Source organism: Streptomyces sp. NPDC006552, assembly GCF_040611655.1.
In the GTDB taxonomy this organism is placed as follows: Bacteria; Actinomycetota; Actinomycetes; order Streptomycetales; family Streptomycetaceae; genus Streptomyces.
Map to the genome: position 1 here is coordinate 1 of NZ_JBEXOS010000020.1, position 100,116 is coordinate 100,116.

At 72.3% G+C, this 100,116-nt stretch carries 75 protein-coding genes, 1 tRNA gene and 1 pseudogene; 41 read left to right on the plus strand and 36 right to left on the minus strand.

Translation table 11 applies throughout. The features are described 5' to 3' along the window. Nucleotides 1–104 precede the first annotated feature (104 nt). The 6 genes from ABZY33_RS14615 to ABZY33_RS14640 all read right to left on the minus strand — a co-directional run bounded on the left by ABZY33_RS14615 (nucleotide 105) and on the right by ABZY33_RS14640 (nucleotide 8,706). Nucleotides 105–1,943 (minus strand): exo-alpha-sialidase, encoded by a 1,839-nt coding sequence (locus ABZY33_RS14615; protein WP_356491909.1) that lies wholly within the window; start codon nucleotides 1,941–1,943, stop codon nucleotides 105–107. A 266-nt stretch (nucleotides 1,944–2,209) separates the two neighbouring features. After that, nucleotides 2,210–3,067 (minus strand): formate dehydrogenase accessory sulfurtransferase FdhD, encoded by an 858-nt coding sequence (gene fdhD, locus ABZY33_RS14620; protein WP_356491910.1) that lies wholly within the window; start codon nucleotides 3,065–3,067, stop codon nucleotides 2,210–2,212. A 7-nt stretch (nucleotides 3,068–3,074) separates the two neighbouring features. Then, the gene (locus tag ABZY33_RS14625; RefSeq protein WP_356491911.1) at nucleotides 3,075–3,935 is read right to left on the minus strand and encodes a 2Fe-2S iron-sulfur cluster-binding protein; all 861 of its coding nucleotides are present in this window, start codon (nucleotides 3,933–3,935) and stop codon (nucleotides 3,075–3,077) included. Beyond that, nucleotides 3,932–5,767, minus strand: a complete 1,836-nt coding sequence (locus tag ABZY33_RS14630) for an NADH-ubiquinone oxidoreductase-F iron-sulfur binding region domain-containing protein (RefSeq protein ID WP_356491912.1) — start codon at nucleotides 5,765–5,767, stop codon at nucleotides 3,932–3,934. The genes ABZY33_RS14625 and ABZY33_RS14630 overlap by 4 nt, the downstream gene beginning before the upstream one ends. A 21-nt stretch (nucleotides 5,768–5,788) precedes the next feature. Then, entirely contained in the window at nucleotides 5,789–7,729 is a 1,941-nt protein-coding gene (locus ABZY33_RS14635; protein ID WP_356491913.1) for a molybdopterin-dependent oxidoreductase, read from the minus strand. Next, on the minus strand, nucleotides 7,726–8,706 hold the full coding sequence (locus ABZY33_RS14640; protein ID WP_356491914.1) for a 2-dehydropantoate 2-reductase: 981 nt from the start codon (nucleotides 8,704–8,706) through the stop codon (nucleotides 7,726–7,728). The genes ABZY33_RS14635 and ABZY33_RS14640 overlap by 4 nt, the downstream gene beginning before the upstream one ends. A 186-nt stretch (nucleotides 8,707–8,892) precedes the next feature. Here ABZY33_RS14640 and ABZY33_RS14645 point away from each other — a divergent pair, with 186 nt between their 5' ends. The 3 genes from ABZY33_RS14645 to ABZY33_RS14655 all read left to right on the plus strand — a co-directional run bounded on the left by ABZY33_RS14645 (nucleotide 8,893) and on the right by ABZY33_RS14655 (nucleotide 12,281). Next, nucleotides 8,893–10,242: an OFA family MFS transporter gene (locus tag ABZY33_RS14645; protein WP_356491915.1), complete on the plus strand. Its 1,350-nt coding sequence runs from the start codon at nucleotides 8,893–8,895 to the stop codon at nucleotides 10,240–10,242. A gap of 232 nt (nucleotides 10,243–10,474) precedes the next feature. Then, on the plus strand, nucleotides 10,475–11,422 hold the full coding sequence (locus ABZY33_RS14650; protein ID WP_356491916.1) for a beta-ketoacyl-ACP synthase III: 948 nt from the start codon (nucleotides 10,475–10,477) through the stop codon (nucleotides 11,420–11,422). A 181-nt stretch (nucleotides 11,423–11,603) separates the two neighbouring features. Next, nucleotides 11,604–12,281, plus strand: a complete 678-nt coding sequence (locus ABZY33_RS14655) for a GntR family transcriptional regulator (RefSeq protein WP_356491917.1) — start codon at nucleotides 11,604–11,606, stop codon at nucleotides 12,279–12,281. Between the two features lie 17 nt (nucleotides 12,282–12,298). On the opposite strand, the gene ABZY33_RS14660 is transcribed toward ABZY33_RS14655, so the two are convergent. Beyond that, a complete protein-coding gene (locus tag ABZY33_RS14660) occupies nucleotides 12,299–12,685 on the minus strand; it encodes a hypothetical protein (RefSeq protein ID WP_356491918.1) in 387 nt (128 codons plus the stop codon). A 167-nt stretch (nucleotides 12,686–12,852) separates the two neighbouring features. Here ABZY33_RS14660 and ABZY33_RS14665 point away from each other — a divergent pair, with 167 nt between their 5' ends. From ABZY33_RS14665 to ABZY33_RS14735, 15 genes are all read left to right on the plus strand, one after another. Continuing rightward, on the plus strand, nucleotides 12,853–14,034 hold the full coding sequence (locus tag ABZY33_RS14665) for an ROK family transcriptional regulator (protein WP_356491919.1): 1,182 nt from the start codon (nucleotides 12,853–12,855) through the stop codon (nucleotides 14,032–14,034). 124 nt (nucleotides 14,035–14,158) lie between these two features. Then, nucleotides 14,159–15,646, plus strand: a complete 1,488-nt coding sequence (locus tag ABZY33_RS14670) for a sugar ABC transporter ATP-binding protein (RefSeq protein ID WP_356491979.1) — start codon at nucleotides 14,159–14,161, stop codon at nucleotides 15,644–15,646. A 145-nt stretch (nucleotides 15,647–15,791) separates the two neighbouring features. Next, complete coding sequence (locus ABZY33_RS14675) at nucleotides 15,792–16,802, plus strand: ABC transporter permease (RefSeq protein WP_356491920.1); 1,011 nt, start codon at nucleotides 15,792–15,794, stop codon at nucleotides 16,800–16,802. Nucleotides 16,803–16,865: 63 nt separating this feature from the next. After that, nucleotides 16,866–17,915 (plus strand): substrate-binding domain-containing protein, encoded by a 1,050-nt coding sequence (locus tag ABZY33_RS14680; RefSeq protein WP_356491921.1) that lies wholly within the window; start codon nucleotides 16,866–16,868, stop codon nucleotides 17,913–17,915. Between the two features lie 139 nt (nucleotides 17,916–18,054). Beyond that, nucleotides 18,055–19,203: a Gfo/Idh/MocA family oxidoreductase gene (locus ABZY33_RS14685; RefSeq protein WP_356491980.1), complete on the plus strand. Its 1,149-nt coding sequence runs from the start codon at nucleotides 18,055–18,057 to the stop codon at nucleotides 19,201–19,203. Nucleotides 19,204–19,218: 15 nt separating this feature from the next. Further along, nucleotides 19,219–20,217, plus strand: coding sequence for a sugar phosphate isomerase/epimerase family protein (locus ABZY33_RS14690; RefSeq protein ID WP_356491922.1), 999 nt, complete (start codon nucleotides 19,219–19,221; stop codon nucleotides 20,215–20,217). 207 nt (nucleotides 20,218–20,424) lie between these two features. Then, entirely contained in the window at nucleotides 20,425–24,141 is a 3,717-nt protein-coding gene (locus tag ABZY33_RS14695; protein WP_356491923.1) for a ThuA domain-containing protein, read from the plus strand. Nucleotides 24,142–24,342: 201 nt separating this feature from the next. Further along, a complete protein-coding gene (locus ABZY33_RS14700) occupies nucleotides 24,343–25,497 on the plus strand; it encodes an inositol-3-phosphate synthase (RefSeq protein ID WP_356491924.1) in 1,155 nt (384 codons plus the stop codon). Continuing rightward, nucleotides 25,494–26,834, plus strand: a complete 1,341-nt coding sequence (locus ABZY33_RS14705; RefSeq protein WP_356491925.1) for a UbiA family prenyltransferase — start codon at nucleotides 25,494–25,496, stop codon at nucleotides 26,832–26,834. The genes ABZY33_RS14700 and ABZY33_RS14705 overlap by 4 nt, the downstream gene beginning before the upstream one ends. Continuing rightward, nucleotides 26,831–27,706: a sugar phosphate isomerase/epimerase family protein gene (locus ABZY33_RS14710; RefSeq protein ID WP_356491926.1), complete on the plus strand. Its 876-nt coding sequence runs from the start codon at nucleotides 26,831–26,833 to the stop codon at nucleotides 27,704–27,706. Before ABZY33_RS14705 ends, ABZY33_RS14710 begins: the two co-directional genes overlap by 4 nt. Further along, nucleotides 27,703–28,308 (plus strand): EboA domain-containing protein, encoded by a 606-nt coding sequence (locus tag ABZY33_RS14715; RefSeq protein WP_356491927.1) that lies wholly within the window; start codon nucleotides 27,703–27,705, stop codon nucleotides 28,306–28,308. Before ABZY33_RS14710 ends, ABZY33_RS14715 begins: the two co-directional genes overlap by 4 nt. Further along, entirely contained in the window at nucleotides 28,308–29,159 is an 852-nt protein-coding gene (locus tag ABZY33_RS14720; RefSeq protein ID WP_356491928.1) for a TatD family hydrolase, read from the plus strand. The genes ABZY33_RS14715 and ABZY33_RS14720 overlap by 1 nt, the downstream gene beginning before the upstream one ends. Before the next feature lie 3 nt (nucleotides 29,160–29,162). Further along, nucleotides 29,163–30,335, plus strand: a complete 1,173-nt coding sequence (eboE, locus tag ABZY33_RS14725) for a metabolite traffic protein EboE (RefSeq protein ID WP_356491929.1) — start codon at nucleotides 29,163–29,165, stop codon at nucleotides 30,333–30,335. After that, on the plus strand, nucleotides 30,332–31,717 hold the full coding sequence (locus tag ABZY33_RS14730) for a nucleotide pyrophosphatase/phosphodiesterase family protein (RefSeq protein WP_356491930.1): 1,386 nt from the start codon (nucleotides 30,332–30,334) through the stop codon (nucleotides 31,715–31,717). Before eboE ends, ABZY33_RS14730 begins: the two co-directional genes overlap by 4 nt. Before the next feature lie 119 nt (nucleotides 31,718–31,836). Further along, complete coding sequence (locus tag ABZY33_RS14735; RefSeq protein WP_356491931.1) at nucleotides 31,837–33,024, plus strand: sugar phosphate isomerase/epimerase family protein; 1,188 nt, start codon at nucleotides 31,837–31,839, stop codon at nucleotides 33,022–33,024. A gap of 76 nt (nucleotides 33,025–33,100) precedes the next feature. Here the strand turns inward: ABZY33_RS14735 and ABZY33_RS14740 are convergent, their stop codons facing one another. From ABZY33_RS14740 to ABZY33_RS14760, 5 genes are all read right to left on the minus strand, one after another. Next, nucleotides 33,101–34,474 (minus strand): OFA family MFS transporter, encoded by a 1,374-nt coding sequence (locus ABZY33_RS14740; RefSeq protein WP_356491932.1) that lies wholly within the window; start codon nucleotides 34,472–34,474, stop codon nucleotides 33,101–33,103. Between the two features lies 1 nt (nucleotide 34,475). Beyond that, the gene (locus ABZY33_RS14745; RefSeq protein ID WP_356491933.1) at nucleotides 34,476–35,861 is read right to left on the minus strand and encodes an OFA family MFS transporter; all 1,386 of its coding nucleotides are present in this window, start codon (nucleotides 35,859–35,861) and stop codon (nucleotides 34,476–34,478) included. A 122-nt stretch (nucleotides 35,862–35,983) separates the two neighbouring features. After that, nucleotides 35,984–38,140, minus strand: coding sequence for an acetate--CoA ligase family protein (locus ABZY33_RS14750; protein WP_356491934.1), 2,157 nt, complete (start codon nucleotides 38,138–38,140; stop codon nucleotides 35,984–35,986). Next, on the minus strand, nucleotides 38,141–39,406 hold the full coding sequence (frc, locus tag ABZY33_RS14755; protein ID WP_356491935.1) for a formyl-CoA transferase: 1,266 nt from the start codon (nucleotides 39,404–39,406) through the stop codon (nucleotides 38,141–38,143). Between the two features lie 15 nt (nucleotides 39,407–39,421). Beyond that, entirely contained in the window at nucleotides 39,422–41,116 is a 1,695-nt protein-coding gene (locus ABZY33_RS14760; protein ID WP_356491936.1) for a thiamine pyrophosphate-binding protein, read from the minus strand. 200 nt (nucleotides 41,117–41,316) lie between these two features. Between ABZY33_RS14760 and sucC the strand changes: the two genes are divergently transcribed. The 4 genes from sucC to ABZY33_RS14780 all read left to right on the plus strand — a co-directional run bounded on the left by sucC (nucleotide 41,317) and on the right by ABZY33_RS14780 (nucleotide 45,307). Then, complete coding sequence (sucC, locus tag ABZY33_RS14765; protein WP_356491937.1) at nucleotides 41,317–42,483, plus strand: ADP-forming succinate--CoA ligase subunit beta; 1,167 nt, start codon at nucleotides 41,317–41,319, stop codon at nucleotides 42,481–42,483. After that, the gene (gene sucD / locus ABZY33_RS14770; RefSeq protein WP_356491938.1) at nucleotides 42,468–43,352 is read left to right on the plus strand and encodes a succinate--CoA ligase subunit alpha; all 885 of its coding nucleotides are present in this window, start codon (nucleotides 42,468–42,470) and stop codon (nucleotides 43,350–43,352) included. The genes sucC and sucD overlap by 16 nt, the downstream gene beginning before the upstream one ends. Nucleotides 43,353–43,511: 159 nt before the next feature. Further along, nucleotides 43,512–45,053, plus strand: a complete 1,542-nt coding sequence (locus ABZY33_RS14775) for an aldehyde dehydrogenase family protein (RefSeq protein ID WP_356491939.1) — start codon at nucleotides 43,512–43,514, stop codon at nucleotides 45,051–45,053. A 166-nt stretch (nucleotides 45,054–45,219) separates the two neighbouring features. After that, nucleotides 45,220–45,307: transfer RNA gene (locus ABZY33_RS14780), tRNA-Leu, on the plus strand. Between the two features lie 64 nt (nucleotides 45,308–45,371). On the opposite strand, the gene ABZY33_RS14785 is transcribed toward ABZY33_RS14780, so the two are convergent. Next, complete coding sequence (locus ABZY33_RS14785) at nucleotides 45,372–46,349, minus strand: lytic polysaccharide monooxygenase (RefSeq protein ID WP_356491940.1); 978 nt, start codon at nucleotides 46,347–46,349, stop codon at nucleotides 45,372–45,374. Nucleotides 46,350–46,504: 155 nt separating this feature from the next. Further along, complete coding sequence (locus ABZY33_RS14790) at nucleotides 46,505–47,110, minus strand: helix-turn-helix domain-containing protein (protein WP_356491941.1); 606 nt, start codon at nucleotides 47,108–47,110, stop codon at nucleotides 46,505–46,507. 84 nt (nucleotides 47,111–47,194) lie between these two features. Here ABZY33_RS14790 and ABZY33_RS14795 point away from each other — a divergent pair, with 84 nt between their 5' ends. After that, the gene (locus tag ABZY33_RS14795) at nucleotides 47,195–48,136 is read left to right on the plus strand and encodes an aldo/keto reductase (RefSeq protein ID WP_356491942.1); all 942 of its coding nucleotides are present in this window, start codon (nucleotides 47,195–47,197) and stop codon (nucleotides 48,134–48,136) included. A gap of 38 nt (nucleotides 48,137–48,174) precedes the next feature. On the opposite strand, the gene ABZY33_RS14800 is transcribed toward ABZY33_RS14795, so the two are convergent. Then, the gene (locus ABZY33_RS14800; protein WP_356491943.1) at nucleotides 48,175–49,230 is read right to left on the minus strand and encodes a biotin/lipoate A/B protein ligase family protein; all 1,056 of its coding nucleotides are present in this window, start codon (nucleotides 49,228–49,230) and stop codon (nucleotides 48,175–48,177) included. A gap of 383 nt (nucleotides 49,231–49,613) precedes the next feature. Here ABZY33_RS14800 and ABZY33_RS14805 point away from each other — a divergent pair, with 383 nt between their 5' ends. Then, entirely contained in the window at nucleotides 49,614–52,730 is a 3,117-nt protein-coding gene (locus tag ABZY33_RS14805; protein ID WP_356491944.1) for a sugar-binding domain-containing protein, read from the plus strand. 118 nt (nucleotides 52,731–52,848) lie between these two features. Further along, complete coding sequence (locus ABZY33_RS14810) at nucleotides 52,849–53,385, plus strand: hypothetical protein (protein ID WP_356491945.1); 537 nt, start codon at nucleotides 52,849–52,851, stop codon at nucleotides 53,383–53,385. A gap of 38 nt (nucleotides 53,386–53,423) precedes the next feature. Here the strand turns inward: ABZY33_RS14810 and ABZY33_RS14815 are convergent, their stop codons facing one another. The 3 genes from ABZY33_RS14815 to ABZY33_RS14825 form a co-directional block, all read right to left on the minus strand. Then, on the minus strand, nucleotides 53,424–54,896 hold the full coding sequence (locus ABZY33_RS14815; RefSeq protein WP_356491946.1) for an MFS transporter: 1,473 nt from the start codon (nucleotides 54,894–54,896) through the stop codon (nucleotides 53,424–53,426). Between the two features lie 167 nt (nucleotides 54,897–55,063). Continuing rightward, entirely contained in the window at nucleotides 55,064–56,071 is a 1,008-nt protein-coding gene (locus tag ABZY33_RS14820; RefSeq protein ID WP_356491947.1) for a type VII secretion protein, read from the minus strand. A gap of 1,593 nt (nucleotides 56,072–57,664) precedes the next feature. Continuing rightward, entirely contained in the window at nucleotides 57,665–58,909 is a 1,245-nt protein-coding gene (locus ABZY33_RS14825) for an MFS transporter (RefSeq protein ID WP_356491948.1), read from the minus strand. A 155-nt stretch (nucleotides 58,910–59,064) separates the two neighbouring features. Here ABZY33_RS14825 and ABZY33_RS14830 point away from each other — a divergent pair, with 155 nt between their 5' ends. The 6 genes from ABZY33_RS14830 to ABZY33_RS14855 all read left to right on the plus strand — a co-directional run bounded on the left by ABZY33_RS14830 (nucleotide 59,065) and on the right by ABZY33_RS14855 (nucleotide 65,111). Further along, nucleotides 59,065–59,823: an FCD domain-containing protein gene (locus ABZY33_RS14830; protein ID WP_356491949.1), complete on the plus strand. Its 759-nt coding sequence runs from the start codon at nucleotides 59,065–59,067 to the stop codon at nucleotides 59,821–59,823. Between the two features lie 72 nt (nucleotides 59,824–59,895). Continuing rightward, nucleotides 59,896–61,563: a cytochrome bc complex cytochrome b subunit gene (locus ABZY33_RS14835; protein WP_356491950.1), complete on the plus strand. Its 1,668-nt coding sequence runs from the start codon at nucleotides 59,896–59,898 to the stop codon at nucleotides 61,561–61,563. A 98-nt stretch (nucleotides 61,564–61,661) separates the two neighbouring features. Beyond that, a complete protein-coding gene (locus ABZY33_RS14840; RefSeq protein ID WP_356491951.1) occupies nucleotides 61,662–62,432 on the plus strand; it encodes an enoyl-CoA hydratase family protein in 771 nt (256 codons plus the stop codon). After that, nucleotides 62,429–63,295, plus strand: coding sequence for a CoA-transferase (locus tag ABZY33_RS14845; RefSeq protein WP_356491952.1), 867 nt, complete (start codon nucleotides 62,429–62,431; stop codon nucleotides 63,293–63,295). The genes ABZY33_RS14840 and ABZY33_RS14845 overlap by 4 nt, the downstream gene beginning before the upstream one ends. Beyond that, a complete protein-coding gene (locus ABZY33_RS14850) occupies nucleotides 63,292–64,041 on the plus strand; it encodes a CoA-transferase (protein WP_356491953.1) in 750 nt (249 codons plus the stop codon). Before ABZY33_RS14845 ends, ABZY33_RS14850 begins: the two co-directional genes overlap by 4 nt. Further along, nucleotides 64,038–65,111: a nitronate monooxygenase gene (locus tag ABZY33_RS14855; RefSeq protein ID WP_356491954.1), complete on the plus strand. Its 1,074-nt coding sequence runs from the start codon at nucleotides 64,038–64,040 to the stop codon at nucleotides 65,109–65,111. The genes ABZY33_RS14850 and ABZY33_RS14855 overlap by 4 nt, the downstream gene beginning before the upstream one ends. Nucleotides 65,112–65,303: 192 nt before the next feature. On the opposite strand, the gene ABZY33_RS14860 is transcribed toward ABZY33_RS14855, so the two are convergent. Beyond that, on the minus strand, nucleotides 65,304–66,461 hold the full coding sequence (locus tag ABZY33_RS14860; protein ID WP_356491955.1) for an acetyl-CoA C-acetyltransferase: 1,158 nt from the start codon (nucleotides 66,459–66,461) through the stop codon (nucleotides 65,304–65,306). Nucleotides 66,462–66,517: 56 nt separating this feature from the next. Then, nucleotides 66,518–67,303 carry an SDR family oxidoreductase gene (locus ABZY33_RS14865; RefSeq protein ID WP_356491956.1) on the minus strand — a complete coding sequence of 262 codons (786 nt, stop codon included), beginning with the start codon at nucleotides 67,301–67,303 and terminating at the stop codon, nucleotides 66,518–66,520. Nucleotides 67,304–67,413: 110 nt separating this feature from the next. Here ABZY33_RS14865 and ABZY33_RS14870 point away from each other — a divergent pair, with 110 nt between their 5' ends. Beyond that, the gene (locus ABZY33_RS14870; RefSeq protein WP_356491957.1) at nucleotides 67,414–68,568 is read left to right on the plus strand and encodes an acyl-CoA dehydrogenase family protein; all 1,155 of its coding nucleotides are present in this window, start codon (nucleotides 67,414–67,416) and stop codon (nucleotides 68,566–68,568) included. Next, nucleotides 68,568–69,575, plus strand: coding sequence for an acyl-CoA dehydrogenase (locus ABZY33_RS14875; RefSeq protein WP_356491958.1), 1,008 nt, complete (start codon nucleotides 68,568–68,570; stop codon nucleotides 69,573–69,575). Before ABZY33_RS14870 ends, ABZY33_RS14875 begins: the two co-directional genes overlap by 1 nt. Before the next feature lie 18 nt (nucleotides 69,576–69,593). On the opposite strand, the gene ABZY33_RS14880 is transcribed toward ABZY33_RS14875, so the two are convergent. From ABZY33_RS14880 to ABZY33_RS14900, 5 genes are all read right to left on the minus strand, one after another. Then, entirely contained in the window at nucleotides 69,594–70,727 is a 1,134-nt protein-coding gene (locus ABZY33_RS14880; RefSeq protein ID WP_356491959.1) for a serine hydrolase domain-containing protein, read from the minus strand. Nucleotides 70,728–70,893: 166 nt separating this feature from the next. Beyond that, the gene (locus ABZY33_RS14885; protein ID WP_356491960.1) at nucleotides 70,894–73,722 is read right to left on the minus strand and encodes an NHLP bacteriocin export ABC transporter permease/ATPase subunit; all 2,829 of its coding nucleotides are present in this window, start codon (nucleotides 73,720–73,722) and stop codon (nucleotides 70,894–70,896) included. 1 nt (nucleotide 73,723) lies between these two features. Next, a complete protein-coding gene (locus ABZY33_RS14890) occupies nucleotides 73,724–75,955 on the minus strand; it encodes an NHLP family bacteriocin export ABC transporter peptidase/permease/ATPase subunit (RefSeq protein WP_356491961.1) in 2,232 nt (743 codons plus the stop codon). Then, a complete protein-coding gene (locus tag ABZY33_RS14895; protein WP_356491962.1) occupies nucleotides 75,952–76,752 on the minus strand; it encodes an HlyD family efflux transporter periplasmic adaptor subunit in 801 nt (266 codons plus the stop codon). Before ABZY33_RS14895 ends, ABZY33_RS14890 begins: the two co-directional genes overlap by 4 nt. A 138-nt stretch (nucleotides 76,753–76,890) precedes the next feature. Then, nucleotides 76,891–77,118 (minus strand): type A2 lantipeptide, encoded by a 228-nt coding sequence (locus tag ABZY33_RS14900; protein WP_356491963.1) that lies wholly within the window; start codon nucleotides 77,116–77,118, stop codon nucleotides 76,891–76,893. 548 nt (nucleotides 77,119–77,666) lie between these two features. On the opposite strand from ABZY33_RS14900, the gene ABZY33_RS14905 reads away from it, so the two are divergent. Beyond that, complete coding sequence (locus tag ABZY33_RS14905; protein WP_356491964.1) at nucleotides 77,667–78,587, plus strand: LLM class F420-dependent oxidoreductase; 921 nt, start codon at nucleotides 77,667–77,669, stop codon at nucleotides 78,585–78,587. A gap of 213 nt (nucleotides 78,588–78,800) precedes the next feature. Next, entirely contained in the window at nucleotides 78,801–79,817 is a 1,017-nt protein-coding gene (locus tag ABZY33_RS14910) for a LacI family DNA-binding transcriptional regulator (protein ID WP_356491965.1), read from the plus strand. Nucleotides 79,818–79,838: 21 nt separating this feature from the next. On the opposite strand, the gene ABZY33_RS14915 is transcribed toward ABZY33_RS14910, so the two are convergent. From ABZY33_RS14915 to ABZY33_RS14940, 6 genes are read right to left on the minus strand one after another with little or no spacing between them, the layout of a single operon-like run. Continuing rightward, on the minus strand, nucleotides 79,839–80,558 hold the full coding sequence (locus tag ABZY33_RS14915) for a hypothetical protein (protein ID WP_356491981.1): 720 nt from the start codon (nucleotides 80,556–80,558) through the stop codon (nucleotides 79,839–79,841). A 40-nt stretch (nucleotides 80,559–80,598) separates the two neighbouring features. Beyond that, entirely contained in the window at nucleotides 80,599–82,803 is a 2,205-nt protein-coding gene (locus tag ABZY33_RS14920; RefSeq protein ID WP_356491982.1) for a glycoside hydrolase N-terminal domain-containing protein, read from the minus strand. Next, on the minus strand, nucleotides 82,796–84,802 hold the full coding sequence (locus ABZY33_RS14925) for a beta-galactosidase (protein ID WP_356491966.1): 2,007 nt from the start codon (nucleotides 84,800–84,802) through the stop codon (nucleotides 82,796–82,798). Before ABZY33_RS14925 ends, ABZY33_RS14920 begins: the two co-directional genes overlap by 8 nt. Next, nucleotides 84,799–85,725, minus strand: a complete 927-nt coding sequence (locus tag ABZY33_RS14930) for a carbohydrate ABC transporter permease (protein ID WP_356491967.1) — start codon at nucleotides 85,723–85,725, stop codon at nucleotides 84,799–84,801. The genes ABZY33_RS14925 and ABZY33_RS14930 overlap by 4 nt, the downstream gene beginning before the upstream one ends. After that, on the minus strand, nucleotides 85,722–86,759 hold the full coding sequence (locus ABZY33_RS14935) for an ABC transporter permease subunit (protein WP_356491968.1): 1,038 nt from the start codon (nucleotides 86,757–86,759) through the stop codon (nucleotides 85,722–85,724). The genes ABZY33_RS14930 and ABZY33_RS14935 overlap by 4 nt, the downstream gene beginning before the upstream one ends. Next, nucleotides 86,759–88,435, minus strand: a complete 1,677-nt coding sequence (locus ABZY33_RS14940) for an extracellular solute-binding protein (RefSeq protein WP_356491969.1) — start codon at nucleotides 88,433–88,435, stop codon at nucleotides 86,759–86,761. Before ABZY33_RS14940 ends, ABZY33_RS14935 begins: the two co-directional genes overlap by 1 nt. A 218-nt stretch (nucleotides 88,436–88,653) precedes the next feature. Between ABZY33_RS14940 and ABZY33_RS14945 the strand changes: the two genes are divergently transcribed. Continuing rightward, nucleotides 88,654–91,506 carry a glycoside hydrolase family 3 C-terminal domain-containing protein gene (locus ABZY33_RS14945; protein WP_356491970.1) on the plus strand — a complete coding sequence of 951 codons (2,853 nt, stop codon included), beginning with the start codon at nucleotides 88,654–88,656 and terminating at the stop codon, nucleotides 91,504–91,506. A gap of 47 nt (nucleotides 91,507–91,553) precedes the next feature. Then, a complete protein-coding gene (locus ABZY33_RS14950) occupies nucleotides 91,554–92,249 on the plus strand; it encodes a DUF2470 domain-containing protein (protein ID WP_356491971.1) in 696 nt (231 codons plus the stop codon). Nucleotides 92,250–92,293: 44 nt separating this feature from the next. Here ABZY33_RS14950 and ABZY33_RS14955 read toward each other — a convergent pair whose 3' ends face one another. Then, nucleotides 92,294–92,893, minus strand: coding sequence for a hypothetical protein (locus tag ABZY33_RS14955; protein ID WP_356491972.1), 600 nt, complete (start codon nucleotides 92,891–92,893; stop codon nucleotides 92,294–92,296). 211 nt (nucleotides 92,894–93,104) lie between these two features. Continuing rightward, nucleotides 93,105–94,391, minus strand: coding sequence for an MFS transporter (locus tag ABZY33_RS14960; RefSeq protein WP_356491973.1), 1,287 nt, complete (start codon nucleotides 94,389–94,391; stop codon nucleotides 93,105–93,107). Between the two features lie 257 nt (nucleotides 94,392–94,648). Between ABZY33_RS14960 and ABZY33_RS14965 the strand changes: the two are divergent. Next, nucleotides 94,649–95,247: pseudogene (locus tag ABZY33_RS14965) on the plus strand (class I SAM-dependent methyltransferase). Between the two features lie 361 nt (nucleotides 95,248–95,608). On the opposite strand, the gene ABZY33_RS14970 reads toward ABZY33_RS14965, so the two are convergent. Together ABZY33_RS14970 and ABZY33_RS14975 are read right to left on the minus strand one after the other, a co-directional pair. After that, a complete protein-coding gene (locus ABZY33_RS14970; protein WP_356491974.1) occupies nucleotides 95,609–96,505 on the minus strand; it encodes a hypothetical protein in 897 nt (298 codons plus the stop codon). A 33-nt stretch (nucleotides 96,506–96,538) separates the two neighbouring features. Further along, nucleotides 96,539–97,072 carry a YbhB/YbcL family Raf kinase inhibitor-like protein gene (locus ABZY33_RS14975; RefSeq protein ID WP_356491975.1) on the minus strand — a complete coding sequence of 178 codons (534 nt, stop codon included), beginning with the start codon at nucleotides 97,070–97,072 and terminating at the stop codon, nucleotides 96,539–96,541. A gap of 112 nt (nucleotides 97,073–97,184) precedes the next feature. Here ABZY33_RS14975 and ABZY33_RS14980 point away from each other — a divergent pair, with 112 nt between their 5' ends. Next, entirely contained in the window at nucleotides 97,185–97,877 is a 693-nt protein-coding gene (locus ABZY33_RS14980) for a GntR family transcriptional regulator (protein WP_356491976.1), read from the plus strand. A 478-nt stretch (nucleotides 97,878–98,355) separates the two neighbouring features. Here the strand turns inward: ABZY33_RS14980 and ABZY33_RS14985 are convergent, their stop codons facing one another. Beyond that, nucleotides 98,356–99,237, minus strand: a complete 882-nt coding sequence (locus ABZY33_RS14985) for an NAD(P)-binding domain-containing protein (RefSeq protein WP_356491977.1) — start codon at nucleotides 99,235–99,237, stop codon at nucleotides 98,356–98,358. Nucleotides 99,238–99,333: 96 nt separating this feature from the next. Between ABZY33_RS14985 and ABZY33_RS14990 the strand changes: the two genes are divergently transcribed. Then, nucleotides 99,334–99,708 carry a helix-turn-helix domain-containing protein gene (locus tag ABZY33_RS14990; RefSeq protein WP_356491978.1) on the plus strand — a complete coding sequence of 125 codons (375 nt, stop codon included), beginning with the start codon at nucleotides 99,334–99,336 and terminating at the stop codon, nucleotides 99,706–99,708. A gap of 229 nt (nucleotides 99,709–99,937) precedes the next feature. Then, a partial coding sequence (locus tag ABZY33_RS14995; RefSeq protein WP_356491983.1) for a transposase occupies nucleotides 99,938–100,116 on the plus strand: 179 nt, incomplete at its 3' end.

Genomic DNA, 100,116 nt, shown 5'->3' on the forward strand with positions numbered 1-100,116 from the left:
CTGTTCCTTATGGCGGCTGTTCTGGTGGCGATGGCGTGCGTGCGGGCGGACCGGGTCAGCGCGCTGCGCCGCCGCACCCACCCGTCCGGCGGCCCCCCGTGGTGCTAACCGCCGGGGTGCACCCGCTCCAGCGGCAGCCAGAACACGGACCGCCCCTGTGAGGTGACCCGCACCTCGTCAAGGGCCCCGGTGAGATACGCCCGGCTGTCCATCCGCTGCCCCACGTGCACCCCGAACGGCGAGTTCCGGCTCACCGAACCAGGCACGTCGGCCGCGGCCTTGACGACGGCGCCGTCGATGGCGAGGGTCACCTGCCCGTCGGCGCGCCGCAGTTCGAGCCGGTGCCAGGCGCCGTCGTTGTACGCCGAGGCGCTGCTGACCGAGACGGACCGGGGGGCGCCCGCGCCGTCCCGCACGGTGATCAACCCCGTGACGCGGCCGGACGCGGGCTCGCCCCGCACCCACACCTGCGGCTGCGTCGTCCCGGTGCCGCCCATCCACAAAAACGGCTGCTCGCCCGTGGCCGCGGTGTACCGGAACCGCAGCGAGGCCGTGAAGTCCTGCGTCCCCAGCGCCAGTTGCGGCCGGTACGGCAGCCGGACCGCGTCGTCCACCCCGTCGAACGACAGCGCCCGCCCGACCGCGCCGTCCGTCACCGACGCGCCGCCCAGGACGGCCGCGGGGCGCGCGCCCCAGGTCAGGTCGGTCGTCCGCGGATCGGCGCCGCGCCGCTCCTTGAGCCAGTCGAGCGTGAACCGGGCGAAGCGGATCTCGTCCCGCGCGTCGACCGCGCCGCCCTCGTACATCAGGCCCACGTGGTCCCGGTCGGCCTGCACCAGGTCCGAGTAGCCCGACCAGTCCCTGGTCACCACGGTGCTCCGGTCGAAGCTCTCCCAGGTGCGCCCGCCGTCGTAGGAGGACCTGATGGTCATGGTGCGCCTCCGGTCCGGGTCGCCGGGGCAGGCGAGCAGCAGCCGCCGCCCGCCCGGCCCGGCGGGCAGCACCGAGCACTGCACCTGGGGCGCGTACAGGTCCGGGAGCGCGGTGAAGGGTCCGGTGAACGACTCGCCGCCGTCCCGGCTCACCGCGTGTGTGCGGTGGCCGAGGTCGGTGCCGTCCTGTTCCCGCCCGCTGACGTAGACCGTGCCGTCGGGGCGCTCCGCGAGCGTCATCTCGGACGGCTTCTGACGGAACGTGCCGTCCTCCGCGATCGGCCACGTGTCCTTCGCGCCCGTCCGCCAGTGCGCGCCGTGATCGTCGCTGATCATCAGCGCGGCGTGGTTGGCGCTGATCCGGCTGCCGTTCCACGTCTCGGCGTTGACCGTGAAGACGAGGCGCCCGCGGTGGCGGCCCCGGGTGAGCTGGATGCCGTGCACCGGGCCGGTCGCGTACCAGGAGTTGAAGTCGGGGGGCAGCAGTTCGTCGCTGAGGTCGCGCGGCGCGGACCAGGTGCGGCCGTCGTCGTCGCTGTACTGGAGGTGCGGTGTGCGGTCACATGGTATGGCGCAGTTGCCGCCGTCGGTGCGGCCCGTGTTGTAGGTCTCCGCGAGGAGGATGCGGCCGGTGGTCCGGTCGACGACCGGTGCCGGGTTGCCGTGCGTGTCGCCGGCGCCCTCGTTGACGACCTGGAGCGGTGACCACGTCCGGCCGCCGTCCTCGGACCGCTTGACGACGAGGTCTATGTCACCGGCGTCCGAACAGTCCCTCGTGCGGCCCTCGGCGAAGGCCAGCAGGGTCCCCTTCACCGTCGCCACGACGGCGGGGATGCGGTAGCAGGCGTAACCGGGATCCTGGTCCGCCCTGAACAGCACCTGCTGTCCGAACGGCGGCGCGGTCTCCGCTGCGGTGGCGGCCTGCGCGGCCACCGGAGCGGGCAGTGCCGTGGCGACGGCCAGCGCCGCCACCACCGATCTCAGACGTGCGCGGACGGTTCTTCGTCGCATGGCGCGTCCCACCCTTCGGGTCATACGGACATCCGGACATCCCACGTCCAACGTATGCGCCACCGACGCTACTGGGGCCCTTCGCCACCCCACAAGAAGCGTGCATCAGGGGATCAGGGTCAGGGATCTGGGCCACCTGGCCCAGGCCGGGGTAGGGGAGCGGAACCGCGGCACACGCGTGCCGGCGGCAGGAGGGCCCGGCCGGCGCAGGGGGCGCTCCCCGCCGGTCCGGGCCCCCGCCGCCGTGCCGCGGGAGCGGGTACGGGTCAGCCGTGCCGCGGGGCCGTCGTCTCGGCCCGCAGCGCCACCCGGTGTTCGCCCGCGTACACGTTCATGGAGGAGCCCCGCAGGAAGCCGATCAGGGTCAGCCCCGTCTCGGCGGCCAGGTCGACGGCGAGCGAGGACGGCGCGGAGACCGCGGCCAGCACCGGGATGCCCGCCATGACGGCCTTCTGCGCCAGCTCGAACGAGGCCCGCCCGGACACCATGAGCACCGAGCGCGACAGCGGCAGGTCCCCGTTCTGCAGAGCGCGGCCGACGAGTTTGTCCACCGCGTTGTGCCGGCCCACGTCCTCCCGTATGTCGACGAGCCGCCCCTCCTCGTCGAAGAGGGCCGCCGCGTGCAGCCCGCCGGTCCGGTCGAAGACGCGCTGGTCCGCGCGGAGCCGGTCCGGCAGCGAGGCGAGCAGCTCCGGCGTGAGCCGGACCGGGGGAGTGTCGGCGAGGGGGAAGCGGGCCGTGGTGCGCACCGCGTCGAGGCTCGCCTTGCCGCACAGCCCGCAGGACGAGGTGGTGTAGACGTTGCGCTCCAGCGTGATGTCGGGCAGCACGACCCCGGGAGCCGTCCGCACGTCCACCACGTTGTACGTGTTCGAGCCGTCCTGCGTCGCCCCGGCGCAGTAGACGATGGACTGCAGCTCGTCGGCGCCGCCGAACACGCCCTCGCTGACGAGGAACCCCGCGGCGAGCGCGAAGTCGTCGCCGGGCGTGCGCATGGTGATGGCGAGCGGCTTGCCGTTCAGCCGGATCTCCAGCGGTTCCTCCGCGACGAGGGTGTCCGGCCGGACCGAGACGTGCCCGTCTCTGATCCGGATCACCTTGCGCCGTTCCGTGACTCGTCCCATGTCCTGATCAGTCCCGGTTCTGTACGTGCTGGTAGCCGAAACGGCCCTTGATGCAGAGGTTGCCGTGCGTCACCGGGTTGTCGTGCGGCGACGTGACCTTCACGATCTCATTGTCCTGCACGTGGAGCGTCAGGTTGCAGCCGACTCCGCAGTACGCGCACACCGTCACCGTCTCCTCCTGCGCCGACTCGTCCCAGGTGCCCGCGGCCCGCATGTCGTACTCCGACGTGAAGGACAGCGCGCCCGTCGGACACACCTCGATGCAGTTGCCGCAGTAGACACACGCCGAATCGGTCAGCGGCGCGTCGTGCTCGACGGCGATCCTGGCGTCGAAACCGCGCCCGGCGACCGCGATCGCGAAGGTGTTCTGCCACTGGTCGCCGCAGGCGTCGACGCACTTGTAGCAGAGGATGCACTTGTCGTAGTCCCGTACGTAGAGGTCGTTGTCGATCCTCGGCTCCTCGCCGAGCCGCTCCGCGTCCGGACCGAACCGGTCCGGCTTCGCCTCGTACTCCTTGAGCCAGGTGGCGAACCGCGGAGTGGTCGACATGTCGACCGAGGAGGCGAGGAGTTCCAGGACGACCTTGCGGCTGTGCCGGGCACGCTCGGTGTCCGTGCGCACCGCCATCCCCGGCTCGGCCGCGCGGGAGCACGCGGGCACGAGGGTCCGGGCCCCCTCCACCTCGACGACACACACCCGGCAGGCGTTCTTCGGTGTCAGGGTGTCCCCCTGGCACAGGGTCGGGATCTCCTTCCCCGCGGCGCGGCAGGCGTCGAGGACCGTCGCCCCCTCGGCGGCCCGCACCGGCTCCCCGTCGATCGTGAATTCCAGCAGGCGCCGGGGGATCCCCAGCTCGACAGCGGTCATGACGCGTACGCCCCCAGGCGGTCGATGGCGGACTCGATGGCGTTCCAGGCGGTCTGGCCGAGACCGCAGATCGAGGCGTCCCGCATGGTGCGCCCCACCTCGCGCAGCAGGGCGATGTCGTCGGCCGCGATGCCCCTCTTCTCGGCGATGCGGTGCAGCGCCTCCTGCTGGCGCACCGTGCCCACCCGGCACGGCACGCACTGCCCGCAGGACTCCTCGCGGAAGAACTGGGCGATGCGCAGCAGGACGCGCGGCAGCGGCAGCGCGTCGTCGAAGGCCATCACCACCCCGGAGCCGAGCGTGGTGCCGGCGGCCCGGGTTCCCTCGAAGGTGAGCGGGATGTCCAGCTCGTCGGGGCGGACGAAACCGCCCGCGGCGCCGCCGAGCAGGATCGCGCGGAGCGGTCCTGGGGTACCGGCGAGGGCTAGCAGGTCGCCGAGCGTCGCCCCGAAGGGCAGCTCGTAGACGCCGGGCCGCTCGACGGCGCCGGAGACGCAGAACAGCTTGGGCCCCGTCGACTGCCCGGTCCCGATCGCCGCGTACGCCTGCGCTCCCATGGTCAGGATCGGCAGGGCGTTGATGAGCGTCTCGACGTTGTTGGCGGCCGTCGGCTTGCCGAACAGGCCCTTCTCGACGGGAAAGGGCGGCTTGGAGCGCGGCTCGCCCCGGTACCCCTCGATGGAGTTGAACAGCGCGGTCTCCTCACCGCAGATGTAGGCGCCCGCGCCGCGCCGGATCTCGATGTCGAAGGAGAAGCCGTGGCCGAGGATGTCCGCGCCCAACAGCCCGCGCAGCCGCGCCTGTTCGAGGGCGTGGCTCATCCGGGCGAGGGCGCGCGGGTACTCGCCGCGCACATAGAGGTAGCCGTGCCGCGCGCCCGTGGCGTACGCCGCGATCGTCATCGCCTCGACGAGCGCGTACGGGTCGCCCTCCAGCACGACCCGGTCCTTGAAGGTGCCGGGCTCGGACTCGTCGGCGTTGCAGACGAGGTAGTGCGGCCCGTCCGGCTGCGCCGCGGTGGCCTGCCACTTGCGCCCCGTCGGGAACGCGGCCCCGCCGCGCCCCACCAGACCCGCGTCCGTCACCTCCCGGATGACGGCGGCGGGCCCGAGGGCGAAGGCGCGGCGCAGCGCGCTGTACCCGCCTTCGGCCCGGTAGTCGTCGAGGGAGGCGGGGTCGACCCGGCCGACGCGCTTGAGCAGCACGAGTCCGGGCTGCCCGGCTTGCGGCACGGCCGCCGAGGCGACAGCCTCAACCCCGCCCGCCCATTCCAGCTCCGCTGCCGGACGAGCGGCAGCGGGGTCCGGGGCGGAGCCCCGTGACAGTGCGACAGGCGCGGCGGAACCCGGCACACCGGCCTTCACCAGCAGCGCAGCCGGCGCCCGCTCACAAAGCCCCAGACACGGCGACTCGGCGACCTGCACATCGGGCCCGAGCCGCTCCCGCGCCGAGTCATACAGCCCGGGCCCCCCGACCCGCGCACACGCCAGATCCGTACACACATGAAGCACGGTCGGCGGTCGCTCCCGCACCGAGAACATGGAGTAGAACGTGGCCACCCCGTACGCCTCCGCGGGCGGCACGGTGAGCCGCCGGCACAGATAGTCCAGCGCACCGGGGCTGATCCACCCCACCCGGTCGTTGACGGCGTGCAGCCCCGGCAACAGCAGATCCCGCCGCTCACGGGCGGCCCGCCCACCCCGCGCCCACCGCAGATCCGCGTCGGAACGGTCGTCGGCCCCCTCCCACGCGGACTCCGGCGGCCCGAGCAGCGCGTCGACCGCCGCCCGCTCCTCGTCCGTCGGCCTGCTGTCACCGAAGCGCAGATCCACGGTCGCCCAGCCCCTCTCCGCTCACGCGGGCAGCTTCTCGATACGTATCGCCGACGCCTTGAACTCCGCCGTCCCCGCGATCGGGCAGTTCGCCTCGATCGTCAGCGCGTTGGTGTCCACCTCGTCGGGGAAGTGCATGGTCATGAAGGCGAGCCCGGGACGGAGCCCCGGATCGACCCAGACCGGCGCCGTCACCACGCCGCGCCGCGACGAGACCCGGACCTCCTCGCCGACGGCGACCCCGTACCGCTCGGCGTCCTCCGGGCACAGCTCGACGTACTCCCCGCGGCGCAGCGGCGAGGCGAACCCGCCGCTCTGCACCCCGGTGTTGTACGAGTCGAGCCGGCGCCCGGTCGTCAGCCGGATCGGATACGCCTCGTCGGTCAGGTCCACCGGCGGATCGTGCTCGACGAGCCCGAACGGGGCGAGCGGTCCGCGCCGCGCCGGGTCCGCGTCCCACAGCCGCCCGTGCAGGTACGAGGAGGGCAGCTCTTGCACGTCCGGACAGGGCCACTGGAGCCCCTGGTGCGCCGCGAGACGGTCGTACGTCATGCCGAAGTGGTCCGGTGACAGCGCCCGCAGCTCGTTCCAGACGGCCTCGGCGTCCGCGTACTTCCAGTCGTGGCCCAGGCGCGCGGCGAGGTCGCAGAGGATGGCGATGTCCTCGCGGGCCTCACCGGGCGGGGTGAGCGCGGCGCGCACGCGCTGGACGCGGCGCTCGCTGTTGGTGGTCGTGCCGTCGGTCTCCGCCCAGGCCGCGGTCGCGGGCAGCACCACGTCGGCCAGTTCGGCGGTCCGGGTCAGGAAGATGTCCTGCACCACGAGGTGGTCGAGGGCGGCGAGCCGGCGCACGGCCTGTTCGCTGTCGGCCTCGGACTGCGCGGGGTTCTCGCCGATGCAGTAGACGGCCCGCAGCCGCCCGTGCTCCATCGCCTCGAACATCTCGGTGAGGGTCATGCCGGGCCGCGGCTGGATCACCGTGTCCCACGCCCGCTCGAACTTGGTCCGGTGGCCGTCGTCGAGAAGGTCCTGGAAGCCGGGCAGCTTGTTGGGGATGGCGCCCATGTCGCCGCCGCCCTGCACGTTGTTCTGCCCGCGCAGCGGCTGCACCCCGGCGCCGTACCGGCCGACGTGGCCGGTGAGCAGCGACAGGTTGATCAGGGCGCGGACGTTGTCGGTGCCGTTGTGGTGCTCGGTGATCCCCAGCGTCCAGCACAGTTGCGCGCGTTCGGCCCGGGCGTAGGCGTGGGCGAGGTCGCGGATCGCGGCCGCCGGGACGCCGGTCACCTTCTCCGCCAGCGACAGGGTCCACGGTTCGACGAGCGCCCTGAACTCCGCGAAGCCCGTCGTCGCCCGCTCCACGAACGCCTTGTTGTACAGACCGGCCGCGATGATCTCCCGGGCGACCGCGTGCGCGAGCGGGATGTCGGTGCCGACGTTCAGGCCGAGCCAGCTCTCCGCCCACTCGGCGGTCGAGGTGCGGCGCGGGTCGACGGCGTACATCCGTGCCCCGTTCCTGATCCCCTTCAGTACGTGCTGGAAGAAGATCGGGTGCGCGAAGCGGGCGTTGGAGCCCCACATCACGATGAGGTCGGTGTGCTCGACCTCCTCGTACGAGGAGGTGCCGCCGCCCGAGCCGAACACCGCCGACAGACCGGCGACACTCGGCGCGTGGCACGTACGGTTGCAGGAGTCGACGTTGTTCGTGCCCATGACGACCCGGGTGAACTTCTGCGCCACGAAGTTCATCTCGTTGGTGGCGCGGGCGCAGGAGAGCATCGCGAAGGCGTCCGGGCCGTGCTCCGCTCGGGAGCGCCGGAAGCCGTCGGCGGCCAGGGTCAGAGCATCGTCCCAAGTCGCCTGTCTAAAAGGCGAGTTGCGGTCGCCGGGTGTCTCGCGCACCAGCGGGTGGGTGAGCCGGGTGTAGGTCTTCGGGGTGTTCTCGCGCCGTTTCTGCTTCATGCGGCGTCCCTCCTCATGCCGTGGGCGAGCAGATCCGCGAGGGCGTGCACGGTGCGCAGCGTGGGCACCTCGACGCCCGTGATCTCCGCCAGCTCCACCACGGCGGCCAGCAACACGTCCAGTTCCAGGGGCTTTCCGCGCTCCAGGTCCTGGAGGGTGGAGGTGCGGTGGTCGCCGACGCGTTCGGCGCCGGCCAGGCGGCGCTGGACGGAGATGTCCGGCGTGCAGCCGAGGGCCGCGGCGACCGCGAGCGTCTCGGTCATCATGATCTCGATGACCCGGCGCGTGCCGCCGTGCCGGCACATCTGCCGCATCGTGGCGCGGGCCAGGGCGCTGATCGGGTTGAAGGAGATGTTGCCGAGCAGTTTGATCCAGATGTCACGGCGCAGGTCCGGCTCGACGGGACACTTCAGGCCGCCCGCCCGCATCGCGTCGCTGAAGGCGGTGCAGCGCGCCGACACCGAGCGGTCCGGCTCCCCGACGGAGAACCGCGTCCCCTCCAGGTGGCGCACGACGCCCGGCGCCGCCAGCTCCGTCGCGGCGTAGACGACGCAGCCGACCGCCCGCCCGGGCGCGAGCACCGCGCTCACCGCCCCGGCCGGGTCGACGCTGTCGAGCCGGTGCCCGTCGTGCGGGCCGCCGTGCCCGTGGAAGTACCACCAGGGGATGCCGTTCTGCGCGGCGACCAGCGCGGTGCGCTCGTGCAGCAGGGGGGCGAGCAACGGCCCGCACGCCGCATAGGAGTTGGCCTTCAGGCCGAGGAACACGTAGTCGACGGGCCCGATCTCGGCCGGGTCGTCGGTGGCGTGGGCCCGCGCGGTGAAGTCGCCGCGGGGGCTGAGGACCTGGACACCGCCGCGCCTCATGGCCGCCAAGTGCGGTCCACGGGCGACGAGATGGACGTCGGCGCCCGCGCGGTGCAGCGCGGCTCCGACGTAGGCGCCGATCGCTCCGGCGCCGAGGACTGCGACCTTCACTGGCTGACTCCGTCCGGTCGAGGGCCCGGCTCCGCCCTGCTCACACGGCAGTGGCGGTCCGGAGAGAAGCGGAGACTGTCGATGGAATATTGTCTACAGTATGGAAGTTGGGGCGACAAGACTCCGCGCACCGGCTCGCGTCCCGCCTCTTCCCAACACCCCTGCCGCTGCCTACCGTTCCTGATCATGAGGCCCCCCGTCGCACCGACCGGCTGGAGCCGCTGGCTCGTTCCGCCCGCCGCCCTCTCGGTCCATCTCTCCATCGGCCAGGCGTACGCCTGGAGCGTCTTCAAACCACCCCTCGAATCCGCCCTCGGCCTGAGCGGCACCCAGAGCGCGCTGCCGTTCCAGCTCGGCATCGTGATGCTCGGCCTGTCCGCGGCGTTCGGCGGCACACTCGTCGAGCGCAACGGCCCGCGCTGGGCGATGACCGTCGCCCTCGTCTGCTTCTCCTCGGGCTTCCTGCTCTCCGCCCTCGGCGCCGTGACCGAGCAGTACTGGCTGATCGTCCTCGGCTACGGCTTCGTCGGCGGCATCGGCCTCGGTATCGGTTACATCTCCCCGGTCTCCACCCTGATCAAGTGGTTCCCCGACCGGCCCGGCATGGCCACCGGCATCGCGATCATGGGCTTCGGCGGCGGCGCGCTCATCGCGTCACCGTGGAGCGCGCAGATGCTGGAGTCCTTCGGCGCGGACAGCGGCGGCATCGCCGCGGCCTTCCTCGTGCACGGCCTCGTCTACGCGCTCTTCATGACGCTGGGCGTGGTCCTGGTACGAGTGCCGGGCAAGGAGGCCCGGCCAGGGGTACGGGGAACCGCGCAGACAGCAACCCCCACCGGCCCGCAGGTCTCGGCGGAACAAGCGATCCGTACACCCCAGTTCTGGTGCCTCTGGCTCGTCCTCTGCATGAACGTCACCGCGGGCATCGGCATCCTGGAAAAAGCCGCACCCATGATCACCGACTTCTTCCAGGACTCCAGCACGCCGGTGACGGCGAGCGCCGCGGCCGGCTTCGTCGCCCTGCTCTCCGCCGCGAACATGGCCGGCCGCATCGGCTGGTCCTCCGCCTCCGACCTCGTCGGCCGCAAGAACGTCTACCGCCTCTACCTGGGCGCGGGCGCGGTGATGTACCTCCTCATCGCCCTGTACGGCGACGCCTCCAAGCCGCTGTTCGTCCTGTGCGCGCTGGTGATCCTCTCCTTCTACGGAGGCGGCTTCGCGACGGCCCCCGCGTACCTGAAGGACCTCTTCGGCACCTACCAGGTGGGCGCCATCCACGGCCGGCTGCTCACCGCCTGGTCCCTGGCCGGCGTCCTCGGCCCGCTCATCGTCAACTGGGTCTCCGACAGCCAGGAGGACGCCGGCAAGCACGGCCCCGCCCTCTACGGCCTGTCGTTCACGATCATGATCGGCCTGCTGGTCGTCGGCTTCGTCGCCAACGAACTCATCCGGCCCGTCCACGCCCGCCACCACGTCCCCGCCCCCAGGGAGCCCGCCGATGACACCGCCGACCGCGACCACCAGCAGCCCGCCTAATCGCCGGGGCCTGATCGCCCTCGCCTGGCTGTGGGTGGGAGCGCCGCTCGCCTACGGGCTGTACGAACTGGTGCAAAAGGCCACGCAGCTGTTCACGGGCTGATCGGTCGGAAGTCTCCAACCGATCCACCACAATCCTGTTGCATACGTCACCTCGTACTCACCGGTCGCTGAGCAGACTGGTACGTCCGCGGCTCACACGGGGGCGGCCCAGCACTACGAGGGGACCACCATGAACGGTTCACGCATCGTCGGCATCGGTCACTACCAGCCCGCCCGGGTCCTCACCAACGAGGACCTGGCGGGCATGGTCGACACCGACGACGAGTGGATCCGCTCCCGGGTCGGCATCCGCACCCGCCACCTCGCGGGCCCCGACGAACCGGTCGACGAGCTCGCCGCGCACGCCGCCGCCAAGGCGCTGGCCGCCGCGGGACTCACCCCCGGCGCCATCGACCTGGTCGTCGTCGCCACCTCCACCGCCGTCGACCGCTCGCCGAACATGGCGGCCCGCGTCGCCCACCGGCTCGGCGTCCCCGCCCCGGCCGCGCTCGACCTGAACGTGGTCTGCGCCGGCTTCACCCACGCCCTCGCCACCGCCGACCACACACTGCGCGCCGGGGCGGCCACCCGCGCCCTGGTCATCGGCGCCGACAAGATGTCGGCCGTCACCGACTGGAGCGACCGCACCACCTGCGTCCTGGTCGGCGACGGCGCGGGCGCGGTCGTCATCGAGCCCTGCGCCGACGGCGAGGAGCCCGGTGTCGGCCCCGTCCTGTGGGGCTCGGTCCCCGAGATGGGCAACGCCGTACGGATCGAGGGCGAACCCGCGCGCTTCGCGCAGGAGGGCCAGTCCGTCTACCGCTGGGCGACCCGGCAGCTGCCGCCGCTCGCCCGCGCGGCCTGCGAACGCTCCGGCCTCACCCCGGCCGACCTCGCCGCGGTCGTTCTGCACCAGGCCAACCTGCGGATCATCGAACCCCTCGCGGAGAAGATCGGCGCCGTCAACGCGGTGGTGGCCAAGGACGTCGTCGACTCCGGCAACACCTCCGCCGCCAGCATCCCGATGGCGCTGTCCAAGCTGATCGAGCGGGGCGAAGTGGCCAGCGGGGCGCCCGCCCTCCTCTTCGGCTTCGGCGGGAATCTCTCCTACGCGGGCCAGGTCGTGCGCTGTCCGTGACCGGTGGCCGCGGGATGTGACGAGGCCAACTGCCCCTGGTGGTGGCGATTGTGCTCGGTAAACTGTATTCCAAAGACAATCGAGTGTTCCGCCCCGGGCCGGCGCCGTACGGTCCGCGGACACTGGATCCGCCACCGGAACCGGCTTGCCGGCTGCTCCGAAGCCCAGGAGGGGGACCGCGATGTTGTCCACAGGACTGCCGCAGGGGGCGGTGCCCAAGCTGGAGCGCCCCGGCCCGCTGCGCGAGCGGGTCTACGAGGCGCTGCTCGGTCTCATCACGACCCGCGCCCTCCAGCCCGGCCAGCACCTCGTCGAGAGCGAGCTGGCCGGCCACCTCGGGGTCTCGCGCCAGCCGGTCCGCGAGGCGTTGCAGCGGCTGAACACCGAGGGCTGGGTCGATCTGCGCCCGGCCCAGGGCGCGTTCGTGCACGAGCCGACGGAGGAGGAGGCCGACCAGCTCCTCACCGTCCGTACGTTGCTGGAGGCCGAGGCGGCCCGGCTCGCCGCGGCCAACGCGGGCACAACCGGCATCGCCGCCCTGGAGACGCTCTGCGCCCGGGGCGAGCAGGCCGTCGCCGACGGGGACGTGGACCTGGTCGTGGCGACGAACGCCGAGTTCCACGCCACCGTCATGGAACTCGCGGGCAACGTGGTCCTCGCCGAACTGGCCGGCCAGGTCGACGCCCGCGTCCGCTGGTACTACCAGCCCGTCGCCCGCCAGCGCGGCAAGCAGTCCTGGATCGAGCACCGCGCACTCATCGCGGCGATCTCGGCCCGCGACGAGGCCCGGGCGACCGCGGTGATGCGCGCGCACACGGAGCACACCCGCGAGACGTACCACCACCGCGACCAGGACTGAGGTCCCCTCCGGGCGGATCAGGCGGCGTCGCGCCGCGATCCGCCGGACGGCTCCTGAGCCGCCCGCTCCCGGCGCGCCTTGACCGCGAGCATCGCCACCAGGATCAGAACCAGGGCCAGGAGCTGGGCCGGCGCGGAGACGTGGATGCCGAGCAGCGCCGTCGCGAGCACCACCGGCACCGCGAGCGCCCGGAACCGCACCGGGAACAGGCGCATGACCGCCCGGAACGCCACATCGCCCGCCAAAAACAGCGCGATCCCGCCCGCGAGCGCCAGCGCGGGCCCGGTGTGCAGGTGCTCGCCGATGTGCCGAGCGCCTTCTTGATCCCGGCGGCGAGGAACGCCACGCCGGCCCCGGGGGCTGTGCCGCACTCCGACCTTTGTCCTGTGGCTGGAGAAAGTCATGGGTAATTCCTGCGTAACTTCTTCCCACACCCGGCAGGCACTGCTACGTTCCCCATCGAAAGAAGGAGTGGCCGAAAGCATCACGGTCACGAACCGACCGACGGCACCGACAGGGGAGCGGTCGGTCCACCGGAGCCCGAAGAGGCGGGGAGGGGCACGTGAGACGCATGACGGCACGACCCGCCAACGCGCACCAGGCGCGGTTGCTGCGACTGCTGCGCGACGGAGGCCCCAACTCACGGGCCCAGCTGGGCGACCAGATCGACCTGTCGCGCTCCAAGCTGGCCGTCGAGGTGGACCGCCTGCTGGAGACCGGACTCGTGGTCGCCGACGGACTCGCCGCCTCGCGCGGCGGCCGCCGCTCCCACAACATCCGGCTCGCCCCCGAACTGCGCTTCCTCGGCGTCGACATCGGCGCGACCTCGGTCGACGTCGCCGTCACCAACGCCGAACTGGAGGTGCTCGGGCACATTACCCAGCCCATGGACGTACGCGAGGGCCCTGTCGCGGTCTTCGAGCAAGTACTCGCCATGGCCGCGAAGTTGCGGGCGTCCGGACTGGCCGAGGGGTTCGACGGGGCGGGCATCGGCGTACCCGGTCCCGTCCGCTTCCCCGAGGGCGTCCCGGTCGCCCCGCCGATCATGCCCGGCTGGGACGGCTTCCCGGTCCGCGAGGCACTCAGCCAGGAACTGGGCTGCCCGGTCATGGTCGACAACGACGTGAACCTGATGGCCGTGGGGGAGCAGCACGCGGGCGTCGCCCGCTCCGCGCGCGACTTCCTCTGCGTCAAGATCGGCACCGGCATCGGCTGCGGCATCGTCGTCGGCGGCGAGGTCTACCGCGGCACGACCGGATCGGCCGGCGACATCGGACACATCCAGGTCGAGCCCGACGGCAGGCAGTGCGCCTGCGGCAACAGGGGCTGCCTGGAGGCCTACTTCAGCGGCGCGGCGCTCGCCCGCGACGCCGAGGAGGCCGCCCGTGACGGGCGCTCGCCCGAGTTGGCCGGACGCCTGGAGGCGGCCGGGAAGCTCAGCGCCGCCGACGTCGCGGTGGCCGCCGCCGCCGGGGACGGCACCTCCCTCGACCTCATCCGCGACGGCGGCAACCGCACCGGCCAGGTCATCGCCTCGCTCGTCAGCTTCTTCAACCCGGGCCTGGTCGTGATCGGCGGCGGAGTCACCGGTCTCGGCCACACCCTCCTCGCCGCCCTGCGCACCCAGGTCTACCGCCAGTCGCTGCCCCTGGCGACCGGCAACCTGCCCATCGTCCTGGGCGAGCTGGGCCCCACCGCCGGAGTCATCGGCGGCGCCCGCCTGATCAGCGACCACCTGTTCTCACCCGCGTAGCCCACCCGGCTCCACCGCCTCACCCAGCACAGCGCCCTGCTCTGCCCTGCCCTGAAACCGGCCCGCACCCGCTGCTAGGGGAACCGCCATGGCACTTTCGGCACCAGAACCACCGCTGCTCACCATGTACGGCATCACCAAATCGTTCCCCGGCGTCCGCGCCCTCGACGGGGTGGACCTGGAGGTCGAGGCCGGCGAGGTGCACTGCCTGCTCGGCCAGAACGGCGCGGGGAAGTCCACCCTCATCAAGGTCCTCGCCGGCGCCCACCAGCCCGACGAGGGCACCATCACCTGGCGCGGCGAGACGGCCTCCCTGCGCTCGCCGATCGCCGCGATGCGCCTCGGCATCGCCACCATCTACCAGGAACTCGACCTGGTCGAGGGGCTGTCGGTGGCGGAGAACGTCTTCCTCGGCCACGAGCCGACCTCGGCCGGATTCGTGGTCAGGGGACGGGACGCGAAAGCGGCCACCGCCGCCCTGCTCAAACGGCTCGGGCACGGCGAGATCGCCCCCGGCACCCTGGTGGGCGACCTCTCCGCGGCCGGACAGCAGATCGTCTCGATGGCCCGCGCGCTCTCCCACGACGTCCGGCTCATCGTCATGGACGAACCCTCCGCGGCGCTCGACCCGGACGAGGTCGACAACCTCTTCCGGATCGTCGCGAGCCTCACCGCCGACGGCGTGGCGGTCGTCTACATCTCGCACCGCCTGGAGGAGATCCGCCGCATCGGCGACCGGGTCACCGTCCTCAAGGACGGCCGCGCCGTCGCCGGTGGACTGCCCGCCAAGGGCACCCCGACCCGCGACGTGGTGGCGCTGATGACGGGCCGTAACGTCGAGTACGTCTTCCCCGACCGGCCCGGCACCGCCGCGACCGCCGAACCGGTCCTGCGCGTGCGCGACCTCTCCCGCGCCGGCGAGTTCGCGCCACTCGACCTCGATGTGCGGCCCGGCGAGATCGTCGGCCTCGCCGGACTGGTCGGCTCGGGCCGCTCCGAGATCCTGGAGACGATCTACGGCGCCCGCAAGGCGACGACCGGGCAGGTCAGCGTCGATGGCCGGACGCTGCGGCCGGGCAGCGTGCGCGCGGCGGTCCGCGCGGGCCTCGGCCTCGCGCCCGAGGAGCGCAAGGCCCAGGGCCTGCTGATGCTGGAATCCGTCACCCGCAACGTCTCCGTCTCCTCCATGTCCCGCTTCTCGTACGGGGGCTGGGTGGACCGCGGCCGCGAGAACAATGCCGCGCACCAGGCCATCCGCGAGCTGTCGCTGCGCCCGGACAACCCGTCCGTCCCCGTCCGCACCCTCTCCGGCGGCAACCAGCAGAAGGCCGTACTCGCCCGCTGGCTGCTGCGCGGCTGCAAGGTCCTGCTCCTGGACGAACCGACCCGCGGCGTCGACGTCGGCGCCCGCGCCGAGCTCTACGCGGTCATCCGCCGCCTCGCCGACGACGGCCTCGCCGTCCTGCTGGTCTCCAGCGAGGTCCCCGAGGTCCTGGGCCTCGCCGACCGCGTCCTGGTCCTGCGGGAGGGCAGCGTCGTGCACGAGGCCCCCGCGACGGACCTCACGGAACACCGGGTCCTGGACCTGGTCATGGAAGGCACCCCGGCATGAGCGACCCCGCCAGGGGCGCGGGGAACGGCGCGAGCAGCCACGTACGACGCGCACGCGACGAGAAGCATCCGCCCCACGGCGAGTGGCACACCCGCACACCGCCCCTGCCGCTCCGACACCCCCGACCAGAAGGGACCCCGGCGTCATGACGCAGCCCGCCACTCCCACCCGCCCGGCGGAGCCCAAGCGCGCCGCGGCCCCCAGCCCCGTCAAGGCCGTCCGCCTGGACCTCCGTACGCTCTCCCTGCTCGGTGTCCTCGCCGCACTCGTCGTGGTCGGCGGCATCACCCAGCCGGACTCCTTCCTGGACACCGACAACGTCCAGCTGATCCTGACCCAGGCCTCCGTCATCGGCGTGGTCACCGTCGGCATGACCTTCGTGATCATCTCCGGCGGCATCGACCTCTCCGTCGGCGCGATCGTCGCGCTGGCCAGCTGCTGGGCGACGACGGTCGCCACCCAGGAGTACGGGTTCATCGGCATCCTGTTCACCGCCCTCGTCGTCGGCGTGGGCTGCGGCCTCGTCAACGGCGTCCTCATCGCGTACGGCGGCATGGTCCCCTTCATCGCCACCCTCGCCATGCTCGCCTCGGGCCGTGGTCTCGCCCTGCAGATCACCGACGGCAAGACCCAAGTCGTCGACGTGGACAGCGTGTTGAAGCTGGGCGAGCGGGACTCGTACATTCTCGGCATCCCGCCGCTGGTCCTCGTCTTCGCCGCCGTCACGGTCATCGGCTGGCTGGTCCTCAACCGCACCACGTTCGGCCGCCGCTCGGTGGCGGTCGGCGGCAACGCGGAGGCCGCCAGGCTCGCCGGCATCGACGTGCGCCGCCAGCGGCTCTACCTCTACCTGCTCTCCGGCCTGTGCTGCGGCATCGCCGCGTTCCTGCTGATCGTGCTGGCCGGCTCGGGACAGAACACCAACGGCAACCTGTACGAACTCGACGCCATCGCCGCCGCCATCATCGGCGGCACCCTGCTCACCGGCGGTCGCGGCACCATCGTCGGCTCCGTCCTCGGTGTCCTGATCTTCACCACGATCACCAACATCTTCGCGCTGAACAACCTCCAGAGCGACGTCCAGGAGATCGCCAAGGGCGCGATCATCGTCGCCGCGGTCCTGGTCCAGCGACGTACGGCGAGCGCGCACACCTGACCCACACTCCTGACCTGCTCACGCTCCGCTCAGCTCCGTTCAGCCCCGGGAAGGGACGACCCCATGCCAGAGACCACGAGCCGCAGAGGACTCCTGTTCGGCGCGGCGGCAGCCGTCACCGCAGGCGGCCTGCTCACGGCCTGCACCAGCAACGAGCCCAGCGACAAGGACGACAGCAGCAAGGCCGCCGACCAGCCGGCCGCCGACGACAAGCCCGGCAAGCAGGTCACCATCGGCTTCGCGGGACCGCAGGCCGACCACGGCTGGCTCAACGCCATCAACGAGAACGCCAAGGAGCGGGCCAAGAAGTACTCCGACGTCACCCTCGAAGCCACCGAGGGCTCGAACGACACCGCCGCCCAGATCGGCCAGGTCGAGACGCTCATCAACAAGAAGGTCGACGTCCTCGTCGTGCTGCCCGCCGACGGCAAGGCGCTGACCCAGGTCGGGCTCAAGGCCATGCGCGCCGGCATCCCCGTCGTCAACCTCGACCGCATCTTCAACACCCCGCAGGCGTACCGCTGCTGGGTCGGCGGCGACAATTACGGCATGGGCCTGAGCGCCGGCAACTACATCGGCGAGAAGCTCAAGGACAAGAAGAACGCGAAGGTCATCGAGCTGGCCGGCATCGACAATCTCGAACTCACCAAACAGCGCACCCAGGGTTTCGACGACGCACTGAAGAACTATCCGAACATCGAGAAGGTCGCCCGCCAGGCCGCCGACTTCACCGTCGAGTCCGGCCAGGCCAAGATGGCCCAGCTCCTCCAGGCGCAGAAGAGCTTCGACGCCATGTGGAACCACGACGACGACCAGGGCGTCGGCGCGCTGCGCGCCATCAAGCAGGCGGGCCGCGACGGCTTCCTGATGGTCGGCGGCGCGGGCGCCCTCTCCGCCATGCAGGCCATCCAGGCCGGCGACAGCGTCCTGCGGGCCACCGTCCTGTACCCGCCCACCATGGCCGCCTCCGCCATCGACCTGGCCCGCGCGCTCGGCCAGGGCAAGGGCATCAGCGGCATGGCCGAGTTCGAGATCCCCGCCCACGTGACCCTCTTCTCCGCGGTCGTCGACAAGGACAACGTCGACAAGTACCTGCCGACCGGCTTCAAGTGACCGGCGCCGGTACGAGGCATCGGGCGATCACCGCGTGGACGAGGAGGACCTCCGCATGGCAGGCAGCAGCACGGGTACGACGGCTCGGGTTACGGGCGGCGACGGCGAGAAAGAGGTGAAGCCGGTCCTGGGGGTCGGCATGGTCGGCTACGCGTTCATGGGCGCCGCCCACTCCCAGGGGTGGCGCACCGCGGGCCGGGCCTTCGACCTGCCGCTCACCCCCCGGCTCGCCGCGGTCTGCGGCCGGGACGGCGCGGCGGTGCGCGCCGCGGCCGACCGGCTCGGCTGGGCCGCCGCCGAGACGGACTGGCGGGCGCTGATCGAGCGGGACGACGTCGACCTCGTCGACATCTGCACACCCGGCGACAGCCACGCCGAGATCGCCGTCGCGGCGCTCGAAGCGGGCAAGCACGTGCTGTGCGAGAAACCCCTCGCCAATTCCGTCGAGGAGGCGGAGGCGATGACCGAGGTGGCCGAACTGGCCGCCGCCCGCGGCCAGGTGGCGATGACGGGCTTCAACTACCGCCGCGTGCCCGCCATCGCCCTCGCCCGCCGCATGATCGCCGACGGCCGCGTCGGCACCCTGCGCCACGTGCGCGTCAGCTACCTCCAGGACTGGCTCGTCGACCCCGCGTTCCCGCTGACCTGGCGGCTGCAGAAGGCCTACGCGGGCTCGGGCGCCCTCGGCGATCTGGGCGCGCACGCCGTCGACCTCGCCCAGTACCTGGCCGGCGAACCGATGGCGGGCGTCTCCGCGCTCACCGAGACCTTCGTCCGCGAGCGCCCTCTCCTCGCGGGGGCGTCGGCCGGACTCACCGGCACCGGGGGAGGGGAATCCGGCCCGGTCACCGTCGACGACGCGGCCGTCTTCACCGGGCGCTTCTCCTCCGGCGCCCTCGCCTCCTTCGAGGCGACGCGCTTCGCGACCGGCCGCAAGAACGCCCTGAAAGTCGAACTCAACGGCGAGCGCGGCTCGCTCGCCTTCGACCTGGAGCGGTTGAACGAACTCTTCTTCCACGACCAGACCGAACCCGGCGTCAGCGCCGGCTTCCGCCGCATCCTCGTCACCGAACCCGACCACCCCTACCTGGAGGGCTGGTGGCCGCCGGGCCACGGCCTCGGCTACGAGCACACCTTCGTCCACCAGGCCCGCGACCTGGTCCACGCCATCGCCGAAGGCATCGCGCCCGCGCCGTCGTTCGCCGACGGCCTCCAGGTCCAGCGCGTCCTCGCGGCGGTCGAGGAGAGCGCGGCGAAGAACTCCGTGTACACCCCTGTCCCGGCCTGAAGGAGGCTTGCGACCGTGCCACGCCAGTTCACCCTGTTCACCGGTCAATGGGCGGATCTCCCGCTCGAAGAGGTCTGCCGCCTGGCCCGCGACTTCGGCTACGACGGCCTCGAACTCGCCTGCTGGGGCGACCACTTCGAGGTCGACAAGGCGCTCGCCGACCCCGACTACGTCAAGGGCCGCCACGCACTGCTCGACCGCTACGGCCTCAAGTGCTGGGCGATCTCCAACCACCTGGTCGGCCAGGCCGTCTGCGACGCCATCATCGACGAACGCCACCAGGCGATCCTGCCCGCCCGGATCTGGGGCGACGGCGAGGGCGAGGGCGTCCGGCAGCGCGCCGCCGCCGAGATCAAGGACACGGCGCGCGCGGCCGCCGCCTTCGGCGTCGACACCGTCATCGGCTTCACCGGCTCCTCGATCTGGCACCTGGTCGCCATGTTCCCGCCGGCGCCCGAGGCGATGATCGAGCGCGGCTACGAGGACTTCGCCGCGCGCTGGAACCCGATCCTCGACGTCTTCGACGCGGAGGGCGTGCGCTTCGCCCACGAGGTGCACCCCAGCGAGATCGCGTACGACTACTGGACGACGCACAAGGCGCTGGAGGCGGTCGGCCACCGGCCCGCGTTCGGGCTCAACTTCGATCCGTCGCACTTCGTGTGGCAGGACCTCGACCCGGTCGGGTTCCTGTGGGACTTCCGCGACCGGATCTACCACGTCGACTGCAAGGAGGCCCGGCGCCGCCTCGACGGGCGCAACGGGCGGCTCGGCTCCCACCTGCCGTGGGGCGACCCGCGCCGCGGCTGGGACTTCGTCTCCGCGGGCCACGGCGACGTGCCCTGGGAAGACGTCTTCCGGATGCTCCGCTCGATCGACTACCAGGGGCCGGTCTCGGTGGAGTGGGAGGACGCCGGCATGGACCGGCTCCAGGGCGCTCCCGAGGCGTTGAGCCACCTGCGCAAGCTCGACTTCGAGCCGCCGACCGCCTCCTTCGACGCCGCGTTCAACAGCTGATTGCGGCGCACCTGTCCGGCGGGCCGAACGCCTTTGTCCTGCACTAGGAAAAAGCTCAACCAGTTGTGACGCAAGGGCTGTTCGGCCCGGACAAACGGAGTTAACGTCCCTGTCACACACGCCTCCGGGGTGACGGCGCACCCCGGCGCCCGCACCGCACGTCTTCGCATCCATTCCGTACGGCCCACCCGTTCCCGGAGGGACTTCGTGCACAGAAGCAGCAGCAGAACCAGCACCACCAGGCGCTCCAGACTCCGCACCACGCTCGCCCTGCTCACCGGCTCGGTGCTGGTCGGCTCCTCGCTCGCCCTGGTGCCCGCCACCGCCAGCGCGCACCCCGACCCCGAGCCGGCCGCCGACTCCGACTTCCAGCAGGTCACCCTCGCCAAGGGCGCGGACGAGACCGGCGAACCGATGTCCCTGGCCGTCCTGCCGGACCGCAGCGTCCTGCACACCGCCCGCGACGGCACACTGCGGCTGACCGACGCGGGCGGCTCCACCTCCGTCGCCGGCAAGCTCGACGTGTACGACCACGACGAGGAAGGCCTTCAGGGCGTCGGCATCGACCCCGGCTTCAAGGACAACCGGTTCATCTACCTCTACTACGCGCCGCCGCTGAACACCCCGGCCGGCGACGCCCCGGAGAACGGCACCGCCGCCGACTTCGCCAAGTTCGACGGCGTGAACCGGCTCGCCCGCTTCGTCCTCAAGGAGGACGGCACCCTCGACAAGGCCAGCGAGAAGAACGTCCTGGAGGTCAAGACCTCCCGCGGCACCTGCTGCCACGTCGGCGGTGACATCGACTTCGACGCCGACGGCAACCTGTACCTGTCGACGGGCGACGACACCAACCCCTTCGCCTCCGACGGCTACAGCCCCCTCGACGAGCGCGCCGACCGCAACCCCGCCTTCGACGCGCAGCGCAGCGCCGGCAACAGCAACGACCTGCGCGGCAAGGTCCTGCGCATCAAGGTCAAGGCGGACGGCAGCTACGACATCCCCGAGGGCAACCTCTTCGCCCCGGGCACCGAGAAGACCCGCCCCGAGATCTATGCGATGGGCTTCCGCAACCCGTTCCGCATCAGCGTCGACAAGCCCACCGGCACCGTCTACGTCGGTGACTACGGGCCGGACGCCGGCGCCGCCGATCCCAAGCGGGGACCGGCCGGACAGGTCGAGTTCGCCAAGATCACCAAGGCGGGCAACTTCGGCTGGCCGTACTGCACGGGCAACAACGACCCGTACGTGGACTACGACTTCGCCACCAAGGCCTCCGGCGCCACCTACGACTGCAACGCGCCGAAGAACACCTCCCCGAACAACACCGGCATCACCGACCTGCCGCCGGCGCAGGCCGCCTGGATCCCGTACGACAACGCCTCCGTGCCCGAGTTCGGCTCCGGCTCCGAGTCGCCCATGGCGGGCCCGGTCTACCGCTACGACGCGAACCTCGACTCCCCGGTGAAGTTCCCCGAGGAGTACGACGGCGACTTCTTCGCCACGGAGTTCGGCCGCCAGTGGATCAAGCGGATCGAGCAGGACGGCTCCGGGAACGCCTCGAAGATCAACGACTTCCCGTGGTCCGGCACCCAGGTCATGGACAGCGCCTTCGGCCCCGACGGCGCCCTGTACGTCCTCGACTACGGGCTCTCCTGGTTCGGCGGCGACGAGCACTCGGCGCTGTACCGCATCGAGAACGCCACCGGCGGCCACTCGCCGATCATCGAGGCCACGGCCTCCAAGACCTCCGGCCAGTCGCCGCTGCGGACGAAGTTCACCGCGACAGGCACCGACGCCGACTCCGACCCGATCACCTACAGCTGGGACTTCGGCGACGGCACCAAGGGCACCGGCGCCACCCCCAGCCACACGTACCGCAAGGACGGCACCTACGTGGTGACGGTCACGGGTGACGACGGCACGGGCCGCACCGGCTCCGCCAACGTCCGCGTCGTCGTCGGCAACACCGCCCCGACCGTGACGTTCCAGAACCCCGCCAACGGCGCGCTGTTCAAGTTCGGCGACACGATCCCCTTCAAGGTCGCGGTCAGCGACCCGGAGGACGGGACGATCGACTGCTCCAAGGTCACCGTGCGCTACCTCCTCGGCCACGACAACCACGCCCACGCCATCACCTCGGCCAACGGCTGCGAAGGCACCATCACCGCGCCCGCTGACGCCGAGCACGACCCGAACGCCAACATCTACGGCGTGCTCGACGCCGAGTACACCGACGGCGGCGGAGGCGGCCAGGCCGCCCTCACCAGCCACGACCAGGTGCAGCTCCAGCCGCGCCACCGCCAGGCCGAGCACTACACCACGCAGCAGGGCACCACGCCGCAGAACAAGACCCAGGCCAACGGCGGCCGGACCGTCGGCGACATCAACGACGGCGACTGGATCTCCTTCACCCCCTACAACCTCACCGGGGCCAGGAAGCTCACCGCCCGGATCTCCTCCGGCGGCGCGGGCGGCTTCCTGGAGGTGCGCACCGGATCGGCGACCGGCACCCTGCTGGGCTCCGCCCCGGTCCCCGTCACCGGCGGCTGGGAGACCTTCCAGAACGTCGACGTCCCCCTGAAGAACGTCCCCAAGAAGACGACCGGCCTGTACCTCGTCTTCAAGGGCGGCGACGGCGCCCTCTACGACCTCGACGACTTCGAGATCTCCGACGACGCCCCGGTCAAGGGCGCCAAGCGGGTCCTCGTCTTCTCCAAGACGGCCGGCTTCCGCCACGACGCGATCCCCGAGGGCGTCGCGGCCCTGAAGGAACTCGGCGCGGGCAGCAACATCACGGTCGACGCCACCGAGTCCGCCGCCCAGTTCACCACCAACAACCTCGCCCGCTACGACGCGGTCGTCTTCCTGTCGACCACGGGTGACGTCCTCGACGCCACCCAGCAGAAGGCCTTCGAGGAGTACATCGCCAAGGGCGGCGGTTACATGGGGGTCCACGCCGCCGCCGACACCGAGTACGACTGGTCGTACTACGGCGGCCTCGTCGGCGCCTACTTCGACTCGCACCCGGCCATCCAGAAGGCCACCGTGCGGATCGAGGACCACGCCAACCCGGCCACCGCCCACCTCGGCCAGGCCTGGGAGCGCACCGACGAGCTGTACAACTACCGCACCAACCCGCGCGACAAGGTCCACGTCCTCGCCACCCTCGACGAGACGACCTACGAGGGCGGAAACATGAAGGGCGACCACCCGATCGCCTGGTGCCAGAGCTACGGCGGCGGCCGCTCCTTCTACACCGGCCTCGGCCACACCAAGGAGTCCTACGCCGACGACGCCTACCGCGCCCACCTGCTCGGCGGCCTGAAGTACGCCACCGGCCAGGCCAAGGCCGACTGCAAGCCGGACAAGGACTACCGGCCGATCTTCAACGGCCAGTCCCTCGCCGGCTGGAAGCAGGCCGGACCCGGAAAGTTCAACGTCAAGGACGGCACCCTGGAGTCCGAGGGCGGCATGGGCCTGCTCTGGTACCAGGCCAAGGAGCTTAAGTCGTACTCGCTCAAGCTCGACTGGAAGATGCAGGGCGACGACAACTCCGGCGTCTTCGTGGGCTTCCCCGCCTCCGACGACCCCTGGTCCGCGGTGGACAAGGGCTACGAGGTCCAGATCGACGCCACCGACGCCCCGGACCGCACCACGGGCTCGATCTACACGTTCAAGGCGGCCAACACCAAGGCCCGTGACCAGGTCCTGCGCCCGCCGGGCCAGTGGAACTCCTACGAGATCAAGGTCCAGGGCGAACGCCTCCAGCTGTTCCTCAACGGAGTCAAGATCAACGACTTCACCAACAAGGACCCGGAGCGCAGCCTGACCGACGGCTACATCGGCATCCAGAACCACGGCGCCGACGACCAGGTCTCCTACCGCAACATCCAGCTCAAGGAACTGCCCACCACGGGCGACTAGAACGGCGGCGGGCGGAGGACGCCGGACCTCCGCCCGCCGTCCCACCCGGCCCGCTCCGGCGCCGCGCATCCCGTACCGCCGCGCATCCCGTACCGCGTACGACCCCGTACCCGCGTTCGACCCCGTTCCTGTACGTCCCCGTTCCTGTACGACCCCCGGTTCGTGTTCGCCCCCGGTTCGTGTTCGACAAGGAGGCTGCCCATGTCCGCCGAACCGTCCCTCCCCACCCCCTCTTCCGCCCCGCGCTACGGCGTCTGGCTCATCGGCGCCCGCGGCTCGGTGGCCACCACCGCCATCGCGGGCTGCGCGGCCGTCAGCGCCGGACTGCACCCGGCGACCGGCATGGTCACCGAGACGGCCCCCTTCGCCGACGCGGGTCTGCCAACGTTGTCGTCGCTCGTCTTCGGCGGCCACGACACCCTCGACTGCCCGCTGCCCAAACGCGCCGAGCACCTCGCCGCCGGCGGCGTCCTGCCGCACGGACTGCCCTCCGCCGTCGCCGCCGAACTGACCGCCGCCGACCAGGAGATCCGCCCCGGCGGCCCCCAGCTCGGCCGGGACGACGACCGCACCCAGGACGAACTGATCACCGCCTTCACCACCGACATCCGCGACTTCGTACGCGGCCACGGTCTGGCGGGCGCCGTCGTCGTGAACGTCGCCTCGACCGAACCCGCCCCCGCGCCCGGCGGCCCCCTCCCGCCCAGCTCCCTCTATGCCGCCGCCGCCCTGCGCGCCGGCTGCCCCTACGTCAACTTCACCCCCTCCACCGGCCTGCACCACCCGGCCCTCGCCGCCGAGGCCGCCGCCGCATCCGTGCCCTACGCGGGCCGCGACGGCAAGACCGGGCAGACCCTGCTGCGCTCCGTACTCGGCCCGATGTTCCTGCAACGCGCCCTGGCCGTACGCGCCTGGTCCGGCACCAACCTGCTCGGCGGCGGCGACGGCGCCGCCCTCGCCGACCCGGCCGCGGCCGCCGCCAAGAACGCCGGCAAGGAACGCGTCCTCGCCGACACCCTCGGCGCCGCGCCCGAGGGCGAGGTCCACATCGACGACGTGCCCGCCCTCGGCGACTGGAAGACCGCCTGGGACCACATCGCCTTCGACGGTTTCCTCGGCGCCCGGATGGTCCTGCAGACCACCTGGCAGGGCTGCGACTCCGCGCTCGCCGCGCCCCTCGTCCTGGACCTCGCCCGCCTGGTGCTGCGCGCCGCGGAACTCGGCCTGACCGGCCCCCGCCCGGAGCTCGGCTTCTACTTCAAGGACCCGGACGGCGACGCCTCGTCGGCGCTCGGCGAGCAGTTCGCGGCGCTGGTGGACTTCGCCGCGCTGCTGCGCGCCGAGGCCGGACGGTGACCGCGGCCGCGCCGGCGGACGCCGCCCCCGGTCACCCGTCGGCCGGAACGCGGCAGCCGACCGCCACCCGCGCGACCCTGCGCGCCTGGGCCGAACTCCTGCGCCTGCCCGCCCTCTTCACCGTCCCCGGCGATGCCCTCGCGGGCGCCGCGGCCGTCGGCGCCCGCCCCGGCCGGGGCACCGTCCTCGCTCTCTCCTCCTCCCTGTGCCTGTACGAGGCGGGCATGGCCCTCAACGACTGGGCCGACCGCGCCGAGGACGCCGTCGACCGCCCCCACCGCCCCATCCCGTCCGGCCGGATCCGCCCGGCGGCGGCCCTCGCGGCGGCCGGCGCGTTCACCGCGGCGGGCCTCGGTCTGGCCTGCGCCGCGGGCCGCACGGCCGGAACTATCGGCGCCGTCCTCGCGGCCACGGTCTGGGGCTACGACCTGGGCCTGAAACGAACCCCGGCCGGCCCGCTCGCCATGGGCGCGGCCAGGGGCCTGGACCTCCTCATGGGAGCTGCGGCCTCCCAGGGGGACGCCGGCCGTTTTGGCGGCGGGGGTCTCGCTGGGGGGCCGTGGCATGAGGGGGACGGATCCGCCGGCACCCGGAGCCAGGGTGCGGGCGCGCCGCGCCCAGGAGCCGGTCTTCCGGGCGCCGCAGGCCACAGTCCCGGTTCGCCCACCGCTCTCCGGCCCGGGGGCGGTGCTCTCCGCGCCACGAGCCGAGGCGCGGGTGCCCTTCGCGAAGGGGCCGGGCTTCTGCGTGCCAGGGTCCAGGAGGCGGCCGCCTCCCGTGGCGGCAGCGGGATTCCGCGCGCCGGGGTCCTCGACCCGGTCATCCCCTGTGGCAGCAGCGGGCTTCTGCGCGCCGGGGTCCAGGACGCGGCCGCCTTCCCTCGCGGCAGCAGGCTGCGTGCCCGGGGTGGTGCCCCGGCCTCTCTCCGCGTCGCCGCCCCCTCCGCGCTGGTCCTCGCCGCGCACACCGCCGCCGTCACCACCGTCTCCCGCAACGAGACGACCGGCGGCGCCCCCGCCGCCCCCGCCGCGGCCCTGGCCACCACGGTGGTGCTCATCACGCACCTCCTGCGACTCCCGGTGGGCCGAGGCGCCGCAGCCCCCCTCGGCCTGCCGGGTCCCACCGCGTACGCGGCCACCACGCTCGTCCCCCTCCTCCACGCCGTCCTCAACCCGTCCCCGCCCCTGACCCAGCGCGCCGTCGGCGCCGGGATCCGGGCCATGATCCCGCTCCAGGCAGCCCTCGCAGCTCGCGCGGGAGCCCCCCGAACCGCCCTGGCCACCGCGGCCCTGGCCCCCCTCGCCCGCCGTTTCGCGAAGAAGGTGAGCGTCACATGAGCCCGCACCGGCAGCGCACCGCCCCCCGCTGGGGCTACGGCAGCAACGGCCTCACCGATCTCCGGCTCGACGACGCCCTCGCCCTCCTCGCCGACCTCGGCTACGACGGCGTGGGCCTCACCCTCGACCACATGCACCTGGACCCCCTCACCCCGGACCTCGCGGAACGGACCCGCCAGGTCGCCCACCTCCTCGACCGCCACCACCTCACGGCCACCGTGGAGACCGGCGCCCGCTACGTCCTCGACCCGCGCCGCAAACACGGCCCCTCCCTCCTCGATCCCGACCCGGACGCCCGCGCGGCCCGCGCCCGACTGCTGATCCGCGCGGTCCAGGTCGCCGCCGACCTGGGCGCCCACGCGGTGCACTGCTTCAGCGGCGTCACCCCCGACGGCACCGACCCGGACACCGCCTGGAAGCGGCTCGCCGGCGAACTCGGCCCGGTCGTCGACGCCGCCACCGACGCCGGAGTGCCCCTCGCCATCGAGCCCGAGCCCGGCCACCTCCTGGGCAGCCTCGCCGACTTCCACCAGCTCCGGCATGCCCTCGGCAGCCCCGACGCCCTGGGGCTGACGCTCGACATCGGGCACTGCCAGTGCCTGGAGCCGCAGCCGCCGGCCGAGTGCGTGCGGGCGGCGGCGCCGTGGCTGCGGCATGTCCAGATCGAGGACATGCGCCGGGGGGTGCACGAACACCTCCCGTTCGGTGAGGGGGAGATCGACTTCCCGCCGGTGCTGGAGGCCCTGGCCGCGACCGGTTACCAGGGCCTGACCGTGGTGGAGCTGCCCCGGCACTCCCACGCCGGCCCCGAACTGGCGGCCCGGTCGCTGCAGTTCTTGCGGGCGGCGGCACGGCAAGGAGGCGACGCATGACCGGAACCACCACCGCGCAGGTGCTGCGCGAACGGCTCGACACGGCGCTGCCGCCGGCCGCCCGTACGTGGCTGGAACAGGCTCTCACCGAGGCCGCCGCCGGCACGGAGGCGTGGGAGGTGCGGTTCGCGGAGGCGGGCCGCCGGGCCGGGCAGGAGCACGCGGACGCGGCACGGGTGCTGTTGCTGCACGCCGCCGGCGCGGACGTACCCGTGCTGGCGCGGCTGTACGCGCAGGGCACGGCCGCGGAGCGCCGGGCGGTGCTGGAGGCGCTGGCGTCGCTGGTGGCGGGGGACGAGGCGGTGCCGCTGGTGCAGGACGCGCTGCGCACCAACGACACCCGGCTGGTGGCGGCCGCCGTCGGTCCGTACGCCGCCGCGCACCTGCCCGCCCACGACTGGCGCCACGCCGTCCTGAAGTGCCTGTTCACCGGCGTCCGCGTCGATGCCGTCGCCGCACTGCGGCGGCGCGCCGAAGGGGACACCGAACTGGCCCGGATGCTTCGCGACTTCGCCCAGGAGCGCACCGCGGCGGGCCGGCCCGTCCCCGAGGACCTGCACCACGTGCTGACCCTGACGGCGCCCATGACGAAGGAGGCCTGATGCGCATCTTCGACCCCCACATCCACATGACGTCGCGCACCACCGACGACTACGAGGCCATGTACGCGGCCGGGGTGCGCGCCCTGGTCGAGCCCGCGTTCTGGCTGGGCCAGCCCCGCACCTCGCCCGCCTCCTTCTTCGACTACTTCGACGCCCTGCTGGGCTGGGAGCCGTTCCGCGCCGCGCAGTACGGCATCGCCCACCACTGCACGATCGCCCTCAACCCCAAAGAGGCCAACGATCCGCGCTGCACCCCGGTCCTGGACGCCCTGCCCCGCTACCTCGTCAAGGACCAGGTCGTCGCCGTCGGCGAGATCGGCTACGACTCCATGACCCCGGCCGAGGACACCGCGCTGACCACCCAGTTGCAGCTGGCCGCCGACCACGACCTGCCCGCCCTGGTGCACACCCCGCACCGCGACAAGCTCGCCGGACTGCGCCGCACCCTGGACGTGGTCCGCGAGTCCGCCCTGCCCGTCGACCACGTCCTCGTCGACCACCTGAACGAGACGACCGTCAAGGAGGCCAAGGACGCCGGCGCCTGGCTGGGCTTCTCCGTCTACCCCGACACCAAGATGGACGAGGACCGCATGGTCGAGATCCTGCGGCTGTACGGACCGGAGAAGGTACTGGTCAACTCGGCCGCCGACTGGGGCAAGAGCGACCCGCTCAAAACCCGCAAGGTCGCCGACGCGATGCTGGCGGCCGGCTTCAGCGACGACGACGTCGACCTCGTCCTGTGGCGCAACCCGGTCGCCTTCTACGGGCTGAGCGGCCGCCTCCAGCTCGCTGCCCCGGCCGCGCCGGAAGCGACACACGAAGGCAACTCCATCCTGCGCGGGGGAGCGTGACCCGTGCGCTTCCGGCATCCGGACGGCTCCACCGTCCACCTCGCGTACTGCACGAACGTGCACCCCGCCGAGAGCGTCGACGGTGTCCTCGCCCAACTCCGCGACCACTGCGAACCCGTACGCAAACGCCTGGGCCGCGACCGCCTCGGCATCGGCCTGTGGCTCGCCAGGAACGCCGCCCGCTCCCTGGCCACCGACCCCGCGGCGCTGCGCGGACTGCGCGCGGAGCTCGACCGGCGGGGCCTCGAAGTCGTCACCCTCAACGGCTTCCCCTACGAGGGCTTCGGCGCCGACGAGGTCAAGTACCGCGTCTACAAGCCGGACTGGGCCGACCCCGAGCGCCTGCGCCACACCATCGAACTGACCCGCCTTCTCGCCGCTCTGCTCCCCGCCGACGTCACCGACGGCACCGTCTCCACACTGCCGCTGGCCTGGCGCACCGCCTACGACGAGCAGCGCGCCGAGGCCGCCCACGCCGCGCTCGTCACCCTTGCCGAACGGCTCGACGCCCTGGAAGAACTGACCGGGAAATCGGTCCGGATCGGCCTGGAACCCGAACCCGGCTGCACCGTCGAGACCACCGCCGACGCCATCGCCCCGCTCACCGCCGTCGGCCGCCCCGACCGCATCGGCCTCTGCCTCGACACCTGCCACCTCGCCACCTCCTTCGAAGACCCGGACACCGCGCTCGACGCACTCGCCGCCGCCCGTGTCCCCGTCGTCAAATCGCAGCTCTCCGCTGCCCTGCACGCCGAACACCCCCATCTCCCCGACGTCCGCGAGGCGCTCGCCGCCTTCGACGAACCCCGCTTCCTGCACCAGACCCGGACCCTCACGCCGGCGGGGCTGCGCGGCACCGACGACCTCGGCCCCGCCCTGGACGGCGCCGCCCTGCCGGCCATCAACCCCTGGCGCGCCCACTTCCACGTCCCCCTGCACGCGGCCCCCGCCGCCCCGCTCACCTCCACGCTGCCCGTCCTCACCTCCACGCTGAACCGTCTCGTCGGCGGCCCGCACCCGCTCACCCACCACCTCGAAGTCGAGACGTACACCTGGCAGGCGCTCCCGCCCGACCTGCGGCCCCGGGCCCGGAGCCAGCTCGCCGACGGCATCGCCGCCGAACTCGCTCTCGCCCGCGACCTGTTGACCGACCTCGGCCTCAAGGAGCTGCCATGACGCAGACCCGTCCCACCCCGCTCCTCGTCCTGGACGTCGTCGGCCTCACCCCCCGGCTCCTCGACCACATGCCCCACCTGAAATCCCTCGGCCAGTCCGGCTCCCGCGCCCCCCTCGGCACAGTCCTGCCCGCCGTCACCTGCGCGGCCCAGTCCACCTTCCTCACCGGCACCATGCCCGGCGAACACGGCATCGTCGGCAACGGCTGGTACTTCCGCGAACTCGGCGACGTCCTCCTGTGGCGCCAGCACAACGGCCTCGTCTCCGGCGACAAACTCTGGGACGCCGCCCGCCGCGCCCACCCCGGCTACACCGTCGCCAACATCTGCTGGTGGTACGCCATGGGCGCCGACACCGACATCACCATCACCCCCCGTCCCGTCTACTACGCCGACGGACGCAAAGAACCCGACTGCTACACCCGGCCCCCGGCCCTGCACGACGAACTCACCGAGAAACTCGGCACGTTTCCCCTCTTCCACTTCTGGGGCCCGGGCGCCGACATCGTCTCCAGCCAGTGGATCATCGACGCCACCCGCCACGTCATGGCGACCCGCCACCCCGCTCTCACCCTCTGCTACCTCCCGCATCTCGACTACGACCTCCAGCGCTTCGGCCCCGACGACCCCCGCGCCCACCGGGCCGCCGCCGAACTCGACACGGCCCTCGCCCCGCTCCTCGACGACGCCCGGACCGAGGGACGCACCGTCGTCGCCCTGTCCGAGTACGGCATCACCCGCGCCGACCGGCCCGTCGACATCAACCGGGCGCTGCGCCGCGCCGGCCTCCTCGAAGTCCACACGCAGGACGGCATGGAGTACCTCGACCCGATGGCCTCCCGGGCGTTCGCCGTCGCCGACCACCAGATCGCGCACATCTATGTGCGCCGCCCCGAGGACCTCGACGCCACCCGCGCCGCCCTCGCCGACCTGCCCGGCATCGAGCAACTCCTCGACGACCAGGGCAAGAAGGACCAGCACCTCGACCACCCGCGCTCCGGCGAACTCGTCGCGATCGCGGAACCCGACGCCTGGTTCACGTACTACTACTGGCTCGACGACGCCCGCGCGCCCGACTTCGCGCAACTGGTCGAGATCCACCGCAAACCCGGCTACGACCCGGTCGAACTCTTCATGGACCCCCTGGACCCGTACGTCAAGGTCAAGGCCGCGGGCGCGCTCGCCCGCAAGAAGCTCGGCATGCGCTACCGCATGGCGGTCGTCCCGCTGGACCCCTCACCTATTCGCGGCAGCCACGGCCGCCTTCCCACGAGCGACGACGAAGGTCCGCTCATCATCAGCTCCACCCCCCACGCACTTCCCGGCCGGGTCCCGGCCACCCAAGTGAAATCCCTGCTCCTCGAACTGGCGGGGCTGAGCTGAGGCACACCTCGCCCCACCCCGCCCCCGACCAGGACCAGTTACAGAGAGTGAAGCACACGCCACTGACGACACGCCAGTGGTCCCGGCACCGTTCACCCGCACGTCGAAGAGAGGCACCCGTGACCGACTTCCAGGACAACCCCGCCGGCGACGCCCTCAGAGAGCGTCTCGGCATCAACCGCCGCCGCTTCCTCAGCACCTGCACCGCCGTCGCCGCGGGTGCGATCGCCGCGCCCGTGTTCGGGGCCGCGCCGTCCTTCGCCCAGCCCTCGTCGGGCGGCGGCCACGGCCACGGTCATGACCACGGCCACGGCGGGCACGGCCGCGGCAGCGAACTCGTGCCCGCGGACAAGCGAGGCATCATCCTCTACACCGTGCGCGACGCCACCGGCCGCGACCCGCTCGCCACCGACCTACCCTCCGGCTTCCGCGAGGTGTTCAAGGAGCTGTCCCGCTACGGGTACAAGCAGGTCGAGTTCGCGGGCTACGGCCAGCACGCGAACGCGCCCGGCGGCGCCGACCTCGAATCCGTCGCCGGTGCCAAGCTGCTGCGCTCGTGGCTGGACGAGTACGGCCTGCGCGCCCAGGGCAACCACGGCTTCATCCCGTCGTCGTGGCCGCTCAGCCAGGCCGACCTCGACACGTTCAAAAAGCACCTGGAGATCGCCAACATCCTCGGCATGGACCACATGGGCACCGGTGGCGACCCCACCAACAGCTCGTACAAGGCGGACTGGGACGTCGCCGCCGACAAGTGGAACGCGCTCGGTGCCATCGCCCGCAAGGCCGGTATCAAGCTCTACACCCACAACCACGACGCGGCGTACGGCTTCCTGCTCGACGGCGGCCCGCTCGACGACCAGGGCCGTCCGACCCGCAGCTCCGGCATCCGCAAGCTGGAGTACTTCCTCAAGGGCACCGACCCGAGGACGGTGTGGCTGGAGATGGACATCTTCTGGGCGCACGTCGCGCAGTACAAGTTCCACACGTACACCGCCCACGACGGCTCGCAGCGGGAGAAGGTCTTCGACCCGGCCGGTCTCGTCGTGCGCCACAACAAGCGCTACCCGCTCTTCCACGCCAAGGACGGCACGCGCAACGAGACGAGCGGCGAAGGCTACGACATGGGGGTCTTCGGCGAAGGGGTCATCGACTACCGCACCTTCTTCAGCCGGGTCGGCGACAAGAACTACCACAACCCGATGGTGGAGCAGGACAACGCGCCCAGCTCCACCGACCTCGGCCAGTCGCTGAGGTACGCCAGGACCGGGTACGACAACCTCGCGGCGCTGCGCAAGAAGCGCTGACGCAGGCGCTGACCGCACAGGAATCGAGCGGGGCCGGCCATCAGGCCGGGCCCCGCTCGATGCGCACCCCTCTGCGTCAGGTGGCCGTGTCCCGCTCCCTTCCCGGCTGGCGCAGCAGCAGCGCGACCAGGGCCGCCAGCATCGAGATGCCACCGGCCAGCGCGTAGGCGCCGTTGTAGCCCCACGCGGCGACCACCATCGAGCCGAGCCCGCCGCCGAAGAGGCCGCTGATGAGCTTGCCGCTGTAGACGAGCCCGTAATTGGTGGCGTTGTAGTTCTCGCCGAAGTAGTCCGGGGTCAGCGCCGCGAACATCGGGTAGAAGGCGCCGCCGCCGAATCCCGACAGGAAGGCGAAGAACAGGAACAGCCATTCGCTGCGGATGTCACCGGCCCAGATGACGCCGAACTGGGCGAGCCCCAGGACGACGATCACGAAGACGAGACTCGGCTTGCGGCCCAGGACGTCCGACATCCAGCCGACGACCGCGCGGCCGACACCGTTGATGACCGCCATCACCCCCATCGAGGACGCCGCGACCAGGGGACCGAAACCCACTTCTTTCGCGAAGTCCACCTGGAAGGAGATACCGAAGATCGACACTCCCGCGGTCAGCACCAGGCTGAGCCACATCAGCGGCAGCATTCCGGTGCGGATGGCCTCCTTCGGAGTGAACTGCCGGACCGCGGGCGGGTTCTTGGCGAGGCTTTTCTCGCTCTTTCCCGTACCCGTACGGTTCAGCGGATCGATCCCGGCCGGCCACCAGTTCTTCGGAGGGTCCCGGAAGAAGAAGGCACAGACCAGAACCACGACCAGGACGTAGACGCCGATCATGTCGAGCACCCGGTGGTAGTTCGACGTGTCGAAGCCGTAGTTGAAGATGAAGATGAACGGCAGCGATCCGTAGGCGAAGCCGCCGTTGACGAATCCGGTCTTGCCGCCCTTCCGTTCCGGGAACCACTTGCCGACCATGTTGATGCAGGTCGCGTAGACGAGGCCGGAGCCCAGTCCGCCGACGACGCCGAAGCCGAGGATCGCCAGCCACACATTGTCGAAGTGGGACAGGGCGAGAAACCCCAGCAGACACATGAAGGCGCCGGTCATTGTCGCCCTCTTGGCGGTCAGGATCCCCTTCTCCCGCAGCCATCCGGCCGGGAAGGCGATGCCCGCCTGGAAGAAGACCCAGATGCTCAGGATCCAGAAGGTGTTCGACTGCGTCCAGCCATGGGCACTGGAGAGAGTGTCCTCCGCCGAGCCGTAGGCGTACTCGGAGACGCTGATGGCCATCATCGCGACCCATGGCAGATACACCATGAACTTGCGCGAATGGCCGAGGATGTCGCGGTCCGTCTCGCCCAGGCGGTAGACGCGGCCGTTCGCGTCGGTGACCTCCCGGTATCTCGAACCAGTGGACTGTCCAGTTTCACCTGCGGCGATGGGCTCCGCCGTCATCTCAAGCCATCTCCTCACCGAGTGGTTGCGGATTGGGTTTCACGTCACGGGCCTTGGTCCTGCCGGGCGGCGACAGGAAGAGTGCGATGAAGCCGGCGAAGAACGAGACGCAGCCGGCCAGGACGAACGCGCCGGAGTGCCCCCAGGAGCCGACGACCACGGCGCCCATGCCGGCCCCGAGACCGGAGACGAGCTTGGAGCTGTAGACCATGCCGTAATTGGTCGCGTTGTTGTTCTCGCCGAAGTAGTCCGCGGTGAGCGCCGCGAACATCGGGAAGATGGCGCCGCCGCCGAATCCCGACACCGCGGAGAAGACCAGGAAGAAGGGCAGGTTCTGGGCCTCGGCCGACAAGAGGATGCCGAACTGGGCGGCGCCCAGGACGGCGCAGACGGCCAGCAGGCACTGCTTGCGGCCGTACCGGTCGGAGAGCCAGCCGATGACGCCGCGCCCGGTGCCGTTGACGAGCGCCTTGAGCGACATCGCGGTGGCCACGATCCCGCCGGCGAACCCCGCCTCCTCACCGATGTCGACCTGGAAGGCGATGCCGAAGATGTTCACACCCGAGGTGCAGGCCAGACAGAGCCACATCAGCGCGACCCGGCCGGTCCGCCACGCCTCCATGGCGGTGTACTGCTTGACGGCCGGCGGATTCTTCTCCAGGGAGCGCCGCGCGCGCGGGTCCGCCGGCGGGTTGAGCGGATCGATGTGCGCGGGCCACCAGTTCTTGGGCGGGTCCTTGAAGAAGTACCCCGCCGACGCGACCATCGCGGCGAGCAGCACGCCCACCGACAGCAGCACCCAACGGAAGTTGGTCAGATCCATGTAGCCGGTGAAGAGGAAGACGAACGGCACCGAACCGTAGGCGAACCCGCCGTTGACGAAGCCCGTCTTGCCTCCCCGGCGCTCCGGATACCACTTGCCCGCCATGGTGACGCAGGTGGCGTAGACCATGCCGGCACCCATGCCGCTGAGCACACTGAAGCCGAGGTAGGCGACGACGACGTGCGGCGCGAGGGCGAGCGACAGGTACCCCATGAAGGTGCCCGACGCGCCGATCACCATGGCCCAGCGGGCCGGCAGCCGGCCGCTCTCCCGCAGCCTGCCCGCAGGAAAGGCGACAGCGGCCTGGAAGAAGACCCAGACGGTCATCATCCAGAAGATGTGCAGGCTGTTCCAGTCGTGCGCGGTGTGCAGGGTGTCCTCGGCGGACGCGAACGCGTACTCGGCGGAGGAGATCCCCAGCATGCCCACCCAGGGCAGGATCACCATCCACGCGCGTGGGCGGCCCATGAGGTCGCGGTCGGTCTCGCCGACCCGGTACACCCGGCCGTTGACGTCCGTCACCTCCCGGTACGGGAGTGCGGCGGGTAGCTCAGTGGTCGTCATGACGGTCGTACCCCTTGCGTCGAAAGATCTGGCCAGCGCCCCCTGTCCAAATTGCTTTCGTGTGCGCACGGGACCTGGGTCCGGCCGACGCGCACCGCCGGCCGGACCCGCCTGCGGTCACCTCATCGACCGCCCCCCAACAACCCCGCCGCCCGCGCCCACCGGTACTTCGCACCGAGCACGGCCACCGGCTTCTCGGTCGTGTACGGGTACGCGGCCACGCCGCGCTCGAACAGGTACTGGCAGGCCTCCTCGACCTCGACGTCCCCGGCCAGCGACGCGACGACCGGCTTCTCGATGCCGCGCTCGCGGAACTCCGCGACGACGCGGGCCGTTACCTCCGCGAAGACCATGGGAGGGGTGACGATGGTGTGCCAGTAGCCGAGCACGAGCGCGTGGATGCGCGGATCCTCCAGGCCGAGGCGGATCGTCGCCTCGTACGTCGACGGCGGCTCGCCGCCCGTGATGTCGACGGGGTTGCCCGCGGCCCCGAAGGGCGGGATGAACCGCCGGAAGGCCGCGTCCAGGTCGGCCGGGATCTCCATCAGCCGCAGCCCGTTCTCCGTCACCGCGTCCGACAGCAGCACGCCGGAGCCGCCCGCGCCGGTGATGATCACGACGTTGTCGCCCCGCGGGGTGGGCAGCACGGGCAGCGCCCGCGCGTACTCCAGCATGTCGTTCAGACCCGGGGCCCGGATGACCCCGGCCTGGCGCAGGATGTCGTCGTAGACGGCGTCGTCGCCGGCCAGCGCCCCGGTGTGCGACCCGGCGGCCCGCGCGCCCGCCGCCGTCCGCCCCGCCTTCAGCACGACGACGGGTTTCTTCGGCACGGTCGCCCGCGCGGCCGCCACGAAGGCCCGCCCGTCCTTGAGGTCCTCCAGGTGCATGGCGATGCACTGAGTGTTCGGGTCCTCGCCGAACCAGGTCAGCAGATCGTCCTCGTCCAGGTCCGACTTGTTGCCGAGCCCCACGATCGCCGAGACCCCCGTCCTGGTGGTGCGCGCGAAACCGAGGATCGCCATGCCGATGCCGCCGGACTGCGAGGTGAGGGCCACCCCGCCCTTCACGTCGTAAGGCGTGCAGAAGGTGGCGCACAGGTCCTGCCACGTCGAGTAGTAGCCGTAGATGTTCGGGCCGAGCAGCCGCACCCCGTGCCGCGCGCCGATGGCCACGATCTCGTCCTGGAGAGCCTGCTCACCGGTCTCCGCGAAGCCGGACGGGATGAGCACCGCGTTCGGGATGCCCTTGCGTCCCACCTCCTCCAAGGCTGCCGCCACGAACTTGGCGGGGATCGCGAAGACCGCCACATCCACCTCACCGGGGACGTCCGTGACACTCTTGTACGCCTTGCGGCCCAGGATGTCATCGGCCTTCGGGTTCACCGGATGGATCTCCCCGGAGAAGCCACCGTCGACAAGGTTGCGCATGACGGAGTTGCCGATCTTGCCCGGCTCGTTGGAGGCACCGATCACGGCGACCGAGCGCGGCTGCATCAGGCGCCGCATCGTCCCGAGGATCTCCTCGCGCGTGTACGTGGGCCGGGGCTGGGGCGCGCCCTCCGCGAGGATCACCCGGATGTCCGCGGCGATCGCGCCCTCCGGAGTGGCGATGACCGGGTTGAGGTCGACCTCGGCGATCTCGGGGAAGTCCGTGACCAGTCGCGAGACCCGGCGAATCTGCTCGGCCAGCGCCCACCGGTCGACGCCGCGTGCGCCGCGTACCCCGCGCAGCACCTCGGCCGCGCGGATGGAGTCGAGCATGCCGACCGCCTCCTCCGCGTCGACCGGGGCGAGCCGGAAGGTGATGTCCTTGAGCACCTCCACCAGCACGCCGCCGAGCCCGAAGGCGACGACCTTGCCGAACGTCGGATCGGTGACCGCCCCGACGATGACCTCCTGCGCGTCCGCCCCCGTCGGGAGCAACTCCTGCACCTGGATGCCTTCGATGCGGGCATCGGGCGCGTACGCACGCGCGTTCGCGATGATGTGGTGGAACGCGGCCCGTACGTCACCGGCGCCCTCCACCCCCACGACGACCCCGCCCGCGTCGGTCTTGTGCAGGATGTCGGGAGAGACGATCTTCAGCACCACCGGCTTGCCGAAGCGGGCCGCGGCCGCCACCGCCTCGTCGACATCGGTGGCCAGCTCCTCGCCCGGGACGGCGATCCCGTACGCGTCGGCGACCACCTTCCCCTCCGGCGCGGTGAGCGCTGTGCGCCCCTCGGCCCGTACGGCGTCGAACAGCGCGCGCACCCTCAGCTCACGGTCCTCGTCCCTCATTCAGATCACTCCGTTCGACTTGAGCAGGCGCAGCTCCTCGTCGCCGAGACCCAGTTCACCGACGAAGACCTCTTCGTTGTGCTGGCCCAGCAGTGGCGAACTGGTGACGTCCACGGGGCTGTCGGAGAGCTTGAGCGGCGAGCCGACGGTCCGGAAGGAGCCGCGCTGCGGGTGCTCCACCTCGACGACCATCTCGTTCGCGGCGAGCGAGGCGTCCTCGATGATCTCCCTGGTGGACAGGATCGGGCCGCACGGGATGTTGTGGGCGTTGAGCTGCTCCAGGACCACCCACTTGGGCAGCGTCGAGGACCACTCCTCGATCAGCTGGAACATCTTGTTGAGCTTGGGCAGCCGCGCCTCCGGGGTCGCCCACTCGGGGTCGTCGGCCAGTTCGGGCCGCCCGATCAGCTCGCTCAGCGGCCGCCAGCCCACCGGCTGCACGATCACGTACACGTAGTCGTTGGGCCCGCCGGGCGCGCACTGCACGGCCCAGCCCGGCTGTCCGCCACCCGAGGCGTTCCCGGAGCGCGGCACCTCGTCGCCGAAGTCCTCGTTCGGGTACTCGGCGAGCGGACCGTGCGCGAGACGCTGCTGGTCGCGGAGTTTGACCCGGCACAGGTTGAGCACCGCGTGCTGCATGGCCACGTTCACGCGCTGCCCGCGCCCGGTGCTCTCGCGCTGGAGCAGCGCGGCCAGGATGCCGGCCACGGCGTGGACGCCCGTCCCGGAGTCACCGATCTGTGCCCCGGTGGCGAGCGGCGGCCCGTCCTCGAAGCCGGTGGTCGCCATGGACCCGCCCATCGCCTGCGCCACGACCTCGTACGCCTTGAAGTTGGTGTACGGGCCCTCGCCGAAGCCCTTGATGGACGCGTACACGATCCGCGGGTTGATCTCCTGGATGCGCTCCCAGGTGAACCCCATGCGGTCGACGGCGCCGGGGCCGAAGTTCTCGACCATCACGTCGGAGCGGCGGATCAACTCGGTCAGCAGCTCCTTGCCGCGCTCCGACTTGGTGTTGAGGGTGATGCTCCGCTTGTTGCAGTTGAGCATCGTGAAGTAGAGGGAGTCGACGCCGGGAAGGTCGCGCAGCTGCTTGCGCGTGATGTCGCCCGAGGGCGCCTCCAGTTTGACGACGTCCGCGCCGAGCCACGCGAGCAGCTGGGTGGCGGAGGGCCCCGACTGGACGTGGGTCATGTCGAGGACGCGAATGCCGTGGAGAGCCTTGGGCGCGACGGGTGTGCCGGTCGTGTCGGTCAGATCAGTCATCGCGAGGGCACCTCACTACTTGTACATGGTCTGGTTCATGGTTCCGGGGGCGTACGCGTCCGGATCGACCCATACGTTGATCAGCGACGGCTTGCCGGACTCGCGCGCGCGGCGCAGGGCCGGGCCGATCTCGGCGGGGTCGCGGACCTCTTCGCCGTGACCGCCCAGCAGCTGGGCGAACTTGTCGTAGTGGACGTCGCCGAGGGTGTTGCCGACGCGCTCGCGGGCGGCGCCGTACTTGGCCTTCTGGCCGTAGCGGATCTGGTTCATCGAGGAGTTGTTGCCGACGATCCCGACGAAGGGGAGGTCGTAGCGGACGAGGGTCTCGAAGTCCCAGCCGGTCAGGGAGAACGCGCCGTCGCCGAAGAGTGCCACGACCTCCTTGTCGGGCCGGGCCTTCTTGGCGGCGAGGACGAAGGGGATGCCGACGCCGAGCGTGCCGAGCGGGCCCGGGTCCATCCAGTGGCCGGGCGACTTGGGCTGCACGACCTGGCCGGAGAAGGTGACGATGTCGCCGCCGTCGCCGATGTAGACCGAGTCCTCGGTGAGGAAGTCGTTGATCTCGCTGACGAGCCGGTAAGGATGGATGGGGGAGGCGTCGGAGCGCAGCTGCGGCAGCCGCTTGTCGATTGCCGTCCGCTCCGCCGCCCGCAGCTCGTCGAGCCACTCCTTGCGCCTGGCCGCGCCGCCGTCGATCCGGCCGGAGGCGGCCTCGGTCACCTGCTTCAGGACCAGGCCCGCGTCGCCGACGATGCCGAGGTCGATGTCGCGGTTCTTGCCGACGGTGCGGTAGTCGAGGTCGATCTGGACGACGGTCGCGTCGGGGGAGAGCCGCTTGCCGTAGCCCATCCGGAAGTCGAAGGGGGTACCGACGATGACGATCAGGTCGGCGTTGGAGAAGGCGTAGCGGCGCGAGAGCTGGAAGTGGTGCGGGTCGCCGGGCGGCAGGGTGCCGCGGCCCGCGCCGTTCATGTAGGCGGGCACGTTCAGGGTGCGCACCAGCTCGACGGCGGCGGCGGTGCCGCGGGTCGTCCAGACCTGGCTGCCCAGGAGGATCGCCGGCTTCTCGGCGTGCACGAGCAGATCGGCGAGCCGCTCGATGGAGGCCGGGTCGCCCGCCGACCGGGTGGAGGCCCGGTAGCGGCCGGCCTGCGGCACGCGCGCCTTGTCCACCGGCACCTTCGCGTCGAGCACGTCGCGGGGTATCTCCAGGAAGGAGGGGCCGGGCGCGCCGTGGTAGCACTCGCGGAACGCCATGGAGACCATGTCGGCGGCGCGCGCGGTGTCCGGCACCGTCGCGGCGAACTTGGTGATGGGGGTCATCATGTCGACATGCGGCAGGTCTTGCAGGGAGCCCATCTTGTGCTGCGTGTGGGCCCCTTGACCGCCGATGAGCAGCATCGGTGACTCGGCGCGGAAGGCGTTGGCGACTCCGGTGACGGCGTCGGTGGTACCGGGACCGGCCGTCACGACCGCGCAGCCGGGCTTGCCGGTGATGCGGGCGTAGCCGTCGGCGGCGTGCGCGGCGACCTGTTCGTGACGGACGTCGACGACCTCGATGCCCTCGTCGACGCAGCCGTCGTAGATGTCGATGATGTGGCCGCCGCACAGGGTGTAGACGACCTCCACACCCTCGGCCTTGAGTGCCTTGGCTACCAAGTGTCCACCGGAGATCTGTTCCTGGCCGTGGTCCGCATCGGACTGGGGCATGGCGAGGTCCCGTCCCTTCCTGGGGGAGTGGCTGGGCTGGGAAAGCGCAGGTCGGTGGCGTGACGGGCACGGCTTCGCACCTGGCTCTCGTCCAGCACTCGTACATTGCATACAGTCGACGAATACTGTATGAATCTTGTTATCCCGCATCCGATGGGTGGTGTCCAGGGGGCGTGCGGCACTTTCAGTCAGGAGCCGGAATGGACCTGTACGAACACCAGGCAAGGGAACTCTTCGCGGAACACGGCATCGTGGTGCCACGAGCCGAGATCACCGACTCCGCCGCGCAGGCGCGGGTGATCGCCCGCCGGCTCGGCGGCCGCGCCGTCGTCAAGGCGCAGGTCAGGACCGGGGGGCGCGGCAAGGCGGGCGGGGTCGAGCTCGCCGCCGACCCGGCCGCCGCCGAGGAGACGGCCCGCCGCATCCTCGGCATGGACATCAAGGGCCACCCGGTCCGCACCGTGATGCTGGCCGAACCCGTGGACATCGAGGCCGAGTTCTACGTCTCCTACGTCCTCGATCGCGCGGCCGGCACCTTCCTCGCCGTCGCCTCCGCCGAGGGCGGCACGGAGATCGAGGAGGTCGCCGCCGCCCGCCCGGAAGCGGTCGCCCGGATCCCCGTGGACCCGGCCGAAGGGGTCACCGCGGCCAAGGCCGCCCGGATCGCCGACGCGGCGGGGCTGCCCCCGGAGGCCGTCGACGTCCTCGTGCGGCTGTGGTCCGTCCTCACCCGCGAGGACGCCCTCCTCGTCGAGGTGAACCCGCTCGTCCGCACGGCCCGGGGACAGCTCGTCGCGCTCGACGGCAAGGTCACGCTCGACGACAACGCCCGCTTCCGACGCGCGCGTTGGGGCGCGCAAGAGGGCACGTACGACGACCCCCTGGAGGCCGACGCGGCGGCCAAGGGCCTCACCTACGTGAAGCTGGACGGCGAGGTCGGCGTCATCGGCAACGGCGCGGGGCTCGTCATGTCCACCCTCGACGCCGTCGCCGGCTGCGGCGCCCGCCCCGCCAACTTCCTCGACATCGGCGGCGGCGCCTCCGCCCGGACCATGGCCGACGGGCTCGGCGTCATCCTCTCCGACCCGGCCGTGAAAGCCGTCCTCGTCAACGTCTTCGGCGGCATCACCGCCTGCGACGCCGTCGCCGACGGCATCGTGCGGGCCCTGGACAGCGTCCGGCTGACCAGACCGCTCGTCGTCCGCCTCGACGGCAACAACGCCGCCCGCGGCCGCGCCCTCCTCGACGCCCGCGCCCACCCGCTGATCCAGCAGGCCGCCACCATGGACGGCGCCGCCCAGCAGGCCGCCGGCCTCGCCCTCGCCACCACCCCCCTTGGAGGAGCCGGGACATGGCCATCTACCTGACCGAAGAGAGCAAGGTCCTCGTCCAGGGCATGACCGGCGCCGAGGGCATGAAGCACACCCGCCGCATGATCGCCGCGGGCACGGACGTGGTGGGCGGCGTCAACCCCCGCAAGGCCGGCCGCACCGTCGACTTCGACGACCGCGCGGTCCCCGTCTTCGGCGCCGTCCGCGAAGCCATGGACGCCACCGGGGCCGACACCACCGTCATCTTCGTGCCGCCCGCCTTCGCCAAGGCCGCCGTCGTCGAGGCCGCCGACGCACGCGTCCCGCTCGCCGTCGTCATCACGGAGGGCATCCCCGTCCACGACGCCGTCGCCTTCCACGCGTACGCCCGCCACCAGGGCACCCGCGTCATCGGCCCCAACTGCCCCGGACTCATCACCCCCGGCCAGGCCAACGCGGGCATCATCCCCGCCGACATCACCAAACCCGGCCGCATCGGACTCGTCTCCAAGTCCGGCACCCTCACGTACCAACTCATGTACGAGCTACGGGACACCGGCTTCTCCACCTGCGTCGGCATCGGCGGCGACCCCGTCATCGGCACCACCCACATCGACTGCCTCGCCGCCTTCGAGGCCGACCCGGACACCGACCTCGTCGTCCTCATCGGCGAGATCGGCGGCGACGCCGAGGAGCGCGCCGCCGCCCACATCCGCGACCACGTCACCAAGCCGGTCGTCGCCTACATCGCCGGGTTCACCGCCCCCGAGGGCAGGACCATGGGGCACGCGGGCGCCATCGTCTCCGGCTCCTCCGGCACCGCGCGGGCCAAGAAGCAGGCCCTGGAGGCGGCCGGCGTACGCGTCGGATCCACCCCGGCCGAAACGGCCCGCCTCGTCCTGGAACGGCTCGCGCACGGCAGGTGACGCGTGGCTCACCACCGGCCGCCGCAGACCCGACGGCACGTGGCGTACGGGAGGCGCTCTCCGGGCGCCTCCCGTCCCGCACCCGCCCGCCCCACGTCCGCATGTCCCCACGCCATGACAAGCACCCGCCCCGACCGTGCACCGTGAGCGGAGATCACAATGGCAACCGCCCTCACCCTCAAGGCCGGCACCTCCTGGGACGACGCCTGGCAGCGCTGCCGTGCCGTCGCCCCCGAGGCCTTCCGCGAGGACCGCGTCCTCAACCTGTGGAACGGCGGCTGGCACGCCGACGGCCGCGCCCTGCCCGCCACCACCCCCGTCGACGGCAGCCCGATCGCGGGCCCGCCGCGCCTCGACGCCGCCACCGCCCACCAGGCCGTACGCGCCTCGCTCGACCAGCACCGCGCCTGGCGGCACGTCCCCCTGGCCGAACGGCGCGCCCGCGTCGCCACCACCCTGGACGCCCTCACCCAGCACCGCGAACTCCTCGCCCTCCTGCTCGTCTGGGAGATCGGCAAGCCGTGGCGGCTCGCGCAGGCCGACGTGGACCGGGCCGTCGACGGCGTGCGCTGGTACGTCGACGGCATCGACGCCCTCCTCGGCGAACGCACCGCGCTGCCCGGCCCGGTGTCGAACATCGCCAGCTGGAACTACCCGATGAGCGTGCTCGTTCACGCAGTGCTGGTGCAGACACTGGCAGGGAACGCGGTCATCGCCAAGGCCCCGACCGACGGCGGCGTCTCCTGCCTCACCCTGGCCTGCGCGCTGGCCGCCCGCGAAGGCATTCCCGTCACGCTCGTCAGCGGCAGTGGCGGACAGCTCTCCGAGGCGCTGGTGCGGGCGCCGGAGATCGGCTGCGTCTCCTTCGTCGGCGGGCGCGACACCGGCGCCCGTGTCGCCACGCACGTCGCCGACCTCGGCAAGCGGCACATCCTCGAACAGGAAGGACTCAACACCTGGGGCATCTGGGACTACACCGACTGGCCGCGGCTGACCGCCGCGATCCCCAGACTCTTCGACTACGGCAAGCAGCGGTGCACCGCCTACCCCCGCTTCGTCGTGCAGCGCGACGCCTTCGACGCCTTCCTCGCCGCGTACCTGCTGGCCGTACGCACCCTGCGCGTCGGCCACCCGCTGGCCGTGGCGGACCCGGCGGACCCCTGCCCGGAGCTGGACTTCGGGCCGCTGATCAACGCGGCGAAGGCCAAGGACCTCACCGACCAGGTAGCCGAGGCGATCGACCGCGGCGCCGTCCCCCTGCACCGGTCCGTCCCCGACCCCGGCCGCTTCCTGCCGGGCCAGGACACCAGCGCGTACGTCCACCCGGTCACGCTCCTCAACCCGCCCCCCTCGTCGCCGCTGCACCACGCCGAACCCTTCGGCCCGGTCGACACGATCGTCCTGGTCGACACCGAGGCGGAGCTGCTCGCCGCCATGAACGCCTCGAACGGTGCCCTGGTCGCCACCCTCTCCACCGACGACGAAAGGACGTACGAACGGCTGGCCCCGCAGATCCGGGCCTTCAAGGTCGGCCACGCCACGCCGCGCTCGCGCGGCGACCGCGAGGAGCTCTTCGGCGGGTTCGGCGCCTCCTGGCGCGGCGCCTTCGTCGGCGGCGAGCTGCTGATCAGAGCGGTCACCGAGGGCCCGGCGGGAGAGCGGCTGCCCGGGAACTTCCCCGGGTACCACCTGATGCCCTGACCTCGGCCCCCGCCCCGGGCCGCCGCGCCGTGGCCGGTCTGTCACACACGGTGAGTGTGTAAACCCGCAGGTCAGGCCCGCGGATACACAGGTGAAAGCCACCGCGAAACCTTGGTATTGTTGTCCATGTCGCCGCGGGGAACACCTCGCGAACGGCAGACACCTTGTCCGGGTGGCGGAATGGCAGACGCGCTAGCTTGAGGTGCTAGTGCCCTTTATCGGGCGTGGGGGTTCAAGTCCCCCCTCGGACACCACTGGATCCCCAGGTCGCATCGCCGACCTGGGGATTCTGCGTATGTGCCGGAGCGGCCGGAGGCGTCAGCCGCGGTCCGCGCGCGGCCTGCGCATTCCCACGTGCAGGACCGCCCCGCCGATCAGCGCGACGGCCCCGGTCGACGCGAGCATGCCGGCGTTGTCGAGAGCGGAGGCGGGCTCCTTCCCGGCGTCGGCGTCGACATCGGCGGCCGCCACCGCGGTGCCCGCACCGGGGCCTGCCTGGCCTGCGTGGTCGGCGGGCGCAGCGTCCGCCCCTTCGTTCGTCGTGCCCGCGCCGGCCGCGGCCGCCTGCGCGCTCGTCCGGGCCTGGGGGGGCAGGCCCGTCACCTCGCCGTTGCCGCCGTCGAAGGCCAGGTCCGAGCAGGAGAAGAAGTTCTCCTGGCTGTCGGAGCGGATCCACTGGACGAACATGACGTGACGGCCGGTGCGCTGCGGCAGCCGCAGATCCCAGTAGTAGTGGCCCGCCTCGGTGCCCGGGCCGCCGTCGTGGGGCGGGTTCTGGACGCTCTGCACCTTCTCCAGGTCCGACCAGTGGAGCGGCTGCGCCGGATCGAAGCCCTCCTTGGTGACGTACACCTGGAACGTGCCCGGGTGGTGTGCCCAGTTGCTGTACTTGACCTCGATGGTGGCGCCGGAGGTGAGGTGGGTGACCGGCCAGTCGGTGCGCGCGGCGTTGTAGGGCGAGAAGGCGTACGGGCTGCGGTCGCCCGCGCTGCACAGTGTGCCGTCCGCTACGTAACCCGCGCCGCGGCCGCCCGCGTTCGAGTCGAGGACCGCGAACCAGTTGTACAGCGGCGTGGTGCCTGTCTGCCGAACGGCCGCCTGGCAGGCGGGGTTCGCGGGCATCTGGGTCGAAGAGTGCGCGAGGAGGTCCTTGTAGCAGAGGTAGGTGCGCGACCCGGGGGTGAGGGCCACGCCGTGCGCGGCGGCCGTGCCGGGCAGGGCCAGGAGGGCCGCGGCGGCGATGCCCAGGGCGCCGGTCAGGGCGGCCACCGTTCTGGCGGGGCGGGGAACGGTCATGGAACGTCTCCTTCGGAGCGGCCGGGAGTTTCCGATGAACGACTCGCCATGTCGTCGCCGCCGCCGGCCCGAAGGTTGCCGCCGAGGCGGCAGGCGCGGGGAATTGGCGGAGAACGGGCGGAGCGCAACCCCGCCCGGCCGCGTCGGGCCGGCCGTCAGACCGGGCGCAGCGCGTCCACGACCAGGCCCAGGAGACGGGCCGTCTTCTCCGGGCGGTTGACCGCCTGTGTGGAGAGGAACGTACCCAGCAGCATCATCGTGACCTCCTCCGGCTCCAGGTCCGCGCGGAGCGTGCCCGTTTGCTGCCCCGCATCGAGGAACGTCGCGAGGGTCGCCGTGATCCGCTCCCGCGTGACCGGGGTCGCGATGCTGCCGGAGGCCCAGCCCGCGCGCAGGGTTTCGGACATGCCGCGCTTGGCCGCGAGGAACGCGGCGTACCGCTCCAGCCAGGCGCGCAGCGCCGCTTCGGGCGGGAGGGCGGCGAGGAGCGCGGGCGCGCTGTCGACGACGGCGTCCAGTTCGGCCGCGTACAGAGCCTCGACGAGGGCCTCGCGGGTGGGGAAGTGGCGGTAGAGCGTGCCGATCCCGACGCCCGCCTCGCGCGCGACGGCTTCGAGGGAGGCGCTCTCGTGCGTCGAGGAGAACACCGTGCGCGCGGCGGCCAGGAGCTTCTCGCGGTTGCGCCGGGCGTCGGCGCGCGCCGGGCGGGCGGCCGGAGTCGCGGCGGGGCGGCCGGGGGGCGCGGAGTCGGACGCGGTCAAAGCGGAGGCCCTCCGTTTAGTGGTACGGTCGTCGTAACGGAGGTTCCTCCGTTTACCCCATCGTCTCACGAGGGCGGGTTCGTCATGGCTTCCACCGATCGATCCGAACAGTTCACCGCGGCCGGAGCGGCCCGGGCGGGCGGAGCCGCCACGCTGGCCGGGCGCACCGTCTCCCGCGTCGGCTTCGGCGCCATGCAGCTGGAGCGGCTGCGCGACGACCGCGCCGCCGCCGTCGCCCTGGTCCGGCGCGCGGTCGAACTGGGCGTCGACCACATCGACACCGCCCAGTTCTACGGGCACGGCTTTGTCAACGAGGTCATCGCGGAGGCGCTGCGCCCCGAGGACGACGTCCTCGTCGTCAGCAAGGTCGGCGCCGAACCCGATTCCGGCGGGCCCCTCCCGCTCCGCCTCGCCCAGCGCCCCGAGCAGCTGCGGGCCGGCGTCGAGGCGAACCTCAAGAGCCTCGGGCTCGACCAGGTCCCCGTGGTCAATCTGCGCCGCGCCGACACCGGCCCCGGCCTGCGCGCCGAGGGGGACCAGCTCGTCGCCATGGACGACCAGCTCGCCGTCCTGACCGCCCTGCGCGACGAGGGCAAGATCGGCGAGATCGGCGTCAGCAACGTCACCGCGGACCAGTTGCGCCAGGCGCTCCCCGTGGGCGTCGCCTGCGTCCAGAACGCCTACAGCCTGGTGGCGCGCGGCGACGAGGACATGGTGGAGCTCTGCCGCGCCGAGGGCATCGCCTGGGTGCCGTACTTCCCGCTCGGCAGCGCCTTCGCCGGCATGCCGAAGGTGACCGACGAACCCGCCGTCACCGCGGCGGCGCACGCCCTCGGCAGCACGCCCGCGCAGGTGGGGCTCGCCTGGCTGCTGCACCACGCCCCGCACGTGCTCCTCATCCCGGGCACCGCCGATCCGGAGCACCTGCGGACCAACGTGGAGGCGGGCGCGCTCACCCTCGACGCGGCGACGCTCGCCGCGCTCGACGCGGTCCCCACGCGCACCGGGGACATCGCGCTCCACTGACCGCGCCCGGGCGGCCCGCGGTAAGGGCCGCCCGCCCCCTACGGCACCCGCTCCGTCCACTCCCGCGTGCCGAACTTCGTGCGGACCAGCTCCTGGGCCCGGGCCAGCTCCGCCTCGGTCACCGCGCCGTCGGTGAGCCCGTAGCGGCTCCGGAAGGAGTCGATCATGCGGGAGATGACCTCCTCACGGGGGAGGCCGGTCTGTCGCCGCAGCGGGTCGACGCGCTTCTTGGCGCTCTTGGTGCCCTTGTCGGAGAGCTTCTCCCGTCCGATGCGCAGCACCTCGACCATCTTGTCGGCGTCGATGTCGTACGACATCGTCACGTGGTGGAGCACCGCGCCCTCGCCCGCCACGATCCGCTTCTGCGCGGCGCCCGCGACCTTGCCGACGTCCGTGGCGATGTCGTTGAGCGGCTGGTACCAGGCCTTGATGCCCATGTCGGCCAGGGCGCCGAGCACCCAGTCGTCGAGGTAGGCGTACGAGTCCTGGAAGGAGAGGCCCGAGACCAGCGACTCGGGGACGGCGAGGGAGTACGTGATCGTCGACTTCGGTTCCGCGAACATCGCGCCGCCGCCGGAGATGCGGCGCACCACCGTGACCCCGTGGCGGTCCACGCCGCCGGCGTCCACTTCGTTGCGCAGCGACTGGAAGCTGCCGATGATCACGGCGGGCCGGTCCCACTCCCAGACCCGTAGCGTCGGCGGCCGGTGCCCGAGGGCGACCTCTTCCGTCATGACCTCGTCGAGCGCCATGTGCAGCACGGGGGACTGCGGCGCGTCGTGGACGAGCTGCCAGTCGTAGTCGCGCCAGTCGGTGGCCTGGGCGAGCGCGCGGCGCACGGCCGTGGCGACCCCGTCGGTGGTCAGGCCGAGCATGGTGGTGCCGGGCGGCAGCGCCGCCTCGACGCGGGCGGCCAGCGTCGCCTGGTCCGCGTCGGCGGGGGCGCCTTCGAGCGCGCCGTTGATCGCCGGCAGGGCGTCGTCCGGCTCCAGGAAGAAGTCACCCGCGACCCGGACGCCGCGGAGCACGCCGCCCGCCACGTCGACATCGACGACGACGAGCTTGCCGCCGGGGATCTTGTACTCGCCGTGCACTGCGCGCCGCCTTCCGCCGCGAACGTTCTGGGCTCGCGGACGCTCACGAAACCGTCGATCTTCGTCGATCCGGTCAACGCTATCCGCAAGCCGGACATTCCGGCCCACCCGGCCCCTCCGCGAGCCGTGCGCACACCGTCCGTGTTCGGCATATCGGCAGTTTGGGCGGGATTTGCCAAGGGCCTTGACTAAGGCCTGGCCGAAGTCGAAGGATCCGTTCTCGCACGCCAGTTGCTTTCTGATCGAACCTGTTTGATCGAACCTGTTTGGTCGGAGCTGTTCGATCGCAGTTGTTCGATCGCATTGTTCGATCGGACTCGTTCGTCACGACCCGTCCGCCAAGACCTGTGCGTACGGACCTGTTCGCTTCGAGGGGACCCGTCATGCCTGTCACCCGCAGAACCGTGCTGGCCGCGGGCGCGGCCGCCCCCGTCGCCGGGGCACTCGCCGTACCTCCGGGCCACGCCGCCGAGCGCACCGGCACGGTCGGACGCCGTACCGTCGAACTCACCGACGGCTGGCGCTTCGCGCTCGTCGACCTCGGCGCCGGCGCCGACCCGGCCGGCGCCTACGCCGATGCCGAGCAGCCCGGATTCGACGACACGCACTGGCGCACGGTCGCGGTCCCGCACGACTGGAGCATCGAGCAGACCCCGACCACCGAGCACCACACCACCAGCGGTACCGGCTTCCTGCCGGGCGGTCTCGGCTGGTACCGGAAGACGTTCACGGTGCCGCGCCACTACGCGGGCAAGCGGATCTCGGTCGAGTTCGACGGCGTCTACATGGACGCGAACGTCTACGTGAACGGCACGCTCGTCGGCAACCACCCCTACGGCTACACCGGGTTCGCCTACGACATCACCGGCCTCGTGCACACCGACGGCCGGACCGCCGACGTCCTCGCGGTCGAGGTCCGCAACCAACTGCCCAGCAGCCGCTGGTACTCCGGCAGCGGAATCTACCGCCGGGCCCGCCTCGTGGTCACCGAGCCGGTGCATGTCGCGCGCTGGGGCACCTTCGTGACGACGCCCGATCTGGCCGCGACCCTGGACAACGGGTACGCGACGGTCGACGTGCGCACCGCGGTCGTGGGCGAGCCGGGTACCGCGCGGGACGTCACCGTCGTCTCCACGGTCCGCGACCCCAAGGGGCGGCGCGTTGCGCGGGCCGAGTCCCTGCTCAAGGGCGTGGCGGGGGGCCCGGCCACGGCGCACCATCAACTCACCCTGCGAAGTCCGCAGTTGTGGTCCATAGAGACCCCGGAGCACCGGTACACGCTCGTCACCGACCTGCGCGTGGACGGGCGCACCGTCGACACCTACCGCACCCGCTTCGGTATCCGGCACGCCGTCTTCGACCCCGAGAACGGCCTCTCCCTCAACGGCACCCACCTGAAGATCAAGGGCGTCGACCTCCACCACGACCTCGGAGCGCTCGGCGCGGCCGTCCACCCCGACGCCGTCCGGCGCCAGCTGCGGATCATGAAGGACATGGGCGTCAACGCTCTGCGCACCTCGCACAATCCGCCCGCGCCCGAGGTGGTCGAGGCGTGCGAGGAACTCGGCGTGATCATGCTCGTGGAGGCTTTCGACTGCTGGCGGACCGGCAAGAACACCTACGACTACGGCCGCTTCTTCGACGCGCACAGCGACGCCGACATCGCCGAGATGGTGCGGGCGGCCCGCAACTCACCGGCCGTGCTGATGTGGTCGATCGGCAACGAGATCCCCGACTCGACCCGCACCGAGGGCATCGCCATCGCCCGGCGCCTCATCGACGCGGTCAAGACGCTCGACCCGACGCGGCCGGTCGTCATCGGCTCCGACAAGTACCGTTCGCTGCCCGCCGCGGGCTCGCCCGCCGACCTGATCCTCGCCGGGCTCGACGGCCTCGGCCTGAACTACAACACGGCCGCCTCCGTCGACGCGCTGCACGCCCGCTACCCGCACCTGTTCCTCTTCGAGTCCGAATCGTCCTCGCAGACGTCGAGCCGGGGCACGTACCAGGAGCCGGAGCACCTCAACACGGGGGAGAACCACACCCCCGGCCGCCGCGCGACCTCCAGCTACGACAACAACCTCGCCTCCTGGACCATGAGCGGCGAGTACGGCCTGAAGAAGGACCGCGACCGGCGGTACTTCGCGGGCGAGTTCCTGTGGTCCGGCATCGACTACATCGGCGAGCCCACCCCGTACGACGTGTTCCCGGTGAAGGCGTCGTTCTTCGGCGCGGTCGACACCGCCGGCTTCCCCAAGGACATGTTCCACCTCTTCCGCAGCCAGTGGTCGGACGAGCCGATGGTGCATCTGCTGCCGATGGACTGGACGACGCACGAGCGCGGGGCGGAGGTGGAGGTGTGGGCGTACGCGAACGTCGCCGACGTCGAGCTGTTCCTCAACGGCCGTTCGCTCGGCGTGCGTTCCTTCGACGAGAAGAAGACCGTCGACGGCCGGCCCTACCTGGAGACCACCGAGGCGACCGGCGACGACAAGACCGTGACCTCCGGCCCCTACCCGGGCAGCTACACCAGCCCGAACGGCAGCGCCGGCAAACTGCATCTGAACTGGAAGGTGCCGTTCGCACCCGGTGAGCTGAAGGCGGTCGCACGGCGCCGCGGGAAGGCCGTGGCCACGGATGTGCTGCGCACGGCAGGCGCGGCGCACGGCGTGCGGCTGACCGCCGACCGCACGTCGGTCGCCGCGGACGGGCGCGCGCTCGCCTTCGTGACGGCCGAGGTCGTCGACGCGCGCGGCGTCGTCGTGCCCGACGCCGAGCACCTCATCGAGTTCGCCGTCGACGGCGGACAACTGGCGGGGGTCGACAACGGACGCCAGGAGAGCGCCGAGCGCTACCAGGCCACTACCCGCACCGCCTTCCACGGCCTGGCGCTCGCGATCGTCCGCGCGGGGACCCGGCCCGGCACGCTCACCGTCACCGCCCGCGCCGGCGGCCTGCGCACCGGGAAGGTGTCCGTACGGGTCACCGGGCCGGCCGGGGCGCCCGTCACCCCGGGCACGCCGTTCGCGCCCGATCCGGGACCGGGCCCCGCCGTCTTCCCGCGCGCCGACGCCAGTTACTCGGGCGCCCCGGACACGCTGCCCGCCGCGATGCTCGACGGCGACCCGGCGACACAGTGGTCCAACGCCTTCCACAAGGCCGCCACGGCCTTGCTGCCCGCCTTCGAGGGGGCCCGGCCGCGCGACTGGGTCTCGGTGGAGTGGCGGCGGGAGCGGACGGTCGGGCGGGTCGAGATCTCCTTCACCGCCGACGACCGGCACACACTGCCGGCATCGGTCACCGTCTCGGCGTGGGACGGCACGCGGTACGTTCCCGTGCCCGGCGCCGACCTCCACCGGGCCGCGGCGTCCGGCGAGCCGACCGTCGTCACCTTCGACGCCGTCCGCTGTCGTCGGCTCCGGCTCGACCTCGTCAGCGGCGCTCCGGGTACGGCGCGGGGCGCGTGCGGGATCAGCGCGCTGGACGTGGCGCCGTCGTGATCTGACGCGGACCGGAGCGGCGCTCGCTCCCTTCATGCCCGGGCGGCCCAGGAGCCGGGCGGCCGTCCATGATCGGCTACGCTGCCCGTTCCTGTCGGCATGTACACAAAGAGGAACGATGGCCTGGACGCGGAGACCGGCACTGGCCGGGCTGACGATGGTGCTCGTGGCCGCGCTCGCGGCGTGCGGGGGCGGTGGCGGCGGCGCGGACCGGGAGCCGTCGGGGCACGCCGGCGCGGCGAAGGGGAGCGGCGCCCACGCCGGCCGGCCGGACGGGCGGCCCAGGACGGTCGCCGGAGTCCGCGACGCGGTACGGCACGTGACGCGGCAGACCGCCCGCAGCACCCGTCCGCACCTGGTGCGCACGTGCGCGAGCGAGAGCCGCAAGGTCAGGCACACCGGCCGCAGCAAGGGACGGACCCGGACCTGGTACACCACCGAGAAGCACCAGGACTGCACGAAGGTGCGCCGCGGCACGGAGACGTACACCCGCGTCGTGCGCCCCGAACGCTGGTGCGTCCGGCTCGACGACGTGAACGGCGAGCCGCGCACGGACGACGTCTGGTACCGCGTCCGCCGCGACGCCTACACGAAGGTCGACGAGGCGGACGCGCGCGCGAAGGTCACCGTCGAACCGGTCGCCCGGGGCTGCTGACCGGGCTTGCCGGCCACGGGAGTCGGGGCGCCCCGGGCTCACGCCGCCTCGGGTATCCGCTCTTTGACGAGCCCGTACAGCACGACCGACACGGCCATCACACCGGCGGCCGTGAAGACACCCGGCGCCCAGCTGCCCGTCGCGTCGCGCAGCACACCGCTGACGACCGGGCTGGCCACCGCGCCGATCTCGGCCACCAGGTTGAACAGGCCGAAGAGCGAACCCCGGTCCTCCTCGGGGGCGAGGTCGCCCAGGAGGCTGTGCACGATGGGCTGCAACGCGTTGAAGAAGAGCCCGGAGCAGAACAGGATCAGGCCGAGCAACAGCAGGGACGGGCGCCCGTCCAGCAGGCTCAGGCCGAACGCCACCGCGAGCACCGTGTGCACCGCGGCGCACACCACCGCCAGCGGTTTGCGGCCCTTGCCCGCGCGCACCCGCCGGTCCGCGATCCAGCCGCCGACCGGGAAGCCGATGATGCCCGCCCCCGCGTTGAACGCGGCGGTCAGCGCGGCGGCGCCGAGGCTGCTGTGCGCGCTCTCCGCGACGATCTGCACGGACCAGAACGAGAAGAACCACAGGTTCCACATCACCGCGACGAAGCTGAGGCAGATCAGCCAGACGTTGCGGTTGAGGAGGTGCGCGGAGCGCCCGGTACGGATGATGCCCCGGATCACGAGCGTCACCATGACGAGGAACAGGACACCCGAACCGACCGCCGTCAGCCACTCCGGCCAGCTGAACTCGTCGGCCAGCAAGAAGAGCGCGACGATGGCGACCGCCGCGGGCACCGAGTAGCCGATCAGCCGCAGCGCCGGAGGGCCCAGCCGCAGCGGGCGGTCGCCGCGGGCCCGGAAGAACCACCACGTGGCCGCCGCGACCAGCAGGGAGACGGTGCCGAACACGTACAGCGGCATGCTCCACGCCCGGTCGCCCAGGCCCCAGGCGCCGCCCAGGTCGATCAGGTGCGGCGTGGCGACGATGCCGACGGTCAGGCCGATGGACAGGCCCGACAGGACGACGCCGAGGCCGATGGTCCGGCGGGCCGGGGGCGTGTGGCCGATGACCAGGACCCGGTCGTTGGAGTAGAAGACGCCCTCGCCCAGGCCGGTGAGCACCCGGGCGACGACGAACCCGACGAGGCCGCCGGTCAGGCCGGAGACGAGCGTCAGCAGCCCGGCCCAGAGCAGCGACACGACGAGCATCTCCCGGTGCCCGTACCGGTCGCCGAGCCGGCCGCCCGCGTACTGCGTGAGCATGTACCCGGTGAAGAACATCGAGCCGATGAGGCCGCCGAGCGTCGCCGGGTTCGACGCGTCGCCGATGAAACCGGCCTTGTTCTCGATCATCCAGGAGACGACCGGGCCGGTGACCGTGCGGTCCGCGTAGCTGACGAGCCAGCCCGCGAGCAGAAAGCCCCAGAGGTGGGTGTAGCGGCCGGAGAACAGCGCGCGGCGCGGCTCGTGCGGTGGCCCGGCGGTGCGGGCCGGTGCGGTGGAGTCCCTGTCCCTCATGCGTCCCCCTTGACGCCAGGTGGCTGGAAAGCGCTTGCCAAGATCGCAGGGGGAGACAGGGACGTCAATGCTTGACATTTGCGCGGACGGTGCGTAGGCCGTCGCCGGTCGGGCCGGTTTCCGGGGTGTCTGCGGCTACGGGGTGCGCGGTACCCCGCACCGCGGGCTCACTGGCTGCGCACCGCCCGCTGCACCGCCTCGGCCGCGAGGTGCGCGGCCGCGCGCCGGGTCGCCGAGGCGAGCAACTCCGTGCGGATCGGGCCGCCCGCCGCGAGGTGGCGGTCGTAGGGGAGGTGGACGACGCCCGCGCCGGTCTCGCGGATGTGGGCCGTGGCCGCGGCCAGGTCGAGGTTCTGGTCCGGTGCGCCCGAGGTGAGGGCCACGACGGTGGACGGCAGCGTGGAGTGCGGCAGGCCGGCCAGCCAGTCCAGGACGACGCGGGTGCCGCCGACGCCCTCGGCCGTCATCGGGGCGACGACGACGCGGGCGTGCGCGGTGTCCATGGCGGTTCGCGCGACGTCGCCCGGCAGCGTCTCGCAGTCGACGACCGTCATGGCGAAGTGGCGGCGCAGCGCGAGGGTGACGGTGCGGTAGGTCGGCACGTCCAGCGGCGGCCCGACCCGGCCCTGGCTCGCGGGGAGCAGCCAGCCGCCGTCGGGGAGGGGCACCAAGTAGCCGGTGATGTCGAGGAGATGCATCGACGGCGTGAGGATCTGGGCGAGTTCGCCGCAGGACCAGCGCACCGACTGGGCGCCGAGCCGTACCGCGAGCGTGCCGAGGGCGGCGTCCGCCTCCAGGGCCAGCACCGGGTCCTGGCGGACGCGCTGGAGCGTACGGGCGACGAGCGCGGCGGCGGTGGTCTTGCCGACGCCGCCCCGGATCGAGGTCACCGCGATGACCCGGCCCTTGGTCACCGGGTACTGCAACTCCCGTACCCAGCGCGCCTCTTCGCCGCCCGCCTGCGCGGACGGCCTGGCGATCCGGCGCAACGACCGGCCCGACCTGCGGGCCACCGAGTCGCCGTGCTGCGGCTTGCCCGTGGCCTGCGTGAGCCGGGGATCGACGGTGAGCACGGGCTCGGGGGCGGGGAAGGCGATGCCCGGGCGGGGCCGGACGACCGGAACGGAGCCGCTGGCCGCGGGGGGAGCGGGCGTGGGGGGCGGGGCCGATGGCATGGGGGGTGGGGTGGTCACCGGGCGGGCGTCTTCGACCGGCGGGGTGGTGGACGTACCCGGTGCGGGGGGCAGCGGCGGCGCGTCCTGGGGGCCGGGTGCCGAGGGTGCGGGTGCGCGGTCCTGGGGTTCGGTGGTGTCGACCGTGTGGGTGGGGGCGGGCTGCGGTGCCGGGAGGGGGGTCGAGGTGGTCCCCGTGGTGTCTGTACGGGGCTGCGTGCCGGGCAGCGGCCTCGGGGTGAGGTCGGTGGGGGGAGGCGGTGCCGTAACGGTTGTGCGGGGCGGTGTGGCGGGCCGGGAGTGCGGGGCGGTCTCCTCGGGGGAGGGCGCGGGATGTGACGGGGCCGGGTGCGCGGGGGTCGGCCGGGGCCCCTGGGGTGTGTCTATGCGGGGCGCCGGGGGTTCCGTGACGTCCACCGGCGGCGCTGTCGGGACGGGCCGTGGGTTGGGCGCGCCGTCGACGGGCGGTTGCGAGGCTGCGTCGGGCGTGGCTGTGCCCTCGGCGGTGTCCGCGTGTGGCTGCGGGGCGGTCTCCACGGGGTGGGGTGTGTGCGGCTGCGGCACCGTCGCATCGGTGGACGCACCCGGCGCGGTGCGGTCCGCCACCGCGGGGTCCGGCTGGGCCGGAGGCTGCGTGCGCGGGGGTTCCGTCGCGGCCTCAGCAGCCAGCTGGGCCGGTGACGGCGCGGGTGTGCGCTCAGTCGAAGCCGCGGGGTTCGGCTGGTCCGGAGGCTGCGTATGTGAGGGGTCCGTCACAGCGTCGGAGTTGTGCTGGGCCGGTGACTGCGTGTGGGGGCGCTCCCCGGTGGTCCCGGGGTTCGGCTGGGCCGATGACGGCGTGTGCGGGAGTCCCGCCGGGGAGTCGGGAGTCGTCTGAGCCGGTGACGATGTGTGCGGGCGCTCCGTCGCAGCGTCGGAGTTGGGCTGGGCCGGTGACGATGTGTGCGGGTACTTCCCGGTGGCCCCAGGAGTCGGCTGGGCCTGCGGCTGCACGTGCGGGCGCTCCGTCGCAGCGTCGGAGTTGGGCTGGGTCGGGGACTGCGTGTGGGGGCGCTCCCCGGTGGTCCCGGGGTTCGGCTGAGCCGGTGACGGCACGTGCGGGCTTTCCTGCGCGGCGCCGGAGTTGGGCTGGGCCTGCGGCTGCACGTGCGGGCGCTCCGTCGCAGCGTCGGAGTTGGGCTGGGCCGGAGACTGCGCGTACGGGTGCTCCCCGGGGGCTCCGGGGTTGGGCTGAGCCGGTGACGGCACGTGCGGGCGTTCCGTCGCGGCGCCGGAGTTGGGCTGGGGGCGGGGTTTTGGGTGGAGCTTGCCCGGGTGGAGGCGGGACGCGTCGGGGTGGCGTACCGGGAGCGGGGACTTGGTGCGGTCCGGGGCGGCGCTCTCGCCGTTGGTCTCCACGACGGTCACCACGTCCGGCGGGCGGCAGCCCGGGTCGGCACCTGCGAACCAGTCATCCACGCCCCCACGTCGAACATCATCGGCAGACCCCCGGATCGAGTCAGTGCGCCTTCACTTGCGCCGGGCTCGGCCCCCAGCGGACCCCCGGCCGCGAAAGCCTATCTCCCCGCACCGGTAGCAGTGGCAAAGCCCTGGGCCTCACGCCTCCAACTGCCGGGCGCGTCCGGCCCCGACCCCCGCGACACCCATCGGCACGCACACCACGGCGAGCAGCGACAGCGGAACCGTCCAGCCGCCCGTCGCGTCGTGCAGCGCACCGAGCAGGAACGGACCCGCCGCGGCGAGCAGATACCCGACCCCCTGCGCCATCCCGGACATCTCGGCGGCCCGCCCCGCGTCGGGGGCACGCAGCACGATCACGGCAAGAGCCGTACTGATGAGCAGCCCGGAGCCGAAACCCTGCATCAGCATCCACGCGTAGGCCCCGCCGACCGGTGCCACGATCAGGCCGATCAGGGAGACGAAGAAGAGCGCGGTGCCGGTGAGGGCGAACGGCACCTGGTTGCCGGCCCGGCCGACGAGCGCGGTGAAGGCGAGCGAGCCCGCGATGCCGACCAGGCTCATCAGGGACAGCATCCAGCCGGCCTGCGTACTGGACATGCCCTCGTCGGTGAGCATCGCGGGGATCCAGGCCGCGCACGCGTAGTACTCCAGGGACTGCAGTCCCATGAGCAGCGTGATCTGCCAGGCGAGGCGCGAACGGCGCAGTGGCGTACGGGAGTCGGCCGCCTGCCCGGCCGGGGCGGCCGGCACGTCCGCACGGCGCAACTGCGGCAGCCAGCACACGAACGCGAGCGCCGAGAGCACGGCCCAGACACCGATCGCCCCGCGCCAGCCGAGCCCGAGCGCGTCGCCCAGCGGCACCGTCACCCCGGCCGCGAGAGCCGCGCCGCAGAACAGGGCGACGGAGTACAGGCCCATCATCAGGCCGGTGCGCTGGTGGAAGTGGCGCTTGATGACGCTGGGGACGAGCACGTTCGAGAGGGAGATCGCCGCACCGATCAGGACGGTGCCCGCGAAGAGCGCCGGCAGTCCGGGCGCGAGCCGCACCGCGATGCCCGCGGTGAGCAGGGCCATCATCGCGCCGAGCGCCCGCGTCATGCCGATCCGCCGGGCCAGCTTCGCCGCGAACGGGGCCAGTAGTCCGAAGCAGAGGATCGGCAGCGTGGTGAGCAGCCCGGCGAGCGAACCGCTGAGCCCGGTGGAGCCGCGGATCTCGTCCAGTTCGGGGGAGACGGCCACGACGCCCGGCCGCAGGTTCATCGCGAGGAGCAGGACCCCCGCGGCCAGCACCCCACCCGCCGCCCGCGCGGGAACGAGCCGGGTCGTTTCGGTAGTAAGGAGCGGCTCGGCGGGGGTCGAGGGGTCAGCGTTGCGCGGCATGCGTTCCAACGTAACATCCCATGTTTGGGGTGAGTGAATCCCGTCGATGCGGTCTTATTGGGTGCCAATGAAGAGAAGAGCGCCGCCGCAGGGGCATCGAATATGGGATATTTGAGGTCTCGCCGTGACCCATGCCCCTCCAGGAAAGGCCCACCGTGTCCGAAGCAGCACAGGCCGGTGCCACCCTGGTCCAGCGGACCATCGGGCGGATCGAACGGCGTATCGAGAACGGGGAGTGGGCCGTCGGGGACCGGATTCCGGCGGAGGGGCAGCTCGTCGAGGCGTTCGGGGTGGGGCGCAACACGGTGCGCGAGGCCGTCCGGGCGCTGTGCCACACCGGCCTGCTGGAGGCCCGCCGCGGTGACGGGACGTACGTGCGGGCGGCCAGCGATCTCAACGCCGCGCTGCAACGGCGGCTGCGCCGCGCCGAGTTGCGGCACGTCCTTCAGGTGCGCCTCGCCCTGGAGCGGGAAGCCGCGCCCGCCGCCGCCGTGCACCGGGGCGAGGACGACCTCGCCCGCATCCTGTCCGCGCTGCTGGCCCGGCGCCGGGCGGACGAGAACGGCGAGGCGGCCGTCTTCGTGGAGCAGGACCTCGCCTTCCACCGGGCGGTCGTCGCCGCGAGCGGCAATCCGCTCATGACCGACCTGTACGAGAGCATCACGGCGTCGGTACGCGACAGCATCGCCTCGCTGCTCCCGGCCTGGGAGCCCGAGCGGCCCGGCGCCTGCGCCCATGACGACCTGGCCGACGCGATCGCGCGCCGCGACCCGCAGGCGGCGGCCCGCGCCGCATGGGCGCACACCGCCACCGTGGAGGCCGCCCTGGCGCGGACGGCGGAGGCGCAGGGGGCGCAGGAGGCGGACGGGGAACGAGAGGTGGAGGCGGGAGCGGCGGCGACGGACGGGGAGTGATTCCGCCCTGTCGGGCTCACTCCGACGCGCCTACCCTGGCGGTGGCCTCACCGGGCTTCGAGGGGGAGTCGCATGAGCGAGGACATCGATCGGACCCACGACGACCGCCGGCGGGCGCGTCCCCCGAGCGGCGGGGAGCGGCTCGCCGACTGGGCGGACGGCCGGCTCGGCATCTACCAGCTCGCCAAGGACCAGGTGCGCAAGGTCTTCCCGGACCACTGGTCCTTCATGTTCGGCGAGATCTGCCTCTACAGCTTCCTCATCCTCATCCTCACCGGCACGTTCCTGACCTTCTTCTTCGAGCCCAGCAACGCCGACGTCGTCTACAACGGCTCGTACGAACCGCTCCGGGGTGTCCTGATGACCCGGGCCTACGAGTCGACGGTCCACATCAGCATGGACGTGCGCGGCGGTCTGCTGATCCGGCAGATCCACCACTGGGCCGCGCTGGTCTTCGTCGCGGGGATGCTCGCGCACATGATGCGGGTCTTCTTCACGGGCGCGTTCCGCAAGCCGCGCGAGGTCAACTGGCTTTTCGGCTGGACCCTGTTGATGCTCGGGATCATCACCGGGCTCACCGGCTACTCGCTCCCCGACGACCTGCTCTCCGGCACGGGCCTGCGGTTCGCGCAGGGCGCCATCCTGTCCGTGCCGGTCGTCGGCACGTACCTGGCGTTCTTCCTGTTCGGCGGCGAGTTCCCGGGCGAGGACTTCATCGCCCGGCTCTACCCCGTCCACATCCTGCTGCTGCCGGGCATCATGCTCGGCCTGGTCGTGGCCCATCTGATCCTGGTCTTCTACCACAAGCACACCCAGTTCGCGGGCCCCGGCCGCACCGAGAAGAACGTGGTGGGCGCGCCGCTGCTGCCCGTCTATGTGGCCAAGGCGGGCGGCTTCTTCTTCCTCGTCTTCGGCGTGCTCGCGCTGATGGGGGCGGTCGCGACGATCAACCCCGTCTGGGCCTTCGGACCGTACCGGACGGACCTCGTGACGACCGGCGCCCAGCCCGACTGGTACCTCGGCTTCTCCGAAGGGCTGATCCGGGTGATGCCGGGATGGGAGCTGAACGCCTGGGGGCACACGGTCCAGCTCGGCGTCTTCCTCCCGTTCCTGCTCTTCCCGCTGGTCATGACGGTGATCGCGGTGTACCCGTTCGTCGAGGCATGGGTCACGGGCGACCGGCGAGAGCACCATCTGGCCCAGCGGCCCCGCGACCACCCGGTCCGCACCGGCCTCGGCGTCGCCTGGCTGTCCCTGTACGCCGTGCTCCTGGTCGGCGGCGGCAACGACATCGTGGCCGTGCGCCTGCATCTGTCCATCAACGCCATCACCTGGGCCGTGCGGATCGGCTTCTTCGTCGTCCCCGCCCTCGCGTTCACCGTCACGAGACGGGTCTGCGCCGGGCTGCAACGCCGCGACCGGGCGAAGTCCCTGCACGGCCGCGAGTCCGGCATCGTCAAGCGGCTGCCCCACGGGGAGTTCATCGAGGTGCACGAGCCGCTCTCCCGCGCCGAGTTGTACACGCTGAACGTCCACGAGCAGCCGCAGCCCTACGAGTTGGGGCCGCCCGTCGACGAGAACGGCGTGGCGCGGAAGTTCACCGCCCGCCAGCGGGTGCGGGCGCGCCTCGCCAAGGCCATGTACGGGCCGGGGACGTACGTGCCGAAGGTGACCGCCGAGGAGTACCGGGCGCTGCACGCCGGCTGGCACGAGTCCGAGCGGGATCCGTCCGCGCACTGAGCCCCGCGGCGCGACGGCGTCTGTCGTCCGCCGGTCATCGCTGCTACCTTCCGTCTACTGACTAACAAACGTTTGGTTGGAAGGTGGCGGAGGCGCCGATGCCTGTCTCCCTCTCGTACGCGGACGGCACGCCGACGGACCGGGCGATCGCCGTCGTCGACGTCGACTACCCACCGGTCAACGCCCTGCCCGTGCAGGGGTGGTTCGACCTCGCCGACACGGTCCGCTCGGCCGGCCGCGATCCCGACGTGCGCTGCGTGCTGCTCACCGCGTGCGGCCGCGGCTTCAACGCGGGCGTCGACCTCAAGGAGATGCAGCGCGACAGCGGTCACACGGCGCTGATCGGAGCCAACCGCGGCTGCGCGGCGGCCTTTCGCGCCGTCTACGAGTGCGAGGTGCCCGTCGTCGCCGCCGTGCAGGGCTTCTGCCTCGGCGGCGGGATCGGGCTCGTCGGCACCGCGGACGCGATCGTGGCGAGCGACGACGCCACGTTCGGCCTGCCCGAGCTGGACCGGGGCGCGCTCGGCGCCGCCACCCACCTCGCCCGGCTGGTCCCGCAACACCTGATGCGCGCCCTCTACTACACCTCGCGCACCGTCACCGCCGCCGAGCTGCACGCGCACGGCTCGGTCTGGAGCGTCGTACCGCGCTCGCAACTGAGAGACGCGGCGGTGGAGTTGGCGACCGAGATCGCTCGCAAGGACGGCTACCTGCTGCGTCTCGCCAAGGCGGCCCTGAACGGCATCGACCCCGTCGACGTCCACCGCAGTTACCGCTACGAACAGGGCTTCACCTTCGAGGCGAACCTCAGCGGTGTCGCCGACCGGGTCCGCGCCGGCTTCGGGACCGCCCCGAGGGAGACGACGTGAGCAGGGACAAGACGCTCACCGCCGACGACGTGGCAGGCCGGCTGCGCAGCGGCATGACCATCGGGATCGGCGGCTGGGGCTCGCGCCGCAAACCCATGGCACTGGTGCGGGCCCTGCTCCGCAGCGACCTGACCGAACTGACCGTCGTCTCGTACGCGGGGCCGGACGTCGGCCTGCTGGCCGCCGCGGGCAAGATCCGCAGGCTGGTGGCGCCGTTCGCCACGCTCGACTCGATCCCGCTGGAGCCGCACTTCCGCGCCGCGCGCGAAGCGGGCCGCATCGCGCTGACGGAGGTGGACGAGGCGATGTTCATGTGGGGGCTGCGCGCCGCCGCGAACCGGCTGCCGTTCCTGCCCGTGCGGGCCGGCCTCGGCTCGGACGTCATGCGCGTCAACCCCGGCCTGCGCACGGTCACCTCACCGTACGAGGACGGCGAGACGCTCGTCGCGATGCCCGCCCTGCGCCTGGACGCGGCGCTGGTCCACCTGAATCGCGCGGACCGGTCCGGCAACGGCCAGTACCTGGGCCCCGACCCGTACTTCGACGACCTCTTCTGCGGGGCCGCCGAGGAGGCGTACGTCTCCTGCGAGCGGATCGTGGACACGGCCGAGCTGGCTGAGGGCGGGCCCCCGCAGTCGCTGCTGATCAAACGGCACCGGGTCAGCGGCGTCGTCGAGGCGCCGAACGGAGCGCACTTCACCTCCTGCGCCCCCGACCACGGGCGCGACGAGCCCTTCCAGAAGCTGTACGCGACCACGCCGTACCCGCAGTTCCGGGCGCGGTTCCTCGACGGCGACGAGCAGGCGTACCAGGCCGCCGTCGAGGTGTGGCGGCGGGAGACCGACGGCGGGGAGGGCCGGTGAGCACCACGCCGGACGCCACCGTGACCCGCGCGGAGTACTGCGTGATCGCCTGCGCGGAGGCCTGGCGCGGCAGCGGGGAGCTGCTCGCCAGCCCCATGGGCCTGATCCCCGGCATCGCGGCACGGCTCGCCCGCCGCACGTTCGCGCCGGAGCTGCTGCTGACCGACGGCGAGGCCCTGCTGATCGACGGTGGCGGGGAGTGTGAGGGCTGGCTGCCCTACCGCCAGCACCTGGAACTCGTGGCGAGCGGCCGCCGGCACGTGATGATGGGCGCGAGCCAGCTCGACCGGTACGGCAACCAGAACATCTCCTGCATCGGCGACTGGCGGCAACCCGGCCGGCAGCTCCTCGGAGTGCGCGGCGCACCCGTCAACACGCTCAACCATCCGGTGAGTTACTGGGTGCCCCGGCACAGCCGCCGGGTCTTCGTGCCCGCGGTCGACATGGTCAGCGGCGTCGGCTACGACAGCGCCGCCGCGGCCGGGCCGTCCGCGACCCGCTTCCATCACCTGCCCCGCGTCGTCACCGACCTCGCCGTCCTCGACTTCGCCACCCCGGACCACGCGATGCGCCTCGCCTCGCTCCACCCCGGCGTCACCGTCGAGGAGGTACGCGAGGCGACCGGGTTCACGCTGGTGCTGCCCGGCGACATCCCGTACACGCGCGCGCCGACAGCCGCAGAACTGCGCCTGATCCGTGAGGAGTTGGACCCGACGGGGCTCCGCCGCCGGGAGGTGCCCGCGTGAGCGGTGGGGCGGCGCCGCCGGTCTTCCGGACGGCGCTCACCGACCTCACCGGCGTCCGCCACCCGATCGTGCAGACCGGCATGGGCTGGGTCGCCGGACCCCGGCTCGTCTCGGCGTCCGCCGCCGCCGGCGCGCTCGGCGTACTCGCCTCCGCGACCATGACGGTCGAGCAACTCCGTTCCGCCGTACGGGAGGTGAAGTCCCGCACCGACCGGCCGTTCGGGGTCAACCTGCGGGCCGACGCGGGGGACGCCCGCGAGCGCGTACGGATCATCGTCGACGAGGGTGTGAAGGTGGCGTCCTTCGCGCTCGCCCCCTCCAAGGAGCTGATCGCCGAGCTGAAGGACGCCGGCGTCGTCGTCATCCCCTCCGTCGGGGCCCGCCGGCACGCCGAGAAGGTCGCCGCGTGGGGCGCCGACGCGGTCGTCGTCCAGGGCGGCGAGGGCGGCGGCCACACCGGCGCCGTGGCGACGACCGTGCTGCTGCCGCAGGTCGTCGACGCCGTCGACATCCCGGTGATCGCCGCGGGCGGCTTCTACGACGGCCGGGGGCTGGTCGCCGCGCTCGCCTACGGCGCCGCCGGCATCGCCATGGGCACCCGTTTCCTGCTCACCTCCGACTCGCCCGTGCCCGCCGCCGTCAAGGACCGCTATCTGGCCGCGGGCGTGCGGGACATCACCGTCACCACCGCCGTCGACGGGCTGCCGCACCGGATGCTGCGCAGCGAACTCGTCACCGCACTCGAACGGGCAAGCCGGCCCGCCGCCCTGCTGCGCGCGGTCCGGCACGCGGCCGCCTTCCGCACGGTGTCCGGCCTCGGCTGGCCTCGGATGGTCCGCGACGGCCGCGCGCTCAAGCACGGCAAGGACCTGTCGTGGAGCCAGGTGCTGCTGGCGGCCAACACGCCGATGCTGCTCAGGTCCGCGATGGTGGACGGCGATCCGCGGGGCGGAGTGATGGCCGCCGGTCAGGTGGCCGGCGTCATCGACGACCTGCCGTCGTGCCACGAACTTGTGGACCGGATCGTGGCGGACGCGCGGCGAACGCTGGAGGGCCTGCGGCCGGGGTAGGCCCCTGGGGGCGGCGGTAGCCGGCCCGGGCCCGCCGGCCCTCGGCGGACCGCTCGGCGGTCTGCCCCGCGGTCAGGGGCTCGCGCCCACGGGCGCGTGAGCGCGGCCCCGGGGTCACCGGCCCGCGGCCGGGGCAGTCGGCAGAAGCCCGCCCGGAGCCGTCCCGGCCGCGCCGCGGTCACGGGCGCGGGCTCACAAGCGCTCGATGACCGTCACGTTCGCCTGGCCGCCGCCCTCGCACATCGTCTGCAGCCCGAACCGGCCGCCCGTGCGTTCCAGTTCGTGCAGCAGCGTCGTCATCAGCCTCGCGCCCGTCGCGCCCAGCGGGTGGCCGAGGGCGATGGCACCCCCGTTCACGTTGACCCGGGCCGGGTCGGCGCCGGTCTCCTTCAGCCAGGCGAGGACCACCGGGGCGAACGCCTCGTTGATCTCCACCAGGTCGATGGCGTCGAGCGGCAGGCCCGTCTTCTTCAGCGCGTGGGCGGTGGCGGGGATCGGCGCCGACAGCATCCGGATCGGGTCCTCGCCGCGGACCGAGAGGTGGTGGACGCGGGCGCGCGGTGTCAACCCATGGTCGCGCACCGCCTGTTCGGACGCGAGGAGCAGCGCGGCGGCGCCGTCCGACACCTGCGAGGAGCACGCCGCCGTGATCGTGCCGCCCGGCACGACGGGGGCGAGCGCCGCCATCTTCTCCCGGGTCGTGTCCCGGCGCGGGCCCTCGTCGGCGCCGACGCCGCCGTACGGGACGGTCTCGCGCGCGAAGCGCCCCTCGTCGAGGGCGCGGACGGCCCGTTCGTGCGAGCGCAGCGCCCACTCCTCCATGGCGTCCCGCGAGAGGCCCCACTTGTCGGCGATCAGCTCGGCGCCGTGGAACTGGTCGACCGGCCGGGTGCCGTAGCGGGCACGCCAGCCCGCGCTGCCCGCGAACGGGCCCTCGGTCAGGCCCAGCGGCGCGGCGGCCTGCCGGGAGGCGAACGCGATCGGGATCATGGACATGTTCTGCGTGCCGCCCGCGACCACGAGGTCCTGCGTGCCGGAGAGCACGCCCTGCGCCGCGAAGTGCACGGCCTGCTGCGAGGAGCCGCACTGCCGGTCGACCGTGACGCCCGGCACCTCCTCGGGCAGCCCGGCCGCGAGCCAGGAGGTGCGCGCGATGTCACCGGCCTGCGGACCGACGGTGTCGAGGCAGCCGAAGACGACGTCGTCCACGGCGGCCGGGTCGACGCCGGTGCGTGCCATGAGCGCCGTGAGCACGTGCGCGCCCAGGTCGGCGGGGTGTGCGGCGGACAGACCGCCGCCGCGCCGGCCCACCGGGGTGCGCACGGCGTCCACGATGTACGCCTCGGACATGGTCGACTCCTCAGGTGGGGTAGTGGCGGGCTCGTGCGTGGAGGGGACGGTGGCACTCAGGCGTGCCGGTCGCTGACGGAGAGCACCTCGCCCGTCAGGTACGAGGAGTAGCCGCTGGCCAGGAAGACGATCGCGTTGGCGACCTCCCACGGCTGCGCGTACCGGCCGAACGCCTCCCGGCCGGTCAGCTCCTCCAGCACCTCCGGCGAGGTCACCTTCACCAGGTGCGGGTGGAGGGCGAGGCTCGGCGCGACCGCGTTGACCCGGATGCCGTGGCCGGCCGCCTCGACGGAGGCGCAGCGGGTCAGCGCCATCACCCCGGCCTTGGCGGCGGCGTAGTGCGCCTGCCCGGCCTGGGCGCGCCAGCCGAGCACGGAGGCGTTGTTGACGATCACGCCCGCCCGCCCGGCCGCCGTCATCAGCCGCAGCGCCGCCCGGGTGCAGCGGAACGTGCCGGTCAGCGTGACATCGATGACCCTGGCCCACTGCTCGTCGGTCATCTCGGTGAGTGCGGCCGTCCCGCCCAGGCCGGCGTTGTTCACCACGATGTCCAAGCCGCCGTGGACGCGTTCGGCGAGCGCGAACAGCGCCCGCACCTGCTCCTCGTCGGTCACGTCGCAGGGGGTGCCCGCCACCCGGTCCGCGCCGAACTCCTCGGTGAGGACCGCCACGGTCTCGGCCGTGCGCCGCGCGTGCGCGTCCCCGACGACGATCCGCGCGCCCTCCTCCAAAAACCGGCGGGCGGTCGCCCCGCCGATCCCCGCCCCGGCCGCCGCGGTGATCACCGCGGTCCGTCCCGTGAGGAGCCGGTGAGCCGGTAGGTAGGGCGGCGGCGTGCTCATGCGCGTACCTCCAGGGGCAGCGGGCGACGACATCTCGACGGAGCTCCGACCCGGAGGCTAATCTACCAAACACTTGTTAGGGAAGCAGGCGAGACGGAGGCGCGAGTCCGATGGACCTGACGATCGACGCCGAGGACGCGGCGTTCCAGGAGCGGGCGCGCGCCTGGCTCACCGCCCACGTGCCGGCCGTGCCACTGCCCTCGCTGGAGACCGAAGAGGGGTTCGCCGCGCACCGGGAGTGGGAGCGCACGCTGGCCGCCGACCGCTGGTCCGTCGTCTCCTGGCCCGCGCGGTACGGCGGACAGGACGCCGGGCTCGTCCGGTGGCTGCTCTTCGAAGAGGCCTACTACGCGGCGAAGGCGCCCGGCCGCGTCACACAGAACGGGATCAGCCTCCTCGCGCCGACCCTGTTCGACTACGGCACCGAGGAGCAGCGCGCGCGGATCCTGCCGCCCATGGCGAGCGGCCAGACCGTCTGGGCGCAGGCCTGGTCCGAGCCCGAGGCCGGCTCCGACCTCGCCTCCCTGCGCGCGACAGCCCGTCGCGCACCGGGAGGCTGGCTGCTCAACGGCGAGAAGACGTGGTCGTCGCGGGCCGCCTTCGCCGACCGGGCCTTCGGCCTGTTCCGCAGCGACCCCGCCACCCTGCGGACCGACAAGCCGCACCACGGGCTCACCTACCTCATGTTCGACCTGCGCGCGCCCGGCGTCACCGTCCGGCCGATCGCCCGCCTCGACGGCAAGCCCGCCTTCGCGGAACTCTTCCTGGACGACGTGTTCGTGCCCGACGCCGACGTGATCGGCGAGCCCGGCCAGGGCTGGCGCATCGCCATGTCCGCGACCGGCAGCGAGCGCGGCCTGACCCTGCGCTCGCCCGGCCGGTTCCTGGCGAGCGCCGCGGAGCTGGTGCGGCAGTGGCGGGCCGCGGGCGAGCCGGGCGGCACCGCGGTGCGGGACCGGGTCGCCGACGCCGTGATCGGCGCCCGCGCCTACGCGCTGTTCACCTGGGCCCACGCCTCGCGCGTCCTCGACGGACAGGACCTCGGCGCGGAGTCCAGCCTGAACAAGGTCTTCTGGTCCGAGTACGACCTGGCCCTGCACGAGACGGCCCTCGAACTCGACGGACCGGACGGCGCGCTGGCCGACGGCCGGTGGGCCGAGGGGTACGTCTTCTCCCTGGCCGGGCCGATCTACGCCGGGACCAACGAGATCCAGCGCGACATCATCGCCGAACGGCTGCTGGGCCTGCCGAAGGGGCGGCGTTGATGCGCTTTCTCCTCGACGCCGGGCAGCGGGAGTTCGCCCGCACCCTCGACGCGCTGCTCGGCGCGGCGGACGTACCGGCGGCGGCGCGCGCCTGGGCGGCGGGCGATGCCGGACCCGGCCGCGCCCTGTGGCGCCGCGTCGCCGGCTGCGGCCTGTTCACGCTCGCCGTCCCCGAGACGTGCGGTGGCGTCGGTGTACGGCCCGTCGAACTCGCCGTCGCCTTCGAACAGTTGGGGCGCAGCGCCGCGCCGGGCCCGTACGCGGAGTCGGTGGCGGCCGCGGCCCTGTGCGCGGGTCTGTGCGACGCGGGCACGGACCTGCTGGGCACGGTCCTCACCGGGGACGCCCTGGCCACGCTCACGGTGCCGGGCGCGGGCCCGTACCTGCTGGACGCGGACGCGGCCGACGCGCTGCTGGTCGTGGCGGACGGCGCCCCCTGGACCCTGCGGGCCGCCCCCGGCCACGGGCCGCCGCGCCCCGGCCTCGACGCGGCCCGCCGGTACGCCGAGCCCCTGCCCGGCGGCGAGTTGCTCGCCGCGGGGCCGGCCGTGCGGGAAGCGGCCCGCCGCGCCGCCGGCCTGGCCCGGCTCGCCACCGCCGCCCAGGCCCTGGGCGTCGGCCGGACCCTGCTCGACCGCACGGTCGCCCACGTCCGCGGCCGCACGCAGTTCGGGAGGCCGATCGGCGCGTTCCAGGTCGTGCGGCACCGGCTCGCCGACACTCTGATCGCCCTGGAGTTCGCCCGTCCGCTGGTCTTCGGCGCGGCCCTGACGATGCGCCCGGCCGACCTGGCCGCCGCCAAGGTGGCCGCGGGCGAGGCCGCCCGCACGGCGGTCCGCACCGCGCTCCAGTTGCACGGTGCGCTCGGCTACACCGCCGAGTTCGACCTGAGCCTGTGGCTGACCAAGGCCGGAGCGCTGCGCGGCGCGTGGGGCACACCGGCGCAGTGCCGGGCCCGGGTCCTGGCGGGAGACGGGCAGGACGGCGGGGACGGGCAGGACGGCTGAGGCGGGCTGCCGCGGCCCTTACGCCGTGTACGCCCAGAAGTCGCGCATGACCGGCGGCAGCGGCGAGGGGCCGGTCAGTGCCAGCTGGGTCAGCAGGATCGTCACCGTGCCGGTCGAGGGCGTCAGGTGGGCCGCCGTGCCGGAGCCGCCGACCCAGCCGTAGCGGCCCGGCACGTTCCACGGTTCGCGGCGCTCGACGTCCACGGAGCCGCCGAACCCCCAGCCCGAGCCGAGCGTGAACAGCTCGCTCGCCGCGCGCTGGGCCGCGCTCAGGTGGTCCGTCGTCATGAGCCGCACCGACTCCGCGGAGAGCACGGGCCCGCCGCCGTCGAGCAGCATGCGGGCGAACGCCCACCAGTCGTCCACCGTGGACACGAGCCCGCCCGCGCCGGAAGGGAAGGCGGGCGCACTGCTCCACTGCCCGTCCGGGGTGTCGACGCGCTCCGCGCCCCCTTCGGCGGTGGGCACGTACGCGCTGGTGAAGCGGGGGCGGGAGGCGGCGGGGACCTCGAAGCCGGTGTCGCGCATGCCGAGCGGCTCGAAGATCCGCTCGGCGAGGAAGTCCGGCAGGGACCGGCCCGTCACCCGTGAGATCAGCACGCCCTGGATGTCGGAGCACGTGTTGTAGAGCCACGCCTCGCCCGGCTGGTGCAGCAGCGGGACGCGGCCGAGCGCGGCGAGCCAGGTGTCCGGCTCCGGCACGCGCTGCGGCGCCTGCGGGTCCATCAGCGCGAAGACCGGCTGCACGGCGGGGAGCGAGAAGTCGGCCGGGAAGCCCCACCCGGCGCGGAACGTCAGCAGGTCCTCCACCGTGATCGGGCGGACGGCCGGCACGACGTCCTCGACGGGGCCCGCCGGGTCCCGCACCACGTCGGGCGCGGCCAGCTCGGGCAGCCAGTGCCCGATCGGCGCGTCGAGGGCGAGGCGGCCCTCGTCCACCAGGATCATCACCGCCGCCGCCGTGACGGGCTTGGTGAGGGAGGCGATACGGAAGACGGAGTCCCGCGCGAGGGGCGTCGTGCCCTCGGCGTCGGCGTGCCCGACGGCCACGACCTCGGCCCGGTCGCCGCGGGCCACCAGCCCCACGGCGCCCGGCAGGGGCCCCTTGTCGACGTGCGGGGCCAGAACATCACGCAAAGCGGTCTCGGACATCGGGGTCACCCTTCTGGAACCTGGAACAGGCGATGGCAGGCAACTGCGGACAGCAGGCGTCATGCGTACCGCAAGAGTGACCGCCGGACCACGCGTAACTCATCGCACGCCGCCCCAGCGTGTCGGCCGCCCGCACCGGGCCGGGTGCGGCCGCCCGCGCCGGGTCTCACGCCATCTGCCGCCGCACCAGCTCGTGCAGCCGCCCGCCGGTGTCCGCGAGCAGCTCCGCCGGAGCGCCCTGCTGGACGACGCGGCCGCCCGACATGACGACCACCCGGTCCGCGTCCAGCACCGTGGAGAGGCGGTGCGCGATCACGACGCGGGTCGCGTGCAGCGCGCGCGTACTGTCGATGACGATGCGCTGGGTCTCGTTGTCCAGCGCGCTCGTCGCCTCGTCGAAGAAGAGGACGCGCGGGCGGCGGATCAACGCCTGCGCGATCATCAGGCGCTGGCGCTGCCCGCCGGAGATCGCCCCGCCGCCCGCGATCATCGTGTGCAACCCCATCGGCATCCGCTTGATGTCCTCGGCGAGACCGGCCATCTCCGCCGCCGCCATCGCCTCCTCCTGGGTGAACGACTCGGCGCCGCAGATGCAGTCGTAGACGGACCCGGTCAGCGGCTGCGCGTTCTGCAGGACCACCCCGCACTGGCGCCGCACCGCCGCCTGGTCGAGCGCCGCGAGGTCCTGGCCGTCGTACAGGACGCTGCCGGACGTGGGAGCGTCGAAGCCGATGAGCAGGCGCAGCAGCGTCGACTTGCCGCAGCCGCTCTCGCCTACCACCGCCACGAACTCGCCGGGCCGGATCGCGAGGGAGACGTCGTCGAGGACCAGCGGCCCGTCGTCGGTGTAGCGGAAGGAAAGGCCGCGCGCCTCCAGGGCGCCGGTCAGCTCGCCGGGCTGGGTCGCGGAGCCGCGCACCTCGGGCTCCGCGTCGAGGACCGGCTTGATCTGCTCGTACATGGGCAGCACCGCCGCCGCCGAGATCAGCGCACCCGTCAGCTGCGTCACCGAGGTCAGGAGCATCGTCACCGCGGTGTTGAACGTGAGGAACGAGGCCGCCGACAGACTCCCGCGCGCGGGACCCGCGAGCAGCATGAACATCACGAGGGAACAGAGCGGGAGGTAGACGGAGTTGAGGACCGTCGTCACGTTCTTGATGCGGCCCGCCCGGCGCTGCAGCTCGCGGCTGTGCGCGAACTCCTTGGCCCACGCCGCGTACGCGAAGCTCTCCGCCCCGGCGACCCGCAGCTTCGGCAGCCCGCGCAGCGTCTGGTAGGCCCGGTTGTTGAGCTTGTTGCCCAGCTCCACCAGGCGCCGCTGCCAGCGCAGTTCCCACAGCCCGAGCGTGAGGAAGACGCCCGCCACGACCACCAGCATGCCGAGCGCGGCCAGCGCCAGCGGCACGCTGTAGCAGAGGAGCATCACCAGGTTCATCGCGCCGATCGTCACCGACTGCGCGGCGACGGGGCCCACCCCGGACAGCAGTCTGCGGATCGCGCTGATCCCCATGGCGGCACTGGCCAGCTCGCCCGTGGAGCGCGCCGCGAAGAACCGCGTCGGCAACCGCAACAGCCGGTCCCAGACCGCCGGTTGCAGCACGCTCTCCACCCGGCCCTCGACCCGCAGCACCGTCACGTTCTGCACCAGCATGAAGACCGCGGAGACCACGCTGGTGACGACCACGGCCAGCGAGACCTGGGTGATCAGGCTCGTCTGCGCGGTCGGTACGTACGTGCCGAGGACCTGCCCCGTCGCGACCGGCACCAGCGCGCCGAGCCCCACCGTCACCAGGCCCGCGAGCAACAGCCTGCGGACGTCGGAGGCCGCCGCGCGCAGACTGAACCGGGCGAGGCGCCAGGGCGACAACTCCCCTTCGGGAAGCGGCCGGTAGAGCATCACGGCCCGCTCCTCGAAGTCCTCCGCGGTGTCCTCGTCGACGCGGGTGCGCCGCTCGCCCGAGGGGTGGACGGCCTCGTAGCCGCCGCGCCGCCACAGCAGCGCCACCGGCGTCCCGGAAGCGGCCCGGAAGCCGACCAGCGGCCCCGTGTCCTGGCGCCACCAGGCGCCCACGAGCCGGACCGGGCGGGTACGGATGCGGGAGGCGACCGCGATCTGCTCGACCGGGTCGATCCGGTCGCTGACCGCGCCGCCGCGCCCCGGCTCCGCCAGCGTGATCCCGGACGCGTCCGCCACCACCTTGCAGGCCGCGTACGTCGCGTCGGCCCCGCCCCGCGTCCCGCGGCCGCGCCGCCCGCGCGGGCCGATCGACGCCAGCAGGGTCCGGTCGGCCTGCTCCCGGACAGCCTCGCCCGCACGGATGCCGGCCGCCGCCCGGTCCTCGTGCGCGCTCTCCAGCCGTTCGATCCACCGGTCGAGCGTGGACAGCAGCCGGTACTGCTGGTTCACCATCCGCTGCCACAGCGCGCCGTCCATCAGCAGATCGGCGGCGGCGTCGGCGGCATAGGCGGCCCCGTACCGCACGCTGCCCGGGGCGAGCTGGGGCCACAGCACGTCGTCGTCGCCGGTGATCTCGTGGTCCGCGGTGTGCCCGGCCCGGTCGCCGAGCGGCGCCTCGAACAGCACGCGCTGGCCGCGACCGACGCCGAGCGCGAACGCCTCCTCCAGCAGGCTCCACGCCATGTCGTACGCGCCCTCGTGGGTGGGCGGCGAGTACGGCAGCTCGCGCAGCGGGACCCGGCGCAGCACACAGCCCGCGAGCGGCCGCCCGACCAGCGTGTGCTGGGTGCCCTCGACGGGGCCGAGCAGCAGCGTGCCCGGCTCCAGGCGGCCCAGGAAGTGCCAGTGGCCCTGGGCGTGGGCGTCCACCGCGAAGAGGTCGAGCGCGCCGTCCACCACGAGCCACAGCACCTGCGGCCCTTCCAGCGGCAGGCTGCGCAGCCCCGTGCAGTCGACCGGCGCCCCGAGCCCGCCGAACGCGGCGACCACCTGGTCCGAGGCGGCGTGCGGAGTGAACTCCGGTTGTGTGTAGGTCACTTCAGTGCTCCCTGACCAGCTCGGCGTAGGGCCCGCCGGCCGCCACCAGCTGCTCGTGGCGGCCCCGCTCGACGATCTGGCCGTGGTCGAGGACCACGATCTCGTCGCTGTCGCGCACGGTGCTCAGCCGGTGCGCGATGACGACGCACGCGCAGCCGCGCCGCCGGATGTTGTCCATGACGATCTGTTCGGTCTCGGCGTCCAGCGCGCTCGTCACCTCGTCGAGGACGAGGATGCTGGGGCGGCGCACCAGGGCCCGCGCGATCTCCAGGCGCTGGCGCTGGCCGCCGGAGAAGTTCCGGCCGTCCTGCTCGACGCGGCTGTGCAGCCCGCCGGGCCGCCGCGCCACCACGTCGTACAGGCACGCGTCGCGCAGCGCGTCGACGACCGCCTCGTCCGGGATCGAGGGGTCCCACAGCGCCACGTTGTCGCGGACCGTGCCCTCGAAGAGGAAGACGTCCTGGTCGACGAAGGAGACGGACGCGGCGAGAGCGCCGCGCGGGATGTCGTCCAGGCGCCGGTCGTCGATGCGGATGACGCCCTCCCACGGTGTGTAGAGACCGGAGATCAGCCGCGAGACGGTCGACTTGCCGCTGCCGGAGCCGCCGACCAGCGCCACCTGCTGGCCGGGGCCGACCGTCAGCGAGAACCCCGACAGGAGCGGCTTGTCCAGCGGGCTGTAGCCGAAGGTGATGGCGTCCAGCTCGACATGGCCGCGCAGCCGGCGCGTGCTCGCCGCCGCCTCCGGACGCGCGTACAGCGTGTCGACGGGGAAGTTCTCCACGTCCTTCAGCCGGGCCACGTCGGCCGCGAAGTCCTGGACGCGGCCCGCGACCCCGTTGAGCCGGGTGATCGGCGCGGTGAACCGGGTGACCAGCGCCTGGAAGGCGACGAGCAGCCCCACCGACAGGTGGCCCTCCACGGCGCGCAGCCCGCCGATCCACAGGATCAGCGCGCTGTTCAGCGCGGCCAGCGTCGGCGCGACGACCCCGAGCCACGCGCTCGGCACCCCGAGCTTCTGCTGCTCCTCCAGCGTCGTCGCGTGCTGCCCCGCCCACCGCCGGAAGTACCCGTTCTCGCCGCCGGTCGCCTTCATCGTCTCGATCAACTGAAGCCCGGTGTACGAGGTGTTGGTCAGCCGCGCGGAGTCCGCCCGCAGCTTCTGCGTACCGGTCGCGCGCAGCCGCACGACGATCCGCATCGCCACCACGTTCAGCAGCGCGATCCCGACCCCGACCATCGTCAGCTGGGGGTCGTACGTCCACAGCAGCGCCGCGTACAACAGCACGACGACGCCGTCGACGCCGGCCGCGGTGAGGTCGCGGGCCAGGGTCTCGGCGACCGCGTCGTTGGACTGGAGGCGCTGGACGAGGTCGGCCGGGCTGCGCTGCGCGAAGAACGACACCGGAAGGCGCAGCAGGTGCCGGAAGAAGCGGGCGCTGCTCAGCGTCGAGGAGATGATCCGCCCGCGCAGCAGGTTCGCCTGTTGCAGCCAGGTCAGGACGCCGGTCAGCGCCACCATGGCGCCCATCGACGCGAAGAGCGCGCCGAGCAGCGAGGTCTGGTCACCGATCAGGAACAGGTCGATGTACGTCTTGCTGAGCGCGGGCACCGCAGCGCCCACGGCGACCAGGAGCAGGCTCGCGAGGAGGGCGGCGAGCATGGTGCCGGTGGTGCCGCGCAGCCGTCCGGGCAGGGCGCGCAGCACGCCGGGGCGGCGCCCGCCGGGCCGGAAGTCCGCACCCGGCTCCAGGACGAGGACCACGCCCGTGAAGCTGGTGTCGAAGTCCTCTGTGGCGACGAACCGGCGGCCCTTGTCCGGGTCGTTGAGGTGCACGCCGCGCCGCCCGAAGCGCCGCCCCATGCCGTCGTAGACGACGTAGTGGTTGAACTCCCAGAACAGGATCGCGGGGCCCTGCACGTCGGCGAGGGCCGCCGTCTCCATCTGCATGCCTTTGGCGGTCAGGCCGTAACCGCGGGCCGCTTTCAGCAGGTTGCTGGCGCGCGAGCCGTCCCGGGAGACGCCGCACGCGATCCGCAGCTCCTCCAGCGGGACGTGCCGGCCGTGGTGGGCCAGGACCATGCCGAGGGCGGCGGCGCCGCACTCGACGGCCTCCATCTGGAGCACCGTCGGGGTGCGCACCTTCTTGCGGCGCCTGGGCGGCGGGGGAGCGGGGCGAGCCCGGCGGCGGCCCTGGCGGTGGCCCGCGGGCGGGAGCGAGGTGGCGGTCACGGCAGCAGCCAATCGATCGGGCGCTGCGCGGCGAGGTGCACGGCGCCGGAGGCCGGGGTCATGGAGGTGAGCGGGTAGGGCGGTCCGTCCGCCGTCGACCAGGCGTAACCGGATTTCGTGGCCGCGTCCCTGGTCAGCTGGACGAGCACCGGCACGCGGGGCCCGCCCCGGGTGAACTGCGCGGCCAGTTCGCCGTCCCCGAGGAAGTCGGTGACCTGGCGCCGGGTCTGCGGCGCGCGGCCCACCGCCTTGACCCGGCCGCGCAGCACCCCGTGGTCCTGGGTGCCGGGCACCGTCAGGTCGACCCGGGCACCGGCCGGCACGGTCGCCGCGCCGGTCGCGGGCACGTAGACCATCGCGAGCAGCGGATCGTGCGCCGAGGAGGTCTTCTCCAGGGTCGCGACGTCCGCGCCGGTGGTGACGACCGCGCCGATCCGGGCGACGAGCGCGGTGACCCGGCCCGCGTCGATGGCGCGCACCACCCGGTCGCCCTGCTCGGTACGGATCTTGAGCAGGGGCGCGTCCGCCGCGGCCCGCTGCCCCTCTGTCACGTACACGCGGGTGACCTGGCCGGTGACCGGGGTCTGCAGGACGTAACTGCCCCGGCCGTAGGTGAGGATGCCGCTCGCCTTCAGCGTCGAGTTCACCGAACCGGTCACGGCCCATACGCAGGCGGCGGCCATGACGACGACGGTCACGGCGAGGGCGAGCACCCCCTGCGGCCGTGCGAGGCGCACCGGCAGATCGAGCTCCTGCGGTGACTGCAGCTTGCTGAGGGCCTGTTGGCGGAACTGCACGCGCTGTTTCCCTTACGTTGCTCAAGGCCGGGCCCGCGGGGGCCCGGACGCGCCCGAAGGCCCCGGGACCAGTGGTCCCGAGGCCTTGGGGGGCCGTCGCCGGTCAGGTCGGCGGCGGCGTGACCGTTGAGGTCCGGCTCAGAGGCCGGCGACCAGACCGGTGGCCAGACCCGTGACGGCACCGACGTTGACGCCGGTCAGGCCCTCGACCGTGCCGGTGACACCCGCGACGACGCCCGAGACCGGGGCGATCGAGTCGGCGGTGCCGGTCACGTTGGAGACGAGGCCGCCGACGAGGCCGCCGGAGACGTTGTCCAGCTCGGCGTCGGAGATCTCGAGGGTCTGGACCTGGGGGGTGTTGCTCATGAGGAGAGCCGCCCTTCTCAGTGGTAACTGGGTAATTCGAAAAACGCGGAACACGCCCCGGAATCGGTGGCGCCGAATCCGTGCTGTCCTGCGGTGCCGAGGATCAAAGCACGGCGACGCTTCGCACAGCCAATCGGAAGGTCCCCGGTCAGGAGGGATGTGGGGGGTCAATTACCGTGCGGTGCAGGGTTTTTCACCGGCCGCGTCCAGCTCCTTCACAAGCTTCACCGAGTGAATTGCGCGAAGGGCGGGACCACTTTCAGCAAAATGGACACTCACGCAGTAATGGGATTCATTGTCCGCCCTGCGCAATGGAGTTCTGTGAACCCTCGTGACTGCGCTGCGGCCACGCTGTGCAGATTTCCGGCACACCACGGCCGCGGCCGTGCGCAGGGCGCGTGACACGAATGCGGGCGACGGCGCTCCCGCGTGGCGGGCGACGGCGCCCGCGGCGCCTGCCCGGGCCCCCCGCCCGTGGTCGCCGGCCGACATGAACTGTTCACGGTCCAGGAGGAATCGGGCGCCCGCGGGCCCGCGTTCACCCCGTCATGACTGTGGGAGTGACACTCGACACCACCGGCACCGACCTGCTCATCGACGACGCCGTGCGCCAGGCGCGGGAGGCCCGCGCGTCCGGCCTCACCTCGCTGTGGTTCGGCCAGACCCTCGGCTACGACTCACCGACGGTCGCGGCGCTCATCGGCCGCGCCGTCCCCGACATCCACGTGGGGACCTCCGCGATCCCCGTCTTCGGCCGCCACCCCCTGTTCGTGGCGAGCCAGGCGCGGACGGCCCAGGCGGCCACCGGCGGGCGCTACCACCTCGGCATCGCCCTCGGCACGAAGATCCTCGCCGAGGACGCCCTCGGCCTGCCCTTCGAGCGCCCCGTCGCGCGGCTGCGCGAATTCCTCACCGCTCTGCGGCCGTTGCTGGCGAGCGGAGAGGCCGACTTCGCGGGCGAGCTGATCACCGCGCGGACCTCGCTGCCCTCCGGTGTGCCCGGTGCCGAACCGCCCGTCCCGGTGCTCGTCGCGGCGATGGGCCCGCAGGCGCTGCGGGTCAGCGGCCGGCTCGCCGACGGCATCCTGCCCTACCTCGCGGGCCCGCGCGCCCTGGAGGAGCACATCGTCCCCGAGGTCACCCGGGCCGCCGCGGAAGCGGGCCGGCCCGCGCCGCGGATCGTCGCGTTCGTGCCCGGGGTCGTCACCCGGGACGCGCGGGCGCTGCGCCCGCGCCTGCACGAACAGCTCTCCTTCTACGCGCGGATCCCGTCCTACGCCCGGGTCGTCGAGCTCTCCGGGCACCGGCACCCCGCCGACCTGGCGGTCGCCGGCGACGAGAAGGACCTCACGGACGCCGTCCGCCGCTACCGCGAGGCGGGCGCCACCGACGTGGTCGTCACCGGCACCGAGGTGGACGGCGAGGAGTCCCGGCTGCGGACCTGGGAGGTGCTCGGCGAACTGGCCTGACCCCGCGTGCACCGGCACGGAGACCGCGAGCGCTCGCCGGCCGGTGCGCGGCCGGGCGAAAGCGGAGTCCCGCTGTCGAAGCGCTTCGACTGGCTTCTGGACAGCCACCGGTCGGCCCCATAGGGTCGACAGGCCGAACGGTACAGAGCAGTCCGGTACCCGTCGAAGCGCTCCGCGTCGGCGTCCCCCCTCGTCACGGCTCAGGAGAACGACATGGTCACGCTCGCAGAGGTCGCCCGGCACGCCGGAGTCTCCGCCAGCACCGTGAGCTACGTCCTCAGCGGCAAGCGGTCCATCTCCGCCGCCACCCGCGAGCGCGTCGAGACCAGCGTCCGCCAGCTCGGCTACCACCCGAACGCGGGCGCGCGGGCCCTGGCCAGCAGCAAGTCGAACATCATCGCGCTGATGGTGCCGCTGCGGACCGACATGTACGTACCGGTGATGATGGAGATCGCGATGGCCGTCGCCACCGCCGCCCGCGCCCACGGCTACGACATCCTGCTGCTCACCGGCGAGGAAGGGGCCCAGGCGGTCCGCCGCATCGAGGGCAGCGCGCTCGCCGACGCCATGATCGTGATGGATGTCGAGCTGGACGACGAGCGGCTGCCGCTGCTGCGCACCGCGAGCCGGCCCGCCGTGCTGATCGGCCTGCCCTCCGACACCGCCGGACTCACCTGCGTGGACCTCGACTTCACCGCCGCCGGCGCCCTGTGCGCCCAGCACCTCGCCGACCTCGGGCACCGCGAGATCGCGGTCATCGGGGAGGCGGCCGCGGTCTACGAGCGGCGCACCGGATTCGCCGAGCGGACCCTGACGGGGCTGCGCGAGCGGAGCGGGGAGCTGGGACTGCGACTGCTGCACCGGCCGTGCGAGGGCTCGTACGCCGCCGTGTCGGCAACGTTGTCGCGGATCTTCGACGAGCGGCCCGGCACCACCGCGTTCGTCGTGCAGAACGAGGCGGCGACCGACCCCCTGCTGGCCCTGCTGCGCCAGTCCGGCCGCGCCGTGCCCGAGGACGTCTCGGTCGTCGCCGTCTGCCCCGAACAGGTCGCCGCGCACGCCTCCGTGCCGCTCACCTCCGTCGCGGTGCCCGCGCAGGAGATGGGGCGGCGCGCCGTCGAGCACGTCGTCGCGCGGATCGAGGGCCGGGGGGCGGGCGAGGACGTCGTGCTGCTCGCACCGGAGTTGACCGAGCGCGAGAGCGCGGCCCAGGCACCCGTCGCCTCCTGAGCCGCGCCGCCCGAGAGCGGTTCAGCTGCTGGAGACCTTGAAGCCGTTGGTCCGGAAGTCCAGGCCGCCGGAGGACGAGGTGATCTCGTAGCCGAACTGGACGTCACCGATCGTCTCGTCGCCCCACCAGCCCTTGGTGTCCTTGATCCACTTCAGGATCGGCAGGATGTTCACCGTGCCGGACGTCGAGTCCGAGGTGCGCAGGAACGAGAAGACCTGATTGGCGCCGTTGTCCCCCTTGTAGACGGTCCAGGTGTGCCCGCCGAGCGTGACGGTGCCCTGCGCGGTGCCGAGCGGGCCGACGGCTCCGTTGTAGTTGACCCAGAGCATGACCTCGTAGTCGTAGTCGCTGTCCCAGATGTCGTACGACGTGTTGTACGCGCCCGAGGACGGCACCGTCACGTTGTAGGAGCTGGTCAGCGACGACAGCGCGCTGAGCGGCTTGTTCACGACCTTCTTGGCGTTCGGGTAGGACTTGATGCCGCCCGTGTTCGGGTGGTTCGCCCAGACACCCCAGTTCGACGAGGAGTTGGCCCAGATCGACTGGGAGCCCGCGCCCGAACCCCAGATGTTGTTGTAGAGCGTGTAGCCGTCCGGGGTGGTGTAGGTGCCCCACTGGTCGGCGGAGGACCAGACGGCCGCCTGCGCGGGGGCGGCGGCGAGGGCGAGCGCGGCCGCGGCCGCGAGACCGGCGCCGAGCAGGGTGCGGCGTCGTACGGAGTGTCGTGCCGAGGGTGCCATGGTGTCCCTTTCCAGGGTTGTGGGGGTCATCGTGGGGGAACTACCGCGTCCCCAACGTCAGTTCGCGGTCGTCACCGGCGCTCAGGCGCAGTCGCCCGGATCCGCCGTCGGGGGTCTTCAGCGCCACGTCCGCGTCCCGGTCCGCGCGGAGCAGTGCCGTACAGGTGCCGCCGCCCCAGCGCAGGCCGACGCGGGCGCCGAAGCGGGTGCGCAGGCCCGACACGGCGCCGCGCCGCCACCCGGGGGGCAGGGCGGGCAGCAGGACGAGACGGTCCGGCGTGGACTGCAGGAGCGCTTCGGCGAGCAGCGCGGGCAGGGCGTGCGCGGCGTCCGCGTTGTAGACCTCGCGGCCCGGATAGTGCGCGCTCATCAGCGAACGGTGGAAGTAGTCGCCGCCCAGCACCGCGCGCAGCGCGCCCGCGACCCGGTCCGGATCGCGCAGCCGGGCCGCGATCAGCGCGTGATGGAGGTGGCCGTGCGCCGAGCCGTTCTCGGCGCCGCGCAGGGCGAGCGCCCGGTGCGCCGCCCTGGCCCACCCGGGGGTGGAGTACGGGGTGATGTCGTGGTGCGGCCAGACCGGGTAGAGGTGGCTGAGGTGCCGGTGGTCGTAGGAGTCGTCGAGGCCCGGCCAGGCCCATTCGGCGAGCGCGCCCTCGGCGTTGACCCGGTAGCCGGGCAGCCGCTCGGCGAGCGCGCTCCAGCGCGCTCCGTCCGGGCCGGGGTGCCAGGCGGCGGCGGTGCGCAGGGCGTGCCGGGCCGCCGCGATGTCCATGGTGGCGTTGAGCGTGCCGCGGCCCGCGTTCGCGGGGCGGTTCTCCGGCGAGTACGACGGCACGATCACCACGCGCCCGTCGGGCCCGGTCCTGGTGAGGAAGGACGCGTAGAACTCGGCGGCCTCGGCGAGCGCCGCGGCCAGCCACGCGGGCCGCTCCCCGCTCGTCTCGGCCTGTTCGACGAGCGGGGTCAGGAGCCAGTCGGCGCCCGCCGTCCACAGGTGCAGCGGCCACTTGCGCTGGAAGTGGTAGGAGTGCCCCGACTCGCCGTCGGTGTGCGCCGGCGCGACGATGCCGCGCGCCCCGAAGATCTCCCGCGCGTTGTCGCGCCAGTCCGCCAACTGAGCCCGTATCAACGCCCCTTGGGCCTCGACCACCTCGGGCAGGTCACAGGGGACCGCGGAGGCCGTCTGAAGATTGAGGTTGGCGTCCGTGGTGAACGCGCCGGACCACGCCGTGTCCCACTCACCGGTCCACAGCCCGGTCAGCCGCGGCGGCAGCGCGCCGGAGGAACTGAGCAGGTGGTAGCGGCCGGCGGCGAACAGCCGCTCCAGCAGGGCGTGGCTCCCGGGGCGCTCCAGGAGCGCGCTGCCGGGCAGCCCGCGCTCGGAGCGCGGCGCGTCCAGGTCGAACGTGACCCGCTCGTAGGCGCCGCGGTGCCGCGCCTCGTGCCGGGCGAGAAGATCCGCGTACGTCGTCGCCGCGTCGCCGCTCACCAGGGCCGCGAGACCGTCCGCCGACCGGTCCCCGGCCGGCTCCCCGCGGTGGCGGCCGACCCGGGTGAGCAGCAGCAGCCCGTCCGCGCCCGCGACGCGCAGCCCCGTCCCGCCCACCGCGACCCGGCCGCCCCGGGCCAGCACGAGCGTCACCCCGGTGTACGCCAGGTCGCTGTCCGGGTAGCGGCAGCGCAGGGTCAGCCGGGCCCCGTCCGGGGTCAGCACGACCGTGCGGCCGACCTTGAGAGCGCCCGGCACCCCGGCGAGCCGGTGGTCGAGACCGAGCTCCCCGTCGAGCCCGGGACCGGTGACGTACTGCACGACGACGTCGTCCGCGCGGGAGACGAAGACGCGGCTGTGCCAGCCGCCGCAGCGCGCCTCGGCCACGCCGGTGGCGAAGTCGAGCGCGCGCCGGTAGCCGCGCCCCGCGAGGTCGTCCCGCACGAAGCGGACCTGGAACGCCGGGTGGAACGCCCGGACCTGGCGCAGCGGCCGGCCGTCCGTGAACGCGTCGGCGGCGTCCACGTCACCGGCCAGCAGCCGGTCCTGCACCGCGGACAGCCGGGCGGCGAGCGCGGGCGGCCGGGGCCGCGGGCCGCCGTCCGGGCGGACCAGCGCGTGATGGGTGACGATGACCCGGTCGTCGTGCGGGTCGCCGAGGACGAGGGCGCCGTGCCGGCCGTTGCCGCTGAGGTAGGCGTCCTCCCAGCGGCCGGCCGGCGCCGGCTCCCACGTGCCGTGCGGATGCTCAGGCAGCACCGGGCCCCCGCGTCCCGCGCGTGAGCGCCGCGACACCGAACCGGCCGAGGACCACCGACCCGGTGTGCTCCTGACCGCTGAGCACGTCGCGGTGGACCGCGTCGTCCGGCAGCGTGACGGTGACCTCGCCGCGCCCGTGGTGCAGTAGGAACAGCACTCCGCCGCGGCGTACGGCCTCCACCCCTGCGGGGAGGCCGGCCAGTGGAGGCCGTACGCCCGCCCCGGCGGCCACGTCCGCGAGCAGGGCGCGCAGGGCCGGGGGTTCGGGGAGGGTGGAGAGGTACCAGGCGGGGCCGCGGCGGAGCACGGCGGGCAGGCCGTCGAGGTCGCCGCCGCGGTAGGCGGCCACCACCTCGGCCCCGGGGGCCGCCGTCAGCTCCTCGGACCACAGCGAGCCGCGGAACGTCCCGCAATCGACGCTCTCGCCCTCCTCCAGCGGCCACCATTCGTGCACCGTCCGGATGCCGAACAGCTCCCGCAGCCGGGCGTCCATGCCGCCCGGCCGGATCCGGTCGTCCGCGTCGGCGACCCCGGTGAAGAACCCGCACACGAGCGTCCCGCCACCGCGCGCGTAACCCAGGAGGTTCTCGATCGCGGCGTCCGTGAGCAGGTACAGCTGGGGGACGACGACCATCTTGTACGCGGACAGGTCGTGCGCGGGGTGCGCGAAATCGGTGGCGAGGTGGGCCTCCCACAGCGCCCGGTGCCACGCGCGCACGACCTCCTCGTACGCGACCCGTGTCGAGGGCCTGCCGTCCTGGCCGCCCGCCCACCACGCGTGCCAGTCGTGGAGGACGGCGATGTCGGAGACAGCATGCCGCCCCGTCACCTCCGGTCCCAGGACGGCGAGTTCGGCACCGATCTGCTTCACCTCGGCGAAACCGCGGCCCTCCGCGCCCGCGTGGCCGACCATCCCGGAGTGGAACTTCTCCGCGCCCTGGCGGGACTGGCGCCACTGGAAGTAGCAGACCGCGTCCGCGCCCCGGGCCACCGCCTGGAGCGACCAGAGGCGGTTGAGCCCGGCCGGCTTCGGGTGGTTCACGCCGCGCCAGTTCACCGGCCCGGCGGCCTGCTCCATGACCATCCACGGGCCGCGGGCCTGGCCGCGCGTCATGTCGGCGAGCATCGCGTTGTACTGCCCGCCCAGCGGATCGCGCGGATCGGGATAGACGTCCACGGAGACGACGTCCTCCTGCTCCGCCCAGGCCCAGGCGTCCTGCCCCACCCACAGCGGCATGAAGTTCGTGGTGACCGGGATGTGCGCGGGGGAGTGGCGGCGGACCAGGTCGCGTTCGGCCGTGTAGCACTCCAGGAGCGCGTCCGAGGTGAAGCGGCGGAAGTCGAGGAGCTGGGCGGGGTTGTGCAGGTACGGGGTCCGGCGCGGCGGGATCACGTCCGCCCAGGTGTCCAGGTGCTGGCTCCAGAAGGCGGTGCCCCAGCTCTCGTTCAGCGCGCCGAGCGTGCCGTACTTCGCGCGCAGCCAGTCGCGGAAGGCACGGGCCGCCTCGTCGCCGTGGTCGGCCGTGCAGTACTCGTTGTTGATGTGCCACATCCGCAGCGCGGGGTGGTGGCCGTAGCGGATCGCGAGGTCCTCGGTGATCGCGGCGGCGTAGCGGCGGTAGACGGGGGAGGAGTGGGCGAACTGCTGGCGCGAGCCCCACCACAGCGTGTGCCCGTCCGCGTCGCGTGGCAGCGTCCGCGGGTGCAGCCGGCCGAGCCAGGGTGGCGGGGAGGCGGTCGGGGTCGCGAGGACGACGCCGATGCCGTGCGTGTGCATCAGCTCCATCAGCCGGTCGAGCCAGCCGAACTCACGCGCGCCGGGGCGCGGTTCGAGCGTCGCCCACGCGAAGACGCCGAGGGTGACGGAGGTGACGCCCGCCTCCTTCATCAGCGCCACGTCCTCGGCCCACACCTCTTCGGGCCACTGCTCCGGGTTGTAGTCACCGCCGAACAGGAGGCGGCCGTCGGGGGCGATGGGGGTCTTCCTGGCGGTCATCCCTTCACCGCCCCGGTCAGCATGCCCTTCTTGAAGTGCCGCTGGACGAACGGTGCGGCCGCGGCGACCGGGATCAGGGCGAGGACCATGACGGCCATCTGGAGTCCCAGCGTGGAGAGTTCGCCGGTGCGCACCGCCTGCTGGAGGCCGGTCGGCGCCGCGGTGTTCTTCTGCACGAGCTGGATGAGCACGTTCTGCAGCGGCATCATGTCCTGGTCGGTCAGGTAGATCGAGGCGTTGAACCAGGCGCTCCAGTAGCCGACCGCGTAGAACAGCGCGATGACGGCGAGCACCGCCCGGGACAGCGGCATGATGATGGTCAGCAGGATGCGCAGGTCACTCGCGCCGTCGATGCGCGCGGACTCGGTGAGTTCGGGGGAGATCCCCATGAAGAAGCCGCGCAGGACCAGGATGTTGAAGACGCTCACCGCGCTCGGCAGGATCAGCGAGAGATAGGTGTCGGTGAGGCCGAGGGACTGCACCAGGAGATAGGTGGGGATCAGCCCCGCCCCGAAGAACATGGTCGCCATCAGCAGCATCAGGATGACCCGGTGGCCGAGGCTGCCGGGGCGGGAGAGCCCGTACGCCGCGAGCACCGAGACCGCCATCGAGAACACGGTGCCGACGAGGGTGACGCCGACCGAGACCAGGATGGCCCGGCTGACCTGGCCGCCGCCGAGCAGCTCCGTGTAGTTGACGAAGGTGAGGCCGCGCGGGAGCACGACGAGTCCGCCGGCCCGGTCGATCACCGGTTTCGGGGAGAGGCTGGTGACGATCACGATCCACAGCGGGCCGAGCACGCCCAGGCAGCACAGGACGAGGAAGCCGCCCTTCGCGGTCAGCCCGGACCTCGTCGGCGCCTCCTCCCATGCGGGCCGGGCCGGCGCCCGCAGGCTGCGGATCAGCTGCGTGTCGAGGCTCACTTCTTGTACACCCCCTGCTCACCGAGGAGATGGGCGAACTTGTTCGCGGCGAGCACGAGACAGACCCCGATCACGCCCTTGACCAGGCCGACCGCCGCCGCGTAGCTGAAGTCGCCGTTCTGGATGCCCATGTTCCATACGTAGGTGTCGAGCACTTCGCTGGCGCCGGCCCCGACCGCGTCGCGCTGGAGCAGGAACTGTTCGAAGCCGACGCTGAGCGCGTCGCCCACCCGCAGCACCAGCAACAGCGCGATGACCGGGCGCAGCGCCGGCAGTGTCACGTGCCACATGCGGCGCCGGCGGCCCGCGCCGTCCATGGCGGCGGCCTCGTACAGATCGGTGGAGACGGCCGCGAGGGCGGCGAGGAAGACGATGATCCCCCAGCCGGCGTCCTTCCACACGGACTGGGCTGTCACCAGGAACTTGAAGAGGGATGCGTCCGTCATCAGGTCGAAGCCGCCCCAGCCGTGCCGTTCCATCGTCTGGGCGATGATGCCCGCGCCGCCGAAGACCTGCTGGAAGACGGTGACGACCAGGACCCACGAGAAGAAGTGCGGCAGATACATGACCGCTTGCGCGACGGCCCGCACCCGCGGCCGGACCACACTGTTGATGAGCAGCGCGAGCGCGATGGGGAGGGGGAAGAACAGCACCAGCTGGAGCAGGAAGAGCACGACCGTGTTGCGTGCCGCGCCCCAGAACAGCGGATCGTCCACCATGCGCGCGAACTGCTCCACGCCGAGCCAGGGGCTGTGGAAGATCGCGGCGACGCCGTTGCCCGCCGCGTACGGGTCGTAGTCCTGGAACGCGACCACGTTGCCCAGCAGCGGGACATAGTTGAAGACCACCAGCAGCGTGAGGGCGGGCACCGTCATCAGGAGGAGCGCGCGGTCGCGGCGCAGCCGGACCCGCCAGGGGGCGCGGCCGCCCCGGCGCTTGTCGGGGACCGCCTCGGGGAGGAGCGCGGCCACCGGTTCCTCGACGGTGGCCGCCGGCCGTGTCCCGTCGGGCCTGCTCCCGGCCGTGAGGGACATCAGTTGCCGCTGCCGTTCTTGTCGAGCAGCTTCTTGTACCAGTCGCGCAGCTTGTCGCCGCCCGAGGACTTCCAGGTCGCGACGGCCTGCTGCACGTCGGAGAGCTTCTTGTTGCCGCGTACGTAGTCGATCTCCAGCTGCTCGAACTGGCTGGAGAGGTTGGCGTAGCGGGTCGGCTCGACGATGTTCATGCCGTACGTGGACGTCTTCTTCATGAAGGTGCCCATCCGCTGTTCCCACTCGACCTGTTTGCGGGCCACGTCGGGGTAGTCGGGGTGCGCGAAGTACGGGGCGGGGGCGGCGAGCATCACCCAGGCGTTGATGACTTCCAGATTGCCCTGGTCGGTTTTGACCGGGACGCCGTCCTTGACCTTGTAGTGCGTCCCCTCGACGCCGTAGTCGACGAGGATGCGCTCCTTGGTGCCGTAGGGGGCGGCCGCGAAGTCGGCGGCGGCCAGCGCGTTCTCGACCGTCTCCTTCGAAGCGCCCTTGCGGATCAGTGACCAGACGTTGGCCGGCTGGCTCGCCCACAGCTGCGGATCGCCGCCGTCGGGGCCGAAGATGTCCATCGCGTCGATGGCGAAGTCCGGGTTGGACGCGGCCTGTTCGGCGGTCTTGCCGTACCAGGCCGACATGTCCATGTTGTACATGAGGATCTGGCCGGCGCCGAACCGCTGGCCCGCGTCGCCGGAGCGGGCCTTGTCGTCGGGGTGGACGACGCCCGCGTCGAAGAGCTTGCGGGTCCACTCCAGCGCTTCCAGGTACTCCGGCTGCTCGATGCGGTAGGTCAGCTTGCCGTCGTCCCCGGTGTGCCAGCCGAGCGAGCCGGAGGGACGCACCCCGAAGATGTTGAATGCCGTCCAGGACATGTCGCCGCAGGCGTACACCTTGGCCTTGGCGCTGGTCGCCTCCTTCGCCCAGGAGAGGAATTCCCCGGGGGAGGCGGGGACGGGGTAGCCCTTCTTGTCGAAGACGTCCTTGCGGTAGTACGCGATGTTGAACGTGGCGGCCGCGGTCGGCATGGGGATGCCGCGCAGCGCGCCGCCGAAGATGCCCATGCGCCAGGAGTCCGAGGGGATCGCGGCCAGGTTCGGGTACTTCTTCACCTTGTCGCCCGCGAGGTAGGGGCCGAGGTCCATGAACTTGGCGGTGACCGCGTTCGAGATCTTGCCGACCAGCTCCCAGCTCGGCACGACCACCATGTCGGGGATCGTGCTGGACGCGAGGACGGCGCCGAGTTTCTGCCCGTAGGTGTTGCCGTCCTGGTTCTGCCAGGTGACCTTGGTGCCGGCCGCCGCGTCGAGGGCCTTGTAGTAGGCGCAGCCGGCCTTCGGCGGGGAGCCCCAGAACGGGGACATGATCTTCAGGGGCGCGCCGGTGCCGAGCTTCTCCGGGACCGAGGCGGCCAGCGCGGAGAGCGTCATCCTGCCGGTGTACCCGGCCGCCGAGCCGTTCTTCGAGGGCAGGTCCGGATCGGCGAACTCACTGGCCACGAAGGCCGGCAGCAGCTTCGCCGCGTCCTTGCCCGACGTAGTGCCTTCCCGGTCCTTGCTGTCCGCCGCGCCGCAGGCGCTCAGCAGCGGAGCCCCGCCGGCCACGGCCGCCGCGGCCACGGCGGTGGAGGCGAGGAAGCGTCTGCGGCTGGGAGCGGAGGGGGAAGGCGAGTTCGGCGTCATTGCGGCAACCCTTCAAGGAACGCGTCGAATTTCGTCGAAGCGCTTCGATGTTGCAGCGAGGCTAGGGGAACGTTTCCGGGGTCACAAGGTCGGTGCCTGGATTTCCTCAACCGACTTTTGTGGCGCGGCTCTTGACACTGCTCAGGGGAGTGCCGAGCATCGAAGCGCTTCGAATATTCCGGCCCCTTTCTGCCACTTCTCCGCCAAGGGACGCGTACGTGACCGAACGACCCCCGCGCCATCCGGCCCCCGCGGCCCCGACGGACAAGCGCGTCGACGAACTGCTCGCCCGGCTGACGACCGAGGAACGCATCGCCCTGCTGCACCAGTTCGCCCCGGCCGTCGACCGCATCGGCCTCGCCGCGTTCCGCACCGGACAAGAGGCGCTGCACGGCGTCGCGTGGATGGGCCCGGCCACCGTCTTCCCGCAGGCCGTCGGGCTCGGCGCGACCTGGAACGACGCGCTGGTGCGCCGCGTCGGTGACGCCGTCTCCGCCGAGGTACGCGCTCTGCGCGCCCGCGACGACCGCGTCGGCCTCAACGTCTGGGCACCCACGGTCAATCTGCTGCGCCACCCGCTGTGGGGCCGCAACGAGGAGGGCTACTCCGAGGACCCCCACCTCACCGCCGCCCTGGCCACCGCCTACACGCGCGGCCTGCGCGGCACCCACCCCACGTACTGGCGCACCGCCCCCGTCCTCAAGCACTGGCTCGCCCACAACAACGAGACACGCCGGGACACGACGAACTCCTCCGTGCGCCCGCGCGTCCTGCACGAGTACGACCTCCGGGCCTTCCGCGCCCCGGTCGAGGCGGGCGCCGTCGCCGGCGTCATGCCCGCCTACAACCTCGTCAACGGCCGCCCCAACCACGTATCGCCGTACCTGCGCGCGCACTTGCGGACCTGGACCGACCAGGAACTGCTGGTCTGCTCCGACGCGGGGGCGCCCAGCAACCTCGTCGACTCCGAGCACTACTTCGCCACCCACGAGGAGGCGCTCGCCGCCGCGCTCACCGCGGGCGTCGACAGCTTCACCGACCACGGCACGGACTCCGCGACCACGACCGGCCGGCTGCGCCGCGCCTTCGACCGAGGGCTGATCTCCGCGGCCGACCTCGACACCGCGGTGCGCCGCCAGCTCGACGTCCGGGCGCGTCTGGGCGAGTTCGCGGAGACGGACCCCTTCGCGCAGGTCCGGGACTTCGACACCGACACACACCGCGCCCTCGCCCGGGAGAGCGCCGAGCAGGCGATCGTGCTGCTCAAGAACGACGGGCTGCTGCCCCTGCCCGCCGACGCCCGGATCGCGGTGGTCGGGCTGCTCGCCGACGCCTGCAAGACGGACTGGTACAGCGGCACCCTCCTGCACCGCTCCACCCCGCTCGACGGCCTGCGCGAGAGGTTCGGCGCCGAGCGCGTCACCTTCGCCGAGGGCGTGGACCGGGTGCGGCTGCGCTGCGCCGCGGGCACGCTGCACGTCCCCGACGCCCCGCGGGAGGAGCCCGGGCACGGTGGCGGCCCCGCCCTGGACCCCGCCCTGCTCACCGGCCGCACCGACCTGCCGCCCCTCACCACCGTGCCCGGCGACGGCACCGAACTCGCCCTGGCCGACTGGGGCGCGGGCGTCCTGACCCTGCGCGCACCCGACGGCCGCTACCTGTCGGTGGCCGGGGACGGCCGTGTGCGCGCCTCGGCCGAGCAGCCCGGCGGCTGGGTCGTCCAGGAGACGTTCACGCTGCGGCCGCACGGGGACGGGCACCTCCTGCGGCACGCGGGGACGGGTCGGTACGTGTCAGTCGCCGCCGACGGGGTGGAGGTTGCCGACGAAGGCACCGTCTTCTCGGTCGAGTACGTCGAACGCGGCGAGGACGCCGTGGCCCGGGCCGCCGCCGACGCGGACGTGGTGGTCGTCGTCGCGGGCAACGACCCGCACATCAACGGCCGCGAGACCGAGGACCGGACGACCCTCGCCCTGCCCCCGCACCAGGACCGGCTGTGGCGCGCGGCCCGCGCGGCCCGGCCGGACACCGTCCTCGCCCTGGTCAGCTCCTATCCGTACGCCGTCCCGGACGCCCACGCCGCGCTGCCCGCGCTGCTGTGGACCGCGCACGGCGGCCAGGCCGCGGGCCGCGCCCTCGCCCGGGTCCTCGCCGGCGACGTCAGCCCCGCCGGGCGCCTCCCTCAGACCTGGTACGCGGCCGACAGCGACCTGCCCGCCCTGCTCGACTACGACATCATCGGCTCCCGCCAGACCTACCTCTACTTCGAGGGCACCCCGCTCTACCCCTTCGGGCACGGCCTGTCGTACAGCGCGTTCGGCTATACCGCCCCGTTCGTGACCCGTGACGGCGAGCGGCTGGAGTTCACCTTCACCCTCACCAACACCGGCCCGCGCACCGCCGACGAGGTGCCGCAGCTCTACGTCCGCCCGCTCGGCGCGGCCGTGCCCCGGCCCCGCCGCCAGCTCCTCGCGCACCGCAGGCTCACCCTCGCCGCCGGCGCGGCCGAGCGCGTCACCTTCACCGTGCCGCTCACCGACCTCGGCCACCACGATGTCGCCCGCGACCGCTGGAGCGTCACCTCGGGGACGTACGAGCTGCTCCTCGGCGCCTCCAGTGCGGACATCCGGCACTCCACGCGGCTGACCGTCGAGGGCGACGAGCCGGCGCCCCGCCCGGTGCGCAGCCATGGTCTGGACGCGGCCGCCTACGACGACCAGCATGGCACCGAGATCGTGGACCGCACGAAGGTGTCGGGCGACGCGGTCACGCCGGTCGACGGTGCGGGCGAACTCCTCTACCAGGGCTGCGACTTCGGGGAGGGCGGGGTGACCGGCGTGCGCGTGGAGGCGGCCGGTGAGGGCGTCGTCGAGCTGGGCGCGGGGTGCGTGGTGACGGTCCCGGCGACCGGCGGCCCGTACGACTACGTCACGCTGCACGCCGACTTCACCGCCGCCGGAGTGCGCGACCTGCGGGTCCGGCTGCGCGGCGGCGTCCGGCTGGCCCGGCTCGCCTTCACGTCCCGGGAGGAGGGCGCCAACCCCGGGGGTGCACCGGCGGGGACCAGGTAAGTAAGGTAACCCTTACCTAGTCCGGAGGAGAGGATCCAGGAATGGACATGGCCGACCCCGTCACGCCCCCGACCCCTACCGACGCCGAGCGGGCGCGGACGATCCTCGCCGCCGCCGGCTCCCTGGCGCTGACCGCGACCGCCACCGAGGACCGCTTCGACCACGTCGTGCTGCACGCGGTGGACGCGGCCGCCCGCCTGCTGCTGCTCGACCCGGCCGACCCCCGGCTCACCGCCGCGCTCGCCGCCGCGCCCCACTCGGGGCTCGCCGTGTACGCCGAGGTCACCGACGTCGCGCCGGTCGCCGTACGGGAGCGGGTCCGGGCCCGGCTCGCGCTCAGCGGCCGCCTCACCCCCGCGGGCCCCGGCACGCTCGTCCTGCGCCCCGCGCGGGCCGCACTCTCCGAGGACGACACGGTCCGCACCCTCGACGCGGCCGCCCTCGGGGCCGCCGCGCCCGACCCGCTGGCCGCCCAGGAGGCGGAGCTCCTCGACCACCTCGACACCGGGCACGCCGACCTCCTGGCCGAACTCGCCCGGCCGGCACGGGCGGACGCGCTCACCGGGGTCGTGGCGGTCCGGCCCCTGCGGCTCGACCGCACCGGGCTCGTCCTGCGCCTGGAACGCGCCGCCACCCACCAGGACGTGCGCGTCCCCTTCCGGACGGCGGCACAGAGCCCGCACGACGTGGGCCCGCGCATCCAGGAACTCCTCGATCCGACCGGCACCCGGGCCCACCGCTGACCCACCCGATACCGCGCACGGCGCGACCCGGTCCGAACGGCCGGTCAGCTGATGGTCAGGCCCGTGAAGTGGAGCGTGACGCTCTGTGCGTCGCCGTTCTCCACCTTGCTGACCGTGGGTTCTTGCAGGGTCATCCGCTTCGTCATGGCGCCCTCGAAGTCCAACTGGTCGATGGAGGCGGTCGCGGGCCGGGTCCTGCCCTCGATGAGGTCGGTGAACTGCTGAGACCGCTCGGCGCCGCGGACCACGGTCACGGTGCCCGCGTGCTGCTGCTCTCCGGGGACGAGCCGGTAGCCGTCGGAGGGGAACTGCTGCGTGGGCTGGTCCACCGTCAGCCCGGAGACCTCGGTGAGGGTCTCGGTGCCACCGTCGAGGCTCAGCCGGAACTGCCGGGGGACGAGGGTGTCGCCCCCTTGGAGGTTCAGCTCACCGCCCTCGGCCTCGGACAGCTTCGCGGAGCCCTTGGCGCCCGCGTCGGGCGAGCCGGTGGGCGCCCCGGCCGTCCGGGAGGCGGAGGCGGGGGGACGCGACGCGGCGGTGTCCGGGGACCCGGAACCGCACGCGGTCAGCAGTCCCAGGGACAGTAAGGCGGCGCTGACCACGCCGGCCGTACGGCGGCACGGGGTGAGGGCGGAACGGGACATGACGGAACTCCTGAGATGCCGGTGCGGAGGTGAGGCGAGGCCGTCCCCACGCCTCACGTGGGAACGGCCCGAGCATGCCGGGCACCTCGTGCGCGCTGCCACAACTTCCCGGCAACGTGGGACGCCGGAACGCGGAAAGCCCCTGCGACCTGCGAGGACGTGGGCATCCTGGAACACCCGGCTGGGACGCCACGTGCCCCCGCTGCCCCGCTCAGCGCTCCAGTTCGCGGTGGGCGCTCTCCGGGAGGCGCAGGTACACCGCGGACGAGACCAGGCAGAGCGCGGCGACGTACCAGGGGAAGAGACCGCTGTGCCCCCACTCCTTGAAGAGCGTGCCGACGTACGGGGCCGTGCCGCCGAAAAGCGCGACCGTCAGCGAGTACGGGAAGCCGATCCCCGCCGCCCGGACCCGCGCCGGGAAGACCTCCGCGTTGACCGCCGCCGAGATCGACGTGAAGCCGGTCAGCAGCACCATGCCCGCGCACTGGGTGAGCAGCAGTGAGCCGAACGAGCCGGTCAGCGAGTGCAGCAGCGGCACGCTCAGCAGGGCGAAGCCGACGCCGAAGAAGAGGAGCAGCGGCTTGCGGCCGAAGCGGTCCGAGACCAGCCCGCCGACCGGCTGGAGCAGCGTGAAGAAGGCGAGCGAGACGGTCCCGGCGAGCAGCGCGTCGGATTTGCTGATACCGGTGTTCAGCTCCGCGTACGTCGGCAGGTACGAGGTCCACGTGTAGTACGCGAGGGTGCCGCCCGCGGTGATCCCGCAGATCAGCAGCGACTCGCGCGGGTGGTGGCGCAGGGCGTCGAAGAGGCCGGGCCGCGCACCGGACTCCGTCAGGTCCTGGCTGCGCGTCTCCTGGGCGCCCTGCCGGATCCAGAACCCGACGAGGCTGAGCAGCGCCCCGACGAGGAACGGCACGCGCCACCCCCAGCCCTCCATCTGCCCGTCGCCGAGGGCGGCCACCAGGAGCGCGGCGAGGCCGGAGGCCGCGAGCTGGCCCAGGGAGGTGGACACGTACTGGAAGGAGGAGAACAACCCGCGGCGCCCCGGCCCGGCCGACTCCACCAGGAACGTCGTGGAGGCCGCGAACTCGCCACCCACCGAGAGCCCTTGCAGCAGCCGGGCCAGGACCAGCACGACCGGGGCGAGGACGCCGACGGCGGCGTACGTCGGCGTGAGGCCGACCAGCAGGCTGCTGCCGCCCATCGACAGGATCGTCACCGTCAGCGCGGCCCGCCGCCCCCGCCGGTCCGCGACGGCTCCCATCAACAGCCCGCCCACGGGCCGCATGAAGAACCCGACCGCGAAGACGGCGAAGGTGGACAGCAGCGGGACGAGCGAGGTGCCCGCGCTCTTGGGGAAGACCTGGTCGGCGATGTAGGTGGCCAGGAAGGTGTACGCGTACCAGTCGTACCACTCGACGGCGTTGCCGACGGAGGCGGCGAGGAGTTGGCGGACCGGGTGAGCGGGGCGGGGCGTGGTGGCGAGGGTCTCTGTCATGATCCTGACCCATTCCCAGGATAATCCCTGCTCACGCGCGGGTCGAGGCACTCGACCCGCAGCCGCCGGCCACCCTCGGCCGCCGCCGTCGACCGGCGGTGTCGTTCGGTGCGGCCGACATCCAGATCCATCATCACGGGCGCTGAGTCAGCAAGGGGTCAGCATGAGTCCGAGGTCAGTACATTGCCATCCACTTTCAAGCAGCTCGCTTGCGGTAGGGGCACGTTCGACAAGGCCAAGTCGGCAGTGTCGGCAGCATCCCCGCCAACCGGCCGCTCTGGAATCGGATCAGCAGCGCCTACCAGCACGAGCACGACCCGCACATCGGCGCCGCACCCAGGCTGTGGGGCATGTACTCCATCCCCGACGCGCACCTGCGCGCCCTGGGCCACGTCACCGGCAAGCGTGTCCTCGAACTCGGCTGCGGCGCCGGCCAGTGGTCCAGGGCGCTCGCCGCCGAGGGCGCTACCGTGGTCGGGCTCGACCTGTCCGAAGCCCAACTCGTCGCGGCGGCCCGCGGTATGGGAGCGGCCCGCTACCCGCTGGTGCAAGGCGCCGCCGAGCGACTTCCCTTTGCCGCCGAGAGCTTCGACCTGGTCTTCTGCGACTTCGGTGGGCTCAGCTGCAGCAGGACTACTTCGGGCTGAACGCCATTGCCGAAGGCGACGGCGCGACCAGCTATCAGCTCACCTACGGCGACTGGGTCAGGGTCCTGCGTGGCGCGGGTCTCGTCATCGACGACCTCATCGAGCCCCGGCCCGAGCTCGGAACACCCAACGCCTACAACGAAATCGACCCACCCGACCGGGCACACCGCTGGCCGGCGGAACTGCTCTGGGTAACCCACAAACCGTAAGTTCCGTCCCGCAGAGACATGAAGGCACCCTCTTGAGGGTGACGGTCCCGCCGAATTGCCTGGGTCGATCCTGTTGGTCAGGCTTGAGGTGTTGGCCGCCGTGGAAGTGTCGGGTCGTTGTCGACCCAGATGCCACGGGGGTGGGGGCTGCCGTCGATCCAGCGCTCCTGGAAGCGCGGCAGAGAGCTGCGGCGGTGCACCCAGAAGGACGTGGCGCCGGGGTGGAGAGAGCTCAGCAGGCCGTGGCCGATGCGAAGGAGGTCCTGCGGCGGCGAGCGACCGGGCTGGAGTACTTCACGGCCGGCCGGGCCGCGTAAGGCGGTGCCCACCTGTCGCTCGCGGCCCTCGCGGATACAGCCGTCTATGTGAGCTCAGACTGTCCGTGAACAGCCTGAAACGTCCCTGCTGCGGTGAACGCGTCGGTGATCGGCGCGATGAGCGAGGCGAAGCGGCGGGCGCCTGCGTTGCCGATCGGTGCCCAGAGCGTGGCGCAGTGCTCGTCGGTCTCCACTTCGATGCGCTCGCGTGCCGCGCTGCCGGTGTCGGTGACCACGCCGTGGGAGTCGAGCCAGCCGCGCGCGACGAGGCGTGCCGTGGCCGCGCTCCACTCCCCGTCGTCCCACTGGCGGGTCGTTCGCGCGAGAGCTGTCGGGAGGCTGCCGGTCGCGGTGTGCAGGACGAGACAGTCGCACGGCCCGAGGCCGTTGTCGGCGAGTACGACGAGATGGGCGTCGCCGCGCCACTCGCGCGCCACCGTGATCTGCTGCCAGAGTGCGACGAGCGGGTCGGGGGGAAGCGGGATCGAGGCGTTCGCGGCGGCCAGTACTTTGCCGGCGTAGTCGGCACCGGCGACGACCGGGTCGATCAGCGAGCGCGCCTCGGCAACGTGGTCGTCGGGGAGATGTACGTCGACGCGCCGCATTGCCCGGCCGGCGGCCATGAAGCGGGCGGCCTGCCACTGCTCGGGCGGGGCGGCGTCCCATACGCCTGCCATGGCCCGCACTGCGCGCGGGCTGAAGTTGTAGAAGGCCGCGAGGGTGACCTGCCACGGAACCGCGCCCATCGCGGCCGACCGGTAGGCCAGATACGCCGGTCCGCGGTCGGTCACGCCGAGTTCGGCGGCTTCCTCGGCGGTCTCGGGGACGAGGTATATGAAGAGGTGAGCGGCGCTGATGGCACGGCTGACGTCACGGACGGCATTCAGGTCCATCGGGCCGTCGTCGGTACGGGCGGAGTGGGGGCGGGTGTCGAGGTGCATGGCGGTGGTGTCTCCAGGGGTCGGGTGGCGTCGTCAGGCGGGTGTCTCGGCGGTGACGGTCAACACCGCGCGTCCAAGGGTGTGTCCGGCCATGGTGAAGCCGAGGACGGCCGGTGTGGCGTCGGCCGGGACGCCGGTCAAGGGAATGTCGAGGGCGTGCACGACGACGAAGTAGCGGTGCGGGCCGTGTCCGGCCGGCGGGGCGGCGCCGATGTAACGGGACACGCGGGCATCGTTGGGCAACTGGTAGGCGCCTTCAGGTAGTTGTGCGCCGGTGTCGTCGCCGGCGCCCTCGGGCAGCTCGGTGACGGTGGCGGGGATGTCGGCGACCGCCCAGTGCCAGAACCCGGACCCGGTGGGGGCATCGGGGTCGTAGACGGTGACGGCGTAGCTCCTGGTGCCGTCCGGGGCGCCGTTCCAGGACAGCTGCGGGGAGGTGTCCTTCCCGCCGGGCAGGCCGGAGGAGCGCTGCTCGGGCGGCCAGGCGGTGCCGTCGGTGACGGTGGTGCTGGTGACGGTGAACGAGGCCGCCCGGGGGAGGCGGGCGAAGGGGTCGTTGGCAGGCACAGGGGTCGTTCCTTTGCGGACGGGGGTGCGCTGATCGACGTGTTCTGACCAGCTGCAGAATCGACAGTAACACTAATAATCGATTATTGATGGGATCGTCTAGGATGGGGCCATGGCTCAGACGGCGCACTCCTTGACCTCGTCGGGGAAGCAGATGCTTTCCGAGCAGGTCTATACACACCTGCGAGACGCGATCATGCGTGGAGACCATCCCCCTGGCACCCCTCTCAAGCCGCAGGTCTTGGCCAAGGAACAGGGCGTGAGTCTGGCCGTGGTGCGCGAGGCACTTGTGCGGGTGGTCGGCGAGGGGCTCGCCGACAGGCTGCCCAACCGGGGTTTCGCCGTGCCGTCTTTCTCCGACCGCCGCTGGCAGGAGATCGCGGAAGCCCGCCGGACCGTCGAACCGGTCGTCCTGCGCATGTCCATCGAGCGCGGCGACGTCGACTGGGAGGCCCGCGTGCGGGCCGCCCACCATCGGCTGGTGCGCACACCGGCATACGCGCCGGAGGAGGGCGAGTACTACACCGCCGCGTGGGCCGAAGCGCACAGAGTCTTCCATCGCACGTTGCTGGAGGGGTGTGACAACCGAGCGCTGCTGGAGACCTTCGACCGATTGTGGACCGAGAGCGAGCTGGCCCGTCGTTGGTCGGCGCACCGAGACCCCGACCGGGACGGCGCCAGGGAACACCGCAGGCTGGAGGAGGCGGTGCTGGCCCGCGACGCCGACACCGCGGCTGCCGTCCTGGTCCAGCACCTCACCCTGACCGCGGCTGCGCTGACCGACGATGTAGACCACGCCATCTAAAAGAGCTGTGCAGCGCCACCGTGCATACGTTCCGCGTCACAGCGAACGCGTCCAGCGCGCTCTTGGGGATCCGTACTTCGGCCGGCCCCCGCTCGATCCCTGCCCCTCCCAGTCCTCTTCCCTGTACGTGTCGGGTGTCCGTCCTGCTCGGGGCCCATGGAGTCGGAGGTCTCGCGGATCAGCTGGTCGATGTGCCCTGGCTTGTCGACCAGGGAGTTCAAGAGGTCCGCGAGCAGCCACAACACGAACCGCGGGCCCTGGCCTCCTTCGGCTCGATCGGCGCGAATCGGTCGCGCCGGGCCACGGTGTTCAGGTCCATATCCATAGTGGCGGCCATGAGGACCCCGGTCGCCATCGGCACCTGCGGCTCGGCGATCGGCCCCAGGCAGTGCCCGCACAGCCTCCCCGTCACCGCGTGCCGGTCGCCTCCACGCAGGTCGGAAGGGGCGGACGAAGGGTCCCAGCGTGGCGTGGCTGGTCAGTGCACCAGCAGGTCGATCACGCCCGTCAGATCCTCCTCACCGCTGCCCTCGGCCAGGCGACGGCGCATCAGCTCGAAATAGGGGCTGAGCAGTTCCGGGCTGACACCCTGCTGCTCGGCGGTGCTCAGGAAGGTCGGGGTACCGGCCGCCTGCATGGCGAGGTTGGAGACGACGCCTTTGGTGTAGTCGCCGCTCCGCAACTGGTCGGCGGTCTGGTGAACTGCCGGGGCCATCGCGACGAGCCAGTCGGCGAGCAGCGGGGCGAGCGCCGCAGGGTCGATGTTCTCCTTACGGATCAGGGCGAAGGCGTGCGCGGCCCCGGCGAACATCCCGTACATGGCGCTGAGCAGGGCCACGTCGTGCAGGGCCGCGAATCCCGCGTCCTCGCCGACGTAGGTAGTGCCGACCGGGACAGCCAGGGTCTCCTGGTGTCGTTCGAACAGCTCCTGCGAGCCGCTGTAGAAGACATAACCGGCGGCTTCCGGGACGCCGATCATCGGAGGGACAGCCATGATTCCGCCGTCCAGGTAGCGGGCTCCACGCTTGCGGGACCACCCGGCGCGTGCGCGGGCCTGGGCAGGGGTGCTGGTGGTCAGGTTGACCAGGTCCTTGCCGGCCAGGTCGGTATCGGCGAGTGCCTCGTCGACCGAGGTGTCGTCCAACAGGCAAACGACGATCAGGGTGTTCGCCGCGACCGCCTCGGCGGCGGTGTCCGCGACCCTTGCGCCCTCGGCGCCGAGTGCCGCGGCGCGGGCTGGGGTGCGGTTCCAGACGGTGAGCGGGTGGCCGGCGGCAAGCCAGGTGCGAGCCAGCGCGGTGCCCATTGCGCCGAGGCCCAGCATCGTGACGGGGGTTTTCTCAACAGTGTTCTGTGCCATGCCGATTAGGCTGGCCACTGGGCCTGAGGTGATCAAGTACGCACTTGGCAGTGGGTGGTTACCCCGGGGTGAGCGAGCACGTCAGAAGGGTGGGGCATGACGACGCTGAACCGGCCGGGCGCACCAGACGGACACGTCTGCGGGATCGACGCCGCGATGGAGGTGATCGGCGGCAAGTGGAAGGTGCTGATCCTCTGGGCGCTCCACGAGCATCCCTACCGTCGCTTCGGCGAGTTGCGTCGGCTGCTTCCGGGGATCACCGAGAAAGTGCTGGCCTCGCACCTGCGTGAGCTGGAGGCGGACGGCGTCGTGCACCGCGTCTCCTACGACGAGGTGCCGCCCCGCGTCGAGTACGCACTGACCGAGGACGGCAGACGCCTCAACGACGCACTCCAGCCGCTGGCCGCCTGGGGGCGCGCGCGGCCGACCACTCGAGGGCCGGAGGAGAAGGCAGGCCAGGTACCGGTGTGACCGTGTCGAACGACGGCGGCCGTCTGCCGCTCCTCGAGGAGTGTGCGGCCGGCCCGGTTGCGCGTGCACCGCCACAAGGATGGGTCTGCCGCGGATGCTCTACAAGGACTCGTACTGGATGGACGTCCTCCATTTCGCGCACTGCGACGCCTCTAAGAACGGCTAACACAATGAGGTGCATCGCCCCTGGTAGCCGTGCCTGACCGGGCAGTTGAGCGTTGGCCAGGCTATGGGAACTTCACCGTGGATCGTGCCGGACGACTTGTGGGAGCGGATCGAGCCGCTGCTGCCGAAGAAGGAGCGGCGGTTCCGGTACCCCGGTCGCCTGCCGGTCCCGGACCGCCAGGTGTTGTGCGGGATCCTGTACGTCCTGCACACCGACATCCAGTTCGAACACCTCCCGCAGGA

Coding starts and splice junctions, on each gene's coding strand:
- ABZY33_RS14955 (WP_356491972.1), bottom strand. CDS start 92,893: ATGTCCCGTTCCGCCCTCACCCCGTGCCGCCGTACGGCCGGCGTGGTC.
- ABZY33_RS14680 (WP_356491921.1), top strand. CDS start 16,866: ATGCCAGAGACCACGAGCCGCAGAGGACTCCTGTTCGGCGCGGCGGCA.
- ABZY33_RS14915 (WP_356491981.1), bottom strand. CDS start 80,558: ATGGCACCCTCGGCACGACACTCCGTACGACGCCGCACCCTGCTCGGC.
- ABZY33_RS14970 (WP_356491974.1), bottom strand. CDS start 96,505: ATGCACCTCGACACCCGCCCCCACTCCGCCCGTACCGACGACGGCCCG.
- ABZY33_RS14750 (WP_356491934.1), bottom strand. CDS start 38,140: ATGAGGGACGAGGACCGTGAGCTGAGGGTGCGCGCGCTGTTCGACGCC.
- ABZY33_RS14820 (WP_356491947.1), bottom strand. CDS start 56,071: ATGCCATCGGCCCCGCCCCCCACGCCCGCTCCCCCCGCGGCCAGCGGC.
- ABZY33_RS14775 (WP_356491939.1), top strand. CDS start 43,512: ATGGCAACCGCCCTCACCCTCAAGGCCGGCACCTCCTGGGACGACGCC.
- ABZY33_RS14940 (WP_356491969.1), bottom strand. CDS start 88,435: ATGACGCCGAACTCGCCTTCCCCCTCCGCTCCCAGCCGCAGACGCTTC.
- ABZY33_RS14835 (WP_356491950.1), top strand. CDS start 59,896: ATGAGCGAGGACATCGATCGGACCCACGACGACCGCCGGCGGGCGCGT.
- ABZY33_RS14810 (WP_356491945.1), top strand. CDS start 52,849: ATGGCCTGGACGCGGAGACCGGCACTGGCCGGGCTGACGATGGTGCTC.
- ABZY33_RS14740 (WP_356491932.1), bottom strand. CDS start 34,474: ATGACGGCGGAGCCCATCGCCGCAGGTGAAACTGGACAGTCCACTGGT.
- ABZY33_RS14715 (WP_356491927.1), top strand. CDS start 27,703: ATGACCGGAACCACCACCGCGCAGGTGCTGCGCGAACGGCTCGACACG.
- ABZY33_RS14990 (WP_356491978.1), top strand. CDS start 99,334: ATGACGACGCTGAACCGGCCGGGCGCACCAGACGGACACGTCTGCGGG.
- ABZY33_RS14950 (WP_356491971.1), top strand. CDS start 91,554: ATGGCCGACCCCGTCACGCCCCCGACCCCTACCGACGCCGAGCGGGCG.
- ABZY33_RS14805 (WP_356491944.1), top strand. CDS start 49,614: ATGCCTGTCACCCGCAGAACCGTGCTGGCCGCGGGCGCGGCCGCCCCC.
- sucC (WP_356491937.1), top strand. CDS start 41,317: ATGGACCTGTACGAACACCAGGCAAGGGAACTCTTCGCGGAACACGGC.
- ABZY33_RS14935 (WP_356491968.1), bottom strand. CDS start 86,759: ATGTCCCTCACGGCCGGGAGCAGGCCCGACGGGACACGGCCGGCGGCC.
- ABZY33_RS14710 (WP_356491926.1), top strand. CDS start 26,831: ATGAGCCCGCACCGGCAGCGCACCGCCCCCCGCTGGGGCTACGGCAGC.
- ABZY33_RS14795 (WP_356491942.1), top strand. CDS start 47,195: ATGGCTTCCACCGATCGATCCGAACAGTTCACCGCGGCCGGAGCGGCC.
- ABZY33_RS14700 (WP_356491924.1), top strand. CDS start 24,343: ATGTCCGCCGAACCGTCCCTCCCCACCCCCTCTTCCGCCCCGCGCTAC.
- ABZY33_RS14655 (WP_356491917.1), top strand. CDS start 11,604: ATGTTGTCCACAGGACTGCCGCAGGGGGCGGTGCCCAAGCTGGAGCGC.
- fdhD (WP_356491910.1), bottom strand. CDS start 3,067: ATGGGACGAGTCACGGAACGGCGCAAGGTGATCCGGATCAGAGACGGG.
- frc (WP_356491935.1), bottom strand. CDS start 39,406: ATGACTGATCTGACCGACACGACCGGCACACCCGTCGCGCCCAAGGCT.
- ABZY33_RS14870 (WP_356491957.1), top strand. CDS start 67,414: ATGGACCTGACGATCGACGCCGAGGACGCGGCGTTCCAGGAGCGGGCG.
- ABZY33_RS14905 (WP_356491964.1), top strand. CDS start 77,667: ATGACTGTGGGAGTGACACTCGACACCACCGGCACCGACCTGCTCATC.
- ABZY33_RS14985 (WP_356491977.1), bottom strand. CDS start 99,237: ATGGCACAGAACACTGTTGAGAAAACCCCCGTCACGATGCTGGGCCTC.
- ABZY33_RS14785 (WP_356491940.1), bottom strand. CDS start 46,349: ATGACCGTTCCCCGCCCCGCCAGAACGGTGGCCGCCCTGACCGGCGCC.
- ABZY33_RS14925 (WP_356491966.1), bottom strand. CDS start 84,802: ATGACCGCCAGGAAGACCCCCATCGCCCCCGACGGCCGCCTCCTGTTC.
- ABZY33_RS14660 (WP_356491918.1), bottom strand. CDS start 12,685: ATGACTTTCTCCAGCCACAGGACAAAGGTCGGAGTGCGGCACAGCCCC.
- ABZY33_RS14760 (WP_356491936.1), bottom strand. CDS start 41,116: ATGCCCCAGTCCGATGCGGACCACGGCCAGGAACAGATCTCCGGTGGA.
- ABZY33_RS14960 (WP_356491973.1), bottom strand. CDS start 94,391: ATGACAGAGACCCTCGCCACCACGCCCCGCCCCGCTCACCCGGTCCGC.
- ABZY33_RS14730 (WP_356491930.1), top strand. CDS start 30,332: ATGACGCAGACCCGTCCCACCCCGCTCCTCGTCCTGGACGTCGTCGGC.
- ABZY33_RS14675 (WP_356491920.1), top strand. CDS start 15,792: ATGACGCAGCCCGCCACTCCCACCCGCCCGGCGGAGCCCAAGCGCGCC.
- ABZY33_RS14615 (WP_356491909.1), bottom strand. CDS start 1,943: ATGCGACGAAGAACCGTCCGCGCACGTCTGAGATCGGTGGTGGCGGCG.
- ABZY33_RS14665 (WP_356491919.1), top strand. CDS start 12,853: ATGACGGCACGACCCGCCAACGCGCACCAGGCGCGGTTGCTGCGACTG.
- sucD (WP_356491938.1), top strand. CDS start 42,468: ATGGCCATCTACCTGACCGAAGAGAGCAAGGTCCTCGTCCAGGGCATG.
- ABZY33_RS14980 (WP_356491976.1), top strand. CDS start 97,185: ATGGCTCAGACGGCGCACTCCTTGACCTCGTCGGGGAAGCAGATGCTT.
- ABZY33_RS14645 (WP_356491915.1), top strand. CDS start 8,893: ATGAGGCCCCCCGTCGCACCGACCGGCTGGAGCCGCTGGCTCGTTCCG.
- ABZY33_RS14880 (WP_356491959.1), bottom strand. CDS start 70,727: ATGTCCGAGACCGCTTTGCGTGATGTTCTGGCCCCGCACGTCGACAAG.
- ABZY33_RS14900 (WP_356491963.1), bottom strand. CDS start 77,118: ATGAGCAACACCCCCCAGGTCCAGACCCTCGAGATCTCCGACGCCGAG.
- ABZY33_RS14865 (WP_356491956.1), bottom strand. CDS start 67,303: ATGAGCACGCCGCCGCCCTACCTACCGGCTCACCGGCTCCTCACGGGA.
- ABZY33_RS14635 (WP_356491913.1), bottom strand. CDS start 7,729: ATGAAGCAGAAACGGCGCGAGAACACCCCGAAGACCTACACCCGGCTC.
- ABZY33_RS14875 (WP_356491958.1), top strand. CDS start 68,568: ATGCGCTTTCTCCTCGACGCCGGGCAGCGGGAGTTCGCCCGCACCCTC.
- ABZY33_RS14745 (WP_356491933.1), bottom strand. CDS start 35,861: ATGACGACCACTGAGCTACCCGCCGCACTCCCGTACCGGGAGGTGACG.
- ABZY33_RS14815 (WP_356491946.1), bottom strand. CDS start 54,896: ATGAGGGACAGGGACTCCACCGCACCGGCCCGCACCGCCGGGCCACCG.
- ABZY33_RS14685 (WP_356491980.1), top strand. CDS start 18,055: ATGGTCGGCTACGCGTTCATGGGCGCCGCCCACTCCCAGGGGTGGCGC.
- ABZY33_RS14720 (WP_356491928.1), top strand. CDS start 28,308: ATGCGCATCTTCGACCCCCACATCCACATGACGTCGCGCACCACCGAC.
- ABZY33_RS14825 (WP_356491948.1), bottom strand. CDS start 58,909: ATGCCGCGCAACGCTGACCCCTCGACCCCCGCCGAGCCGCTCCTTACT.
- ABZY33_RS14840 (WP_356491951.1), top strand. CDS start 61,662: ATGCCTGTCTCCCTCTCGTACGCGGACGGCACGCCGACGGACCGGGCG.
- ABZY33_RS14670 (WP_356491979.1), top strand. CDS start 14,159: ATGTACGGCATCACCAAATCGTTCCCCGGCGTCCGCGCCCTCGACGGG.
- ABZY33_RS14860 (WP_356491955.1), bottom strand. CDS start 66,461: ATGTCCGAGGCGTACATCGTGGACGCCGTGCGCACCCCGGTGGGCCGG.
- ABZY33_RS14650 (WP_356491916.1), top strand. CDS start 10,475: ATGAACGGTTCACGCATCGTCGGCATCGGTCACTACCAGCCCGCCCGG.
- ABZY33_RS14625 (WP_356491911.1), bottom strand. CDS start 3,935: ATGACCGCTGTCGAGCTGGGGATCCCCCGGCGCCTGCTGGAATTCACG.
- ABZY33_RS14910 (WP_356491965.1), top strand. CDS start 78,801: ATGGTCACGCTCGCAGAGGTCGCCCGGCACGCCGGAGTCTCCGCCAGC.